This window comes from Haloplanus sp. C73, from assembly GCF_051195115.1.
Taxonomy (GTDB): Archaea; Halobacteriota; Halobacteria; order Halobacteriales; family Haloferacaceae; genus Haloplanus.
Window position 1 is genome coordinate 708,009 of record NZ_JBNTJZ010000001.1, and the last position, 83,090, is coordinate 791,098.

Below are 83,090 nucleotides of genomic sequence, written 5' to 3' on the forward strand. Positions count from 1 at the left end.
CAGCGCCGCAAGGAACTCGACGCCCAGTTCGACTACCTCGACTCGGTGACCGACTGAGGCGAACGTGTTCGGGGGACGATTTGGGGGCGCTCGACACCGAGTGACGACCATGAGTCAACACGACGACCCCACCCACGACACGTCGTGGTCGGCGTCGCTCGAAGGGCCGGAACACGCCGCCAGCCGCGACCGGTTGGTCGAGGAAGCTATCGAAGCAGTCGAACGCACGGCACCGGGCAGACACGTCAACCTCGTCACGCACGGGGACCACGGCCACCCCGAGACGTATCTCTACTCCGTCCTGCGCGAGCAGTTCGAGGACGTGACGGTGGAGTACGTCGAGCAGTGTGAGTGTGGCGGGTACGTCACCCGCGTGCACGTCTGAGTATGCCGGCGGCCGACTACCGCGGCGACGAGTTGACGGAGCGCCTCCGGCGTAGCGGCGTCGCCACCGCGGAGCGAGAACTGGCGACGGCTCAGCAGGCGCTCGACGACCTGACGCCGGCCCAGCGGCGAATCGTCGCGGACATGGCCCACCGCATCGCCGCCGGCGTCCTCGAACCGGCACGAACTGCCGACGACGAGGCGGTCGCCGAACTGTTCGACTCGGCGGAGTCAGCGAGCCCCGAATCCGAACCGGGTTTTTAATACGTGGGACTCGTGAGTGGCGACTATGCCAACCGCCGAAGTTTCGCTCCCGGACGACGTAGACATCGAGATTCGACAGCTCATCGAGGAAGGCGAGTTCATCAACCGCGACCAAGCCGTGGAGGAACTCCTGTCGCTCGGCGTGTCGGCGTACACGACGGAGGAGACGCCGCAGTCGACGGACGAAGACCTGTTCACACAGGTCGTCGAAGACCAGCAGGACCCCGCGATGCGCAACGAGTCCGACGAGGAGCGCACCCTGTAAGCGTCAGTCCTCGCCCAACAACCGCGCCGACATCGAATCGAACGCCTCGCGTTCCTCGGCCCAGAACTCGCGCTGGTCGCCGAGTGGCTGATTGACCGGTTCCGCTACCTCCGAGTGCGTCTCGTACTCCTCACTCGCCTTGACCTCGTGGTACGCGTCTCGGAAGGCCATCCCCTCCGTCACTTTCTGATTGGCCGTGTAGGCGGCGAAGATGCCCTCGTCGATTTCGAAGTCGTCGGAGAGTTCGAGGCTCTCGACGAGCGGCGTGAGGATATCGAGCGTCGCGCGCACGGTGTCGATGCCCTCGATGAGATGCCCCTTGGTCTGCTGGCTGTCGCGGTTGTAACCGCTCGGGAGTTTGCCGATGATGCGACGGATGGCCTCCTTGCCCGCCGACACCTCCTCGGCTTTCGCCCGCGCCAGTTCGAGGATGTCGGGGTTGCGCTTCTGGGGCATGATGGAACTGCCCGTCGTGTAGTCGTCGGCGAGTTCGAAGAACTGCTGGTCCTCGGAGAAGTTGATGACGTCTTCCGCGAACTTCTGGATGTCGAGCATCACCAAATCGAGCGCCTGCAACAGCTGTAGCTCCTGTTTCCCCCGATTCGAGCAGTAGATGGGGTTGTGCTGTTTCTGCGAGAAGCCGAGGAGTTCGGTCGTCAGGTCGCGGTCGATATCGAGACTCGTGCCGTACGACGCCGCGGCGCCGAGCGGGTTGGAGTCGATGATGCGATAGGTCGCGCGCATCGATTTCAGGTCGTCGATGAGCGCGTCGACGTAGCTCGACGCCCACAGCCCCGTCGAGGAGGGCATCGCCTGCTGCTGGTGGGTGTACCCCGGGATGAGCATGTTCTTCTCCTCGGCGAAGGTCCGGAGCGCGTCCACGAGGTCAAGCAGTCGGTGCGCCAAGTCGATGGTCGCGTCTTTCATGAACAGCCGCGTGTCGACGAAAATCTGGTCGTTCCGAGAGCGGGCGAGATGCATCTTCTTGCCCGCCTCCGTTCGCTGGGTGACGCGTTCCTCGACGAAGGTGTGGACGTCCTCGCCCTCAACCTCGTCGGCCTCGTGATAGATATCGGTGAGCGCGGCCCGGAGGGCATCGAGTTCGTCGTCGGTCAGGAAGCCCTGCCGATTGAGCATCGTGACGTGGGCGAGATTCGTCAACACGTCGTACGGGAGAAACCGATTCTCGAACTCCGTTGGCTCCATCGTGTACTGCAGCGTGGCCTCACTGGCCGAGTGCTCGGTGTTCTCCCAAAGCATGCTCTCGGATACCGACAGACCGCACTAAAGGGTTTTGTACCGCCTCGGATTCGGAGTGGTGGTTCCCTACGTTACTCCCATTCTGGCGACCTGTTTTCGAGGTCGGCGTATATTTCGGTCGAACGATTCTTCCCACTTCCGTGTGACCACCGACATAATGCGCTTTGAGGCTGACTTCGAGACACCTCCCGCGCTCCAAGACTTCATCGGCCTCATTGCGATTGCCGCGCTCCTCGCTGCGATCCACTTCTTCGCACCAACATCACTCAAAGAAGCACTCGTCTTCGACTACGCTCAATTTCGGGTTTACACGCTCTTTACCGCAGCTTTCGTCCACGCTTCGAACACCCATCTCTATGGGAATCTATTGGGCTACGCGCTCACGATTGTGTACGCCTACGCTCTCTGCCTCCACAGCGATGGCTTCCGATGGTTCCGTCGAACCACCATCGCAGTTCTGATTGCCGTTCCCATTCTGACGAATCTGACGAGCTACGTCATTATCTCGTCGCAGTATCCCGCCTCGAACCCCGTCTCAAGGGGATTTTCCGGTGTCGTTGCTGGCTTCGGTGGAATGCTGCTGGTCGCACTATATCGATTTATCCGGTTGAAGTTCAACAAGGATCTGGCGTGGGCTGTCGGGCTGTCCCTATTCCTCCTGCTGATGCAGTTGATTGACCTCCGCTATGCAGGTGGCCTTCGGCTCTCAGTGACCGGACTGGTCCTCCTTGGCATCGTACTCGTGTTCGGACAGTACCTCTACCAGCGCGACATTGTCATCGACGAACGCGCTGATATCGAGCGGATAGGAATCGCGGCGGGCGTGGTCGTACTGGTCGGTGTCGTACTGGCTGTGCTGGTGTTGGGGTTGTTCCCACAGGCCGAGGCGCTTGTTGAAGATGGCCAGTTTACGAATGTATTCGCACATGCGGCCGGGTTTCTATGGGGACTTGTGACTTCTTCAGCTCTATTCATGTTCACAGAAGGGCTTCAGGAAGTTGAATGACGTCAAGAAAGTGCTTCTATATCCATTTCATGCCTAGATTTTGGTATCTGTTTCTCGTTTTATCTAATCAGGATGGGATCTGAATCCGACGAGAAAAACAAACAGGATTCGATCGAGGAAAGCGATGTCAATATCTGTATTGAGAATTTAGTCAGTATATCTTCTAACATCAAGATCGGAGATATATCTGATTCTTTTCGTCTTATACCTAGTTCTTCTCTCTTAGGGAGAGTTCCATGGAAATTCACTTGGGTTGCTCTCTTGGGAGAAATTACAATCCGCATTGTATCCCAAGTACCGATTGGGAAATTCTCTTCTGGGTCCACACCGGGACAAAATACAAGATATATGGAAATTCTCTTTAGCGAGTTGCTGCTTCCGATTATTAGTTTGGTTGCCCTCGTTGTGGTCGTTGGTTATCTTGCCGCTCATTTGAAAGACAAGTAGACGCTCAATATGGGATGTCGTTTCTGAATAATCGGCCTTGTTTAGACGCGGACCAGTCTATTTATTTCGACAACGACACGGCGAATCAGTTGTCTAATGAATCTGCGAACATACCTATAAGTTGCCTTGGTAGAGAAAACCCACTATATACTTACATATCGGACCTGTCTGGATGGGTGTGACACGAGACCTCGATCTTCCCACGTTTTCGAGGAGACGAGTGCTCCAAACCATAGGGACGGCCAGTGCCTCAGGCCTTGCAGGCTGTGCCAGTAGTGGTACTGGCACGGACGAATCTACAGAAACGTTCGACTCACCGGAACCGACCGCAGAACCGACAGAAACATCCGAGAGACGTGAGGTGCAGGATATTCCTGTCGAGGAATTTGTAGCGATCTGGTTCACCGAGGTTAACCCTGAGGATAATGCTTTCGCCGGTTCATTCAGCCCACAACAGCTACGTACTGAAATCAGTGAAACACTAACAGAGGGGTCTTACGGTAAAGTTGCGTACGAAGATCTCCCCTATGCCCCTGGAGACGTTCCGCAGACGTTTATCCGCGATATGAACATCCCTGTCCACTCGTCGATAAAGGTAGATCAACTCCCCGCAACGACGCCGTCCGAGCAAGTCACGTCAACGTTGGCTGAGAATGACTACGAACAGGTTCAGGACGTTGAGGGGTACTCAATCTACCGAAACCCCTCCGCGGATGCAGTCTATGGTGTTGGGTCGGGCCGTGTCGTCATCGGTGTCAATTATAATGAACCAGCACGCTATGCGAGGAACTCCCAACACCAGAAAGACGTCGTAGCTCGAATCGAAGAGCGTTCCCAAACAGATTCAGGGTTCACGACGAGCATGGAGGACGCGATAGCGGCACTGGAGATCCATGACTCGCTCGGAATCTGGGAGTACGATAGTGACGACGCCGACCTAGTCGACGGTCTAGATCCAGAGTACCAACCGGATGTCGGGATGACATCTGTCGATATCGATGCCGATATACAATATGGGTCGTGGGCATTCGAAGATGAAAATCTCGCGGAGTGGGTTCATGCTGACCTACAAGAAGGCGGCTCGCCATACGAGTGGGAGCGAATAACCCAGTCAGACAACGTAATCACGGCGGCAGGTGAGGCGCGGGTCAAATATCACATAAACGAGCCCACGAGTTTAAACCTCTCTTTCCCAAAGATTTGAGGAGAGAACCGGCTGTTCCCCGAGTTCTGTCGAGACAGGGAGACGTCCTGTGGGGATTGTCAAAATCCTACGTGTGAAATAGCATCGCCGCTGTACTGACCGACGTTAGAGAGCAAGCTCGACGTTCCTCACAGTCGTTTTCAGCACGAGTTCTCTGAACTGTCCGAACCATGTTCGTGCTCGGAGCGTGTCACCGTACCGCTGCTTGAGTGCAAAGAAGACGGCCTCAACCACTGACCGTTGGTGATAGATGTCATCGTCCTGGCGAGCGTTGTGCGCCATATCCAAGGAACAGAACTCTCGATGTTTGATTACTGGCCGAACATCCGCTTCTCGAAGTTCATCACGCAGGTCGTCCCAATCATACCCCTTGTCAGCGGTAACGGTCTGTAATCGGTTGAGATTCCGTGAGAGCACCTGCCGCCCGACATGGTATCGTGTGGCTGTTTCATCGAACAGTGAATGTTCCAATACGGTGCCAGTTTCCAGTCTACCAACGCTGTCGTCTTGACCGATCTGAAGGTGTAGTCTGTCCGGTTTGCGTAGTGACGGCTGACCGAATGGCGGTCGAAGCCAGTTGCGTCGATAGCCTGCACATCTCCAACATCGTGAAGATCAGCGGAAAGTCGAAGGAGAGTACGCCAGACAACCATCTCGAGTTGCTGTTTGCGTACGCACACGGTTGTGAAACCCGGCAATTCGCTGCGGTCGAGATCCAATTTCTCAACAATACCGTGCATCTCGTGAAGCACATCAAGGAGTCGCCGATATGGAAGGTCGAGATACTCGCGGAGACCGTGGATTGTGACGATCACCCAGTCCGCGTAGCCGCCGTCACCCTTCTTGACTGCCGGGTCGGGGTTGCCAGATACAGCACGTTTCGCCAACGCTACGAGGCGGTCTGTAAAACGGGAAAGACGAGATGGCACACTACTCAGCTCTCGTTCTGATGCCGTTAGTTCATCGATGTGTGCTGTTCTCTACAGCGTCTAAACACGGCCGAATAATCTAATCAGAGTATTCCCGAAGCCCGAACCCTCTTGCCCCACCACGGGGTAGGCGAATCCAATGGACCGGCACGAGATGGCCCTGACGGCGGCCCGGGCGGGCGCGGACCTCGCGATGGAGCTGTTTCGGACGACGCTGACGGTCGAAACGAAGTCCTCGGCCACCGACTACGTCACGGAAGCCGACACCGGCGCCCAGCGACGAATCATCGAGCGCATCACCGAGGCGTTCCCCGACGATGCCATCGTCGGCGAGGAGGGCGACCAGCGCTCGCACCTGCGTCCCGACGAGACGGCGTGGGTCATCGACCCTATCGACGGCACGACGAACTACGTCCGCGGCCTGCCAATCTGGGTGACGAGCGTCGCCGCCGTCGAGGACGGCGACCCGGTCGCCGCCGCGAACGTCTGGCCGGCGCTGGAGACGGAGTATCACGCGGGCGCCCACGGCGTGACCTGCGATGGCGAGGCGGCGACGGTGAGCGAGGTGACCGACCTCGAATCGAGTATCGTCGCGCCGACGCTTCGCTACGACCGCGAGTACACCTACGCGGCGTTGCTGGACGCCATCTCGCCGGTCGTGGGCGACATCCGTCGCTTCGGCTCCGCGCAGGCGACGCTCTCGCTGGTGGCGGACGGCCGTCTCGACGCCGCGGTTGGCCTCCTCGAAACCCGCCCGTGGGACACCGTCGCCGGCGTCCACCTCATCGAACGCGCCGGCGGACGCGTCACTGACCTCGACGGCGACCTGTGGACGCCGGCGAGCGAGGGCATCGTCGCCTCGAACGGCGCGATTCACGACGACTTGCTCGCCGCCCTCCCGGACTGATACGTAGTAGATTACCGCGTTCGAACTGAAGACACCTCGAAAGCCCCCGTCCGTTCGCCGCCTGCGACTCGCTGCGCTCCTCACTGCGTTGCGGTGCTTGCGTCGTCTCGGCTGGCGAACGGACGGCCCCTTTCAGTCCCACCCGCATCGACTGGCCGACCGGCTGCCGTCGGGTGGGACTGAAAGGGGCGACTCGCTGGAGGAAGGCGGCTGACGTAAGCACCGCAGGCCGAAGGCCGAGGAGCGCAACGAAGCCCCCAACTCCAGCGAGTCGGGGCTTTCGAGGTGGTCACAGTAGCACTCTACACTGAGAGGAACTACTGATGCCGGGCGAAAACCTATTACCCGGACCGAATGCACGTTCGGGCATGAGCCGCGAACGGGAGCGACGGACCGACGACGTCGTCTATCACCCCTCTCGGGAGTTCGTCGAATCCACGAACGTCTGGGAGTTCATGCAGACCTACGACATCGACGACTACGAGGAACTAATCGAGCGCACCACCGGGGAAGTCGAGGAGGAGCCTCGCTCCGGCGTCACGTGGTTCTGGGACGAACTCGTCGACTACCTCGGCATCGAGTTCGACGAGGGGTACGACGCGGTCCGGAACGACGCCGCAGGACCGCAGTTCACGGAGTGGTACCCCGGCGGGAAACTCAACGCCGCACACAACGCGGTCGACCGCCACGCGGCCCCCGACTCCGAGCGCCGGAACACGGTCGCCTGCATCTGGGAGGGCGAACCCGGCGAGGTGCGGGAACTGACGTATCACGAACTCGCCAAGCAGTCGAATCGGGTGGCGAACTACCTCGAATCCCGCGGTGTGGGGGCGGGCGACACCGTCGGGTTGTACATGCCGATGGTGCCGGAAGTCGTCTCGATTCTCTACGGCTGTTTCAAGGTTGGCGCCATCGCCGTCCCCGTCTTCTCGGGGTTCGGCGTCGACGCCACCGCGACCCGCATCGCCGACGCCGAGTGCTCGGTGCTGTTTACGGGCGACGGCTTCTATCGCCGCGGGAGTCAGGTGACGCTGAAGGAGACGGCCGACGCCGCAATCGAACAGGCGGGCCACGTCGAACACACGGTGGTCTACGACCGCCTCGGCCTCGCGAGCGACGGGGAAATCCCGTGGGACGACGACCGAGACGAACACTGGGCGGCGACGGTCGGGGAGGCCGACGCCGACTACGACACCAAATCCCTCGACTCGAATCAGGAGTCCATGCTCCTCTACTCCTCGGGGACGACGGGGACGCCGAAGGGCATCGTCCACACCCACGCCGGCGCGCTGATGCAGGCGGCCAAGGAGGTGTATTTCGGAATGGACCTCAAGCCCTCGGACCGCTTCTTCTGGGTGAGCGACATCGGTTGGATGATGGGGCCGTGGACGCTCCTCGGCACCCACGCCCACGGCGGCACGGTCGTCATGTACGAGGGGGCGCCGGACCACCCCGAACCGGACCGCTTCTGGCAGATGATAGACGACCACGGCATCACGCAGTTCGGCATCTCGCCAACCGCGATTCGCGCGCTCCGCAAGCGCGGCGACGAGTGGATTGAGGGCCACGACCTCTCCAGCCTTCGCCTCTTGGGGTCGACGGGCGAACCGTGGGACCCCGAGTCGTGGCTCTGGTTCCACGAGGAAGTCGGCGGCGGCGACACGCCGATTATCAACATCTCCGGCGGCACCGAAATCATGGGCTGTTTCCTCATGCCGATGCCGATAACGCCGCTCAAACCCTGCACGCTCGGCGGGCCGGGGCTGGGCATGGACATCGACATCGTGAACCACGAGGGCGAGTCCGTCGCCGACGCCCACGAACGGGGCTTTCTCGTCGCGCGTGACTCCTGTCCGAGCATGACCAAGTCGCTCTGGAGCGGCGACGAGCGCTATCTCGAGGAGTACTGGAGTTCGTGGGACGGCCTCTGGGACCACGGGGACTGGGCGCAGAAAGACGACGACGGCTTCTGGTTCCTCCACGGGCGCGCGGACGACGCCCTCAACGTCGCCGGGCGGAAGGTGGGTCCCGCGGAAGTCGAGGGCGCCGCGATGGAACACCCGGCGGTGAATCAGGCCGCCGCCGTCGGCGTGCCCGACGACACGACGGGCACCGCCGTCGTCCTCTATGTCGTCCCCGAAGCCGACGCGACGGAGAGCGACGACCTGCGCGCGGCGATTCGGGATACGGTCGGGACGGAACTCGGCAAACCCTTCCGCCCGCGCGAGGTGCGTTTCGTCGACGCCTTCCCTAAGACCCAGAGCGGGAAAATCGTCCGCCGCGCCATCGAGGCCGTCTATCGGGGCGAAGAACTGGGCGATATGGACAGCATCGAGAACCCCGACGTCTTGGACGATATCGCGGACGCGCGGTAGTCAGCGCGGGCCGAAGCTCTCTGCCTGCAAGTCGTCGACGCCGACGGCCTCGGCAACCGTCTTGGCGTCGCGGACGAACGATTCGAAGCCGAAGACGTAGACGGTGGCGTCCCCGGCGTCGGCGAGGGTGTCTGCGGCCTCGTCCAGCGACTCGACGAGGAGGACCGTCGCGCCGTCGGCTTCGAGGGCGTCGAGGCGGTCACGGTGTGGTGGCTCCTCGCCCCAGAAGACGATGGTGGCGTCGTGGTCGGCGCGGCGGGCACGTTCGGCGATGCCGACTGCCGGCCCGATGCCCGGCCCCTCGGCGACGACGACGGCGTCACCGTCACCCGTGTACTGGACGTCGCCGAAGGGACCCTCTATCTCCAGCGTGTCGCCCGGCGTGCGCTCCGCGAGCCACGGTGCGAGCGTTCCCTCGGGGACGTACTCGACGGTAATCTCCAGCGTCCCCTCGGTGTCGGGCGAGGAGAGGGTGTAGTAGCCCGTCTCCTCGACGCCGTCGACGGTGGCGCGGACGAGCAAGAACTGCCCGGGGTCGGCGTCGAACCCCTCGGGCGTTTCGAGTTCGAGCGCGACCGTTCGCGTGCCGACTTCCTCGATAGCCGCAACGGTGGCCTGTGTCATACCACGCCCTCGGGCGCGCCGGGGGATAAACCTTCGAGGACGGCGGCGGGACGGGGCGCGGCCAACCTATAAGACGGCGACGTGCAATCTTCGTGTGGTATGCACGACACCGTACTTTCGCGGGAGACGCGCACCGTCGTCTCGCCGGGACGAATCGAACTCGGCGCCGGCGCGGTGGAGTCGGTCGGTGCGCACGCCGCCCGCTACGGAGAGACGGCCCTCGTCGTCGCGACGGAGCAGATTTTCGAGTTCCACGGCGACACGGTCGTCGACCGACTCGACGCCGCGGGCGTCGACAGCGTCGTCTACACCGACGTCCGCCCCGACCCGACCGTCGAGAACATCGAGCGCGCACACGCCCTGTACGCGGACAACGACTGCGACCTGATAGTCACGCTCGGCGGTGGCTCCTCTATCGACACCGGCAAAGGCGTCGGCATCCTCGCCGCCAACGACGGGGATATCCGCGATTTCGGCGTCGACCGCGCGGGCTACGAGGGCGTCCCCAACCCCACGCCGCCGCTCGTCGCCGTCAACACGACGGCGGGGACGGGCAGCGAGGCGACGCGCTCCGTCGTCGTCAGCGACGAGTCCACGGCCACGAAGTTCCTCATCGTCTCCGCGAACGTCGTGCCCGACGTGGCCATCGAGGACCCCGAACTCACCGTCTCGCTCCCCAAGAGCCACACCGCCTTCACGGGCATCGACGCCCTCACTCACGCCATCGAGGCGTACGTCTCGACCGAGTCCTACAGCGTCCCCGACGGCTACGCCGAGGAGGCGATGGAGCGCATCGTCCGCTCGCTCCCCGTCGCGTGGGCCAACGGCGACAACCTCGACGCCCGCGCCGACGTGCTGGTCGGGCAGTTACAGGCCGGACAGGCCTTCACCAACGCCTCCGTCGCGCTCGTTCACGGCCTCGCGCGACCGCTCGGCGCCCAACTGCACGTCCCCCACGGCCTCGCAAACGGTCTCATCCTCCCCTACGTCGTCGAGTTCTCGTCGGCGGCCGCGCCGGAGAAGTACGCGGAAATCGCGCGCATCCTCGGCGTCGCCGACGCCCGCACGCCGACCCGCGAGGCCGCCGACGCCGCCGCCGAGGGTATCCTTCGCCTGTGTGAAGACGTCGACCTGACCGGCTATCTCGACGAGTTCGGCGAGGTGCCCGCTCGCGAGGACTACCTCGACGTCGTCGACGATATGGTTCAGGACGCCATCGACTCCGGGTCGCCCGAGAACAATCCGCGAAAGCCCACGCGGGAGGAACTCGTCGCCCTCTACACCACCATCTACGACGACGCGCTGGCGCCGGACAGTCCGCGTCGCTCCTGATTATGCCGGCGGGTCGGCGTCGACGCTCCCGTCGAGCGTCCGGTCGTAGCGCCCCCGAAGCCCCACCTTGTCGAATTTCCCCGTCGCCGTCTTGGGCAGGGAGTCGACGAACTCGAAGCGGTCCGGCACCCACCAGTCGGGGTAGCGGTCCCGGAGGCTTGCGCGGAGCGCGTCGAGCAGTGCCGAGCGGTCGTCCGCGTCGGTGACGAGGAAGGCGACGGGGCGTTCCCCCCAGCGTTCGTGTGGGACGCCGACGACGGCCGCCTCGCTCACCGCCGCGTGGTCCATGAGCGCGGTTTCGAGCGCCTGCGAGGATATCCACTCGCCCCCGGAGTTGATGATGTCGGCCGCGCGGTCGACGAGTTCGATGTAGCCGTCGGCGTCGACGGTCACCACGTCGCCCGTGCGGAGCCACGACCCCTCGAAGGCGTCGTCATCGGCCCGCCCGTAGTACTCAGTCGTGACCCACGGCCCCCGAATCAGGAGTTCGCCCATCGACTCGCCGTCCTGCGGGACCGACTCACCGTCGTCGTCGACGACTCGGAACTCCAGCCCGGGGAGAATCAGTCCCTGTTTCGTGTGCTTGTCCACCTGCGTCTCCTTGTCGGCGTCGCGAAGGTCGGGCTTGAGGTGGGAGACGGCCCCCACCGGCGCCGTCTCGGTCATGCCCCAGCCGTGGACCACCTCGACGCCCAAGTCGTCGTAGGCGCGAATCAGGCGCTCGGGGGGCGCGGCGCCGCCGACGATGATGCGCTCCAGCGTCGAGAGGTCGGCGTCGTGGGTCTGGAGATAGTCGAGGACGCCCAGCCACACGGTGGGGACGCCCGCCGAGAGCGTGACCCCCTCCCGCTCGATGAGCGTCACGAGGTCGGCGGGGTCGGGCGAGGGGCCGGGATAGACCTGTTTCGCCCCCGCCGCCGTCGCGGCGTAGGGCAGGCCCCACGCGTTGATGTGAAACATCGGGACGACGGGCATCACCACGTCGGCGTCGGCGATGTCGAGGCCCATGGGCGTCAAAATCGCCATCGTGTGACTCCAGAGCATCTGCTGGGTGTAGGCGACGCCCTTCGGGTCGCCCGTCGTCCCCGAGGAGTAACACAGGCCGGCCGGGGCGTCGCCGTCGAGGTCCGGGTAGTCGACAGCGGCGTCGTGGCCGGCGAGAAAGTCGTCGATGCCGGTCGATTCGAGCGGGAGGTCGGCGCCGTCGCCGACGACGACGGTCTGCTCGACGCTCGCGAACGCCTCGGGGTCGTAGGCCTCGCGCAGGGCGTCGGCGAGCGACGCGTCGACGAACAGGAGGCGGTCGCTCGCCTCCGCGACGATGTGCTGGATGTCCGCGGCCGGGAGCAGGGGGTTGATGGTGTGTAACTGCGCGCCGAGGTTCGGCACGGCGAAGTACGCCTCGGCGTGGCGGTCGTGATTCCAGCAGAGCGTCGCCACCCGGTCGCCGCGCTCGACGCCCGCGGCGCGCAGGGCGGCGGCCAGTCGGCCGACGCGCTCGGCGTAGGCGGCGTACGTGTAGCGGACGGTTTCGTCGGCCCGTCGGGCGACGAGTTCGCGGTCCGGATACAGACGGGCGGTCCGCGACAGAAACGGGCGGAGCGTCTGGGCGTATCCCGGCATACGATACCGTACCGAGTGGCGCCGGTAAAGGTCTCCCGACCGCGAGTTCGGCGAGCGCGAAGTCGACGACGTCGAGTGCGTCGTCCATGGGCGGGCGAGATACGGGCGACACGTGTGCGCCGTGGCCCGGAGAGTTTTCCGCGCCGCCGCCGAGAGACCGATATGGACCGTCCAAGCGAGCGAGGTGCGTTCGAGGAGTACGACGGCCCCCGCGGATTCGCCCGGCAGGCCTTCGTCACCGGCGCGGCGGTGACCCTGCCGCTCATCGTTACGCTCGTCGTCCTCGGCGCCGTCGTCAACTTCGTCTCCCAGCAACTCGACCCGGTCGTCGGGCTGGTCACGTCGGTGACGGGGCTGGACCCCGCCTCGGAGGGAGCCGTGAAACTCATCACTGTCCTGTCGCTGCTCGCCACCATCTTCTGTATCGGCGTCGTCACCGAGCGCCGACCGAACCGCTCGGGGTTCGGTGCGCTCTTCGATACGCTCGTCTCGCGCATCCCCGGCGTCGGGTCGCTGTATCAGAGTATCGACGAGATGAGCGGCCTCCTCCTCGACAGCGACACCGACAGCTTTCAGGAGGTGAAACTGGTCGAGTTCCCCGAACGCGGCTCGTACTCCTTTGCCTTCCTGACCGCCGAGACGCCCGACGTGGTGAGCGAGAGCGTCGGCGAAGACGACATGATGACGCTCTTTCTCCCCATGGCCCCCAATCCGGTGATGGGCGGGTACGTCCTCCACGTCTCCGAGGACCAAGTCTACGACGTCGACCTGACCGTCGAGGAGGGCATCCAGTCCATCGTGACCAGCGGCGTCGCCACCGGCAAACGCTCCGAGGCGGAACTCACCGAGGGGATGCTCGAACGGTTCGAGCGGCGTCTCGACACTGCAGACGTGGTGAGTATCGACGAACTGGAGGCGTACGCCGCCGACGCGTCGTCGGAACTGGAGGAGAAGGCGAAAGAGACGATGGCCGCGGCTCGCGAGCGCGCACAGGAGATGGAAGCGGAGTTCGAGAGCGAGAACGAGAGCGAGCAACGCCGCGAGGATTAATCCTCACCGAAGCCACGAGAACAGGCCCTTGTCGCCGTCGGATTCGTCGTCGCGCTCGTCGACGGGAAGTCCCTCGTAGCGGCCCTCGGCCATCAGTTCGGCGTCGATGTCGTCCTGCGTGAAGTCGAAAAACCGCTCTTCTGGAAGCTCTACGTCGAGGACGTCGAGCGTCGTCGCCTTGCCCTGACTGTCGAAGGCCCGCCAGTCGTCGGGACCGTAGGGCGCGCCGACGATGATGTGGACGTCGCCCTGACCGAAGGTGGCGAGGTCGGCGTCGCTCGGGCGAAGGACGCCGTTGGGATGGGAGTGGACCGAGCCGACCGACTGCACGTCGTTGGGTTTCATCTCGGAGCGCACCGTCGCGCTGACGGGGTTCGACGTCGTGCCGGGGATGACGAGGACGTCGGTGATGACCTGCCCGCGGCGGTCGAGTCCGAGTTTGCTGGCGTCCTCGGCCCGGAGAAAGCCCATGTACTCGTCGGGGTGGGTTTCTTCGCTGGCTTCGCGGACGAAATCCAGCGTCTCCCGGGCGATGCCGAGGAGGTCGCTCGACCGAAACAGACGCATATGGGACCGTGGCGGCGGCTCCTCCTAAGGATTCCGGCACGATGTATCAGGGACCTTATCCCTCAGACGCGCCAAGGGTGGAGGAGCAACACGATGAGCCCGACAACCGACACGATTCGCATTCTCCACGTCGACGACGACCCCGACTTCGCCGAGTTGGCGGCGGTCTTTCTGGAACGGACGAACGAGCGATTCGATGTCGAGACGGCGACCACCGTCGATGCTGGCCACCAGATACTCGACGAGTCCGATATCGACTGCGTGGTCTCCGACTACGACCTTCCCGGCCAGAACGGCATCGAATTTCTCGAAACCGTCCGAGCGAGCGCGCCCGACTTGCCCTTTATTCTCTATACGGGCAAGGGAAGCGAGGAGGTTGCAAGCGAGGCCGTCTCCGCGGGCGTGACCGACTACCTCCAGAAAGAGCGCGGCACCGACCAGTACGCAGTGCTGGCGAACCGCATCACCAACGCCGTCGAACATCACCGCTCGCGGCAGGTGGTCGAGCGGAGCGAGCGACGGCTTCGCGAGGTCATCGACGCCCTCCCGCACCTCCTGCACGTCGTCGACGAGAACGGCGTCTACCGGGTCGCGAACGAGGCGCTCGCGGCGTTTCACGGGACGACGGTCGACGACATCGAGGGAAGTCACGTCTCGGACATTCTCCCCGAGGCGCAGGCCGCCCAGTTCAAGGTCCATCTCGACGACGTCCTCGAAACCGGTGAGGCGAGACACGTGCGGCAGGTGGAGATAGCGGCCGAGAACGGCGACAAACACATCTTGGAGCCGCGATTGCTACCCTACAACCTCGCGGACACGGGCGAGCGCGCGGTGTTGGGCATCGCCGTCGACGTGACCGAGCGCGAACAGCGCGAGCGCGACCTCGAACGGGCGTACGAGCGCGTGGAGTTCGCACTCGAACGAACCGACGCCGTCATCTTCGACATCGACCTCGACACCGGGACGGTGGTTCGACACGGCACCTACGAGCGGTTTTTCAGCCTGACGCCAGCGGAAGCGCCGACGTGGCAGGACCACTGCGAGCACGCCGTCCACCCCGACGACCGGGCGGCGTTTCGCGAGTTCCACCGCGAACTCATCGACGGGAAGCGAGAGCAGGGCGAACTCGAGTACCGAACCAACCCCGAGACTGGCGAGGTGCGCTGGATACAGGCCTATGCCCACACCAAACCGGCGACGGAGTCGGAGCCGCGACACGCGCTCGGCATCTCGCGCGACATCACCGAGCACAAGCGACGGGAGCGGGAACTCCGCGAGAAGGAGCGACGGTACCGGGCGGTGTTCAACGACCCGAACATCTTGGTCTGTCACCTCGGTACGGACGGCACGCTCGTAGACGCCAACGAGACGGCGATGGCGTACGTCGAGACGACGGCCGACGCGGTGCAGGGACTCCCGCTCTGGGAGACACCGTGGTTCGACGACTCGTCGGCTCACGCGGCCGACCTCAGGGAGTGGGTCGACCGCGCCGCGAGCGGCGAATACATGGCGTTCGAGATGGACCTCAGCCAGCCGACGGACGAGCCGTACACCGTCGAGGGCGTCATCAGACCCGTCACGAACGACGACGGCGACGTCGTGTCGCTGCTCGTCTCCGTCCGAGACGTCACCGAGCGCCGCGCGTACCGCCGCGAGTTAGAGCAGGCGCGGGACCTGCTCGTTCGGACCGAGGAGATTGCCGACGTGGGTGGCTGGGCGATAGACCCGGAGACGATGGACGTGTTCTGGACCGACAACCTCTTCGACCTCCTCGGTATCGACGCGGCGGAGGAACCGCCGCTCGACGGCGCACTCGAATACTACCACGAGGCGGACCGACCGCTGGTCGAAGCCGCCATCGAGGACGCCCTCGACACGGGGACAGGGTTCGACATCGACGCGCGGTTCGAACGGCCGGACGGCGAGACGCGGTGGCTCCGAATCAAGGGTGACCCGACGGTCGAGAACGGCGAGGTCGTTGCGCTCCGCGGCGCCGTCCAAGACATCACCGAGCGGATAGAGCGAGAGCGCGAACTCGAACAGGCACGGGCGGAGTACGAGGAACTCATCAACGGGATGAACGACAGTGCGTGGGTCATCGGCACGGACGCGGAGTTTCTCGCCGTCAACGACGCCGCCGTGGAGACGACCGGCTACGACCGCGCGGAGTTGCTGTCGATGCAGCCCCACGACATCGACGTGGGGCTGGAAGACGACGAGGTGACCAGACTCATCGAGTCCATGCCCGAAGACGGGGTGCAGATGTTCGAGACGGTCCACGAGACCAAAGACGGCGAGCACATCCCCGTCGAAATCAGTTCCAGTCTCGTCACGTATCGCGGTGAGACGGCCATCCTGAGCGTCGCCCGCGACGTCTCGAACCGCAAGCAGCGCGAGCGACGCCTCGAAGAGTTCGCGTCCATCGTCAGCCACGACCTTCGAAATCCGCTCAACGTGGCGGCAGGGCATCTGGACCTCGCGCGGGAGACGTGTGACAGCGACCACCTCGACGAGGTGGCGCGCGCACACGACCGGATGAACCTGCTCATCGACGACCTCCTGACGCTCGCACAGGAGGGCAAGGGGGTCGACGACATCGAACCGGTCGCGCTCGCACCGCTCGTCGACGCCTGCTGGCAGAGCGTGCTCACCGACGGCGCCACGCTCAACGTCGACGTGAGCCGCACCCTGCGCGCCGACCGCTGTCGGCTGCGCCAACTCTTCGAGAACCTCCTCCGGAACGCTGTCGAGCATGGCTCGACAGACAATCGGACTACCTCTGATGACGCCGTCGAGCACGGCCCGACAGGCAATCGGACTGGGTCCGATGACGCTGTCGAGCACGGTGGCGAGAGCGTCACGATAACGGTCGGCGAACTCGACGACGGGTTCTACGTCGAGGACGACGGGCCGGGCATCGCCGCGGGCGACCGAGAAGCGGTGTTCGACGTCGGCCACACGACGGACGCCGAGGGGACGGGCTTCGGCCTGAGCATCGTCAAGCAGGTGGCCGACGCCCACGGCTGGACGGTTCGGGTCACCGAGAGCGACGCCGGCGGCGCCCGGTTCGAAATTACGGGCGTCGAGTGGGCCGACGCGTAGCGGTCGACCCGAGTGCAGTTACGTCTCGACCGAGAAGGGCCGGCGATGACTGACGCCGGCCACGAAACCGACGGCTATCGGCGACTGTTCGACGGGTCGGGACTCTCCTTCGGCATCGGGGTCCCGCTCACGGGCGAGCGCGAGGGGACACCGGTCATCGAAGACGAGATACAGCTGGCCCAACACGCCGAATCGGTAGGGTTCGACGGGCTCTGGGTTCGGGACGTGCCGACCTACTGGCCGAGTTTCGGCGACGCCGGCGGCGCGTTCGACACGTGGCCGCTGCTCTCGTATCTGGCCGCCCGGACGGAGGACATCGCACTCGGGACGTCGAGTGTCGTCCTCACCCTTCGGCATCCGATTCACGTCGCGAAGTCGGCGGCGAGCGTCGACCGACTCTCGGACGGCCGTCTCGTCCTCGGCGTCGCCTCCGGTGACCGCGACCCGGAGTACCCCGCGTTCGGCGTCGACCCCGACGAGCGTGACGAGTTGTTCCGCGAGAGCGTGGCCGCGATTCGCACCCTCTGGCGCGAGGAGTATCCGACGCTCGACGGGTCGTGGGGTGAACTCGACGGCCAGTTGGACGTGCTTCCGAAGCCGACGACGGAGACGCTACCCCTCTTGCCGACCGGCCACGCCCGCCAGTCCGTGGACTGGATTGCCGACCACGGCGACGGCTGGCTGTTCTATCACCTGCCCGAGGACACGCTCCAGACGTATCTCGACCGGTGGCGACGACTCGCCGGCGACAAGCCGTTCGTCATCGCCGTCCGCGTCGCCCTCGCGGACGACCCGACGGCCGACCCCGAACCGCTCCATCTCGGCTACCGGGCCGGCGTCGAGTGGTTCCGGGACTACTTCCGGCGCCTCGAAGACTACGGCCTCGACCACGTCATCGTCAGCCTCCAAGGCGACGACCACGAGGCGGCGATGACGACGTTCGCCGAGGACGTGATGGGAGAACTGTAATCGCCGGCGAGCGGGGGGAGACGTCGGTCGGACGCCACGGGCGACATGAGCGATAGCGACGGCCCGACCGACGACGAGTTGGCGGCGGACGCGGCCGAGTTGTTCGGGGAGATGGGGCCGCCGATAGGGAGGGGTAGAATCGGGGTCGCGGGGGCGGATTTGAATCTCCTGCTCGTTCGCCGCTTTCGCACTCACGGCTCGCTCCGCTCGCCGTTCGCGCTTCCGAGGTGCTCACTTCGTTCGCACCTCGCCATGCGCGGAACCGGATTTGAACCAGACGAGGACTCGCTTCGCTCGTCTTCTAGGGTTCAGAATCCGTGGGCGCAAACACGATTCTCGCGTTCGTTCGAGTCGGTATGCGCGGGACCGGATTTGAACCGGCGGACTCCTACGAGACAGCGTCCTAAGCGCTGCGCCTTTTCCTGGCTTGGCTACCCGCGCTCGTCGGACTGTGCCGACACGCTGAGTTGGCGGGTGTGACTTTATAACCTTACTATGTCGCGGAGTTTCGACCGGCGGTAGTTTAAGTGAGTCGCGCGCGTCGACCCACGTATGTATCGGGCGCGTGACCGGGTCGACAACGAGGAGTGGGTGAGTCGCCTGACGCGGGCGGCGGATGGCCTCGACCTCGGGAGCGAGGCGCGGTCGAACGCCGTCGACCTGTTTCTCTCGAACGTGCCGGACGAGGAGCGGTCGAAACCCGCCATCGCGGCGGCGAGTCTCTATGCGGGGGCGTTGATTGCCGGCGACGAGCGCTCACAGAGTGCCGTCGCGTCGGCGATGGACGTGACGCGACTGAGCGTTCAGAACCACTGGAAGTCGTTGCTCGAAGCGTCGGGATTCCGACCGCCGGAGTGGTAGTCACTCGGTGTCGGGTGCCTGCTCCGGTGTGAGATTCCCGTGGCGGTCGATTTCGCCGCGGATAATCCGAGTCGAGGAGATGCGCTCGCCATCTTCGGCGGGGACGTGGTCGACCATCTCGATGCGAAGGGGGTCGAGGCCACGCTTCTCGCGAATCTCGTTAATGCGCTCGGCGCCAGCGAGCGTCTCGGGCGAGACGACGATGGCGTCGAACTGCGGTTCGGTCGCGATGCCCGTGGGCTCGTCGAGGCGTCGAATCTCGTAGTCGCGGCCGTAGGCGGCCGCGAGGGGTTCGAGTTCGGCGTCGAGAGCCGCCCGGCGGTCCTCGAACGAGCGGACCTGTCGAGGCTCGTGTCGCGTCTCGGGGGCGAGGTCGTCACTCGTCAGTCCGACGGTCACGTCGCCGAGTTCGAACGCCCGTTCGAACAGCGCTCGGTGACCGTCGTGAACGGGGTCGAAGGTCCCACCAAGCGCGACCTGCATATCCGTGGCCACGAATCGGCGCGCCTTAAACGGGTCGGCTCGGGAAGAGCGTCAGTTCTCGTCGTCTTCGACGGTGATGCGAACGGGCTCTGTCTCGGGGTCCTCGTCGTCAGTATCCCGGAGCTGTCGGTCGAGATTGAACACGGTGTTCAACTGCTCTTGGACCTGCCCGACGACGCCCCGGACGAGCGAACTCGGCGCGATTGCCTCGTACGCGTAGGGGTTGTTGCCGGCGCCCGCGCTCTCGCGTTTGTGCCGGTCGACGGTCCCCTCCTCGTGAAGCTGGGCCAGCGCCTCGCGGACCGTACTCGGGTAGAGCCCGGTGCCTTCGGCCACCTCCTCGCTCGTCGAATCCGGATGTTGCCTGAGGTAGACGTAGATGCGGGCGCGCGTCTCCGTGTCGAGCACCCACGCCAGCAAGTCAACGACCCCGTCGTCGAACTCCGTGACGGCTCGGTCGGCCTCGGCCTCCAGTCGCTCTCGCGCCGACACGTCGTCCTCGTCGTCGACATCGAACTCGTCGGACCCGTTCGTATCAGACATATGTTCTCCCCAATAGGTCAGAACTCGGCGGACAAAAGGCTTTCCGGGCTACTGGAGGAGGAGCGACGCACAGAGCGCGTCGCTGCCGTCTTCCTCGTGGATTCGGCGCTGGGTCTCGGCACCGCTCGGCGCCTCGAAGAGGTCACGGAGGCCGTCGACGCCGAGTCGGTCGCACTCGCGGTCGACGACGGTGCCGAGCGAGACGGTGTCCTCGCCCGACCGGGTGACGAAGTCGGCGTCGTGGCCGTAGCGCATCGCCCGCCACTTGTTCTCGTCGAGGAGTTCGCGCCGGAGTTCGGGCGGGGACTCGCCGTCTTCGTACCGCTCGGCCAAATCGACGACGAGTGCGTGGACGTACTCGGCGATGGCGAGAACGCGCTCCGGGTCGCGCTGGGCGTCCGGCGTTCGGACTTCGACGGTGCCGTGGCCGGTGTGTGGGCGGACGTCGTACCAGAGTTCGCCGCGGTCGTTTATCGACCCCGTCTCGACCATGCGGCGCTCGAATCGCTGGTACGCGTCGAAGTCCTCGAAGGATGACGGAATGCCCGTGTTCGGCAGGTTCTCGAACACTTTCGCACGGGCGGACGCGAGACCGGTATCGAAGCCGTTCCAAAAGGGAGAGTTCGCCGAGAGCGCGAGGATGACGGGGAGATACCACCGCAAGCGATTGGCGACCCACGTCGCCTTGTCCGCGTCGTCGACGCCGACGTGGACGTGCAGGCCGGCGGTCGTGTTCCGGTGCTGTGGATACTGAATCCGGTCGAGTTGCGCGCGATAGCGGGGCTTGGTGGCGTGGTCGAGTTCCCGCCACTTCGCCGTCGGATGCAGGCCGGCGGCGGCTATCTGATAGCCGTGGGTCGTCGCGTGGTCGCAAAGCGCCGACCGAATCCGTTCGAGTTCGTCGGCGGCGTCCACCCGTCGCTCGATGAGCGGCGTCTGCGTCTCGATAGTGAACTGAAAGAGTTCGTGGTCGAGGCGGCCGACCAGCGGTTCGGGTGGCTCGCTCCCGTAAATCAGGTCGTCGATGCCGGCGGTCGGTCGCCCCGCCTCGTCGACGACGAAAAACTCCTCTTCGATGCCGAGTGTACCCATCCGCGCGAACGCATCACGGGAGCCGAGGTCCATCGAACCTCCGTTTGGGACCGGCGGCTAAATAAGTCGTGGACCGTCGCCGTCAGCCGAATGTCGACAGAATGGTAGGTCCGGTGCGGCGGCGGCGACTGGTCGCGAAGTGAGCGGTGACGCGTACCGTGACCACCGACCATCGCCTGCAGTTCGGAAGCGACCGGAACCCATCGCCCACCTTCGCTCGCGTCGGCGAGAGCGACGAAAACGAGTGACAACCTCGTACCGCGGTTCAGTCACAGCCCGCCGACGGCATCCGAATCTGTATCAACGGAGCGTGACGTTTCGGAACACGTCCCTACACCACCACGACGTACCGAGCAATCGGCGCCGATGTTTCGCCGTCTGGGCGCCACTCGGCACCGATTCGGTCGTCGGCCACTCCCGTACTCTCTCGCGACAAACATATAAACATCGAGATACAAATTGTGGGCAACGATGCACGACTTGACCGGCTTCCAGCGAGACCTCCTGTACGTCATCGCCGGCCTCGACGAACCCCACGGGCTGGCAATCAAGGAGGAACTCGAGAACTACTACGAGAGCGAGATTCACCACGGGCGCCTGTACCCGAACCTCGACACGCTAGTCGAGAAGGGGCTGATTGACAAGGGTCAACGCGACCGCCGGACCAATTACTACACCCTGACACGTCGGGGACGGCGCGAACTCGAAGCGCGTCGGGAGTGGGAGAATCAGTACGTCTCGGACCTCATCGAAGAAGCGACGCTCGCCTGACCGTCAGCAAAAGCGCCGCGTGTCGGGATAGGGGGAATCCCGTTCGGCGGGGTGCCTCTGACGCGGCATCCGTTTTAGGCGCCCCGTGACTATCAACTTCTTGCGGATGTGCGCTCGCGTCGCTCAGCCGTCTTGGTCCGTGTCCACAATCCGCGCCGCCGCTCGCTTCGCCGCCGCGACGTGTTCGTCCGCCCGGTCGTTGCCCGTCGTCTCCACGTCTTCGAGCAGCGTCGTCACCGTTCGAACCCGCTCGACGACGACCGACCGAGGCAGGTCGGCGTCGGCGGTGTCGGCCGCGATGGCCGCCGCCTCGCCGAGTCGCACGCTCGCCGACGGTTCGACGGGGAGTTCTTCCGTCGCGTCCAGTCGGTCCCGGAGTTCACGCAGGTCGTCGTCCATCAGCCGACCGTCCATGTTTCCTGTCGCCACGCGGCGTCCCAGAAACGGTACTCGTAGCGCGCGGACGTGACGAACCGGTCGCGGAACCGCTCGCGGTCCGACGCCGTCGCGTCGGCGGCCACCTCGTTCAGCAGGTCCTTACACCACTCCGTGAGCGTCGAGAACTCCTCGCCAGCGTAGGTCTCTATCCACTCCGCGTAGCGCTCGTCGTCCGGTAGTCCGTCGGCTTCGAGACGCTTCGCCGTCTCGTTGAAGCCCCACATACAGGGGAGCAGGGCGGCGACGAGGTCACCGAAGGTGCCCGTGGCGGCCGTCCGCACGAGGAAGTCGGTGTAGGCCTGTGTCGTCGGCGACGCCTCGGTTTCTTCGAGGTCACGCTCGCTAATGTCGAACTCCGCCGCGTACGCCCGGTGGAGGTCCATCTCCGTGTTCAGCGTCTCGTGTAGCAGTTCGGCGAACGTCCCCATGTGGTCGAGCGTCGGTGCCGACGCGGCGCCGTGAGCGAACACGCGCGAGTAGTCGATGAGATAGACGTAGTCCTGCCGCACCCAGTACTCGAAGGGGTCGGTGTCGAGCGTCCCCGCTCCCAGTTGCGACACCATCGGGTGGGCGACGATGTCGTCCCACAGGTCGTTCGCAGTCGGTCGAAGGTCGTCGACGAAGGCCATACCGAGACAGGCCGCGCCCCAGCCAAGAATCTTTCCCGCGTTGTATCAGTCGGTTGTACGCGGCGTGGCGACGACGGCGAGGTGGTCGTCGTGGTAGCGGTCCAGCCGCGCCGTCTCCAGCACTTCGTAGGTATCGCGGAGGTCCGACAGAACGTCCTCGAAGACGTCGGCCGGGTCGGCTGTCACGTCCTCGCTCCGAGCCTTGACGACGGCGAGGAGGCGGCCGTCGTCGCGGAGGAACTGCCGGTTGCGGGCGGCGACGTGTGCCTGCCCGCGGGTCGCCACGTCCTGTACGATGGCGTCGAGCCCCGACTCGACGACGTGGGCGTACGTCTCCGGCTTGCGGGCGTCTTTCAGGAGCGGAAAGAGGGTTCCCCGATTTTCGGCCACGTCGACGAGGTCACGGGTCGGGCGGGGCGCGAACTCCACGGCGTAGGTCGGCCCGGCGAAGTCGGCGACATGGCTCACCGTCGTTCCGCTGGCGGCGCCGAGATAGAGGACGGACTCGCCGCCGTCGAGACCCACGTCCATGTCGAGTTCGAGCATCGCTCCGAGTTTCGACCGGCCGGCGTCCCACAGTCGCCACGGGCCGTCGGTCGGCTCGCCGTACACCGGCTCCCCGCGCGTCGCGAGGCGCTCGCTCCCGTCGAAGGTCCGGCGCTCGACGCCGTCGGGCAGGCTCACGAGTCGGCCCTCGCGCGGATGGTCGCGATTCGGTCGTCCAGTTCCTCGTGCAGGTCGGGGCGGATGTCGCCGGCGTAGTGGTCGATACGCGCCGCGATGGTGAGTTTCCCGGCCAGCGCCCGCGCCGCCGACCCTCGGTCCTCCGGTCGGGTGTTGCGGACGTAGTCGTGCGTGTAGATGACGCCGTGTTTCGGCGACGGCGCGCGTCCGGAGAGATGCGCGAAGAGGGCGTCCTCGGCGCCGAGAACCTGCACCGTCCCCGACGGCTTCTTCGCGAGGGCGTCGAGGCCGCCGGCGAGCGCGATGAGCCGCGCGGCGAGCACCGGCCCGGCCATCCGACTCAGGTTGGGCGCGACTGCCGGCGCCGTCCGCTCGACGAACGCCCGACAGTCCTCGACTTCGTCGGCGAGGTCGGCGACCCGCTGAGCCAGCGAGACGGCGCGGCGCTCGGCGTCGGTCGTGGGGTCGCGGGCGGCCACCTCGCGGGCGCCGTCGACGCCCGTGCCAGCCTCGTCGAACAGTGCCCCTGCCCACTCGGCGACGCGTTCGGCGAGTTCGTTCGCCGTCCGCTCGGCGTCGTCCATGCTCCGCACCGCGTGAACGAGTTGCTGGTCGTCGGCGCGTTCGCGCTCTCTGACGGCCTCGCGAGTCGCGTCGAGGGTGGCTTCGTGCAGTTTGTCGTAGTAGTCGGCCTCGTCGGCTGCGAACCCGCTGTCGACGGCCTTCGCGGGCCAGTCGTCGGGGGCGTCCGCGCTGCCATCCGCGATGGCGTCGCGGGCGGCGGCGGGGTCGTCGGGCGGGACCGATTCGAACCAGCCCGCTGTGTCGTTGGTCATACTCGGAGTACTGCGCGCGAAATCGTATATGCGTCCCGGTGTGCGAGGAGGCGATGGCGCGACTGATACAGCTCAGACCCACGCATCGAGTTCTTCACGCCCGGCAAAATCGTCTCGGCTCGGATAGGTATCAACCATCGTGATGAGCGCGGACGCGACACGATAGGCGGGCATCGTGTCGTCGTGAAGGAGAACGACGCCAGTGTGAGCCTCACTCGGAAGCCGCCCGAAGTCTTTCACGTCGCTCGTGACGACGACGAGGTCGTGTTCGCGGGCGTAGGGAAGGACGTCGTCTTCGTCGTCAGCACCCTGCCCGACCGTGTCCCGAACGTGGACGGCGAACAGCCCCGCTTTGTCGAGATACGTGGCCACCTTTGGGTCGACCGTTCTCATCGAGAAGAAACCGCCACTCGGACATCTCAGGCGGTGTCCGGTTCGACACCGTCGGGCCGGTCTATCGAATCCCGGACCGCTTCGAAGAGTTCGTCGCGTTCGGCTTCGACCCGGCTCATCTCGCGTGGGTGGTCGTGATAGTACGCGAGCGCATGGTAGATATCGGCCACGTCCAGGTCGTACCGGTCGGCGACTGTCTCGGGATTGACGCCGCGCTCTTCGACGAGCGCGTACACCTGACGGACGCTCACTCGGTGCCCGGAAATGTGAGGCTCGTCCATACGGTCGCGAGCGATGCGGCGGGTCTCCCGTTCGGCCATGCCGGTTTTTACCACCCGCTGGCGCAAAAGCGTTCCCCGTGAGTCGAAGCGTGGGGTTGAACGCCGGGCCGTCGCGGCGAAACTACTTACCGCTGAATTCACAGTGAATTCGTATGAGCCGAACGTCGATACCCGTGGATTCGTCGACCAAGGACCTGCTCGACGACCTGAAGCGCGACGACGAGACGTGGGACGAGTTCCTGACGCGCATCGCATCGGACGAGGAGCCGATTAAAGCCGGTGCGTGGTCGACCGAAGCGGTCGAAGAGGCGAAAGAACGGGTGCGGACGTCCCGAGAGAACTGGGACGAGCGATGACGTTTCTCGACTCCTACCTTCCCGTGACGAATCTGCGGATGCAGTCCAACTGACCCGTCCAATCGGCGACGGCGTTCTACCGCGGCGTGAGTTCGGCACGCCGCCCCTTCGGAATCACCGACCGCAACTCGTCGTGGACGTACAGGCCGACGCCGATGGGTTCGAGGGCGCCCGCAACCTCGTGAGCGACGACGAGATACCCCCAGTCGCCGTCCCACTCGGGGTCGACGTCGTCGCCGGCGAGGAACGCGGCCGCGTCGTCGCTATCGAGTTCGATGACGTTGCGCGTCGCCAGCGAGCCGAACCGCTGGACTGCGTTCGTCGTCGGCTTCCAGTGTTCCTGTCGCGTCCGCAGGAACGTCATGCCCAGTCCCTCGACGTCGGTCGGAGACGGGAGGTCGGCGGCGAAAATCCACACCTTGCCCGCGCCTTTCTCCCAGAACGTGTATCCCTCGAACGTCTCGGGCGGGATGCCGAAGCGCTCGTCCCACCAGTCGAGGACTTCGGCCCGGGTCGCCCGTCCCGACACCTCGCGGTCGTCGGCGGTGGCGGGCAGGCGGTCGAACTGCTGGCCGTCGTTCGTGTCGCTCATTCTGCCACCTCCAGTTTCGCACAGAAGAAGCCGCCCGTGTCGTTGTGATGGGGGTAGATGCGAAGCGCCTTCTCGACGCTCGGGTCGTACGTCTCGTCTTGCCACTCGGTGACACCGGGCACGCCATCGAGGGGCGCGTCGAAGTCGACGAGACGACAGTCCTCCGCGTCGAGGACGTGGTCGAGGACCGCCTCGTTCTCCTCGGGCGCGAAGGTGCAGGTGGAGTAGACGACGGTGCCGCCGGGGCGGGTCGCCTGAATCGCTCGGCGAAGAATCCCCTTCTGGACCCCGGCAACGCTGTGGACGTGGTCCAGACTCCACGTGTCGAAGGCGTCGGGGTTCTTTCGAATCGTCCCCTCGCAGGAACAGGGGGCGTCGACGAGGACGCGGTCGAAGGCGTCGATACCGCCGTCGTCCGTCGCGCGTTCGCCCAATGGTTTCAGCGAGAAGTTGCGCGCGTCCTGATTCGTGACGACAAGGTTCGTCACGCCGAGACGTTCGGCGTTGTGCCGGAGCGCCGACAGCCGACCGAGGTTGTTGTCGTTGCCGACGAGCAGCCCCGAATCGTCCATCAGCGCCGCGAGTTGCGTCGTCTTGCTGCCCGGCGCGGCGCAGGCGTCCCACACCCGGTCGCCGGGCTGGGGGTCGAGGACGAGCGCCGGAAGGTTCGACACCTCCTCTTGCCCGTGAATCCAGCCGTGGGCGTGGGGCCAGTTCCGCCCCGGCGAGTCGTTCGGGAGGCGGAAGACGCCGGGGTGCCAGTCGGTCGGTTCGTAGTCGACGCCTTCGGTGTCGAGTGCGTCGGCCACCCGGTCGGTCGTCGCCTTAATCGTGTTGACGCGGACGACCGAGGGAAGGGGCCGTTCGCAGGCCCGCCGGAACGCCTCGGGGTCGTCGACGAGCGAGTCGTACCGCTCCAGCGGAGTCATCGACGGCGCTTCGCAGGCAGACGGTTAGTGGGTTTCGACCGACGGCCGACGGCTACAACGGCTCGATATCGGCGCGACGCCCGTCGAGGACGGGAAATCGCTCGTCGCGACGGCGTTCCAGCCAGTGGAGCAGTCGCGCCGCCCAGCGCAGTTTCTCCCGTTTCGTCTCGCTCACGCTCGCGTCGTCGAAGTCCCACCCCGGAAAGACGAGTTCGGCGGCGTCGAAGGCGTCGGCGAGGAAGGCCGCCCGGTCGCCGTCGGTGAACCCACCGTAGTTGCGGACGGGGCCGCGGGGTTCGGTTTGGGTCGTCGGCAGGACGTGGTCGCCGTCGAACCGCGGCACCCACCGCTCGATAGCGGGAACGTTGTCGCCGTGGGCGTGAACCGCGACCGGGGTGCCTTCCCGGGTCAGTTCGCGCGCCGTTTCGGGCGATTTGTCCAAGTCCGTCACCATCAGGTCGACGTCGATACCGGCGTCTCGAAGCCGTTTGGCGGCGACGGAGGCGGCGATTACCACGTCCGCCTCCGTCGCGAGACGCCGGTTGCGGTCGGTCGTGAGCGACGGCCCCGCGCCAGCGACGGCCACCGTCGCCCCTCGAATCGCGTCGAGTCGGGACTCGTCGAAGGCGTCGGTGAGGGTCGCGAGGCGGTCACGCGCCCGTTCGTCGGCCGCGGGGTCGTAGCCGAACGCCGCCAGAATCTGCTCGTACACGCGGCGCCACGTCTGGTAGTTCATCGGGGACACCGAATAAGACCACAATAGCCGGCACGACACCAAGTACCCCTACCCGAGTGTCGCCCCGGCTTCCACGTCCCCTGTTTCGAATCGTCTGGCATAAGCTTTCTCTTACTCGACAATCTCCTCGACCGCCGCGAGGGCGGCGTCGAGGGCATCCGATTCGGCCGACGTAGCGTCGACGACTCGCTCCAAATCTGCGGGCGTCCCGACGAGTAAGCGGTGGCTACCCGACCCCGCGAGCGTCGCGTTCGTCCCGCGCGTGGCGTCGGCGAGCGTCTCCCGTTCCATGGGCGAGAGGTCGGCGAACTCGAACACGCGAACCACGCCCCGCCGGGCCGTCTCGCTTCCACCGTCGACCCGGTCGAGGTGGCGGCGCATCTCGCCGACGGTCGTCACGTCGAGTTCTTCGACGGAGACGTCGCCGGCGCGTCGCACCCGGTCGCGCGTGAACGCGTCGCCGACGAGGGCGGCGTCGCGCGTCTCGGCCACGTCGTGGGTGCGGACGACGTGCGCGCCGCGTTCGACGGCCATCGCGGTGGCCGCGAGGCTCACGGGCAAGGCTGCCTCCGTCGAGCGCCCGGCGAGGTCACGGAGGAAGTTCTTCCGGTTGATGGAGACGAGAATCGGGCGGTCGAGGGCGCGAAACTCCCGAAGCCGGTGGAACGTCTCCCGGTCGTCGGCGAGGGTCTTTTCCTCGCTCCACCCGCCGAACGCGGGGTCGATGATTGTCTTGTCGGTCAGGCCCTCGCGCTGGAGTGCGTCGTAGATGTCGTCCACCTGTTCGATGGCGCCGGGGCGGGTCAGGTCCGGCGGGCTGGCCATCTTCACGACGGCCACGTCACGCTCGGCACAGACCCGGGGCATCTCGGGGTCGGCGAACCCGCAGATGTCGTTGACCATGTCGAAGCCGGCGTCGAGCGCCGCCTCGGCAACTTCGTGATAGCGCGTCTCGATTGAGAAGACGGCGTCGCCGGAGACGGAGTGCATCGCTTCGACGGCCGTATCGAGGCGGTCGAGTTCCTGCTCGGCCGAGAGCACGTCGAAGCGCTTGTTCGCCGACTCCAGTCCTACGTCGACGATGTCGGCTCCCTCGCCGACGAGTTCCTCGTCGACGTAGGCGGCCGCCTCGCCCGCGTCGTCGAACACGCTGGGCTCGTAGGGCGACTCCTTGCTCACGTTCAGCACCCCCATGATTCGCGGCGGGTGGTCGTCGCCGATGCCGAGCCCTGCGGCGTCCACGTTTCGCATGGACGCCCTTCGGGACCCGACCACCATAGGCGGACCGGTGGCCAGCGGAACGGCGGACGGACACAACACGCTCTTTTTATCGGTCGGGGCGCTACCTCGCGCCAATGGCAAAGGTCAGCATCGGGCTCCGGGGCTGGCGCTTCGAGGAGTCCGAGGTGTTCACGGACGACGGCGAGTTCAAGCCCCTCGACGAGATACCCGAGGAGCCACGGGAGCGGCTGGTTCGGCTCACCTACCTCGTCGAGGAACCGTGTGACGCCTGCTATCTGGAACACGGCGAGAGCGACATCGAGCGCTGTGCGCAGGCGGCCATCGTCTACGGCGAACCCGGTGACGAACTCCTGCTGTGTACCGACCACGAGGCCGACTTCCTCTACTGGTATCGCGAGGCCGGCGGGAAGGCCCACCGCGGTACCCCCGAGTTCCGCGACGAGTTTCACGCGTGGTTCGCGGACGGCGGGCGCGCGCCCGAGGGCTACGGCGGCCTCGACCACGTCGAAACCGACCCCGCGGACCTCCCCTCGCCGCCGGGAGCCGAGGAGGTTCACCGACGCCTGAACGAGGACTTCGACGGCCGCAAGATAGACCTCCGAGAGGACCGAGACGACGACGCCGACGAGGACATCGACCTCGAAGATGTCGACCTCGGCACCGACTACCCCTCACGATGAGTCGGGAGCCACCGGTCGTCGTCGTGGTCGACGCCAAGACGCCGGGCAACGTCGGCACCATCGCCCGCGCGATGAAGAACTTCGGGATGACGGACCTGAAACTCGTGAACCCGCCGGAACTCGACCCCGACGGCGAGGCCTACGGCTTCGCGGGTCACGCCCGCGAGGACGTCCTCCCGAACGCCGAGACGGTCACGTTCGACGAAGTTGTGGAGAACTACCACACCGTCGGCTGTACGGCGATTACGGGCGAGGACAGCCGCCGACACGTCCGCTTCCCGTTCAAGACGCCGCGGGAACTCGCCGACAGCCTGCGGACCGTCGACGCGCCGACGGCACTCGTCTTCGGGCGCGAGGGCCGCGGACTCGACAACGAGGAACTCGCTCGACTGGACGAGGTGTGTTCCATCCCCGCGAGCGCCGACTACCCCGTGTTGAATCTGGGGCAGGCGGCGACCATCATGCTCTACGAACTCCGCGAGTTGACCGTCGAGGAGACGCAACTGCCGGACGTGGAGCAGGAACGGGCCGCCGAGGCCGACATCGAGCGCTTCCACGACTTCGTCGGCGACTTCCTCGACGCGAGCGGCTACAAGCCCATCAAGCGAGACAAGACGCGGCGGCTGATTCGCCGACTCGTGGGGCGCGCCCACCCGACGGACCGCGAAATTCACACCCTGCTCGGCGTCCTCCGCCGGGCGACCGGGCAACTCGAACACCGGTCGGAGCTACTGTCGGAGTACGACGAACCCGACCGCTGGTGACTACGCCCGCGCGACGAGCACCAGCGCAACGAGTGCGAGCACCGTCTTCTCGCCGGCCGTCGTCTCGACGCCCCACCGGACGACGCCGTACTCGTCGGTCCCGCTCGATTCGTCGACGCCGCGTATCGTCGAGTGAACCGTGAGTTCGTCGCCCGGGTGGACGGGCGCGGGCCACCGCAGGCGGTCGAGCCCCTTCGCACCGAGCGCCGCCGTCTCGTCCAGAAACCCGTCGACGAACAGCCGCATCGACATCGCGGCGGTGTGCCAGCCACTCGCAATCAGGTCGCCGTGGATGGATTCTGCCGCTCGCTCGGGGTCGGTGTGGAACCACTGCGGGTCGTAGCGCTCCGCGAACTCGACGATTTCCGCCTCGGTCGCCTCGTAGGTGCCGTGCGATTCGCCGTCCCAGCGGTCGACGTCCTCGAAGAAGACGGTCATCGGTCGATTGTCACGGCCCGCGCTCAAATCCGTTTCTCCGAGAGATGTCAGTCGTGATAATCGTCCCGCAATATCTTAGCCGCCGGGGGGCATACAGATGATAATGCCCACCCAGTCGACCGAGCGGATTCGCGTGCTCTGTGTCGACGACCTCCCCGACGCGAAGCGTATCGCGACGGTTCTCGGGCGGGCTGACAGGCAGTTCGACCTGCGGACGGCATCGAGCGTTCGCGAGGCGGCGGAGCGTCTCGGCCGCGTCGATTGTGTCGTCGCGGACCACGACCTCCCCGACGGGACGGGGGTCGAACTGCTGCGTCTCGTCCGCGAGCAGTCGCTCGACCATCCGTTCATCCTCTTTACCGCTTCGGGGAGTGAAGCGGTCGCGAGCAAGGCCGTCTCCGCGGGCGTGACGGATTACGTCCGGCGACGACCCGACCGCGAGCAGCACGCGGTTCTGTCGAAGCGGGTTCGAGCCTCGGTCGAGGGGCGTCGAGACGAGCGCGAACGGGCGGCCCGACAGGCCGACCTCCGGCGGAGCGAGCGCCAACTCGACGCCGTCTTCGAGGACCCGAAGATGCTGGTCGGCCTCCTCTCGCCCGAGGGCCGGTTGCGCAAAGCCAACCAGACGGCGATGTCGTTCGTCGACGCCGACCACGCGGACCTCGTCGGCGTCCCCTTTCCCGAGACGCCGTGGTGGACCGACGACATGCGCGACGACGTCCAGCGGTGGGTCGAGCGCGCCGCCGCCGGCGAGTACGTGATGTACGAGGCCGACCACAGCCACGCCGCAGGGACACGAAGCGTCAGCGGGACCATCCGGCCCGTGACCGACGCGACGGGGTCGGTCGTCTCGCTCATCGCATCCGCCCGCGACATCACGGAGCGTCGCGGCCACGAACGCGAGTTACAGCGGCGCAACGAGCGGCTCAACGAGGTTGCCAGTCTCGTCTCTCACGACCTCCGGAGCCCGCTGAACGTCGCTCGCGGCCACCTCTCTATCGCCCGCAACGACGCCGCCGACGACCACCTCGACGAGGTAGCTCACGCCCTAGACCGGATGGACGAACTGGTCGGCGACCTGCTGACCCTGACACACGAGGGCGAGCGAACGAGCGACCTCGAACCCGTCGACCTCGCCGCGACCGTCGAAGACTGCTGGCGAAACGTCGCGACGGGGGAGGACAGCCCGCGAATCGAAACCGACCTCGTGATTCGAGCCGACCGAGGACAGCTTGGCCACTTACTGGAGAACTTACTCGGGAACGCGCTTCGTCACGGCGGCGACGACGTGACGGTCACGGTCGGCGGGGTGGGCGACGGCTTCTACGTCGCCGACGACGGGGTCGGTATCCCCGAAGACGAGCGCGAGGCGGTGTTCGAGAACGGCTACACCACGGCGACGGCGGGGACCGGCGTCGGTCTCTCCATCGTCCAGCGCATCGCCGACGCCCACGGCTGGTCGGTTGCCGTCGTCGAGAGCGAGTCTGGCGGCACCCGATTCGAGATAACGGGCGTCGAGTGCGAGTCGGAGCCGCCGACACAGACGTAATCAGGTTCGCTTCCCAATCTCGTCGCGGAGCGCGTCGCTCACGACTTCGCCGTCTGCCTTCCCGCGGAGCGCGCCCATGCACTCGCCCATGAGCGCCGAGAACGCACCCATCCCTTCCTGTTCGACCTGTTCGGCGTTGCGTTCGACCACTTCGGCGACGGCCTCGCGAACCTCGCTCTCGTCGACGCCGGAGAGGCCCGCTTCCTCGACGGCCTCCTCGGCGGTGAGGTCGGGGTCGGCGGCGAGGGTTTCGAGCACTTCGTCGACGCCCTCTTTCGCCAACTCGTCGTCTTCGACCAGTCGGAGCACCGCGCGCAGGTGGTCGTCGGTGAGGCGCTCGACGGGCACGTCGTCACGCCGGAGTTCGGTCAGCGTCCCTTCGAGGACGCCCGCGGCGAACGTGGCGTCGACGCCCGCCTCGACGGCGTCTTCGAACAGGGACATCCGACGCCCGTAGGCCACCTGTTCGGCGAGGCCGGCGTCGAGGTCGTACTCGGACTGGTAGCGCTCGACCTTCTCGGTCAGGAGTTCGGGTCGCTCGACGTCGCTCGGGTCGAGTTCGACCGGCGGCACGTCCGTCTCGGGGTACATCCGCGCCGCGCCGGGCAGGGGTCGCAGGTAGCGGGTCGTCCCCTCCTGCGTGGCGTCGCGCGTCTCCTCGGGCACGCCCTCCATGGCCGTCTTCGCACGCTCCGCGACGGCGTCGATGGCCAGCGAGGCCGTCTCCGCGTCGTCGGCGACGATGGCGACGGCGTCCTCGGGACCGGCGCCCACGGCGTCCCGGAGCGCCGCCACCTCGTCCTCGGTGACGCCGTAGGCGGGCAGTTCGTCGGTGTGGAAGATGCCGCCCGCGCCGTGGCGTTTCGCGTGGTCGGACAGCTCCGTCCCGAGTCGGCGGTCGGGCTGAATCTCCCGCCCAACGAGGCCGTCGAAGCCGTAGAGCGGGACGGCGCGGACAGCGCCGTCGTCGCCGCTGAGCGCACCCCCGATGACGCCGCTGTCGGTGTCCTCGAACACCGCAGTCACGTCCTGCGGGTCGCCGACCGACGCGTCGCGGGCGTCGAGTTCGGCGGCGATATCGAGGAGTTCGACCTGCCGGCCAACCTCGTAGCGGACGATTTCGTCGATTTGGTCCAGCGCCTGCACGCCCTTGATTTCGACGCGGGCGCCCTCGGCGATGGAGACGTTCACGTCCTGTCGGATGGTGCCGAGGCCGCGCTTGACCGACCCGGTCGAGCGCAGGAGCATCCCGATGCGCTCGGCGGCCTCGCGGGCCTGCTGGGGCGAGGAGATGTCCGGTTTCGTCCCGATTTCGACCAGCGGGATGCCCAGTCGGTCGAGGCTGTATCGGACGCCATCCTCCGTCTCCTCGACGCGGCCGGCGCTCTCCTCTTCCAACAGCAAGTCCTCGATGCCGACCGGTCCCTCGTCGGTCTGGATTTCGCCGTCCTGTCCGACGAGCGTGGTCCGCTGGAAGCCGGAGGTGTTCGAGCCGTCGACGACGATTTTCCGCATGACGTGGGCTTGGTCGACGGGCGTCGTATCGAGGAGCGCGGCAATCTGGAGCGCCACCTCGAGGGCTTCGTCGTCGATACGGTGGGGCGGTTCGTCGTCCTCCTCGACCAGACAGGTGGTGTCGAAGGCCAGATACTCGAACTCGCGGTCGACGCGGCTCTCCTCGACGGCCGCCTCGTCGAGTTCGCCGAGTTCGCTCTTCGTCGGGTGGAGATACCGCGAGAACCGCCGCGTCGACGCCTCCGGCTCCCGACGCTCGGTCGGGCACGCACAGAACAGTTTCGTCGCGGTGTCGAGTTGCTGGTGGATTTCCAGCCCCGCGACGAGTCCGAGCGCCTCGTAATCGTACTCGCTCATTGGGCGTATCTCTACCCGGCGAGCCTAAAAGCGTTCAGTCTGCGCGTCGCCAGTGTGCGGGACCGCTGGGTACCGATTCGACCATTGTCGACAACGGACGAAATCCGGCACGTCAGACCCCGAAAATACGGGTACTAAGGAATCTTTATCTGCTCTCATGCGGCTTTTATGTAATGGTGAAAGCACATGTCTGAAGACGTCGAACTTCGACGCACCCAGCTCGCGACGCCGGCCAGCGACCCCGACTTCATGGAGAGCGCGTCCCGAAGCGACGCGGACGAAGTCTTCCTCGACTTGGAGGACTCCGTCGCTCCGAACGCGAAAGTCGAGGCGCGCGAACCGCTCATCGAAGCCGTCGAGGAACACGACTGGTCCGACAAGATTCTGTCGTACCGGATGAACGGCATCGACACGAAGTGGTGGTACGACGACATCATCGAAGTCGTCGGCGCGGTGGGCGAACAGATTGACGACATCATCGTCCCCAAGGTCGCCGGCCCGAGCGACATCCACACCGTCGAGAACCTCCTCGAACAGGTCGAGGAGAACAACGGGCTCGAAGTCGGCGGCATCGGCCTCGAACCGCAGATTGAGGACGGCGACGGCATCCACAACGTCTATGAAATCGCCCACGCCTCCGACCGCCTCTCCTCGATTATCTTCGGTCCCGGCGACTACTCCGCCGCGATGGGCACGCCCGGACTCGACATCGGGCAGTTCCCCGACTACCCCGGCCACTACTGGCATCACGCGCTCTCGGAGTGTAACTCCGCCGCCAAGAGCGCCGGCCTGCCGTGTCTGGACGGCCCCTACGCCGACATCGACGACCCCGAAGGCTTCCGCACGTCCGCGGAGCGCGCGAACATGATTGGCTGCGACGGCAAGTGGGCAATCCACCCGAGCCAAATCGAACTCGGCAACGAAGTCTTCGCTCCCGACCCGGACGTCGCCGAGCGCGCCGAGCGCATCGTCGACGCCTACGCCGAAGCGATGGAGGAAGGCAAGGGCGCCGTCTCCGTCGACGGGCAGATGGTCGACGAAGCCACCAACAAGATGGCACAGGAAATCGTCGCCAAGGCCCGCGCCGCCGGCATCCTCGACTAACGGCCGCGTCTCGAACGTCTCTTTATTTTCGCCGGTCGACCGGACAGCCGCGAATCTCCCCGCCTCGCATCCCGTCGGCCAGCCAGTGAATCGAGAGGACGAGCGCCACCAGCGCCAAGAGCGCGAACTCCAGTCCGTCGAGGGGCAGGAGCGTCGCCAGCCCCGCCACGCCGAACAGCGAGAGGACGCCGGCGAGGATGGCCGACCCGCAGGCCGCACACCCCGCGCCGAGCGTGCCGAGGACGACGCCGAGGAGGCTCCCGCCGCCACTCTCCGCCGACAGCCGGTGTTCGCGGACGTGATACGCCACGAGAGCGACATCGACGCCGACGAGAAGCGACACCGAGACGACGAGCAGTCCGGTCGCCGGCCCGTACGAGGTGCCGACGAACGGGTAGAGTTCGAGGAGGATGGTCGCGGGCACGCGCCCGGCCAGCGTGTCACCCACCGTCGCGAGATTCTGCGAGAGGACGAACCCCGTGAGCGCGACGGCCGCGGCGACGACGGCGAGGGCGGCGTAGCCGGGGCCGCCGAGAACGAGGCGAGTCGTCCGGCCCATGCGTCGCCAGTCGGCGCGACGGGTAGGAAGTGAAATCACAGGTCCAACGCCCGTCGCACGAACTCGAAGCTCACGGACCCCGTCGCCCGCGTTCGGTACTCGCCGTCGCGAAAGAGGAAGACGGTGGGCGTGCCGCTCACGTCCGCCGCCTCCGCCGCCGACACGTCGGTCTGGACCGCTTCGTCGTGTGTGCCTGCGTCGACGTCGGCGACGACGGCGGCGCCGTCCACCGTCGTCTCGGCGGTGAGAAAGGTCTCCGTCCGGTCGCGGACGTTCTCGGTGTCGAAGGCGTCCTGTTCGTCGAAGTAGTGCGCCAGCAACGCCCAGAAGGCGTCGGCGTCGCGGGCGTAGGTGGCTTCGAGCGCCCGAATCGCCGGCTCGCCCCACGGATACACCAGCGGCGCTGTCCGGACGACGTAGGCCGCGTCACCGGAGTCGACGAGTTCCGATTTAATCTTCGGGACTGTCTCCGATTCGAACGCCGCACACCGGGGACAGGAGGGGTCCTCGAAGGCGACGATGGTCGCCGTCGCGGGGTCGGGGCCGAGGCGTGGCTGGCTGGCGAGTGCCTGTCCGACGGGGTGGGTATCGAGCGTCTGCGGGTCGTCGCCGTTTCCCCCATCGCTTCCGCCGATGCACCCCGCACCGACGACGCCGACGGTTCCCGCGAGGACGCTCCGGCGCGTGACGGTGGCAGACTCCTGCATACGTTCCCGAGTGGCTGCCAGCAAGAAGATACTTCCCCGCGTGGGAGCGGGGCGCGCACAACCTATTCGAGCGGCTCGACGAGTTCGACGACGTGTCCGTCCGGGTCCTTCACGAACGCGGTTCGCGCGCCAGCGGCGGGCTGGTCGCCCGGCTCCTCGACGACGCCGTAGTGGTCGATGTCCTCGAAGACGGCGTCAACGTCGTCGACGCCGAGCGCGAGGTGGTCCCACGCCGTTCCCTGGTCGAACTCGGTTTCGCCCTCGGTTTCGGAGAGCTGGAGTTCGACCCCGTCGGGGTCGGCGATATATCGGTTCTCCGTCTCGCCGTCGGGCGTCTCGAACGACCACGATTCTTCGAATCCGAACTGCTCGTAGAACTCGATGGACTCGTCGGCGTCGGCCACGTTCAGACAGACGTGAATCAGGTTCATTCCGTTCGCAACTCCCGCCGCGGGCGACAAAAAGATGGCTGAACGGCGCGTCCGAGGTCAGACGGCGAGGTAGTCCGCGACGGCCTCGGCGTCTTCGAGGTCAGTCGCGTCGAGTTCCGCCTCGATGCGACCCCCATCGACCACGTAACACCGCTCGGAGAGGCGCCGAATCACCTGCAGGTTCTGCTCGACGAAGAGGACGGTCACGCCGAACTCCTCGTTGATGCTCGCGATGTCGTCGGTGATGTCCTGCACGATGGAGGGTTGGATGCCCTCTGACGGCTCGTCGAGCAAGAGCAGGTCGGGGTTGCCGGCGAGGGCGCGACCGATGGCGAGCATCTGCTGTTCGCCCCCGCTCATCGTCCCCGCCTTCTGCGAGCGCCGTTCGTCGAGGCGGGGGAAATACTCGTAGACGTCGTCGACGAGGTTCTCCGACTTGTGGTCGCTGATTGAGAGCCCCATCTGGATGTTCTGCTCGACCGTGAGGTCCGGGAACACGTCCCGTCCTTGTGGGATGTACCCGATACCCAAGCGCGCTCGCCGGTCCGCCGAGAGCGCGGTCACGTCCTCGCCATCGTAGCGGATGGTGCCCGCGTCGGGCGTGAGCAGGCCGATTATCGTCTTCATAAGCGTCGTCTTCCCGACGCCGTTGCGGCCCATGATGCCGACCGTCTCGCCCTCCTCGATGGCGAACTCGATATCGCGGAGTATCGGCGTGTTGCCGTAGGAGACGTCGACGCCGTCGAACGCGAGCAGTGGGTCGCTCATTCGCGCACCTCTCCGAGGTAGATGCGACGCACCTCGGGATCGTTCTCGATGCTCTCTATCGGGCCCTCGGCGAACACCTCGCCGCGGTGCAGCACCGTCACGGACTGGGCGATAGCGCGCACGAAGTCGATGTCGTGTTCGATGACCAGCAGCGTCATGTCTCGGTCCTCGTTGAGTCGGTGGATGTACTCGGCTGTCTGCTCGGTTTCCCGGACCGACATCCCCGCCGCGGGTTCGTCGAGCAAGAGCAAGTCGGGGTCGAGTGCCGACGCCATGGCGATTTCGAGCCACTGCTGTTGCCCGTGTGAGAGGTCTGACGCGCGCGTCTCCGCGGCGTCGAGCAGGCCGAACTCGTCGAGCGTCTCGTCGATGGCGCCGTCGATGTGGCGCCGGTCGACCTCGCGTTGCAGCGGGATGTGGACGTTCTGCCGAACGCTGAGGTCGCCGTACACCGCCGGCACCTGAAACTTCATACTGAGCCCGTTTCGCGCGCGTTCGTGCTGTGAGAGGTCGGTGATGTCACGTCCGTCGTAGAAGATACTGCCCTCCGAGGGGGTGAGTTGGCCGACCAGCAGTTTCAGGAGCGTGCTCTTTCCGGCGCCGTTGGGGCCGATGAGACAGCGAATCTCGCCGCGGTCTATCTGCAAGTTCACGTCGTCGACGGCGGTGAGGCCGCCGAAGCGCTTGGTCAGCCCTTCGGTCCGGAGGAGCGCGTTGCCCGCGGCCACGTTCGCCGCAGTCTGCTCGCTCGACGTCACGAGTCCTCACCTCCCAGTCGCCGCACCAACTGCGGGACGAACCCCTCGGGGAGGACGAGGATGACGAACAGAAGCAGGGCGCCGAGAATGACCAGCGAGAACTCGCCGCCGAACACCGACAGCTTCTGCGAGACGAAGGTGATGGCGAAGGTGCCGACGATGGCACCGCCGAGCCACTTCCGCCCACCGGTCGCCACCCAAATGATGGGGAGGGCGGCGAAGGTGAGGCCGAAGACGCTCGGGTCGATGTAGTTCCCCCACGAGGCGTAGACGACGCCGCCGAAGCCGGCGAGGGCGCCGCCGAAGGTGAACACGCCGAGTTTCACCCGCTGGGTGTTGTAGCCGAACAGCTCCGTCCGGTCTTGGTTCTCGCGAATCCCGACCATCACGTAGCCGATACTGCTGTTGACGAGTACGCGCAGGCCGAGATACGTCACGAGGAGCGTCCCGACGACGAAGTAGTAAAACGCCGCGTCGGTGATGGTGACGGCCGTCTCGCCGACGCCGAGTGCGAGACTCGGAATCTCGGTCATGCCGTTGAAGCCGCCGAGGCGCGCGGCACCGACGGCCCACTCCTCGCCGGCAGTCTGTCCCATGAACGTGTTCAACACGAGCGTCACCGCGAGCGTGATGATGGCGACGTAGACGTCGCTGACGCCGCCGTAGAACATGAAGTAGCCGACGAGGAAGGCGAAGGCGCCGGCGGCGACGACGGCCACCACCAAGCCGGCGATGGTGCCGACCGGCCCGGTGACGTTGATGCTGACGATGCCGAACGTGTAGCCGGCGACGCCGTAGAACGCCACCTGCCCGAAGCTGAAGATGCCGGTGTACCCCCAGACGAGACAGAGGCTGAGGCCGAGGAAGGCCGACACGAGCAGATAGGCGGTGTTCGAGACGTAGTACGACGACCGAAGCAGGGGGTAGACGAGCAACAGGCCGACGAGTACGGCGAACCCGAGCCAGAACGCCCGCCCCTGTCCGAGCGTGTTCGGGCCTTCGAGGGCGTTTTGCAGACGGGCGAGGGCGCCGTCAGCGGTCGGCTGGTCGACGCTCGTCGCCGTTTCACCACTCATCTCAGGCCCCCCCTCGGATGTCGTCGAGCAGTCCGGTGATGCCGCGCGGGAGCGCGCGAATTACGAGAATGGTTGTTATGAGCAGTGCCATCCGGCCGGCGAAGGTGCCGAACAGGTTCGAGAACACCGCGTTGATGAACCCGAGCAACAGGCCGGCACCGGTCGTGCCGACGAGTACCGACGCGCCGCCGACGACGACGGTGACGAACGCCTCGACGAGGAACGTCGACCCCATGCCGGGGACGATGGTCATCGTCGGGGCGTAGAGCGCGCCGGTGAGGCCGGCGAGCGCCGACCCGATGCCGAACGTGAGCAGGTACATCCGATTGGTGTCGGTGCCGAGCGCGCGGCTCATCTCCTCGTCCTGAATCGTCGCTCGGGCGCGCGTGCCGAACGCCGTGGAGGTGAAGACCCAGTAGAGGAGTCCGAGAAGGGCGAGACTCGCCCCGGCCAGCAGGAGCCGGTACGTCGAGTACGAGAACGCGCCGTACTGGACCGACCCGAGCGGCGTCCCGATACTGGACAGCGAGGAGCCGAAGACGATTCGCAGGCCCTGAATCATGATGAGACTAATCCCCCACGTCGCCACCATGGAGTCCAGCAGGCGCCCGTAGAGCTGTCGGATGACGGTAAACTCCAGAATCAGGCCGAACACCGTCGTTATCGCGACGCCGACGAGCATGGCCACCGGAAGCGGGAGGCCGGCGTGGAAGCTGAGCGCCGTGCCGTACGCCCCGACGGTGATGAACTCCCCGTGAGCGAGGTTGATGACCCCCATCATCCCGAAGATGATGGCCAGTCCGATAGCCGAGAGGACGAGAAACCCGAAGCTATCGATAAACTGCAGGAGGAGGTTGAGCAGTTGCGGGAGTATGGCTGCCATCGTGGCCCGTCAGACCCCCTGTGGCTGGTACTGCGTCATCTCCTCGTCCTCGCTGGCGCCGACGGTTTCGGTGAGGTCACAGCCGGGGTACGGCGTCTCGCGCAGCCAGTACGGCTCGACCGCCTGCTGGTTCTGGAACGAGATTTCGTGATTCTCGTCCGCGCGAGCCAGCCGAATCTGGTGGGTGACGTGGTGGGTTTCGGGGTCGGTCGTGACCGTCCCCTCCGGGGCTTCGACCGTCATCGGCTCCTCGTCGAGAACGGCTAGCACCTCGTCTTGGTCCGTCGTCCCCGCCTTCTCGACAGCCTGCTTGTAGAGGTAGGTCGTGAAGTAGGAGTTCTGTGCCATCTGGCCGACGTAATCCGCGTCTGGCCACCGCTCGTAGTACCGGTCGACGAAGTCCCGGTTCTGGTCGGTCGGAATCTCCTGCATGTAGTTGACGCCGACGTACATGTTCGCGAGCGCGGGCGGGTCGAACCGGAGGTGTTCGTACCCCTGAGCCATGTTCACCGTTGTATTCATCGGCACGTCCAGCCCGGCGGCGTTTTTCTGGTTGTAGAACGAGGCGTGATTCGAGCCGACGAGCAACGTTACCAGCAGGTCCGGGTCGGCCTCCTGAATCCGGTTGATGGTGGAACCGAACTGAGAAACGTCGAGCGGGATGAACTCCTCGCCGATGACGTTCGCGCCGATTTCGTTGGCAATCTTTCGGTACCACGCGGCCGAAATCTGCCCGAAGTTGTAGTCGGCGGCGATGGTGTAGATGTCGTCCCCGAACTCGTTGGTCAGGAACTCCAGCGTCGTCGAAATCTGCTGTTCCGGAACGGCACCCGTACACCACGTGTAGGTGTCGCACACGCCGCCCTCGTACTGGTTCGTGTAGAAGTACAGTTGCTGGTTCTCGTCGACGATTGGGCGGATTGCCTCGCGCGAACTGCTCGCGAACCCGCCGAACAGGACGTCGACGTTGTCTCGGTTGATGAGTCGCCGAGCGAGTTCCTGATAGCGCTGGTTATCGGACTGTGGGTCCGGGGAAATCATCTCGATTTCCTGCCCGTTGATGCCGCCCTCGGCGTTGATTTCCTCGACGGCCAGCCGCTGGGCCTGATACTTCTGGATGCCGGTCAGCGCGAAGTTACCCGACTGGTCTTCGAGAACGCCCATCTTGAGCGTGTCCGACCCGCTGCCGCCGGTGATTCCCGAACAGCCCGCGAGTGCGAGCGTCCCAGTCGCACCGGCAGCTTGGAGAAATCGTCGCCGGCTCCGCCCCGCGAACCGGTCGGTCAATCGATTAGAAGACGCATCCTCCGCCGTTTCGTCGTTCGTTCGCTTCACGCCCTACCCGATTAGATGGACATTATTATACTTTTCCACTCGTTAGTCGACATATATCTAGGAAAATCTGGTATTAGATTATAGTTTGGGTAATAAACTCGCTAGAGGATTAAATTCAGAATCAGATAACCGAGAGAAGCGCTGTAGAGCGGGGTAAGCGAGGTTTCCAATTCTCCCAGTAGTAGAACTTTTTTCATAGTATTTTATCTCGTTCTACTAGACATATCTTTCCTATATCCCGTGAAAACCAAAAGAATTTAATCCGCCGTCGTATCAGGCTCTATCGAACACCGTGACCACTCACCAACTCACCGAAGACCTGCAAGGCGAGTACCACTACACGGTCGGCCCCTACCCCGACCCAGTCCTCGAAATCGAACCGGGCGATACGGTCGAAGTCGAAACGAAAGACGCGTTCGGGGGCGCCATCGAGACGGAGGACGACCTGCCGAGCGAGGTGCTCGGCGACTATCTGAACCCGCAGAACGGCCCGATATACGTCGAGGGCGCGGAGGAGGGCGACGCGCTCGCTATCACCATCGAGAGCATCGAGCCACGCGGCCCACAGCCCCGCGGGACGACGTGTACGGTGCCCTATTTCGGCGGGCTGTCGGCGACCGACCGGACCGCAATGCTTCACGACCCGCTCCCGGAAATCGTCAAGAAACTCGAGGTGACGACCGAGGGAACGGTCTGGAACGACGACATCACGATTCCGTACGAGCCGTTTATCGGCACGATTAGCACGTCGCCGGAGCTAGAATCCATCGACGCACTCACGCCGTTCAAACACGGCGGCAACATGGACCTCCCGGACGTCCGCCCCGGCAACACGGTGTATCTCCCCGTCGAAGTCGAGGGCGGGTACGTCTATCTCGGCGACTGTCACGCCGCACAGGGCGACGGCGAACTCTGTGGCGTGGCCCTCGAACATCCGACGACCACGACCATCACGGTCGACGTAATCGACGACTGGGAACTGGAGTGGCCGCGTCTGGAGTCCGAGGACTTCATCATGAGCATCGGGAGCGTCCGCCCGATGGAGGACGCCGCCCGCGCCGCGTACGCGGACCTCATCGCGTGGCTAGCCGACGACTACGGCTTCGACGAGATGGAGGCGTACCTGCTCCTGACACAGGTCGGGCACGTCCGTCTCGGCAACATGGTCGACCCGAACTACACCATCGGCGCGGGCATCAGCAAGGAGTACCTGTAGGTCGCGCCGACGAGGCCGGATTCACCCCGGAGCCTTCCGTCGATTATTCCGCGTTCCGTGCTAGCTGTTATCGAATCCGGCAACTATTACGCCTCATAAATCATTACAATCGCATGACGGCGTGGAGAGGGGTTACACTCGGTAGCGCAGGAGTTATAACCGCCGAGCGCAGTGTGCGACGCATGGCCATTGATGAACATTCATCGGGTTTAGAGACCTCCGCCGATTCGCTGGGTCACGACCATCCCGACGCAGACGAGTACCAAGCGCTCGCCGAGGACCTTCGGAAGGGAGTCGAGGGTGACGTCTCCTTCGACGAGTACGCGCAGGTGCTGTACGCGACTGATGGCAGTATCTATCAGGCGAAGCCGGCGGGTGTGGTGCTTCCCCAGAGTGTGAGCGACGTGCAACACACGGTCGAAACCGCGGCCGAACACGGCGTCCCGATTCTGCCGCGCGGGACGGGGTCGTCGCTCGGCGGCCAGACGGTCGGACCGGGCTGTGTCGTCATCGACTTCACGCGCTACATGGACGACATCGTCGACGTGGACCCCGACGACAAGCGAGCGGTCGTTCAGCCCGGCGTCGTGCAGGACCACCTCGACAACCGCCTCGCGAACCACGGGCTGAAGTTCGCCCCCGACCCGGCGTCGTCCAACCGAGCGACAGTCGTGGGCGGCATCGGCAACAACTCGACGGGTGCTCACTCCGTCCGCTACGGCATCACCGACGCCTACACCGAGGAACTCGACGTGGTGCTTGCAGACGGGTCGCTCATCCACACGAAGGAAATCGTCCTCGACAGCAGCGAGTGGGAGGAGAAAGTCGAGGGCGACGACCTCGAAGCCCAGATTTACGAGACGACGCGCCGCCTCGTCGAGGAGCACGAGGAGGAAATCGACGACAAGTACCCGGACCTCAAGCGCTCGGTGTCCGGTTACAACCTCCAGAAGGTCATCTACGAGAACGACGAGGGCGAGGAGGTCATCAACCTCTCGAAGCTCTTCGTCGGCGCTGAGGGGACCCTCGGCGTCATCGTCGAGGCCGAAGTCTCGCTGGTCACCCTACCCGAGGAGACGGCGCTGGTGCTCTACTGCTTCGACGACCTCGTCGAGACGATGCAGGCCGTTCCCGAAGCGCTGCAGTTCGACGTGGGCGCCGTGGAGTTGATGGACGACGAGATGTTCCAACTCGCCGCCGACTCGACGGAGTACGCCCAGTACGTCGAGATGATTCCGGAGGGGACGAAGGCGGCGCTGATGCTGGAGTTCGACTCCGAACTCGTCGACGACTTCGAGGAGGCCATCGCGGAGACGAACGACTACTTCGTCGACAACGGCGACGCCTTCCACGCCATCGAGGCCTACACCGAGGAGGACCAAGCCGACCTCTGGAAACTCCGCAAGGCCGCGATTCCCCTGCTCATGGGGATGAAAGGCGACCCCAAGCCGTACCCGTTCATCGAGGACGCGACGGTGCCCCCGGAGGAACTGGCCGAGTACGTCTTCGAGTTCGAGGAAGTCCTCGAAGACCACGGCACCTCCGCCGCCTACTTCGCCCACGCCGGCAGTGGGACGCTCCACATCCGACCCATCCTCAACCTGAAAGAGGACGAGGGCATCGAGAAGATGCACTCGATTACCGAGGACGTGACTGACCTCGTCCTCGAACACTTCGGGTCGTTCTCGGGCGAGCACGGCGACGGGATGGCCCGGACGGAGTTCAACCCCAAGATGTACGGGGAGGAGCTCTGGACGGCGTTCAAGGAACTGAAGACGGCGTTCGACCCCGACTGGCACATGCATCCGGGCAACGTCGTCTACCGCGAAGGACCGGACGACATCGGTCCCGACTCCGAGCGCGGCGTCGGCGCCGACATGCGGGAGAACCTCCGCTACGGCGCCGACTATCAGTCCGTCGAGCCCCAGACCACGCTCGACTTCGACGACGAGGGCGGCTTCTCCGACCTCGTCGAACTGTGTAACGGCTGTGGGACCTGCCGACAGACGGATTCGGAGGTCATGTGTCCGACCTACCGCGCCAGCGAGGAGGAGATTCAGACGACACGCGGCCGCGCGAACATGCTCCGCGCCGCCATCAGCGGCGAACTCGACGAGGACGAAATCTACTCCGACCGCTTCCAAGAGGAGGTCATGGACCTCTGTGTCGGCTGTAAGGGCTGTAAGAGCGACTGTCCGACCGGCGTCGACATGGCGAAGCTGAAGACGGAGGTCAAACACCAGTACCACCAAGAGGAAGGTGTCAGCCTCCGCGAACGCGTCTTCGCCAACATCGACACGCTGTCGAAAGTCGGCTCGATGTTCGCGCCCGTCTCGAACATCGCCCCCAAGATTCCGGGCGCTCGCACCGTCATGGAGGAGGCACTCGGCATCTCGCGCGAGCGAGAACTGCCCACCTTCTCGAGCGAGAGCCTCGAATCGTGGTTCGAGAGCCGCGGTCGGTGTCAGGTCGCGCCGAGCGAGGCCAACGACCAGGTGCTTCTGTTCCCGGACACCTACACGAACTACATCTACCCCGAGGCTGGCAAGGCGGCGATTCGCGTCCTCGAGGCCGCGGACGTGTTCGTCCGCATCCCCGACGACGTCGAACCGTCCGGTCGCGCCGCCTTCTCGTCCGGCATGCTCGACCTGAGTCGCGAACGCGCCGAGCACAACGTCTCGGCGCTACGCGAGGACGTCGACAACGGCTGGTCGGTGCTGTTCATCGAACCCTCCGACGCCGTCATGTTTCAGGACGAGTACCTCGACCTGCTCTCCGGCCCGGCGGTGGAGGACGTCGCCGACGCCGCCTACGGCATCATGGAGTACGCCGACGTGACGGGACTGACCGACGCCATCGACTTCGGCACGCCGCGTCAGTCGCTCTCGTACCACGGCCACTGTAACCAGAAGGCGACCAACAAGGACCACCACGCCGTCGGCGCCCTGCAGGGCGCGGGCTACGAGGTGGACAGCCTCAACACCACCTGCTGTGGGATGGCTGGCTCCTTCGGCTACCACGAGGAGCACTACGACATCTCTCAGGCCATCGGGAGCCTCCTGTTCGAGGAAGTCGAGAACAGCCCCGGCGACGTCGTGACGGCGCCCGGCGCCTCCTGTCGCTCGCAGCTCGGCGACGAGTACGACGACAACCCGCCGCACCCGGTCGAAAAGCTCGCTGACGCGCTCGACTAACGAGCCTCGTCAGCGAACGCCGTCGCTATTTATTTCGAAGAACCGAGAGCGCCGCGGCCGACGTGTTATACGACGCGCTGCTGGCGGAGCGACCCGCCGCACTCGGGACAGGTTGCCCGGTAGGCCGACGGACTGATTCGCTGCTGGCAGTGCACACATTCGAACGACGCCCGTTTCGACATCGACAGAGGGTATGCGATACGGTGTGTTAAATGTTGTCACGGGTCACTACTTCCGGCGGAGCGTCCCGCCGCTCAGCCCTTCCCACTCGACACGGAGGTCCAGCGCCGAGCAGACGGCGCTGGTGTCGTCGAGGCCGTACTCGTCCAGTATCGTCTCGGCCTCGGCAAGGCTCTGGCCGGGTTCGAGACGGTCGCGGAGTTCGGCCACGACCGCAGGCCGGACGAGCGTCTGTCCCACGCGTTCGTGGTCGGGGAGGGCGACGGAATCGAGGGCGTCGACGCTGACGCCGTGGGCGTCGGCGAGGGCGGCGAGCGTAATCACGTCGGCGTCCGGACGGAGTTCGTCGGGGAGGGCATCACGGGCGTCGGCGACCAACTCGCCCTCGTAGCGCCGGAGAGCGTCGACCACGTCCTTGACGCGGACCGACCCCGAGTAGGGGATGGCGCGGTGGTCCCGGGCCTCGATATCCTCGCCGACGCCGAGGCTCTCGTCGACGGCGACGAGCATCTCCACGTCCTCGACAGTGGCGAGTTGGTCGAGTTTCTTCTCGACATACGATGGCGTCCAGAAGCCCATGATTTCGAAGAACACGGTGAAGTCGGCGTAGCGATACTCGAAGGCGAAGTCGGGAATCATCACCCGCGTCCCCGCCGCGAGGGGTTCGGGTTCGCGGCGCAGGTCCCAGTCGAGGTCAAGCGCCGTGAACCGGGCGGCGAAATCGGCTTCGACGCCGCTGTCGTAGGTGGGTTCGGCCACGGGGTCGACGCCGGGCACACCCACGTCGTCGTCGGTGAGGACGAGTTCGCGCTCCGTGCCCCGGTCGTCGATTGTGGCTTCCAGCCGCCAGTCGGCGGTCTTCGCCACCGAGCGGAGCAGGCGGGCGAAGGCGGTGCCGTAGCGCCGCGTCCGCCGAAAGAGGTGGTCGGGACCGGTGACGACCACCTCGCGGCCCGCGTCCGTCCGGCGAATCTCGTACATGAGTCCGAGGCGCTTGACCGCCGAAATCAGTGCCTTCGGGTCCGAACTCCGAACCCGAACCTCGACGGCGTCGAACAGCGCCGTCTGGGCGAGCGAGAGGTTGTACTGCGCGAGGAGACCGTCGGGGTCCCAGCGCGGGTCGAAGTCCGTCAGAATCTGTCGGGGGTCGCGGTCGGCATAGAGTGAGTCGGCGAGGGCATCGGGCGCGACGCCGAGGCGGTCGGCGGCGCGAGCGAGCGCCCGGTCACGGTCGGCCTCGCTGACGACGCCGATGTCCTCGGCGGCCTCGAACGCTATTCGGCGGGCGCGCTCCGGCGGGACGGCCGCCCGCGTCTCGAACGTGGCGTCACGCTCACACAGCGACGCGAATCCCCGGACGAGTTTGAAGTGGTCGGCGTCGGGTTCCATGTCGGCGAGGGCGGCGTCCACCATCGCCCGCGACTCGCCCACGTGGTCCGCGAACGTGCCGAGGACGCGCGCGGCCAGCGGGCGATGACCCCGCTCGGCGAACTGCGGGTGGTAGCCGCCGCCCGCCCGCGACACCCGGAGGAGGTCCTTCGTCAGCACGGGTGTCGGTCGGAGCGGCGCGCCTAAAGATTCGCCGCTCCCAAATCAATACTGTTTGGATTGGTGTGATGCTACTGGAGACACCTCGAAAGCCCCGACTCGCTGGAGTCGGGGGACTCGCTGCGCGCGCTCGCTTCGCTCGCGTGCTTGCGTCGTCCACCTTCCTCCAGCGAGTCGCCCCTTTCAGTCCCACCCTGCGTCAGCCGGCTGGTCAGCCGATGCGGGTGGGACTGAAAGGGGCCGGCGTCTCGGCGTACCCGGACGACGCAAGCACCGCAACGCAGTGAGGAGCGTGGTTCGAGAGAGCGAAGCTCTCTCGTCATCACGAAAGAGCGCAATGCGCTCTTTCGAACGACAGCGAGTCCCGGGAGCCGAGACGCCGGGGGCTTTCGAGGTGGGCTGAATTTCGATGGCGTCTTCGAATACTACCTCGCACCGACAACGGTTTTGGGCGGGGGGATGGAGAGGAGATATGCACAGGCGCCGACTGCTCGCACTCGCCCTGCCGCTTCTGGGCGGGTGTTCGTCGCTCCCGAAGGCGTCGGGGCCGCGAACGCCGCCGACGCCGGGGGAACCGGACTCCTCTGCCGACCGCTCGCTCGGCGTGCGGAACCTCGACGTCGAGGAAGCCGAGGACGGCCACCTCCGGGTGCTGGCGACGGTCGTCAACCGCTCGAACACCGACCGCACGCGCACGCTCCGCATCCGCGTCCGCGCTGGCGAGACGCGGACCGAACGGCAACAGACGGTGTCCGTCGCCGCGGGCGAGTCACAGGAAGTCGCCTTCGACTTTACCGACGTTGCCTACGACGACTTCTCGGGCGATGGCTCGCTGAACACGGCGTGGCTCTAGCGCCGACGCTCGGCCACCCGCTCCTCTGCCGTCTCGGCGGTCACCACCTCGTACAGAATCGCGGCTCGCCCGTCGGATTTGGGGCGGAGGATACGTCCCAGTCGCTGGGTGAACTCGCGTTCGCTCCCGCTCCCGGAGAGGAGGACGGCGACGCTCGCGTCGGGAACGTCGACGCCCTCGTCGAGGACGTTCGCGGTGACGACGCGGGTGTAGTCGCCGCGCCGGAAGCGGTCCAGAATCGACCGGCGCTCGCTCGCGCCCGTCTCGCCCGTTATCGCGGGGAGCAGAAACCGCTCGGAGAGGCGATAGACGAGGTCGGTGTGGGCGGTGAAGACGATGACGCGGTCGTCGCGGTGGCGACCCAGTAACCGCTCCAAGGCGTCGACTTTCGCATCGGCGTTCATCATGATTTCGCGCGCCTCCTGTTTGGCCAACAGCGCCTCGCGCGCCCGGGGGTCGCTCCCAGAGCGCTTGACGAGTTCCTGATAGTCGCTGCCGGAGGTGAGCGAGAGTCCAGAGGTCTTCAGGTAGTCGACGAACGTGCCTTGGGCGTCGTCGTAGGCCTCGCGCTCTTCGGGCGTGAGCGTGACCTCGATTCGCCGGAGGTCGTAGTCCGCGAGATGCTCGCCCGCCAAATCGTCGACGGCGAGGTCGTAGACGACGGGGCCGACCAACTCCGCGACGGCCTCGTGGGCGCCGTCCGGGCGCTCGAAGGTGGCGGTGAGGCCGAGACGGGCGGGGGCGGCGAGCAGTCGCGCCACGTCGCGATACCCCTCCCCGCCGAGGTGATGCACCTCGTCGAAGACGACGAAGCCGAACCGGTCGCCGAGTTCGTCGGCGCGGAGATACGCGGAGTCGTAAGTCGACACCGTGACGGGTTCGAGGGTTTGCTCGCCGCCGCCGAGTTGGCCGACGGGCACGTCGAACTCGGTTTCGAGTTCGCGGCGCCACTGGGTCAGGAGGTCGATGGTGGGGACGACGACCAGCGTCGGCACACCGAGTTGGGCCATCGCGGCGACGGCGATGACCGTCTTGCCGCTCCCGGTCGGGAGTTCGAGGACGCCCCGGCGGTCGTTGGCGGTCCACGCGTCCAGCGCTTCGCGCTGGTAGTCCCGCAGGTCGTACTCGGTCGCAAGGTCGAGTGCGGGCAGGTCGAGGACGCGGTCCTCGTAGTCCACGCCGGCGTCGTTCAAGGCGCGCCGGAGGGCGGCGTAGCGGTGGGCGGGCACGCGATAGGTCCCGCTTCGCTCGTCGGGCGTGACGGGGAGGTCGGTGGGGTCCACGTCGCCGTCGAGGCGAATCGTGCCGTCCTCGAACCGGCAGACGAGAGTCACGTCTGGCGTTCGAGGGGTGGAAATAAATGCCCTCCGACCCCGAGCGTACACTATGAGCGACATCGATGAGGCAGTCGACGCGTTCCTCGACGCGGCCGAAGGCGTCTACGACGAGTACGACGACGGCTACATCGACGCCGACACGGCGCTGTCACAACTCGGCGACCACGTCTCCACCCTCCGGGACGCCCACGAAGAGGAGTAACGGGAACACCTATGCCGGGGCGGTCCCGGATGGTGAATATGAGCGAGTTCTCCGCACGCGTCGAATCGATTTCGATTAGCGGCATCCGCGAGGTGTTCGAAGCGGCGGGCGAGGACGCCATCAACCTCGGCCTCGGCCAACCCGACTTCCCGGCGCCCGACCACGCCCGACAGGCCGCCGTCGACGCCATCGAGGCCGGCGAAGCCGACGCCTACACGAGCAACAAGGGCATCCAGCCCCTCCGCGAGGCCATCGCCGCGAAACACGCCCGCGACCAAGGGGTCGACGTCGACGCCGGCGACGTCATCGCCACCGCGGGCGGGAGCGAGGCGCTCCACCTCGCGCTCGAAGCCCACGTCGACCCCGGCGAGGAGGTCATCTTCCCCGACCCCGGGTTCGTCTCGTACGACGCGCTGACGAAAGTCGCGGGCGGGACGCCCAAACCCGTCACCCTTCGCGACGACCTGACGCTGGACCCGGCGGCGGTAGAGGAGGCTATTACCGACGACACCGCCGTCTTCGTCGTCAACAGCCCCGGCAACCCGACGGGCGCAGTCTCGCCCGAGGAGGATATTCGGGAGTTCGCCCGCATCGCCGACGAACACGACGTGGTCTGTGTCTCCGACGAGGTGTACGAACCCTTCGTCTTCGAGGGCGACCACCACTCGCCGATGACCTACGCCGACACCGACAGCGTCGTCACCGTCAACGGCTGTTCGAAGACCTACTCCATGACGGGGTGGCGGCTGGGCTGGGTCACGGCGTCCACCCGTCGCATCGAGCGAATGCTCCGCGTCCACCAGTACGTGCAGGCCTGCGCGTCGGCGCCGGCGCAGTACGCCGCCGAGGCGGCGCTGACGGGGCCACAGGACGTCGTCGACGAGATGCGGGAGACGTTCGAGACGCGGCGGAACCTCCTGCTGGACCGCTTTGCCGACATGGGCATCGAGGTGCCGACGCCGAAGGGGGCGTTCTACGCCATGCCGAAGGTGCCCGAGGGGTTCGTCGACGCCTGTATCGACCGCGGCGTCGTCGTCGTCCCCGGCGACGCCTTCGGGCCGGGCGGCGCGGGCCACGCCCGCATCTCCTACGCCAACGACACCGAGACGCTTCGGGAGGCACTCGACGTGATGGAGCGTGTGGTGACCGACCTGCGCGACGAATAAACTCGAATAAACGGGGCTGAGTGGGACAAACGCTACGTTAAACTATCCACGCGCCGTGAGTTCATACGCCCGCTGACGACTCGGAACGGGGCCCCTCCACTCAGTTCGCGGTGCTGACGATTTTGATGACGTCTCCCTCCGCCAGTTCGTGGTCCTCGCCGATGCGGCGGTCGGACCGCGCGTCGACGGCGTGGAGATACCCCTCGCCGATGTCGGAGTGGATGGCGTAAGCGAGGTCACGCGGCGTCGACCCCCGAGGCAGGAGCATGGCGTCGGGGAGGACGGTGCCGCTCCCGTCGGTCCATCGGGTCTCGTTCTGGACGGGGTAGACGGTGATGTGGTCGAGCAGGTCGTAGACGGCGTGGTCGATGGCCGCCTGAACGCCAGTGCCGCCGTACTCGGCCATCACGTCGCGGATTCGGTCGAGGCCCTCGCGCTGGGCGTCGGTCACGTCGCCGACGATGTCGAAGTCGGCGTCGCCGGGGTCGTAGTCGATGACGCCGGCGTCGGCGGCGGTGCGCAGGGCGAGTTCGCCGTCGGCCGTCGTCGGGATGACGGGCTTGTCCGTCTCGCGCAGGCGGTCGAGGTTCTCGGGCGGCGCCACGTCGGCCTTGTTGGCGGCGATGAGAAGCGGCTTGGTGCGGGCGCGAATCTCCTCTGCCAGCGCCGTGCGATGCTCGTCGGTCCACTGAATCGGGTCCTCGGGATATTCAAGGTCGCGGAGGCTGGCGGCCACGTCGGCTACCGTCGCGCCGAACCCGGTGAGCATCGAGGTAAGCGCCTCGTCGATGTCGAATTCGGGGGACCGGGACTTGCGCTCGACGCCCTCCCAGTTGCTTTCGATGATGCCGGCCAGCCACTGGTCCATCTCGCGCTCGACGAAATCGACTTCCTCGACGGGGTCGTAGGCGCCCACCTCGACGGGTTCGCCCTCGGCGTTCGTCTCGCCGGCGGCGTCGACGACGTTCAGGATGGCGTCGGCGTTGGTGAGTTCGTCCAGAAACTGGTTGCCGAGGCCCTTCCCCTCGTGGGCGCCGGGGACGAGACCCGCGACGTCCAGCAGTTCGACGGGGACGTAGCGCTTGCCGTCGTGACAGCGCTCGTGTCCGCAGCGCTCGTCGAGTGCGAGACAGGGGCAGTCGGTGCGTGCGTGTGTCACGCCACGGTTGGCGTCGATGGTCGTGAAGGGGTAGTTCCCGACGTCGACGTCGGCGCGCGTGGCGGCCTGATAGAACGTCGATTTGCCCGCGTTCGGCTTGCCCGCGAGCGCGAGAGAGAGCATACTGGACGTGGGCGGGTCGGCGGGAATTTACTTTCGGTCCCGCTACTCGGCCTCGCGGTTCGCCTCGCGGAGAATCCGCATCTCGCCCCGCGACCGGATGGAGCCGTCGACGACGGCGTCCTCGTGGAGTTCGAGGTCGGTACACGACACGTCGCCGAGGACGCGAACGCCGCTCGCGAGTTCGACGGTGCCGCCACGGGTCGTCACGTCGCCGTGGATGCGCGTCCCCTCGGCGACGGACACGTCGCCGCGGGCGCGGAGACTCCCGAAGACGTTGTTGTCGGCGCCCATCTCGATTTCGCGGGCGCGGAGGTTGCCGTGGAGACGACAGCCGTCACCGACCGTGGCCGGCGTCGACACCTGCCACGAGTCGTCTGAGACGGTGCCGCCCCGCGGAATCACCAGCGGGTCGTTCGGCGCGTCGCCGCCCAGCGCCTCCGCGATTTCCTCGGCGGCGTCCGTCTCGCCCACCCGCAGGAGTTGCGAGAGGACGACGAAGTAGAAGACGAGTGTCGGGACGGGGTTGCGGATGACTATCCAGCCGTTGGCCTCGAACCCCTCGTCGATTTCGACGTCGTCGCCGATGTCGAGGTCGCCCGAGACCATGAGTTGGCCGCCGACGTGGACGCGTTCGCCGAGGTAGGCGTCGTCGCCGACGAGGACGTTCCCGGCCACGTCACACCACATATCGAGTCGGCAGTCGCCCTCGGCTTCGATGTCGCCACCGAAGCGAACGCGCTCGCCGGCGACGACGTTGCGCCCGCGGACGCCGAACTCGACCGTGCTCTGTCCGCCGACGATGACGTCGCCGTCCGTGACGAGGTCGTGTTCCTCGACCGTCGTCCCGTCCGGTATCTTCAACTCGTCGAGCGGGTCCCTCCCGAGTGCCACGCGCGGGTGTTCACACTACGGCTATTAAAACCGCCGTCAGACGCTAGTCTGACGCGAGGACGGCAGGGTTTTTTTCGGGCGACCAGTAGGGTTGGGTATGACCACGCTTTCCTTCGACGAACAGGGAGTCGACGTCGTCTACGAGGGGACCGAGTTCCGCCTCGAAAAGGTACTCATCGAGGAGGCAGTCGGCAAACAGTACCCCGACGTGACCGACCACGAGGTGTTACAGATGGTCGAGAAAGACCCGACCCTCGGGGGCGAACCGCGCCGCATCGGCGACATCATCCACTAAAAGGTCGCGTCCTCGGGACAGCAGGCGTCGTGGAGACGCGTCGTGACGAGGTCCGCGAGTCGTTCGAGGTTCTTCGTGTCCTCGCGGTTGTACGAGACCAGTTCGTCGAGCGCCGCGTCGTCGCCGCGTTCGTACTCCCGCCAGAGGCGGACGGCGTCCTCGCCGGAGAGGTCCGGCCGGTCGCGGTCGATGCCTACCTCCTGCTCGATGTGTTTCAGGCCGCCGGTCAGGTCCAGTCGCCGGCAGGGGTACATCAGGTCGAGGTGGGGCACGTCGATGTCGAGGTCGAACGACGTTTCGAGGAAGGGCACGTCGAATCGCGCGCCGTTGAAGGTGACGATGAGTGGGGCGTCCGCGAACTGCTCGCGGAGCGCGCCGGCGGTGAGGTTGTCGCCGCGGACGAGCGTCGTCACGTCGCCGTCGCGGTAGAAACTCACCGTCGTCACGTCGTTGCGGTCGGCGTCGAGGCCCGTCGTCTCGATGTCGAAACAGAGCGCGTCGTTTCGGAAGTTTTCGTAGAGGCGCCAGCGCTCGCCGGAGGGAAAGGAATCGTCGAAAAACCGCGCGTCGCCCCGGCTGAGGTGGTCGGTGGCGATATCGACGAACTCGTGGATGCGGTCGGCTGTCTTCGGGCCGACGACGGAGCCGTCGAACGCGTCCCAGTGGGTGATGCCCGCCTCCCAGAGTCGGCGCTCGGTCGTCTCGCCGACGCCACGGACGGGGATGAAGCTGTTCTCGATGCGCACACGTTCACTGGCCGGCGCGAGCGCAAAAACCTCGCGCTTGCGGTCGTAGTGATTATTGTAAGTCCAGTACCGGTGTGTTTCTGTCCGTTCGGTAACACACCGGTAAACAGTTACATGAACTCTCTCAGTACGAGAAGGGGTCGGCCGTGCCGAAGTCAGACGACCAGCCGTCGGGCTTCAACTGGACGTACGCCCGCGCACCGATAGCGACGGAGACGATGCTCGCGACGGCACCGACGAGGACGCTCACCAGCGCGGTGACGAGCGGCGACACGCCAGCGAAGCCGAGGACGAGGCTGGGAATCGCACTCACCAGCCCGATGGCGAAGATGATGATGAGCAGGAGGAACACGGCGAGGCGGTTGTCTTTGGTCAGGTCCCACCCCGAGCGCAGGGCGTCGATGGCGTTGCGTTCCTCGACGACCACCTCGAACTGGACGAAATACAGCGCCACGGCGAGGTAGATGCCGGGGATAATCAGGAGGATGGTGCCGATGCCGATGAGCACGTTGACGATGAACCCCGCGACGAGGGCGTTGACGACGACCCACGGCAGGCGACGAGTGACGCCGGACGGGAAGGTCCGCCGAGCGTCGCTGACGAAGGTCCGAATGGCGACGACGCCCACAATCTGACTGACGACGAGTTGGGTGAGAAAGAGGACGACGGCGACTGCGAGGCCGACGTCGAGGGCGAGCGCCCCAGTACCGGCACCCGGCGTGGTCGGGGGGGCGGCGCCCGGCTCCATCGACTGTTGAATGGCGTCCATCACCGCCAAACTGAGGGTCTGGGCGGTGACGGTCGAAGCGATACCGACGACGAGAAACGCCACAAACAGGAGTCCGGCCACGCGCGTCGGAATGCGCATGAAGCCGTTCTCGAGTGCGGCGGGGATGTCGAGCGACATGAGGGCACATCGACAATTCAACTCGATAGACAAATAGATGCGGATGACGCGACGGCGAATTCAGGCGCTCGCCGTCGTGTTGTTGGCCGGACTCACGCGGACCGTCTCGTTGCCGTAGACGGCCATCGTCTCGACGACGGTGCCGTTCGGGGCGACACGCTCGACGACGATTCGCGGGGGCCGGTCCGTGTCACTCGGCCCCGTTGGCTGTCCGTCGAGACTCTCCCCTTGGAGGAACGCCGTCACTTCGGGTGTCGTACTGACCTCGTGGACGTCGCTCGACCGAGCGTTCACGAAGGCGATGTAGGCGATGCCGCTACTGTCGTCGGGGACGACCCGAACCTCCCAGTAAAGTTGGCCGTCGACGACGACGGGCACGGGTTCGGAGGGCGTAAATCGGTTCCAGTCGGTCGTGCGCGCGGCCTGTCTGACGTAGTCGGTCGCTTTGCGCGCGCCGAACAGCGATGCCGAGGGCGAGTACACCTCGTACGCGCCCGTCCGGGCGTCGACCGTCCACACTTCCTTCAGCCCCTGTGCTTCCCCGTAAGGTTCGACGGCGACGACGTACTTCGGCCCGTCCTCGGTGAAGACGACGAAGGGTTGGTCGTTGTCCTCGCCGGGAACCGGTGCGATTTCGACTTCGTCTTCGTGGCTCGTGAACGTGTTGACGATGCCGTTTCGGTACTTGGTCGCCGCGACGGATTTGCGTGTCAGTTCGACGGGATAGAGCGTCTGCTCGCTGAGCGCGGGGTGGTCGCGAGCCGCAGACGGCGAGAGGTCCTGCACGCGGCCGTCGGAGTGAATCAGCGCGACGCCACCCCATTCCGGTGTCGTGTGCGGAACCGGAAGCCAGTGGAACTCGGGTTTGGTGTAGGGGACCGCGATGTACTGCTCGCCGTCGTGGACCACCATGAACGGGTCCTCGTAGTCGACGAGGTAGTTCGCGCGCTTGAGCGTGGCAAAGCGGTAGTTGTTGTAGAACGCGGGGCCGATGCCGCGTTCGAGGTCGCCGACGACGGTGTCGACCTCGGCGTTCTGCTGGGTCATATCGACGAGGACCGTCCCGTGTTGGCGCTTGGTGTAGTGGTTGAACGCGCCGTCGGGCGCGAGCGCGTACGACCAGTAGGGCGTGCCGTTCCGGACGGTGATGTCGCCGCCATCGGTTCGGTACTGCGGGAAATTGAGCGTGTTTGACGCGTAGCGCGACGCGACCGACTTCGTCACGACCCGCGGACGGTCGGCGTCGGACTCGGGCAACGTCTCTGCGGTGTCGGCTCGGGCCATCGTGTCACGTCCGAGTTCCGCCCCGGCGAACAGGCCGGCGACGCTCGACCCGAGCAAAAGAACGACGACGAAGACGGCGAATCCGACCTGTCCATCGGCAATCGTGCCGAGTCGTCGGCGAAGCGCCACGGCGACGGCCACTCCGACCGCCGCGGCGACCGGCAGGACCGGCGTCGTGTACACACCGTAGACGGCGGTGTGAAGCCACGGTCGAAAGTACCAGCCGAACGCGAGCGCAGTGAGGGCAACGACGGCGCCGAGGCCGCGCATCGCGCGCGGATGGCTGGCGTACAGTCGACTCAATGCGTCTCGAATCGCGAGTAGCGTCTCGTCGAGGGAGGGCACATCTCAGGAGCGTGATTGCGGACCTATGACTGTATCGGAGCGGGTGGAAATCTGTATAGCGACATGAGATTTATCCGTCGCGCCACGAACGTCGCGCGCCGACTGGTTTATGCCGACACCGACCGAAGGGTCGACGATGTGTGGCCGGTACACGCTATTCACTCCAGCCTCGGAACTCGCCGAGCGATTCGAGACGGCGGCGCCGGACGTGGACGCCCGATACAACTGCGCACCCGGTCAGGACCTCCCCGTGATTACGGGAACGGGAGAGTTCACCCACCAGCGGTGGGGGTTGCTTCCCGAGTGGGCCGACGACAGGTCACAGGCGTCGATTAACGCGCGGGCAGAGACACTGACCGAGAAGCCGAGTTTCGCCGAGTCGGTCGAACACCGGCGCTGTCTCGTTCCCGCCGACGGGTTCTACGAGTGGGTGAACCGAGACGAATCGACCCAGCCCTACAGGGTGGCGTTCGAAGACGGCCGCCCCTTCGCCATGGCCGGCATCTGGTCGCGGTGGCAACCACCGACCAGACAGACGGGGCTAGGCGAGTTCGGAACCGGGACCGTGAGCGACCCGGAGCCAATCGACACCTTCGCAATCGTGACGACGGAGCCGAACGACCTGATTGCCGACCTCCACCACCGGATGGCAGTCATCCTCGACCCGAGCGAGGAATCGACGTGGCTCCACGGCGATATCGAGGACGCCCTCGCGTGCTGTGACCCGTATCCTGCGACCGACCTGACAGCCCATCCCGTCTCGACTCGCGTGAACGACCCGAGCAACGACGACCCGTCGCTGGTGCAGGAGACGACCGAGGCGTGAGCGGTGAAATATTGTATTTGTGTGAGTGTCTTCATTCTACTACCGAGATAAGTGCTGCTAGCACAAATCTTCCGAAATCCACCCACCAAATAGGGTACTATCACTTCAAATAAGGCCACTTATCCCCTCGAGTAGGACTACTTTGAAGTGCGAGGGGTTCGAGGGCCAACTATGGCCGACGCCGACAGCGTCCCGGTGAAGACGTACGTCCCGCCCTACCAGAAAGAGCGCTGGCGCGAACACGCCGACCGACTCGGCATGAGTCAAAGCGAGTTCGTCCGGACGATGGTACAGGCCGGGCGACGAGATTTTGAAGTGCCCGAGCGGACCGAAACGGAGGAACCCGCTGAAGATGGGTCTTCGGGGCTCGAACCCCAGGTGAAAGACGCCTTGAGCGCCGAGGAACACCGTTCGTGGGACGACCTGCTCGCGACCCTGACCGACGGGATGGAAGACCGCCTCGAAGACGCGCTCTCGGAGTTACAGGAAGCGAACGCCGTCCAGTACAGCGGGCGCCACGGCGGATACGCGCTGGTCGACGAATGAGCGAGGCCGTCGACGACCCCGTGGGCTATTTCCTGCAAGACATGACCTACCACGGGAAGACCGATCGAACCCGAAGCGCGTACGAACGGGTGCTCCGAAAGTTCGAGGCCTTCCTCGAATCGGAACGGGACGTGACTCCCGCCACCGCGGAGCATCGCGATTGCATGGCGTGGATTCACCGCCTGCGAAACTCGGTCGCCGAGAGCACCGTCGCCACCTACGCCGCCTACCTCCACCGATTCTACGCGTACATGACACAGGTCGGCACGTTCGACTCGAATCCCATGGCGCTGGTCGTCGAGGAGATGGACGAGCGCATCAACACCGACCCCGCGCGGCGGGAAATCTCCGTCCCGGAGATGCGCGATTTTCTCGCGTCCATCGCTCATCCGCTCGACCGCGCGCTCCTGATAACCCTGCTCAAAACGGGAGTACGGGTGGGTGAACTGTGCAATCTCGATTTGCGCGACCTCTCGATACCGGAGACGCGAGACGCCCTCGACGTCCCGGTGCGCCCGCAACTCGACGGCCGAGGCGACGCCCTGTTCGTCGCCGCCGACCGCGCCGTCGGCGACGTCATCGACGGTGAGCGCCGGACGGCGGCGAACAAGCGCAAGCGAGCGACGGTGATTCCCGTCGACGACGAACTGCGGCGGGTACTGACCCGTTGGCTGGCGATTAGACCCGACCCCGCCGAGGCGAACCCGCTGTTCGTGAGCACGAGAGACGGATGGGGCGAGCGCATCACCCCCCACGCTGTCCACCATATCGTCGAATCTCACGCGAGCGAGCGCGGGTGGCACCGCGACGGCGGCGGCGCCGAGGAGAACGTCACTCCCCACTACTTCCGTCACTTCTTCACGACCCACCTCCGGGACCGAACCGGTGACCGAGGCATCGTCAAGTACCTCCGTGGGGACGTCGCAAGCGACATCATCGACACCTACACCCACGACTGGGGGGACCGAGTCCGGCAAACCTACGAAGCGAATATCTATCAGCTGACGTGAGCGGCGTCGGAGCGAGAACAGATGAAGTGTATATCGCTATACGAAATGCACGCCTCGGGCAGCTACCAAAATTTATGTGCAGATGAGCGAGTCGTGGGGTATGCCGCGTTCCTCGATAGTTGCGTGTGTCGCGGCGGTCCTCCTCGTTCTCTCGGCGACGCTCGTCGTCGGGGGACAGTCGGCCGTGCGCCCGACAGAGGCCACGGTTTCGACGCCCGTCCAGTTCGACGGAGGCGTCGAGACGGCAGACGCGCCGGGTGAACCGCTTCACGACTGGCAGTCGTCGCCCGACGACGGCGCCGCCTTCTACGGCGTCGACAAGCGACACCTGTACTACTACGACGCGACGACGAACACGATTCGAGTCGTTGAGCGACCCAACGCGCGGACGTTCGTGAACGAGGGACTGCTGGTCGGTCGCTACCTAGCCCCGAGCGGCCAGAACATCAGTGACTACACGCTCGCCTCCAGAGAGCCGGTTCGATACACCGACCGCGGGACCCTCGCCGTGGGAACGACGTTCGGACCATTCGTCTACGACGTGTCGGAGCGACGATGGGCCAGCCGGGCCGACGAGCCAATCGGCGGGTATCCGACGATTACGACGAGTCCGAGCGGCGTCGCCACCGCTGGACCGTACTACGTGATGACGGCGAACTCCGACCTGTTTCTCGCGCCGGGAGACTGGGTCGGTCACGTCGCCGAGCCACCGGAGCGATTCGAGACCGGCGAGTATCCACACCTCACGAGCGAGGCCCGCCTCGCGGCGTACTCCGACCGCGTCACGAAGACGGGCTTTCCCATCGTCTTCCGGGGGACCGTCGGTGTGACCAACGAGCCACCGGACCAAGTGGCGCGAGGGAGTTCCCCGTGGGCGGTGTGGGAGGACGGCGAGACGGTTCGGTTCGCCGAGCCGAACGCCGGACCGACGGCCGTGTACGACGGCGCCGGGGATGGAACCGTCGTCATCAGCGGAAGCGAGTTCGTCGCTTACAACGTGACGACGGCCGAGGCAGAGTGGCGTCGCGACATTCCGATGAGCCCCGTCGCTCGGCGTGGAGATACCCTCTACACACACGAGCGAACGCTCGACTTAGCGACCGGCGAGACGACCAGTCTGTACGGCGAGGATGGAAGCAGTCACGTCGAGGCCGAACTCAACGGAACGTCGGTCGGCGGACACTTCGAGACGATACGGCGAATAACCCCCGATGGGCGATACGTCGCGCTGACGATGACGGGGCAGTCCCAACTCGGGAAGTACCGAATGCGCGGGGTTCGCGTCGTCGACACCGAGACTCGCACCGTCGTGGCCCAGCGGACACTCCTCGGCGATTACGAGTCGAGATGGGCGTCCGACGGCCGGAACTATCGCGTCGCGACGACGACCGACCACGCGCTCGTCGTCTCACCGACGCAGCTCTATCCGAGGCCGGGAACCACGCCCGACGAGGAGGCGAGCGTCGTCGACTTGGAGACGAACGAGACGGTGTCGACCGTCGACTTCGACCCCGGCCGCAAGACGAGGGTTCGCGGGACCGAGGACGGGTTGTTCGCCATCGCGACCGTCCCCGTGAACGACACGGAGCGGTTCGGCCGCGTGAACGGAACGCTCACCGTGTACGACCCGGACCGGGGCGAGACAGTCGGGCAGCGGTCCCTGTCGCTGGCGGCGGGAGAGCGTGTCGACTCGATGCGGACCCGACAGGGTGATATCTACGTGTTCACGACGGGGGACGGCCGGACACGCGTCAGGGCCTACGAGGGCGTCGACGACTCCCTCTCGGTGCGCGCGTCGGCGGACGAGGGCGGGGTGACCGTCTCTGTCTCGGAACTGAGTGGTGACCCCGTTCGCGACGCCGTCGTCAGCCTGAACGGGACCGAGCGACGGACGGACGCGACTGGGAACGCGACGTTCGACGTTGCCTCGCCCGCAGAGTCGGGTCCCACCTCACACCAACTCCGCGTGGATGCTGGCAATCGGACCCACCGGACGCAACTGACGGTCACGTACGAAGAAGTGGCAAGGACCCAATCGAGCGTCGGCGGCGGGCAGGCGGCGACGGACGCCTCGTCGCCGGGGTTCGGCTGGCTGGCCGCGTTGCTCGCGGTCGTCGGATGCGGTCTCTGGCGGCGACACCGCGATTCAGTGTAGCGTTATCGAACCGTCACCCGCCCGACCATATCGTCGTGGGCGTGGAGAACACAGACGTACGCGTAGTCGCCGGCCGTCTCGAACGTGTGGGTGTAGCGTGACTCGGCGGCGTCGATTGCTTCCCTGTTGTCTGCCGGGTCGCTCCCGAAGGGTTCGGCGTCCGCGGGCAGTTCCACCCGCGGGTCGTGGTCGGGATGCCCGCAGACGTTGTGGCCGGTGGATTCGAACAGCCACTCGACCGTCTCGCCCGTCGAAATCCGAACGTCCGGCGGCACGAACTCGGCGTAACTGCCGTCGGGACCAACCTCGATAGTGACGTCCGCTTCCGGGGCAGGCGTCGGTGTCGCCGTCGGCGTTGCCGTCGGGTCGGGCGTCGGCGTTGCCGTAGACGCCGGGGTGGCGGTCGCGGTACTATCGCTGTCTCCACCACCGAGGACGGGGACGCTGGAACAGCCAGCGAGGACGACGCTCGCGAACGTCGCCGCGAACGTCCGTCGACTCGCGAGTCGGCGCGTCATCGGCACACCGTTGCCAACATCGGCAGATAAGTCTGCTGCCGACCCCTCACTCGCGGTCGGTCCAGAAGTCGAAGGAGCGGCCGGGGGCGAACACGTCCAGTCCGACGGCGCGTTCGTCGCCCGTGTTCTCGACGCGATGAGCCTCGCCCGACTCCAGCAGGACGGAGTCGTACTGGCCGAGGGTCACCGACTCGTCCTCGGTGTAGACGGTCATCTCGCCCTGCAACACCAGACAGACCTGTTCGTTCTCGTGGGCGTGCATCGGCGAGGAGTGACCGGGCGGTTTCTCGAACCACTCGAAGGAAAATTGGTCGCTGCCGGCCATCGATACGCGTCGCCAGCCGTCGTCCGGTTCGTACGTCTCGGCCGCGTCGAAGTCGACGGGTCGCATAGCCGGAGGTTGGCGCGCCGTCTCGAAAGCGTTGGGAATCCGGGCGGCCGATATAAGTTACCCCCGCCGATTGTAGAGGTATGAACGGCGGACGGAGGCGGTGGAGGGTCCCAGCGTGACGGTACAGTTGCCGAGCGAAATCGTCGTCGAGCGCTTCCTGCCAACGGCGCGGTCGATGCTGGCCGCGGCGCTCGCAGCGCGTGGCTTCGCCCAGCGGGAGATAGCCGACCGACTCGGCGTCTCGCAGGCCGCGGTGAGCCAGTACCTCGCGGGCGAGCGACGCGACGAGCCGCGGTTCGTCGACGACCCGCGGATGCAGGCGACCGTCGAGCGCATCGCCGACGGCTTCGACGACGGGACGATGGACGACTACGAAGCGCTCGCCGAACTGCTCGACCTCGTCCGGGCCTTCGAGGACCGCGGCCCCATCTGTGCGATTCACGAGGAGGAGATGCCGGCGTTGGAGGGGATGGGCTGTGACCTGTGCGTGCGCGGGCGCGACCAGTCGATGCAGGCCGAGCGCGACGTGTTGGCGAACGTCCGCCGGGCGGTGCGGCGGTTCTCGAACGCGTCGGTCGTGGCCAACCACGTCCCGAACGTGGGGACGAACGTGGCGATGGCGCTCCCGTCGGCAAGCGACGAAACCGACATCGCGGCCGTGCCGGGACGCATCCACGCGATGCGCGGCGGGGTCAACGTCCCCGCGAACCCCGAGTTCGGCGCCTCACATCACGTCGCCACGACGCTTCTGGCGGCGACGACGGCCGACTCGGCAGTCCGCGGCGCGGTCAACGTCGCGACGAGCGACGCCCTCCTGTCTGCGGTGCCCGACGACGTCGCCGTGGACTCGTTCGACCCCGAGTACGAGGGCCGACGCGCTCGGCTGGACGAGGCGTTCGAATCGGGCGTGCCGCGCGTGCTCTATCACGAGGGCGCATTCGGTATCGAGCCAATCACGTACGTTCTCGGGACGAGCGCCGTCGACGCCGTCGAACACGCGATAGCGTTCATCGAGCGACTCGACGAGCCGGGAAACGCGCCCGACTAGGCGCTCTCGAAGTCCTCGCCGTAGTCGCCGCCGTAGCGGATGAAGAAGTAGGCCAGCGCGAGCACGGACACCATCGCCGTCGTCAGCGCGATAGCGAGGGCTTTGGCGCTCTCGGGGAGCGCGGGAGCGGCGCTACCGCCCCCACCGCCCCCGCCACCACCGCCGGAGTCGGGCATCTCGCCGACGACGACGACGCCTTTCATGCCGAGGCCGCGGTGGGGCTGGCAGAAGTACTTGACGACGCCTTCGGAGTCGAAGGTCTGTTCGAACGTGAAGCCGGCTTCGGCGGTGGTCTCACTCTCGAAGTCGCCGCCTTCCTCTGCGACGACGTTGTGCTGGCCACCCTCGCCGGTCCACTCCCAGACGATAGTGGTTCCGGGGTCGACCTGAACGGCCGGCGGGTCGAACGCGAAGGCGCCGCCGTTACCCTCCGCGCCGACGGTGACCGTCACTTCGTCCTCGCCCGTCGCGTCGGTGACTTCGCTGTAGTTGCCCACGTCGCTCATCCACCCGTCGAACGACGCTTGCGCCGCGGCGGTCCCGGCGGCGGCCGCCGTCGCCGCTGTGCCCGCGACAGTCGTCAGAAACCCGCGTCGCGAGACGGAACGATGGCTTCCCATACCGGGGGTTGCGGGCCATCCTACGAAAACCTAACTATCCCTCACTCACTCTCGACCATTGGAAATACCCCCTAAACTTACGGGGCCATCGCTCAGAGTTGGAAATATGGCGAAACGCCTGCTCGTCCCAGTTGACGGATCGGACCCAGCGAACACGGCGCTCGACTTCGCTCTCGAAGAGTACCCCGACGCCCACATCACGGCGCTGTCGGTCATCGACCCGACGGACATGGGCTACGGTTCCGTCGAGTCGGTCCCGAGCACGTTCGAGCGTCTGCAGGAGTCCGCCGAGGAACAGACGGAGAACGTACTCGAACAGGCGAGAGAACGCGCCAAAGAGGCGGGCGTCGACATCGAAACGGAGACGGTCGTCGGGATGCCATCGCGAGCCATCGTCGAGTGGGCGGAGAACAACGACATCGACAACATCATCATCGGCAGCCACGGCCGACAGGGCGTCACGCGCGTCCTCCTCGGCAGCGTCGCCGAGTCGGTGGTGCGGCGGTCGCCGGTGCCGGTGACGGTCGCCCGGTAATCAACCCTCGGTCGAATCGACCGGGTCGCCGTTCGATAGCTCTCGGAAGGCGACGGCGAAATCCGAACTGTCGAAATCCTCGACGGCGGTGTCGAGGTCACGCTCGATAGCGTCGAGACGGTCCAGCAGTTCGGCGTACTCCTCGCTCTCTTCGAGTTCGTGTGGCGTCTTCGCCGCTTCGAGTGTCACCTTCTTCTCGACGAGTCGGAACTTCTCCTGCAGTTGGTCGTCGTACGTGCTCCGGACGACCATCCGCTCGACGGTTTCGACGAGTTCCGGCTGGTCGACCGGCTTGATGAGATAGTCGTCGATGCCCATGTCGACGATGTCGAAGCCGGGGTCGACGGCCGTCACCATGACGATTCGGACGTCGAGGCCGCGGCGTTCGACTTCCTCGACGACTTCGTCGCCAGAGAGGCCGGGCATCCGACGGTCGAGCAACATGACGTCGATTGTGTCGTCGAGTTGTTCGAGCGCCTCCGTCCCGTCGTACGCCGTCCGCGCCTCGGCGAACTCGTCTATCCAGTAGGCGTACAGGTCGGCCAGCGACTGCTCGTCGTCGACGATGAGCACCGTCGCGTCTGAGAGCGTGGTCGTCATGGTGTGACTCCGTGATTGCGGGTGGCGCGCGGCGAGTCAGCCGTGGTCCGCGACGCCGAAATCGCCAGACCGACGGGCCACCGTCGCACACCGGAACCGACGTCTCGCCGGCTCTGCTTCGACTCATCGAACCTGCTCGCCGCATATGAAGTTGTTGGCCGAAGTGTTATTGTATTTATATTTTTGCCCGATGACGCCGCAGCGACCGCCCGTCCCCCGCGACTGCTACACATCGAGGACGGTCGGGCGAACCCAGATGACGAATTCGCCATCGCGTTTGATTACGCCCTGAACCGCGTCGTCGTCGACGGGAGACGGCTCGACGTCCTCGTGGTCGACTTCGACGACTTGGTCTACCTCGTCGACGGTCCAGCCGACGGGCTTGCCGCCGGCGGTTCGGCTCTGGTCGAAGACGACGATTCGCTTGCGGTCACCGTCGCCCTCGATGTCGAACACGGATTTCGGGTCGACGATGGTCGTCGTCTTGCCGCGGAGGTCCATCACGCCCTCGACGTGCCGGGGCGAGTTGGGGACGACCGTGAGGTCGTTCACGTCGACGATTTCGGCGACGTGCGCGATGTCGACGGCGTACGTCTCGGAACCGAGCTCGAACTCCAGCAACTGGACGGTCCGAGCGCGAGCCGACGAGTCGCTCATCGCGTCCCCCGTCCGACACGAGTCGGTTGTCGGTCCCAGTCGCGTGAGTGCATACGTGTTCCCTCGACCAATCACACGTTAAGCGTACTGGTCGGATTATCCGTTCTGATAACCGTGCCGGTGTATTTATTTCGTCGCTACGGAAACGAGCGAGCAACGCATGCACGGACGAATCCCTCCGGAAGCCGGCGTCCAGACTGTCGCGGCGGCACGAGCGCGAACGAGTGAGGCCGCGCGTCGATGACCGGAGCGGTGCCGCGAGCCGTCGTCGTCGACGATTCGCATTTCATGCGGACGATGCTCTCGGATATGCTCGACGACGGCGGCGTCGACGTCGTCGCGACGGCCGCCGACGGGGCCGAAGCGGTGTCGGCCGTCCTCGAACACGACCCCGACGTCGTGACGATGGACCTCGAAATGCCGAACGTCGGCGGGCTGGAGGCCGTCGAGCGCATCATGGCCGAGCACCCGACGCCGATACTCATGCTGAGTGCCCACACCGCCGACGGGGCCGACGTGACCTTCGAGGCCCTCGAGAAGGGGGCGGTCGATTTCTTCACCAAACCCGGCGGCGAGGTGAGCACGCAGATGTCGAGCATGGAGGACCAACTGGTCGAGAAGGTGAAAGCCGTCGCCGGCGTCGACGTCGGCGGGAGCGACCACCGTTCCTCCACGAGCGAGCAGGGCACGACTAGCACGACCCACTCCGACGGCGACTACGAGGGGGCGACGGTACTCATCGCCTCCTCGACGGGCGGACCGACCGTCGTCGAACGCGTCGTCGGCGCGCTCCCTCGCGACGCCGGCTACCGCATCATCGTCGTCCAGCACATGCCCGACGCGTTCACGGAGCGGTTCGCCGACCGTCTCGACGCGGCGAGCGAGTACGACGTGCGGGAAGCGACCGACGGCGACCGAATCGGTGCCGGCGAGGCGCTCGTCGCGCCCGGCGGTCGCCACCTCGTCGTCGCCGGCGCGGGCGGCGACCGAGTCCGTGTCAAACTGACCGACGACCCACCGGAACACGGGGTTCGACCCGCCGCCGACGTGACGATGCGCTCGGCGGCCGAGACGGTGGATGGCCCGCTCGTTGGCGTCGTCCTCACCGGAATGGGTGCGGACGGCGCGGAGGGTGCCCGCGCCATCGGCGAGGCCGGCGGCCACGTCATCGCTCAGGACGAGTCGTCCTCGGCGGTGTTTGGAATGCCGAAGCGGGCAATCGAACTTGGGGCGGTCGACGACGTGCTGGCCGGTGACGACGTGCCGGACGGCATTCTCGACGCGACCCGACTGGAGGTAAACGCATGACCGAAGAGTACGTCCAAGCGTTCGTCCACGAGAGCGAAGAGCAGTTGACCGACCTCAACAACTCCCTGTTGGCGCTGGAGTCGGACCCCGACGACCAGGAAGCGATGGACGACATCTTCCGCACGGCCCACACGCTGAAGGGGAACTTCGGAGCGATGGGCTACGACGACGCCAGCGACCTCGCCCACGCCATCGAGGACCTCCTCGACGAACTCCGGCAGGGCGAGATGGAGGTGACGCCCGAGGTGATGGACCTCGTGTTCGCGGGCGTCGACCGCCTCGAACTCGCCGTCGAATCCATCGACGACGACGGGACCGTCGACGTGGAGGTGGCCGACCTCGAATCCGACATTCGGGGCGTCATCGAGGGCGGCGAGGCAGGTGAGAGCGGCGGCGAGACGGCCGACGCGGACGACGATACGGCCAGCCAAGTCGACACCTTCGATGTCACCGTCGAAATCGGCGACTCGGAGATGAAAGGCGTCGACGGGATGCTCGTCCTCGAAGCCATCCGCGAGGAGTGTGACCTCGTCTCGGCGACGCCCGAACCCGAGGCCATCGAGGACGGCGAGTACGACGACAGCTTCGACGTCGTCGTCGCCTCGACGACGGCCGACGAACTCCGGGCGACGCTGGACCGCGTCTCCGCCATCGACGAGGCGACGCTGTCGCAGGCGGGTACGGACGAGGAGACGGCCAGCGAGTCGGACGAGTCGGCGGCAGACGACTCAGCAGGAGACGAGACGGCAGAAGCCGAACCGACGCCGGAGGACTCGACCGGGGACACCGAGACGGACGACGACGCGGAGGCAGACGCCGCGAGCAACGGCTCGTCGCGGGAGATTAGCTCCGTCCGCGTCGACGTCGACCAACTCGACGACCTGCACGGGCTGGTCGAACAGCTGGTCACCAGCCGAATCAAGCTCCGGCGCGCCGTCGACGACGGCGACGTGGGCGGGGCGACCGACACGCTCGGCGAACTCGACAAAATCACCGGCAACCTCCAGAACACGGTGATGGACATGCGGCTGATTCCGATGCGGAAGGTCATCAGCAAGTTCCCGCGGTTGGTGCGTGACCTCGCCCGCGAGCAGGAGAAAGACATCGACTTCCGGATGGAGGGGCAGGATATCGAACTCGACCGGACCATCCTGACCGAAATCAGCGACCCGCTGATGCACATCCTGCGCAACGCCGTCGACCACGGCATCGAGCCGCCGGCCGAGCGAGAGGCCGCGGGCAAGGACCCAGAGGGAACCATCGAACTCCGCGCGGACCGCGAGCGCGACCACGTCACTATCACCGTCGAGGACGACGGCCGCGGCCTCGACGTCGACGAACTGCGGGAAAAGGCACTGGAGAAAGGCGTTCGCTCCGAGGCCGAACTCGACTCGATGGAGGACTCGGAGGTGTACGACTTGGTCTTCCACCCCGGCTTCTCGACTGCCGACGAAGTGACCGACGTGAGCGGTCGGGGCGTGGGCATGGACGTCGTCCACAGCACGGTCAAACAGCTCGACGGCTCGGTGAACGTCGAGAGCGAGTACGGCGAGGGAACCACCGTCACGCTTCGGCTCCCGGTGACCGTCGCCATCGTCAAGGTGCTGTTCATCGAAGTCGGCGACGAGGAGTACGGCGTCCCCATCAAGAATATCGACGAGGTGAGCCGACTTCCCGAAATCGAGACGATAAACGAGCAACCGATGATAGAGCACGACGACGAAATCTACCCCGTCGTCGACCTCGCGTCGGAACTCGACGTGCCCGGCGAGACGGCCAACGGCGACGGCATGTTGCTCCGGATTCGCCGGTCCGAGCGCCGCGCCGCGCTCCGCTGTGACACCGTGAACAAACAGGAGGAAGTGGTCGTCAAGCCGCTGGAAGGCGTCCTGAGCGGAATCCCGGGTCTCAGCGGGACGGCGGTGCTCGGCGACGGAAACATCGTGCCGATACTGGATGTCGTGACCCTATGAGCTCAAACACCACCGACGACGCGTTCGAGGCGCTGCTCGACCACCTCTCTGCGGAACTCGATTTCGAGTCGTCGTACTACAACGAGTCGTATCTCGACCGCCGCATCTCGGCGCGGATGCGTCGCTGTGACGCCGACACCTACGACGAGTATCTCGACGTCGTGCGGTCGAACCCCGAGGAGCCACAGGCGCTGCTCGATTCCCTGAGCATCAACGTAACTAGCTTCTACCGCAACCCCGAGGCGTGGGAGCCGATTCGGGAGGCGTTGCGCGAAGTGACGGCGGGCCACGGAAGCACGACGGTGTGGAGCGCCCCGTGTTCGGACGGGCGCGAGCCCTACTCGCTGGCGATGCTCGCGCTCGACGACGACGAAATTCGGACGCGCGGCCTCGAAATCGTGGGGACGGACATCAACGCCGACGTGCTGAGCCGCGCCCGCGAGGGCGTGTACGAGACGACGACGACCCGCGACGTGGCGGCGGAACTCGAACCCCTCGACGACGCCGAGCGCTACGTCGACCGCGAGGGCGACACGTTCGCCGTCCGCGACGACGTGAAAGACCTCGTTCGCTTCGAGCAACACGACCTCATCGCCGACGAGCCGAAACGCGACGTGGACCTCGTGCTCTGTCGGAACCTGCTCATCTACATCAACACGGCGTCGAAACGGGCCGTCGTCGACACGGTCCTCTCCTCGCTCCGCGAGGGCGGCTATCTCGTCATCGGGATGACCGAGACATTGCCACGAGAGAGCCGCGACGCCGTCGAGACCGTCGACAAGCGACGGCGGGTGTACCGTCGAACGTAACATGTCGCTCTACCAGCTCGAAAAGGACGGCGACGTGGACGCCCTGCTCGACCACCTGAAGCTGAGCGACTCGGCGTCGATTCGGAAGCGGGCGGCGCTCATCCTCGGCAACGTCGTCGACGACGAGCCACAGGCAGTCGACGCGCTAATCAACGCGGCCCAGACGGACGACGACGAGGAAGTCCGGGGGGCCGCTATCGACGCGCTCGACAGCATCGGCGGCGAGGCGCTCGAACGCCTCGTGGGCGAGATGGCCGGCGTCGAGGCCGACGGCGCCGACTGGGTGCGCGCCGAGGCGTTCGTCGAGACACTCTCGGCGGACCGCCCGGAGCTTCGGATGGCGGCGGCGAACGCGCTCCGCCAACTCGGCGACAGCGGCGCGCTCCCCGCGCTGGTAGAGGCGCTCGACGACCCGAGCCCGCGGGTCCGGTCACGGGCGGCGCGGGCGTGTGGCGCCATCGGTGACGAGCGAGCGAGCGACGCGCTCGCCGACCGGCTCTCCGACCCCGCCGGCCCGGTGCGGCGCGAGGCCGCCGACGCCCTCGCCGCCATCGGCACCGACCGGGCGCTCTCGCCGCTTCTCGGCGCCGTCGATGACGACACCGAGGAGGTGCGCTACGCCGCCGTCATGGCGCTCGGTAGCTATCAGGGCGCGGCGGCCATCGACCCGCTCATCGGCGCGCTGGACGACCCGAGCGAGACGGTCCGGCGGGCCGCAGTCTTCTCCATCGTCGAGTTGCTCGCCGCGGCGCCGACAGAGCAGAGCCACCGCATCCGCGAGACGGTCGCGGACCGCCTCCAGTCCGCCGACCGGAGCGTCGTCGACCCGCTGGTCGAACTCCTCACCGAGAGCCGCCAGCCGCGCGAGCGCCGCAACGTGGCGTGGCTCCTCGGGCGCGTCGCGGGCGAGGCGGGACGGGCCGACGCCGTCGAGGCGCTGGTCGACGCCCTCGGTGCCGACGACGGGACGACCGCACAGTTCGCGGCGACGAGCCTCGTCGAACTCGGGGGCGAGCAGGTCGAAGCCGAGCTGCTCGACCTGCTCGAAGACCCCGACTGCCCGGACGAAGCGCGGTCGAAGGCCGTGTTCGTCCTCGGTAAAGTCGGGGGCGAGCGAGCCCGCGAGCAACTGGAGGGAATGCTCGACCGGGCCGACGACGAAGAGGTGCGCAAGCAGGCGTTCTCGGCGCTGTCGAAACTCGGAGGGCGTCGATGAGCGAGGGTGAGCGCAAAATCGTCGACACCCGCGGGAAGTTCACGCAGGTGGTCAAAGACGGCCGAGAACTGAACGACGCGGAGTGGACCGGCGGCCGAATCCTCCTCTCGAACAAGCGCCTGATTCTCGCGAGCAACAGCGGGAAGCGAACCATCCCCCTCTCGGAGGTGGAGAGTCTGGAGGGGCGGACGGACGTGAACCAGCTGGTCGCGAAGGTGTCGGGCTACGTCAGCCTCCAGCTCGCGAGCAACGACGTGGTGCTCATCTCGGCGGAGGACAGCGAATCCTTCGAGCGGATGCTGTATCGCGCGCTCCTCGACCGGACCGTCGTCCTCGCGCAACACCCGGCCGTCGAGGGCGGCGTCGTCACCGACGCCGAGTGGGAGAAAGCCCGCCTGAAAATCGAGGAGAACGCCGTCGCCCTCGCCGTCGCCGACGGCTCCTTTGTCGAAATAGAACTCGACGACATCGGGTCGATGGAGACCAACGAGCGCTCGGTGAACGACGAGAAACGGCGGGTCATCGAAGTCGAACACAGTGAGGAAGGGACGAGCGTCCAGACGTACATCTCCGGGTCGTCGCGACGGTGTACGATTCTGGAGACCCTCCTCGAAAAAGGCGAGAGCCAGAGCGAAATCGGCGTCGACCTCAGCGAGCGACAGAACGAGGTGTTGATGGCGCTTTACTCCGGCGTGTCACCGTTCGAAATCCCCGATTTCCTCGGGATGGACGTCGATGAGGTGGAGGACGTGTACGACCGCCTCATCGAACTCGACGTGGTCGAGGAGATACGCGTCCGGCGCGAAGTCGCGCTCAACGCGCGCGGCCGCAACATCGCCAGCGAGGCGATGAACGACAACTAAGCGTTGACCTCTTCGAGGCGGCTGTTGACGACGACGCGGCCTTTCGGCGTCAGAACGGTGCCCACGTCGCTGTCGGCGATGAGGTCTTTCTCCCGAAGCCCGTTCAACACCATCGTCGTCTGGCTGGCGTCCGCAGACACCACGTCCAGCGGGTCGACGCCCTCGCCGGCCGAGTAGATGGCCACGAGCACCTGCACCTCGTCGTCGCTGAGCGAGATGTCTTCGAGGCCCTCCACGATGTCGCTGTACTCCAGTCGGAAGTAGCGCCCGAGGAGGTTCATCACGCGCTCGGAGGGGAGCGCGACGACGGAGACGAGCGTCGTCATCTCGGGGACGTGACTCACGGACAGCGCGGGGCGAGTCTCGCCCGCGAGCGTTCGCGACTCCTTCTCGAAGTCCGTCACCGTCGCCAACTCGATGGTAAACTCGGTGTCCGGGCCGCTGAAGGAGAGTGTTCCCGTGTCGACGGCGAGCCGTGCCTTGGTGACGGGCGAGTCGACGACGCGGCCCCCGCGCCGTGCCGGGTGTTGGACCGTCGCCTCTTGTCCGTTCAACTGCGCCTTGAACAGGACGGTGGCGAACTTGTCGACGGTGTCGCTATCGCCCTCGATGACCGCCATCCGGCGCTGGTTGCCGTCGCGGTAGGCGATGGTGACCGAGTCGCTGAAGAACGCGCGCATCTCCGGGGGGACGTGTCCGACGGCGATGTCGAACATGGCGTCCGTCGGTATCGTCACCTTGCGGTCGTCGCTGACCAGCACGAGTCGCTTCGGACTCATGACGATGCGGCCGCTGACGGGGTCGTCGCGGTCCATGTCGGTCAGGAAGAACTCGCCGACGAAGTCGGCGATGACGCGCTCGCTCACGGGGCCATCACCCCGGAGACGGGCGGGACTGCCTCAGACATTCAACAGCCCTCCCACGACGGACATGGTGAGGACGGCGACGGCACACCCAATCCAAGTGAGCATGACGAAATGCAAGAGGGCGTTGGCTTTATGCCCACCGTCGACGGTCCGGATGATGAGCGACGAGAGGACGGCGTTTATCATCACGACACCGAGCAGCATGAACTGGATGACCGGCAGGTCGTACACCTGCGTGTGGATGAGTTGGGCGGCCGAGAAGGAAGAACTCGACCCGAGGTCGAGGGACATGCCGGCGAGGATTTCGACGATTTTGAAGCCGATGAAGAAGGCAAAGGAGGAGGCGGCGGTGATGCCGTAGAGGAGGCCAATCATCGTCACCGTCGCCTGCTCGCGCTGCTGTCTGAGCTGGTTCACGTGGTTCATGTTTTCGCTGATGAGTTCACCCAACTGTTTCGGCTCGCCCCCCATCTGTCTACCGACGAGATACATCTCGCTGAACTTCTGCATGAGATAGGAGCGCGTGTTGGCGGTGAAATAATGCCACGCCCGGTCCGGGTCGAGACGCATGTTCAGCCGCTTGAACAGGTCGTCGATGTCGTGAGTGAGCGGCCCGAAGTCCTTCTTCCGGAGCGTCTTGAGGACGGCCGTCGTCGTCGACTGCTTCGCCGTCTCGCTCGCGCCGAGCGCCCGGATGAAACTCGGAAACTCGTCGTCCCGAGCTTTGATGCGCTCTTCGTGGACGCGGAAGACGACGCCCGGAATCGCGAGCGGTGTGACGGGAAGCGCCATGTAAATCGGGCGGGGGAGCGTCGACACCGGGAGCAGGTCGGTCACGCCGGGGCCGACACCGAACAGGTCGCCAGCGACGAGGCCGACGAGAACCAGACTGCCGATGGCGCCGATTGCGAGACTGCCGAGCATCGTCCACTCACCCCGCGGGCGGATGTCGGGGGGGTAGTACCAGATGGGGTCGTAGGGCGACATCGTCCGGATGACGAGATAGAAACCCGTCTGGACGAAGGCATAGAGGACGATAACGGCCCCGACGGTCATCGTCGGATTCGTCCCCGTGAGGATGGGGAGGACGATGGCAAACACCAGCGCGAACGTCATCGAGAGCACCATCGACAGGTAGAGGTCTTTCATCACTTCGAGGTTGTCGAGCGTGCTCTCGTACATCGTCACGTAGTTCTGAATCATCACCTGCTGCTCGCTGAGGAGGAACTCGCTGAGTTCCTGCCCGGCGTTGACGGTGTAGGCCAATCGGTCGAAGAAGTCCGCGAGGTGGTCGCTCGGGATACGTCGGGCGCGACGTCGGCAGGCGTCGTCGAGGCTCTGATTCCACGTGTCGACGAGTTGGACGATGCGGTCGACTTCCGTCGAGAGCGCGCCGTACTCCTCTTCCTCCGCGAGTTTGCGAAACACCTCCATGCGGTCGATGTTCGTCGTCGACAGCACCGTCATGTGCGTCATCAGGAGGTGGTACTGGTTCTCCATCTCGACGCGCTCCTGACTGATGAGGAGTTTCGGGTACGCGACGGCGGCGACGAGGACGAGGCCGCCGAGGAGCGGAATCGGAAGTTGAATCGAGATGGGCAGGTCGACCAGCAGGGCCACGGCAACGGTACCCACGAAAAACACCGCCGACGGCAGGACGATGAGGAGGAGATACCGCGACATCTCCATGTCCATGCGCTCGTAGGCCTCGATGACGTCCGCGAGCGTCTCCGAGACGGTGATGTCGGCGCCGCCCTCCGAGGTCGGTTCAGAGGCCATTATTTGTGGATATCGAACGGAAGCCCCTCGACGCCGTCGCGCTGGAAGGACTTGATGGCCTCGTTGACCTCGTGGTAGCCGAGGATGTTCTCCTCTATCATCCGCTCGACGAGGCGAGCGCGGAAATCCAGGTCGTCGTAGATGTCGCGCGTGTCGGCGTAGCCGAGCAGGGTCGCAATCTGCTCTTCGAGCACGTAGGAGTTGTTCATCCCTTGGAAGACGATTTCGTCCTCGACGGGGTCCCAACTGAACACCTGCCGAGTGACGACGCCGTCCATCTCCTTCGAGTAGCCCTCGATTTCCTGCACGCTCGTCACGCGGCGAAGCACGTCGTCGCCCTGCTTGACTCGGTTCTGGAACAGCGCCACGTCCGCGTTGTCCATGAACGTCTCGGGGACGTTGATGGGGTCGCCGGTGAACCGCTGAATCATGGAGACGATGTCGCTGGCGTGGAAGGTGAGCATGACGGGGTGGCCGGTCTGGGCGGCCTGAAACGCCATCCGCCCCTCCTCGCCCCGCACCTCACCCACGACGATGTAGTCGGGGCGGGAGCGGAGCGCGGCGGCGACGAGGTCGAACATGTCCACGTCGGAGTTGTCCTCGCCGCCGCCCTCACGCGTGAGCAACTGTTGCCACGTGTCGTGTGGGGGCAACACCTCGGCGGTGTCCTCGGCGGTGTAGATTTTGGAGTCCCGGGGGATGAACGACATGATGCTGTTGAGCGTCGTCGTCTTCCCCGACGCCGTCTCGCCGACGACGAACACCGTCTGCTCGTTCTCCAGACAGAGCCAGAGGTAGGCGACGAGTTCGGGCGAGAGCGTCCCCCACTTGGTAATCTGGTTGATGGAGAGGGGCGTCTCGTCGCCCTGTCGGATGGTGAGACTCGGCCCCTGCACGCTCACGTCGTCGGAGTAGATGACGTTGAGACGAGAGCCGTCCGGGAGCGTGGAGTCGACGATGGGGTTCGAGTCCGAGACGGGGTCGCCGATGCGCTCGCCCATGCTCCGAATCCACGAGTCGAACTGCTCGGAGGTGCCGAAATCGACCGTCGTCTCGATGAGGCCGTAGGTGCCGTGGTCGACGTAGCACTGGTGGGGGCCGATGACGTGAACGTCCTCGTTAGCAGGGTCACGCATCACCGGTTCCAGCGGCCCGAGGCCGACGATGTCGCGGTTGAGCCGGTAGCGGATGTTCTCGTAGGTCTGCTCGCTGACGCGGAGGTTGCCGAGGTTCAAAAACTGGAGCAGGCGGTCAATCCAGTAACGGAGGCCGCTCCGGTCGCGGTCGATGGTCGTCGTCTCTTGGAGGAGTTCCTCGATTCGGTCGTCGTACTCCGACTCCTCCTCGGGGACGGCCTTGCTGACGCTGCGGTCGAGCAACTCGTCGCGAACCTTCGAGAAGATGGTCTGCTCCTCGCCCGAGAGCGACGGCTCGATGGCGTAGTACTTCATGTCCTGCCCGAGGTCACCGTAGATGTGGCAGTAGATGGGACCGCCGATGTGATAGAGGACGTTCGGGCGGCTGGTCTCGTAGTCGCTGGTCGGCTCGTCGATGAGCAGCGGGAACTCGCCAGTAATCTGTTTGAACTTCTTCAGGTGGTCCCGGAGGTGTGGCCGGGAGGCCGCTATCTGTTTCAGTTCGTCCGACGGGGTGGCGGTTCCAAGTTCTGTCATTATGCGACGCTACGACTCTCTATGACGATACCCGTCCCCGAGCGGACGGAGTATCCGATGGTGTCTCCAACCTGCTGTCCCATGCCGGCAAAGCGCTTGACCGCAATCTGACGGCGGACGTCGTTGCCCACTTCCACCATCTCGAGTTCGAGGAACACGTCGGCGATGGAGCGGAAGGGGCCGATGGCCTCCTCGTCGACCGTCGAGGGGTCGACCGTCAGGACGATGACCTTGCCCTGCGAGATGATGTCGCGGAAGAAGCCGATAATCTCGAGTGCGGCCTGTCGCTCCTCGTTCTGTCGCACCAGCGCCTCGAACTGCGGGTCGTTGCGGAGGATGGCGTCGAAGGTGTCGATGACGATAACGTCGGACTGCCACATCACCTCCGCGTTCATCAGTCGTTTGAGTAGTTCCTGCCGTTCACCGTCGCCGTCGCCAGAGAACGTCCCGCTCGTGTCGAAGTCGGCGTGAAGGAACAGGACGTTCTCGTCGAGGAGATGGTCGACCATGTCGTACGACAGCGAGTGCATCTGGTCGATGAACCCACGTGTCGTTAGCTCCGTCGAGAGGAAGGTCACAGAGTGACCTTCCTCGCAGAAGCCGTACGTGAGTCGCTGTGACAGCGCGCTCTTGCCGGCCCCGTAGTCGCCCTCGGCGAGGACGATACTCCCGCGAGGGATGCCCCCGCCGAGTTCCTTGTTGAGGCGGTCGTGGTCCTCCAGTCCGAGCGACAGCAAGTTGGTTCCAGTCTGGCTCATGAGCGGAATCTGAACACCTCCTCGTCGCCGTTGACGATGAGTTTCACGCGGTGGTCGTCGCTGGCGAGGTCAGCCCCGTTGATTTCGAGACGGACGACGTTGTTCGGCCGCCACCGGTCACCGTCGACGACGGTGATGGTGACGTTCGTCTGGTACTGTCCGTCGAGAAGGATTTCGATGAACCGCGACTCCGCCGGAATGTTCGACGTCCCCGTGTTCTTCACCAAGAGCGTCACCGTGTTCGAGTCGTTATCGTACACGGGACTGCCGGGGTCGCTTATCACCTCGATGTCGGTCCGGACCTCCTCGGACACTTCGAGGCTCTGGTCGTCGATGCCCTGACTCAGCCGCGAGACGCCCTGCGTGAACGTCCCGGCGACGCCGGCCGCGATGACCATACTCGCGATGAACAGAATCAGGTGAGACGCGGAGACACTCGCCATCAGAGCACCTCCGTCGCGGCCACACCGGGGCCGGTGACGATTTTGACACGGTTCGGCTGGGTCGACATCGACACTTCGAGATGCAGACGCTCGCCCGGGAGCCACAGCGACGTCGCGTCGTCGCCGTCGACGTGGCGGGCGCTAAAGTTATCGCGGTACGCGTTGTCGACGACGAGGTCCGTCGCGTTGACCGCGAGCGACGTCGCTCCCTCGTTGACCACCTCGACGGTCAGGGTCTGGTTGCCGCTGTCGTAGGTGGCCGTCGTGATGTTGAGTGCCGTGTTCTGACGCTCCAGCGTCTCGTCCTGCACCGAGGACGTGGCGTCGCTGACGCGTTCGAACCCGTTGGCCGAGGCGGTGTACGCCGTCGAGAAGGCCAGAAACAGGCCGACGAACACGATTGCCGCGGAGCCGCTGACGCTAAATCCCAAAGGGGACACCTCCGTCACCGCTCCAGCATTCGAAGACGACCGAATCGGCGGTCGAGCCGGTCAGTCGGCTGATGTATCGGAGGCTGGCGACGTGGTGTTCGATTGAGAGCGCCGACGGCGGCCCGGTCACCTCGCGGTCGGCGTCGAGGTCGCCGAAGCCGACGAGGAAATCCCGGAGTTCGTCCGCGGCGTCCTCGCCGACCCACTGGACGCGGCGGTAGTACTCGATGGCTCGGACCGCGTCCTCGACGTCGCTCTGTTCGACCAGATATTCGAGCCACTCCATGACGAGCATATCGCCGACGTAGCCGGCGGGTACGCTCTGGAGATAGGGTTTCGTCGTTCCGGAGCCCTGCATCATCGTGTTGGCCGCGAACTGCAGGTCGCCGGCGTCGGCCCCGTCGCCGGCGGGTTGGTCCGACGCCTGCGCCGCGGCGCCGTCGGTGGCCGCCTGCGCCGGTTCGGGGTCGGGCGTCTGGGCTGGTTCGGGGTCGTCGTCGAACGACTCGTCGATACCGCCGTCGTCGATGCCACCATCATCGAACGACTCGTCGATACCGCCGTCGTCGATGCCACCATCATCGAACGACTCGTCGATACCGCTGTCGTCGAACGAGTCTTCGAGTTCGTCATCGAGGCCGCCGTCGTCAAGGCCGTCGTCTCCGTCGGCGAGGCCGTCGTCCACGTCGTCGATGCCCTCGAACGAGTCGTCGAACGAGTCATCGGCGTCACCGTTGGTCGCGTCGCCGCCCTCGTCGTCGACCCAATCGGCGTCGCCGCTGTCGTACTCGTCTTTCAGTTCTTCGAACGATTTGCCGGAGTCGTCGGTGTCATCTTCGTCATCAGCCATATCTGTCGTTCCCCCGTCCACGGTGTCGGTTTCGAAGTCGTCGAACCCGTCGTCGCCGCCTTCCTCGTCCTCGTCGAGAAAGTCGTCGTCGAAGAAGTCCTCGGCCTCGGCGCCGGCGATGTCGTCGTCGAGGTCCTCCTCCGTCTCCTCGTCGTCGTCGCTGTCGAACAGGCTCATCGCACCACCGCCACCGCCCCCCTCGAAGCCCCCGCCGCCGGCCTGCGCGTCGTCGACGAACGGGTTGACGCCTCGGGTGACCATCTCGTAGATGTCGAGCAGTTTGCGGACGTTCTCCTCGACGTCTTCGACGGTGTTGCTAATCTCCTCGTTCTCGCTTCGAATCGTACTGACCGTCGACGAGAGGCTGGCGACCTCGTTTTCCAACTCGTCGATTCGGCCTTCGAGTTCGGCGGTCGCCGCGTCGCCGTCGTCGCCGTCATCGAATCCGCCGAGGCCATCGTCCTCGAAATCGTCGCCGAACCCGCCGAGGTCGTCGTCACCGTCCTCCTCGAAGAGCATGTCGTCGCCGCCGTCACCGCTGTCGCTGGACTCGGCGTCGTCGCTACCGAGAAACCGGTCTAGAAGCTCCATGTGGCCTCCCAGATGACGCGACGTGTCCCCGAATCCATTCTATCGTATGCTCCCATGCTCGCTCTCACTTTAATCGTTGTCCTTAGGTTATCAATATTGATATGCGTATGACGCGCGGCAGACAGAAATGACGAGGTCAGAGACACCGCTCGGTGCCGCCGGAGACGATACACAACTCGCCCGTATCGCCGTGAAAGCGGACCGAGCGGCCCGAATCGCCGCCCACATCCGCCGCTTCGACGGGGACGCAGAGTCGGTCCAGCACCTCGCGAGCCACGGCGACGTTCCGGTCACCGATTGGCTCGTCCTGACTGTCGAAATCGAACATGGCGCTCGCGCCCGCCATCTTCGCCGTGACGTGCTCGGTGGTCGCCCCCTCGTCTGCCATAGCCTCCAGTAGGGCGTCGATGCCGGTGTCGGCGTACTTCGCGGGGTTTTGGACGTCGTCCGGCGCAGTCGGGAGCATGACGTGGATGAGGCCCGCGACACCCGCTCGCTCGTCGTGGAGGCCGATTCCGAGACAGGAGCCGAGGCCGCTGGTCGACAGGACGGCGCCGTCGGCCGTGACTGCGAAGTCGGCGATGCCGACCCGCTGTCGGGAGGGGCTCGACGTCGGCTCCGCGCCGTACGTCTTCATATTAGAAGAGTGACTCGCTGTCGGCTTCGAGTTGGTCACTCCGCTCGACCAGCAGGGAGTCGAGCGCTTCCTTGAGTTTTTGCTCGTCGGGGATGGCGTAGATTTCGCAGTTGAACTCGCCTTCCGGGGTGACGACAGCCGAATCCATGAGGAAGGCGTACTCCTGTGACTGGCCGAGTCGGCCGGCAATCGGGCTGAGGATGGCCGTCCCCATGTCGTGAACGAGTTCGGGTGGCGTGTGGTCGATGCTCGTCTGGAGGACGTTCGCCCAGCCGTCGATGAAGCCGCTGGTCATGATGTTGCCCAGCTCCTGAATCGCGCTCTCGCCCATGTCTCCGAGCGGTTCGTCGAGCTCCATCGGCACCGTCGCGTCCACGATGGTCCGGGCCGACGGCTCGTCGAAGAGGATGGCGAGGTAGCCCCCGGGCGTTCCTTTGAACTCCATAACCGTCCCGAGATACACCTCGTCCCGGGCCGTGTTGGGAACGTCCTCGATGGGGACGAAGCTGAGTCGGCTCACGTCGACGTCGGTTTCGATGCCCGTCATCGACGAGACGTTCTGGGCGGCGCGCTCGGCGCCCTGTCGGGTCATCTCGTCGAAGACCGTCAGCTTGTCCATCGGGATGGCGTCTTCGTGGTCGTCGCTGGCTTCGAGCATCTCCGCGAAGGCGCCGTACTCCGGGAGCATGTAGATGTACGCGTCGATTTCCTCGTCGACGGCGGTCATCTGACTCTCGAAGACGAAGACGTGTTCCTCCTCGGCACGGTCCAGCGCGTCGTTCGGGAGGACGTCCGTCCCGTCGCGTTCGACGTAGGTCGGCGGCGTCATGTCGACGCTCGTGGTCAGGTAGTCGGCCCACCCATCCACGAACCCGCCCATCATGATGTTGCCAATCTCTTCGAGGCCGCTCTGGGCCATGCCCTCGAACTCGTCGTCCTCGCTGACGGACGCACCGGGTACGAGGACGTCGACGATGCTCGCCGCGCTGTCGCGGTCGAAGGCGAGCGCCGTCTCGCCCGAGAGCCCCCCCTCCAGACCAATCTGGACGCCGACGAAGGTCGTCCCACCGAAGACGTCCTCCACGTCACGCTTCGACATCAGTGTGACGTTGGTCACGTCGACGTACGTCTCGATACCCGTCATCTGCGTCAGTGACGCTGCGGCGTGTTCCGCCCCCTCCTGTGCGAGGCGGTTGTAGGTGCCGAGCGACTGAATGTCGACACGCATCGTCAGGCCACGACGTCGTCGATGGCTTCGAGCACGTTCGGTTTCTGGAACGGCTTGGTGATGTAGCCGTCAGCCCCGGCCTTGACGGCGTTTTTCATCTTCTCCTCCTGCCCCACGCTGGTACACATGATGACGTTCGCGTCGGGGTCGCTCCCCGTAATCTCGCTCGTCGCCTCGATTCCGTCGCGAATGGGCATGACGATGTCCATCATCACAAGGTCGGGGTCGTGTTCGCGGTAGAGTTCGACGGCCTCGACGCCGTTCTCGGCTTCACCGACGATTTCGAAGTTCTCTTCGAGAATCTCGCGCAGGAGGTTGCGCATGAAATCCGAATCGTCGACGAGTAGTACTTGCGGTGGCATCTATGCCGTGAATTCACGACTCGGTAAATAAAGACTCGGGCGCGATTCTCAGCGCTGATACGGGCGCGGGCGGGTGATACTCAGTCTTCGGAGAGGGCAACGGCCTGCTCGTCGGAGACGGCCTCGATGAGGTCGTCGATGCTGTCCTCTCGGTCGAGGTCGTAGCGTTTGAGCAGGCCGGTGAGCGTCCGAACCGGATAACGAACCGAGACGCTGGATTCGGCGAGCAAGATGCCGAGTACCTCTTCGACGGGCGTCCCGCGCCCGACGTGCTGTGCGTACCATATCATGAGCGACTCGAAACTCGTGACCACGTCGTTCGAGACGACTTGGTGGCGACTGACGCCGTCGTCGAACTTGGCCGTCGCGTGGAAGCCGTACTGGGCGTCGACCTCGCGAAGGTGGTCTTCGAGCCACGCGTTGACGTCCGTCTCGGTTATCGACGGCTCGTCGTCGTCGGTGTCCGTGGACGCCGACTCCGCTATCTCTCGTTCCTCGTCGCGGGCCTCGGCGGCATCGTCACTGGTCGACCCGCCGGTCGAGACGACGTAGCGCCCGTCGTCGATTTCGTCCACGTTGTCGTGTCTGGTGAGGTCTAACTCCTCCTCGGTGAGCACCTTCCCGCGGTCCGAGACGGAGTCGTCTGAGTCAGATGGCATACGGTGGGCAGTGTTACCACTTGAGAGGGTGAAAACAATAAAGATTCGGTGAAACTGCTGGGTAGCAGTTACAGTTCGACGGATTCCTCGCCGGAGAGGGACTGGGGCACCTGGATGCGGATGATGGAGGTCGCACCGCTTTCCGTGTTAATCCGCAGGGTTGCAGTCTGACCGGATTCGAGGGGCGCGTTAGC

88 protein-coding genes, 1 tRNA gene and 1 pseudogene (1 of these 90 only partly in view) are annotated in these 83,090 nt (G+C 65.5%); 37 read left to right on the forward strand and 53 right to left on the reverse strand.

The features are described 5' to 3' along the window. The 4 genes in view from ACQUSQ_RS03800 to ACQUSQ_RS03815 are tightly spaced (at most 52 nt apart) and all read left to right on the forward strand, a layout consistent with a single transcriptional unit that may run on beyond the window. Positions 1 to 57, forward strand: the final stretch of a protein-coding gene (locus ACQUSQ_RS03800) for an SRPBCC family protein (RefSeq protein WP_435067166.1). The gene continues 360 nt to the left of window position 1, outside the view; 57 of the gene's 417 nt are visible here — the last part of the coding sequence; its start codon lies off the left edge, out of view; the stop codon is at positions 55 to 57. Between the two features lie 52 nt (positions 58 to 109). Further along, positions 110 to 385, forward strand: a complete 276-nt coding sequence (locus tag ACQUSQ_RS03805) for a CGCGG family putative rSAM-modified RiPP protein (protein ID WP_435067167.1) — start codon at positions 110 to 112, stop codon at positions 383 to 385. A 2-nt stretch (positions 386 to 387) separates the two neighbouring features. Continuing rightward, a complete protein-coding gene (locus ACQUSQ_RS03810) occupies positions 388 to 648 on the forward strand; it encodes a hypothetical protein (RefSeq protein WP_435067168.1) in 261 nt (86 codons plus the stop codon). A gap of 25 nt (positions 649 to 673) precedes the next feature. Continuing rightward, a complete protein-coding gene (locus ACQUSQ_RS03815) occupies positions 674 to 913 on the forward strand; it encodes a DUF7120 family protein (RefSeq protein WP_435067169.1) in 240 nt (79 codons plus the stop codon). 3 nt (positions 914 to 916) lie between these two features. Here the strand turns inward: ACQUSQ_RS03815 and argH are convergent, their stop codons facing one another. Beyond that, positions 917 to 2,173: an argininosuccinate lyase gene (argH, locus tag ACQUSQ_RS03820; protein ID WP_435067170.1), complete on the reverse strand. Its 1,257-nt coding sequence runs from the start codon at positions 2,171 to 2,173 to the stop codon at positions 917 to 919. Between the two features lie 142 nt (positions 2,174 to 2,315). Here argH and ACQUSQ_RS03825 point away from each other — a divergent pair, with 142 nt between their 5' ends. The 3 genes from ACQUSQ_RS03825 (at position 2,316) to ACQUSQ_RS03835 (ending at position 4,830) form a co-directional block, all read left to right on the forward strand. Next, on the forward strand, positions 2,316 to 3,179 hold the full coding sequence (locus ACQUSQ_RS03825) for a rhomboid family intramembrane serine protease (RefSeq protein WP_435067171.1): 864 nt from the start codon (positions 2,316 to 2,318) through the stop codon (positions 3,177 to 3,179). 72 nt (positions 3,180 to 3,251) lie between these two features. Further along, the gene (locus tag ACQUSQ_RS03830) at positions 3,252 to 3,626 is read left to right on the forward strand and encodes a hypothetical protein (RefSeq protein ID WP_435067172.1); all 375 of its coding nucleotides are present in this window, start codon (positions 3,252 to 3,254) and stop codon (positions 3,624 to 3,626) included. A 178-nt stretch (positions 3,627 to 3,804) separates the two neighbouring features. Continuing rightward, the gene (locus ACQUSQ_RS03835) at positions 3,805 to 4,830 is read left to right on the forward strand and encodes a hypothetical protein (protein WP_435067173.1); all 1,026 of its coding nucleotides are present in this window, start codon (positions 3,805 to 3,807) and stop codon (positions 4,828 to 4,830) included. 105 nt (positions 4,831 to 4,935) lie between these two features. Here the strand turns inward: ACQUSQ_RS03835 and ACQUSQ_RS03840 are convergent. After that, positions 4,936 to 5,759, reverse strand: a pseudogene (locus ACQUSQ_RS03840) (IS5 family transposase). Positions 5,760 to 5,898: 139 nt separating this feature from the next. Between ACQUSQ_RS03840 and ACQUSQ_RS03845 the strand changes: the two are divergent. Continuing rightward, positions 5,899 to 6,666, forward strand: a complete 768-nt coding sequence (locus ACQUSQ_RS03845; protein WP_435067174.1) for an inositol monophosphatase family protein — start codon at positions 5,899 to 5,901, stop codon at positions 6,664 to 6,666. Positions 6,667 to 7,034: 368 nt separating this feature from the next. Further along, the gene (locus ACQUSQ_RS03850) at positions 7,035 to 9,041 is read left to right on the forward strand and encodes an AMP-binding protein (RefSeq protein WP_435067175.1); all 2,007 of its coding nucleotides are present in this window, start codon (positions 7,035 to 7,037) and stop codon (positions 9,039 to 9,041) included. On the opposite strand, the gene ACQUSQ_RS03855 is transcribed toward ACQUSQ_RS03850, so the two are convergent. Further along, complete coding sequence (locus tag ACQUSQ_RS03855; RefSeq protein ID WP_435067176.1) at positions 9,042 to 9,665, reverse strand: ferredoxin--NADP reductase; 624 nt, start codon at positions 9,663 to 9,665, stop codon at positions 9,042 to 9,044. A gap of 99 nt (positions 9,666 to 9,764) precedes the next feature. Here ACQUSQ_RS03855 and ACQUSQ_RS03860 point away from each other — a divergent pair, with 99 nt between their 5' ends. Beyond that, positions 9,765 to 10,997 carry an iron-containing alcohol dehydrogenase gene (locus ACQUSQ_RS03860; protein ID WP_435067177.1) on the forward strand — a complete coding sequence of 411 codons (1,233 nt, stop codon included), beginning with the start codon at positions 9,765 to 9,767 and terminating at the stop codon, positions 10,995 to 10,997. Here the strand turns inward: ACQUSQ_RS03860 and ACQUSQ_RS03865 are convergent, their stop codons facing one another. Next, on the reverse strand, positions 10,998 to 12,620 hold the full coding sequence (locus tag ACQUSQ_RS03865) for a long-chain fatty acid--CoA ligase (RefSeq protein ID WP_435067178.1): 1,623 nt from the start codon (positions 12,618 to 12,620) through the stop codon (positions 10,998 to 11,000). Positions 12,621 to 12,782: 162 nt separating this feature from the next. On the opposite strand from ACQUSQ_RS03865, the gene ACQUSQ_RS03870 reads away from it, so the two are divergent. Continuing rightward, the gene (locus tag ACQUSQ_RS03870) at positions 12,783 to 13,670 is read left to right on the forward strand and encodes a DUF502 domain-containing protein (RefSeq protein ID WP_435067179.1); all 888 of its coding nucleotides are present in this window, start codon (positions 12,783 to 12,785) and stop codon (positions 13,668 to 13,670) included. Between the two features lie 3 nt (positions 13,671 to 13,673). Here the strand turns inward: ACQUSQ_RS03870 and ACQUSQ_RS03875 are convergent, their stop codons facing one another. Then, positions 13,674 to 14,237, reverse strand: a complete 564-nt coding sequence (locus ACQUSQ_RS03875; protein ID WP_435067181.1) for a Mov34/MPN/PAD-1 family protein — start codon at positions 14,235 to 14,237, stop codon at positions 13,674 to 13,676. Between the two features lie 93 nt (positions 14,238 to 14,330). Here ACQUSQ_RS03875 and ACQUSQ_RS03880 point away from each other — a divergent pair, with 93 nt between their 5' ends. Both ACQUSQ_RS03880 and ACQUSQ_RS03885 read left to right on the forward strand, forming a co-directional pair. Next, positions 14,331 to 17,339, forward strand: a complete 3,009-nt coding sequence (locus tag ACQUSQ_RS03880; protein WP_435067182.1) for a PAS domain S-box protein — start codon at positions 14,331 to 14,333, stop codon at positions 17,337 to 17,339. Positions 17,340 to 17,384: 45 nt separating this feature from the next. Next, complete coding sequence (locus ACQUSQ_RS03885) at positions 17,385 to 18,308, forward strand: LLM class oxidoreductase (protein ID WP_435067184.1); 924 nt, start codon at positions 17,385 to 17,387, stop codon at positions 18,306 to 18,308. A 357-nt stretch (positions 18,309 to 18,665) separates the two neighbouring features. On the opposite strand, the gene ACQUSQ_RS03890 is transcribed toward ACQUSQ_RS03885, so the two are convergent. After that, a tRNA-Leu gene (locus ACQUSQ_RS03890) sits at positions 18,666 to 18,749 on the reverse strand. A gap of 111 nt (positions 18,750 to 18,860) precedes the next feature. On the opposite strand from ACQUSQ_RS03890, the gene ACQUSQ_RS03895 reads away from it, so the two are divergent. Further along, positions 18,861 to 19,169 (forward strand): transcription initiation factor IIB family protein, encoded by a 309-nt coding sequence (locus tag ACQUSQ_RS03895; RefSeq protein WP_435067185.1) that lies wholly within the window; start codon positions 18,861 to 18,863, stop codon positions 19,167 to 19,169. On the opposite strand, the gene ACQUSQ_RS03900 is transcribed toward ACQUSQ_RS03895, so the two are convergent. Genes ACQUSQ_RS03900 through ACQUSQ_RS03910 form a run of 3 tightly spaced genes read right to left on the reverse strand, consistent with a single transcriptional unit; the run spans position 19,170 to position 21,320 of the window. Continuing rightward, on the reverse strand, positions 19,170 to 19,652 hold the full coding sequence (locus ACQUSQ_RS03900; RefSeq protein ID WP_435067186.1) for a phosphopantetheine adenylyltransferase: 483 nt from the start codon (positions 19,650 to 19,652) through the stop codon (positions 19,170 to 19,172). It abuts the gene before it with no gap. A 51-nt stretch (positions 19,653 to 19,703) separates the two neighbouring features. Beyond that, positions 19,704 to 20,195: a helix-turn-helix domain-containing protein gene (locus tag ACQUSQ_RS03905; RefSeq protein WP_435067187.1), complete on the reverse strand. Its 492-nt coding sequence runs from the start codon at positions 20,193 to 20,195 to the stop codon at positions 19,704 to 19,706. A gap of 48 nt (positions 20,196 to 20,243) precedes the next feature. Further along, positions 20,244 to 21,320, reverse strand: a complete 1,077-nt coding sequence (locus ACQUSQ_RS03910) for a glutamate--cysteine ligase (protein ID WP_435067188.1) — start codon at positions 21,318 to 21,320, stop codon at positions 20,244 to 20,246. A gap of 438 nt (positions 21,321 to 21,758) precedes the next feature. On the opposite strand from ACQUSQ_RS03910, the gene ACQUSQ_RS03915 reads away from it, so the two are divergent. After that, positions 21,759 to 22,058 (forward strand): PadR family transcriptional regulator, encoded by a 300-nt coding sequence (locus ACQUSQ_RS03915; protein ID WP_435067189.1) that lies wholly within the window; start codon positions 21,759 to 21,761, stop codon positions 22,056 to 22,058. Positions 22,059 to 22,181: 123 nt separating this feature from the next. Here ACQUSQ_RS03915 and ACQUSQ_RS03920 read toward each other — a convergent pair whose 3' ends face one another. From ACQUSQ_RS03920 to ACQUSQ_RS03945, 6 genes are all read right to left on the reverse strand, one after another. Continuing rightward, the gene (locus tag ACQUSQ_RS03920) at positions 22,182 to 22,472 is read right to left on the reverse strand and encodes a hypothetical protein (protein WP_435067190.1); all 291 of its coding nucleotides are present in this window, start codon (positions 22,470 to 22,472) and stop codon (positions 22,182 to 22,184) included. Then, positions 22,457 to 23,125, reverse strand: a complete 669-nt coding sequence (gene tenA, locus ACQUSQ_RS03925) for a thiaminase II (RefSeq protein WP_435067191.1) — start codon at positions 23,123 to 23,125, stop codon at positions 22,457 to 22,459. The genes ACQUSQ_RS03920 and tenA overlap by 16 nt, the downstream gene beginning before the upstream one ends. 45 nt (positions 23,126 to 23,170) lie before the next feature. Beyond that, the gene (locus ACQUSQ_RS03930; protein WP_435067192.1) at positions 23,171 to 23,809 is read right to left on the reverse strand and encodes a fibrillarin-like rRNA/tRNA 2'-O-methyltransferase; all 639 of its coding nucleotides are present in this window, start codon (positions 23,807 to 23,809) and stop codon (positions 23,171 to 23,173) included. Continuing rightward, complete coding sequence (locus ACQUSQ_RS03935) at positions 23,806 to 24,645, reverse strand: NOP5/NOP56 family protein (protein ID WP_435067193.1); 840 nt, start codon at positions 24,643 to 24,645, stop codon at positions 23,806 to 23,808. Before ACQUSQ_RS03935 ends, ACQUSQ_RS03930 begins: the two co-directional genes overlap by 4 nt. A 72-nt stretch (positions 24,646 to 24,717) precedes the next feature. Further along, positions 24,718 to 25,038: a DUF5615 family PIN-like protein gene (locus ACQUSQ_RS03940; protein ID WP_435067194.1), complete on the reverse strand. Its 321-nt coding sequence runs from the start codon at positions 25,036 to 25,038 to the stop codon at positions 24,718 to 24,720. A gap of 26 nt (positions 25,039 to 25,064) precedes the next feature. Further along, entirely contained in the window at positions 25,065 to 25,358 is a 294-nt protein-coding gene (locus tag ACQUSQ_RS03945) for a DUF433 domain-containing protein (RefSeq protein WP_435067195.1), read from the reverse strand. 113 nt (positions 25,359 to 25,471) lie between these two features. On the opposite strand from ACQUSQ_RS03945, the gene ACQUSQ_RS03950 reads away from it, so the two are divergent. Further along, the gene (locus ACQUSQ_RS03950) at positions 25,472 to 25,675 is read left to right on the forward strand and encodes a DUF7557 family protein (protein WP_435067196.1); all 204 of its coding nucleotides are present in this window, start codon (positions 25,472 to 25,474) and stop codon (positions 25,673 to 25,675) included. A gap of 76 nt (positions 25,676 to 25,751) precedes the next feature. Here ACQUSQ_RS03950 and ACQUSQ_RS03955 read toward each other — a convergent pair whose 3' ends face one another. From ACQUSQ_RS03955 to folP, 4 genes are all read right to left on the reverse strand, one after another. Then, complete coding sequence (locus tag ACQUSQ_RS03955) at positions 25,752 to 26,267, reverse strand: DUF7122 family protein (protein ID WP_435067197.1); 516 nt, start codon at positions 26,265 to 26,267, stop codon at positions 25,752 to 25,754. Beyond that, positions 26,264 to 27,196: an RsmB/NOP family class I SAM-dependent RNA methyltransferase gene (locus ACQUSQ_RS03960; protein WP_435067199.1), complete on the reverse strand. Its 933-nt coding sequence runs from the start codon at positions 27,194 to 27,196 to the stop codon at positions 26,264 to 26,266. Before ACQUSQ_RS03960 ends, ACQUSQ_RS03955 begins: the two co-directional genes overlap by 4 nt. A gap of 52 nt (positions 27,197 to 27,248) precedes the next feature. Further along, a complete protein-coding gene (locus tag ACQUSQ_RS03965; RefSeq protein ID WP_435067200.1) occupies positions 27,249 to 27,932 on the reverse strand; it encodes a 6-hydroxymethylpterin diphosphokinase MptE-like protein in 684 nt (227 codons plus the stop codon). 111 nt (positions 27,933 to 28,043) lie between these two features. Then, a complete protein-coding gene (gene folP, locus ACQUSQ_RS03970) occupies positions 28,044 to 29,183 on the reverse strand; it encodes a dihydropteroate synthase (RefSeq protein WP_435067201.1) in 1,140 nt (379 codons plus the stop codon). Positions 29,184 to 29,287: 104 nt separating this feature from the next. Here folP and ACQUSQ_RS03975 point away from each other — a divergent pair, with 104 nt between their 5' ends. Together ACQUSQ_RS03975 and ACQUSQ_RS03980 are read left to right on the forward strand one after the other, a co-directional pair. Continuing rightward, positions 29,288 to 29,854: a hypothetical protein gene (locus ACQUSQ_RS03975; RefSeq protein ID WP_435067202.1), complete on the forward strand. Its 567-nt coding sequence runs from the start codon at positions 29,288 to 29,290 to the stop codon at positions 29,852 to 29,854. Then, on the forward strand, positions 29,851 to 30,618 hold the full coding sequence (locus ACQUSQ_RS03980; RefSeq protein WP_435067203.1) for an RNA methyltransferase: 768 nt from the start codon (positions 29,851 to 29,853) through the stop codon (positions 30,616 to 30,618). Before ACQUSQ_RS03975 ends, ACQUSQ_RS03980 begins: the two co-directional genes overlap by 4 nt. Here ACQUSQ_RS03980 and ACQUSQ_RS03985 read toward each other — a convergent pair whose 3' ends face one another. After that, the gene (locus tag ACQUSQ_RS03985) at positions 30,619 to 31,056 is read right to left on the reverse strand and encodes a MaoC/PaaZ C-terminal domain-containing protein (RefSeq protein WP_435067204.1); all 438 of its coding nucleotides are present in this window, start codon (positions 31,054 to 31,056) and stop codon (positions 30,619 to 30,621) included. Between the two features lie 103 nt (positions 31,057 to 31,159). On the opposite strand from ACQUSQ_RS03985, the gene ACQUSQ_RS03990 reads away from it, so the two are divergent. Beyond that, a complete protein-coding gene (locus ACQUSQ_RS03990; protein ID WP_435067205.1) occupies positions 31,160 to 32,605 on the forward strand; it encodes an ATP-binding response regulator in 1,446 nt (481 codons plus the stop codon). On the opposite strand, the gene gatE is transcribed toward ACQUSQ_RS03990, so the two are convergent. After that, positions 32,606 to 34,477 (reverse strand): Glu-tRNA(Gln) amidotransferase subunit GatE, encoded by a 1,872-nt coding sequence (gene gatE, locus ACQUSQ_RS03995; protein WP_435067206.1) that lies wholly within the window; start codon positions 34,475 to 34,477, stop codon positions 32,606 to 32,608. A gap of 186 nt (positions 34,478 to 34,663) precedes the next feature. Between gatE and ACQUSQ_RS04000 the strand changes: the two genes are divergently transcribed. Next, positions 34,664 to 35,581 carry an HpcH/HpaI aldolase/citrate lyase family protein gene (locus tag ACQUSQ_RS04000; protein WP_435067207.1) on the forward strand — a complete coding sequence of 306 codons (918 nt, stop codon included), beginning with the start codon at positions 34,664 to 34,666 and terminating at the stop codon, positions 35,579 to 35,581. Between the two features lie 22 nt (positions 35,582 to 35,603). Here the strand turns inward: ACQUSQ_RS04000 and ACQUSQ_RS04005 are convergent, their stop codons facing one another. From ACQUSQ_RS04005 to ACQUSQ_RS04040, 8 genes are all read right to left on the reverse strand, one after another. Then, a complete protein-coding gene (locus tag ACQUSQ_RS04005) occupies positions 35,604 to 36,140 on the reverse strand; it encodes a hypothetical protein (protein WP_435067208.1) in 537 nt (178 codons plus the stop codon). Between the two features lie 35 nt (positions 36,141 to 36,175). After that, positions 36,176 to 36,847 carry a DsbA family protein gene (locus ACQUSQ_RS04010; RefSeq protein WP_435067209.1) on the reverse strand — a complete coding sequence of 224 codons (672 nt, stop codon included), beginning with the start codon at positions 36,845 to 36,847 and terminating at the stop codon, positions 36,176 to 36,178. A 62-nt stretch (positions 36,848 to 36,909) separates the two neighbouring features. Next, positions 36,910 to 37,278: a VOC family protein gene (locus ACQUSQ_RS04015; RefSeq protein ID WP_435067210.1), complete on the reverse strand. Its 369-nt coding sequence runs from the start codon at positions 37,276 to 37,278 to the stop codon at positions 36,910 to 36,912. A 57-nt stretch (positions 37,279 to 37,335) separates the two neighbouring features. Further along, entirely contained in the window at positions 37,336 to 38,034 is a 699-nt protein-coding gene (locus ACQUSQ_RS04020; protein ID WP_435067272.1) for an ABC transporter ATP-binding protein, read from the reverse strand. A gap of 8 nt (positions 38,035 to 38,042) precedes the next feature. Continuing rightward, positions 38,043 to 38,804, reverse strand: a complete 762-nt coding sequence (locus tag ACQUSQ_RS04025) for an ABC transporter ATP-binding protein (protein ID WP_435067211.1) — start codon at positions 38,802 to 38,804, stop codon at positions 38,043 to 38,045. After that, positions 38,801 to 39,880 (reverse strand): ABC transporter permease subunit, encoded by a 1,080-nt coding sequence (locus tag ACQUSQ_RS04030; RefSeq protein WP_435067212.1) that lies wholly within the window; start codon positions 39,878 to 39,880, stop codon positions 38,801 to 38,803. The genes ACQUSQ_RS04025 and ACQUSQ_RS04030 overlap by 4 nt, the downstream gene beginning before the upstream one ends. Before the next feature lies 1 nt (position 39,881). Further along, complete coding sequence (gene urtB, locus ACQUSQ_RS04035) at positions 39,882 to 40,763, reverse strand: urea ABC transporter, permease protein UrtB (RefSeq protein WP_435067213.1); 882 nt, start codon at positions 40,761 to 40,763, stop codon at positions 39,882 to 39,884. 9 nt (positions 40,764 to 40,772) lie between these two features. Further along, positions 40,773 to 42,050 carry an urea ABC transporter substrate-binding protein gene (locus ACQUSQ_RS04040; RefSeq protein ID WP_435067274.1) on the reverse strand — a complete coding sequence of 426 codons (1,278 nt, stop codon included), beginning with the start codon at positions 42,048 to 42,050 and terminating at the stop codon, positions 40,773 to 40,775. A 340-nt stretch (positions 42,051 to 42,390) separates the two neighbouring features. Between ACQUSQ_RS04040 and ACQUSQ_RS04045 the strand changes: the two genes are divergently transcribed. After that, a complete protein-coding gene (locus ACQUSQ_RS04045; protein WP_435067214.1) occupies positions 42,391 to 43,314 on the forward strand; it encodes an acetamidase/formamidase family protein in 924 nt (307 codons plus the stop codon). Positions 43,315 to 43,496: 182 nt separating this feature from the next. After that, entirely contained in the window at positions 43,497 to 46,508 is a 3,012-nt protein-coding gene (locus ACQUSQ_RS04050) for an FAD-binding and (Fe-S)-binding domain-containing protein (RefSeq protein WP_435067215.1), read from the forward strand. A gap of 65 nt (positions 46,509 to 46,573) precedes the next feature. Here the strand turns inward: ACQUSQ_RS04050 and ACQUSQ_RS04055 are convergent, their stop codons facing one another. Both ACQUSQ_RS04055 and ACQUSQ_RS04060 read right to left on the reverse strand, forming a co-directional pair. Next, on the reverse strand, positions 46,574 to 46,690 hold the full coding sequence (locus ACQUSQ_RS04055) for a rubrerythrin-like domain-containing protein (protein ID WP_435067216.1): 117 nt from the start codon (positions 46,688 to 46,690) through the stop codon (positions 46,574 to 46,576). A 46-nt stretch (positions 46,691 to 46,736) separates the two neighbouring features. Beyond that, entirely contained in the window at positions 46,737 to 48,236 is a 1,500-nt protein-coding gene (locus tag ACQUSQ_RS04060; RefSeq protein WP_435067218.1) for a DUF790 family protein, read from the reverse strand. Positions 48,237 to 48,708: 472 nt separating this feature from the next. On the opposite strand from ACQUSQ_RS04060, the gene ACQUSQ_RS04065 reads away from it, so the two are divergent. Beyond that, positions 48,709 to 49,089 carry a transcriptional initiation protein Tat gene (locus tag ACQUSQ_RS04065; protein WP_435067219.1) on the forward strand — a complete coding sequence of 127 codons (381 nt, stop codon included), beginning with the start codon at positions 48,709 to 48,711 and terminating at the stop codon, positions 49,087 to 49,089. On the opposite strand, the gene ACQUSQ_RS04070 is transcribed toward ACQUSQ_RS04065, so the two are convergent. Further along, positions 49,086 to 50,423 (reverse strand): DEAD/DEAH box helicase family protein, encoded by a 1,338-nt coding sequence (locus ACQUSQ_RS04070; protein WP_435067220.1) that lies wholly within the window; start codon positions 50,421 to 50,423, stop codon positions 49,086 to 49,088. The genes ACQUSQ_RS04065 and ACQUSQ_RS04070 overlap by 4 nt on opposite strands. A 52-nt stretch (positions 50,424 to 50,475) precedes the next feature. Here ACQUSQ_RS04070 and ACQUSQ_RS04075 point away from each other — a divergent pair, with 52 nt between their 5' ends. Together ACQUSQ_RS04075 and ACQUSQ_RS04080 are read left to right on the forward strand one after the other, a co-directional pair. After that, positions 50,476 to 50,628, forward strand: coding sequence for a hypothetical protein (locus tag ACQUSQ_RS04075; RefSeq protein WP_435067221.1), 153 nt, complete (start codon positions 50,476 to 50,478; stop codon positions 50,626 to 50,628). A gap of 38 nt (positions 50,629 to 50,666) precedes the next feature. After that, positions 50,667 to 51,794: a pyridoxal phosphate-dependent aminotransferase gene (locus ACQUSQ_RS04080; protein WP_435067222.1), complete on the forward strand. Its 1,128-nt coding sequence runs from the start codon at positions 50,667 to 50,669 to the stop codon at positions 51,792 to 51,794. Between the two features lie 100 nt (positions 51,795 to 51,894). On the opposite strand, the gene ACQUSQ_RS04085 is transcribed toward ACQUSQ_RS04080, so the two are convergent. Both ACQUSQ_RS04085 and ACQUSQ_RS04090 read right to left on the reverse strand, forming a co-directional pair. Beyond that, on the reverse strand, positions 51,895 to 53,076 hold the full coding sequence (locus tag ACQUSQ_RS04085) for a redox-regulated ATPase YchF (RefSeq protein WP_435067223.1): 1,182 nt from the start codon (positions 53,074 to 53,076) through the stop codon (positions 51,895 to 51,897). Between the two features lie 42 nt (positions 53,077 to 53,118). Next, positions 53,119 to 53,967, reverse strand: a complete 849-nt coding sequence (locus ACQUSQ_RS04090) for a polymer-forming cytoskeletal protein (protein ID WP_435067224.1) — start codon at positions 53,965 to 53,967, stop codon at positions 53,119 to 53,121. 97 nt (positions 53,968 to 54,064) lie between these two features. Between ACQUSQ_RS04090 and ACQUSQ_RS04095 the strand changes: the two genes are divergently transcribed. Beyond that, positions 54,065 to 54,262: a DUF5800 family protein gene (locus ACQUSQ_RS04095; RefSeq protein WP_435067225.1), complete on the forward strand. Its 198-nt coding sequence runs from the start codon at positions 54,065 to 54,067 to the stop codon at positions 54,260 to 54,262. On the opposite strand, the gene ACQUSQ_RS04100 is transcribed toward ACQUSQ_RS04095, so the two are convergent. From ACQUSQ_RS04100 to ACQUSQ_RS04110, 3 genes are all read right to left on the reverse strand, one after another. Then, positions 54,259 to 55,008 (reverse strand): ribonuclease H-like domain-containing protein, encoded by a 750-nt coding sequence (locus ACQUSQ_RS04100; RefSeq protein ID WP_435067226.1) that lies wholly within the window; start codon positions 55,006 to 55,008, stop codon positions 54,259 to 54,261. The two genes, ACQUSQ_RS04095 and ACQUSQ_RS04100, sit on opposite strands and share 4 nt — an antisense overlap. A gap of 124 nt (positions 55,009 to 55,132) precedes the next feature. Then, on the reverse strand, positions 55,133 to 55,915 hold the full coding sequence (locus ACQUSQ_RS04105) for a hypothetical protein (RefSeq protein ID WP_435067227.1): 783 nt from the start codon (positions 55,913 to 55,915) through the stop codon (positions 55,133 to 55,135). Positions 55,916 to 55,975: 60 nt separating this feature from the next. Further along, positions 55,976 to 57,544: an ABC transporter permease gene (locus ACQUSQ_RS04110; protein ID WP_435067228.1), complete on the reverse strand. Its 1,569-nt coding sequence runs from the start codon at positions 57,542 to 57,544 to the stop codon at positions 55,976 to 55,978. A gap of 136 nt (positions 57,545 to 57,680) precedes the next feature. On the opposite strand from ACQUSQ_RS04110, the gene ACQUSQ_RS04115 reads away from it, so the two are divergent. The 4 genes from ACQUSQ_RS04115 (at position 57,681) to ACQUSQ_RS04130 (ending at position 62,081) form a co-directional block, all read left to right on the forward strand. Further along, positions 57,681 to 58,370, forward strand: a complete 690-nt coding sequence (locus ACQUSQ_RS04115; protein WP_435067275.1) for an SOS response-associated peptidase — start codon at positions 57,681 to 57,683, stop codon at positions 58,368 to 58,370. 171 nt (positions 58,371 to 58,541) lie between these two features. Beyond that, the gene (locus ACQUSQ_RS04120) at positions 58,542 to 58,916 is read left to right on the forward strand and encodes a DUF5805 domain-containing protein (RefSeq protein WP_435067229.1); all 375 of its coding nucleotides are present in this window, start codon (positions 58,542 to 58,544) and stop codon (positions 58,914 to 58,916) included. Next, positions 58,913 to 59,926: a tyrosine-type recombinase/integrase gene (locus tag ACQUSQ_RS04125; RefSeq protein ID WP_435067230.1), complete on the forward strand. Its 1,014-nt coding sequence runs from the start codon at positions 58,913 to 58,915 to the stop codon at positions 59,924 to 59,926. Before ACQUSQ_RS04120 ends, ACQUSQ_RS04125 begins: the two co-directional genes overlap by 4 nt. A gap of 100 nt (positions 59,927 to 60,026) precedes the next feature. Next, positions 60,027 to 62,081 carry a hypothetical protein gene (locus ACQUSQ_RS04130; RefSeq protein ID WP_435067231.1) on the forward strand — a complete coding sequence of 685 codons (2,055 nt, stop codon included), beginning with the start codon at positions 60,027 to 60,029 and terminating at the stop codon, positions 62,079 to 62,081. Between the two features lie 2 nt (positions 62,082 to 62,083). Here the strand turns inward: ACQUSQ_RS04130 and ACQUSQ_RS04135 are convergent, their stop codons facing one another. Continuing rightward, positions 62,084 to 62,599 carry a plastocyanin/azurin family copper-binding protein gene (locus ACQUSQ_RS04135; RefSeq protein WP_435067232.1) on the reverse strand — a complete coding sequence of 172 codons (516 nt, stop codon included), beginning with the start codon at positions 62,597 to 62,599 and terminating at the stop codon, positions 62,084 to 62,086. 46 nt (positions 62,600 to 62,645) lie between these two features. Beyond that, a complete protein-coding gene (locus ACQUSQ_RS04140) occupies positions 62,646 to 62,990 on the reverse strand; it encodes a cupin domain-containing protein (protein WP_435067233.1) in 345 nt (114 codons plus the stop codon). Positions 62,991 to 63,105: 115 nt separating this feature from the next. Between ACQUSQ_RS04140 and ACQUSQ_RS04145 the strand changes: the two genes are divergently transcribed. Then, positions 63,106 to 64,038, forward strand: coding sequence for a thiamine-phosphate synthase family protein (locus tag ACQUSQ_RS04145; protein ID WP_435067276.1), 933 nt, complete (start codon positions 63,106 to 63,108; stop codon positions 64,036 to 64,038). On the opposite strand, the gene ACQUSQ_RS04150 is transcribed toward ACQUSQ_RS04145, so the two are convergent. Next, entirely contained in the window at positions 64,035 to 64,658 is a 624-nt protein-coding gene (locus ACQUSQ_RS04150; protein ID WP_435067234.1) for a halocyanin domain-containing protein, read from the reverse strand. The genes ACQUSQ_RS04145 and ACQUSQ_RS04150 overlap by 4 nt on opposite strands. Positions 64,659 to 64,764: 106 nt before the next feature. On the opposite strand from ACQUSQ_RS04150, the gene ACQUSQ_RS04155 reads away from it, so the two are divergent. Beyond that, the gene (locus ACQUSQ_RS04155; protein WP_435067235.1) at positions 64,765 to 65,193 is read left to right on the forward strand and encodes a universal stress protein; all 429 of its coding nucleotides are present in this window, start codon (positions 64,765 to 64,767) and stop codon (positions 65,191 to 65,193) included. On the opposite strand, the gene ACQUSQ_RS04160 is transcribed toward ACQUSQ_RS04155, so the two are convergent. After that, complete coding sequence (locus ACQUSQ_RS04160) at positions 65,194 to 65,793, reverse strand: HalX domain-containing protein (RefSeq protein WP_435067236.1); 600 nt, start codon at positions 65,791 to 65,793, stop codon at positions 65,194 to 65,196. Positions 65,794 to 66,018: 225 nt separating this feature from the next. Beyond that, complete coding sequence (locus ACQUSQ_RS04165; protein ID WP_435067237.1) at positions 66,019 to 66,450, reverse strand: chemotaxis protein CheW; 432 nt, start codon at positions 66,448 to 66,450, stop codon at positions 66,019 to 66,021. A gap of 240 nt (positions 66,451 to 66,690) precedes the next feature. Here ACQUSQ_RS04165 and ACQUSQ_RS04170 point away from each other — a divergent pair, with 240 nt between their 5' ends. Genes ACQUSQ_RS04170 through ACQUSQ_RS04190 form a run of 5 tightly spaced genes read left to right on the forward strand, consistent with a single transcriptional unit; the run spans position 66,691 to position 72,619 of the window. Next, a complete protein-coding gene (locus ACQUSQ_RS04170; protein WP_435067238.1) occupies positions 66,691 to 67,758 on the forward strand; it encodes a protein-glutamate methylesterase/protein-glutamine glutaminase in 1,068 nt (355 codons plus the stop codon). Beyond that, the gene (gene cheA / locus ACQUSQ_RS04175; RefSeq protein WP_435067239.1) at positions 67,755 to 69,731 is read left to right on the forward strand and encodes a chemotaxis protein CheA; all 1,977 of its coding nucleotides are present in this window, start codon (positions 67,755 to 67,757) and stop codon (positions 69,729 to 69,731) included. The genes ACQUSQ_RS04170 and cheA overlap by 4 nt, the downstream gene beginning before the upstream one ends. Beyond that, positions 69,728 to 70,540 carry a CheR family methyltransferase gene (locus tag ACQUSQ_RS04180; RefSeq protein ID WP_435067240.1) on the forward strand — a complete coding sequence of 271 codons (813 nt, stop codon included), beginning with the start codon at positions 69,728 to 69,730 and terminating at the stop codon, positions 70,538 to 70,540. Before cheA ends, ACQUSQ_RS04180 begins: the two co-directional genes overlap by 4 nt. A gap of 1 nt (position 70,541) precedes the next feature. Further along, positions 70,542 to 71,756, forward strand: a complete 1,215-nt coding sequence (locus tag ACQUSQ_RS04185; RefSeq protein WP_435067241.1) for a HEAT repeat domain-containing protein — start codon at positions 70,542 to 70,544, stop codon at positions 71,754 to 71,756. After that, a complete protein-coding gene (locus tag ACQUSQ_RS04190; RefSeq protein ID WP_435067242.1) occupies positions 71,753 to 72,619 on the forward strand; it encodes a CheF family chemotaxis protein in 867 nt (288 codons plus the stop codon). The genes ACQUSQ_RS04185 and ACQUSQ_RS04190 overlap by 4 nt, the downstream gene beginning before the upstream one ends. Here ACQUSQ_RS04190 and ACQUSQ_RS04195 read toward each other — a convergent pair. The 11 genes from ACQUSQ_RS04195 to ACQUSQ_RS04245 all read right to left on the reverse strand — a co-directional run bounded on the left by ACQUSQ_RS04195 (position 72,616) and on the right by ACQUSQ_RS04245 (position 82,896). Then, positions 72,616 to 73,485, reverse strand: coding sequence for a CheF family chemotaxis protein (locus tag ACQUSQ_RS04195; protein WP_435067243.1), 870 nt, complete (start codon positions 73,483 to 73,485; stop codon positions 72,616 to 72,618). The genes ACQUSQ_RS04190 and ACQUSQ_RS04195 overlap by 4 nt on opposite strands. 33 nt (positions 73,486 to 73,518) lie before the next feature. Beyond that, positions 73,519 to 75,264 (reverse strand): archaellar assembly protein FlaJ, encoded by a 1,746-nt coding sequence (gene flaJ / locus ACQUSQ_RS04200; RefSeq protein ID WP_435067244.1) that lies wholly within the window; start codon positions 75,262 to 75,264, stop codon positions 73,519 to 73,521. Next, a complete protein-coding gene (locus ACQUSQ_RS04205; protein WP_435067245.1) occupies positions 75,264 to 76,937 on the reverse strand; it encodes a type II/IV secretion system ATPase subunit in 1,674 nt (557 codons plus the stop codon). The genes flaJ and ACQUSQ_RS04205 overlap by 1 nt, the downstream gene beginning before the upstream one ends. After that, entirely contained in the window at positions 76,937 to 77,695 is a 759-nt protein-coding gene (locus tag ACQUSQ_RS04210; protein ID WP_435067246.1) for an ATPase domain-containing protein, read from the reverse strand. The genes ACQUSQ_RS04205 and ACQUSQ_RS04210 overlap by 1 nt, the downstream gene beginning before the upstream one ends. Then, positions 77,692 to 78,138, reverse strand: coding sequence for a flagellar protein G (locus ACQUSQ_RS04215; protein WP_435067247.1), 447 nt, complete (start codon positions 78,136 to 78,138; stop codon positions 77,692 to 77,694). Before ACQUSQ_RS04215 ends, ACQUSQ_RS04210 begins: the two co-directional genes overlap by 4 nt. Continuing rightward, a complete protein-coding gene (locus ACQUSQ_RS04220) occupies positions 78,138 to 78,578 on the reverse strand; it encodes a fla cluster protein FlaF (protein ID WP_435067277.1) in 441 nt (146 codons plus the stop codon). Before ACQUSQ_RS04220 ends, ACQUSQ_RS04215 begins: the two co-directional genes overlap by 1 nt. Continuing rightward, positions 78,559 to 80,010 carry a FlaD/FlaE family flagellar protein gene (locus tag ACQUSQ_RS04225; protein WP_435067248.1) on the reverse strand — a complete coding sequence of 484 codons (1,452 nt, stop codon included), beginning with the start codon at positions 80,008 to 80,010 and terminating at the stop codon, positions 78,559 to 78,561. Before ACQUSQ_RS04225 ends, ACQUSQ_RS04220 begins: the two co-directional genes overlap by 20 nt. A 136-nt stretch (positions 80,011 to 80,146) precedes the next feature. After that, entirely contained in the window at positions 80,147 to 80,647 is a 501-nt protein-coding gene (locus ACQUSQ_RS04230) for a chemotaxis protein CheD (RefSeq protein ID WP_435067249.1), read from the reverse strand. A 1-nt stretch (position 80,648) separates the two neighbouring features. Further along, positions 80,649 to 81,875, reverse strand: a complete 1,227-nt coding sequence (locus ACQUSQ_RS04235) for a chemotaxis protein CheC (protein ID WP_435067250.1) — start codon at positions 81,873 to 81,875, stop codon at positions 80,649 to 80,651. A 2-nt stretch (positions 81,876 to 81,877) separates the two neighbouring features. Beyond that, on the reverse strand, positions 81,878 to 82,237 hold the full coding sequence (gene cheY, locus ACQUSQ_RS04240; RefSeq protein WP_049936755.1) for a chemotaxis protein CheY: 360 nt from the start codon (positions 82,235 to 82,237) through the stop codon (positions 81,878 to 81,880). 80 nt (positions 82,238 to 82,317) lie between these two features. After that, the gene (locus ACQUSQ_RS04245) at positions 82,318 to 82,896 is read right to left on the reverse strand and encodes a DUF7500 family protein (protein WP_435067251.1); all 579 of its coding nucleotides are present in this window, start codon (positions 82,894 to 82,896) and stop codon (positions 82,318 to 82,320) included. Between the last annotated feature and the right edge of the window lie 194 nt (positions 82,897 to 83,090).

Coding starts and splice junctions, on each gene's coding strand:
- ACQUSQ_RS03805 (WP_435067167.1), top strand. CDS start 110: ATGAGTCAACACGACGACCCCACCCACGACACGTCGTGGTCGGCGTCG.
- ACQUSQ_RS03810 (WP_435067168.1), top strand. CDS start 388: ATGCCGGCGGCCGACTACCGCGGCGACGAGTTGACGGAGCGCCTCCGG.
- ACQUSQ_RS03815 (WP_435067169.1), top strand. CDS start 674: ATGCCAACCGCCGAAGTTTCGCTCCCGGACGACGTAGACATCGAGATT.
- argH (WP_435067170.1), bottom strand. CDS start 2,173: ATGCTTTGGGAGAACACCGAGCACTCGGCCAGTGAGGCCACGCTGCAG.
- ACQUSQ_RS03830 (WP_435067172.1), top strand. CDS start 3,252: ATGGGATCTGAATCCGACGAGAAAAACAAACAGGATTCGATCGAGGAA.
- ACQUSQ_RS03845 (WP_435067174.1), top strand. CDS start 5,899: ATGGACCGGCACGAGATGGCCCTGACGGCGGCCCGGGCGGGCGCGGAC.
- ACQUSQ_RS03850 (WP_435067175.1), top strand. CDS start 7,035: ATGAGCCGCGAACGGGAGCGACGGACCGACGACGTCGTCTATCACCCC.
- ACQUSQ_RS03855 (WP_435067176.1), bottom strand. CDS start 9,665: ATGACACAGGCCACCGTTGCGGCTATCGAGGAAGTCGGCACGCGAACG.
- ACQUSQ_RS03860 (WP_435067177.1), top strand. CDS start 9,765: ATGCACGACACCGTACTTTCGCGGGAGACGCGCACCGTCGTCTCGCCG.
- ACQUSQ_RS03865 (WP_435067178.1), bottom strand. CDS start 12,620: ATGCCGGGATACGCCCAGACGCTCCGCCCGTTTCTGTCGCGGACCGCC.
- ACQUSQ_RS03870 (WP_435067179.1), top strand. CDS start 12,783: ATGGACCGTCCAAGCGAGCGAGGTGCGTTCGAGGAGTACGACGGCCCC.
- ACQUSQ_RS03875 (WP_435067181.1), bottom strand. CDS start 14,237: ATGCGTCTGTTTCGGTCGAGCGACCTCCTCGGCATCGCCCGGGAGACG.
- ACQUSQ_RS03880 (WP_435067182.1), top strand. CDS start 14,331: ATGAGCCCGACAACCGACACGATTCGCATTCTCCACGTCGACGACGAC.
- ACQUSQ_RS03885 (WP_435067184.1), top strand. CDS start 17,385: ATGACTGACGCCGGCCACGAAACCGACGGCTATCGGCGACTGTTCGAC.
- ACQUSQ_RS03895 (WP_435067185.1), top strand. CDS start 18,861: ATGTATCGGGCGCGTGACCGGGTCGACAACGAGGAGTGGGTGAGTCGC.
- ACQUSQ_RS03900 (WP_435067186.1), bottom strand. CDS start 19,652: ATGCAGGTCGCGCTTGGTGGGACCTTCGACCCCGTTCACGACGGTCAC.
- ACQUSQ_RS03905 (WP_435067187.1), bottom strand. CDS start 20,195: ATGTCTGATACGAACGGGTCCGACGAGTTCGATGTCGACGACGAGGAC.
- ACQUSQ_RS03910 (WP_435067188.1), bottom strand. CDS start 21,320: ATGGACCTCGGCTCCCGTGATGCGTTCGCGCGGATGGGTACACTCGGC.
- ACQUSQ_RS03915 (WP_435067189.1), top strand. CDS start 21,759: ATGCACGACTTGACCGGCTTCCAGCGAGACCTCCTGTACGTCATCGCC.
- ACQUSQ_RS03920 (WP_435067190.1), bottom strand. CDS start 22,472: ATGGACGGTCGGCTGATGGACGACGACCTGCGTGAACTCCGGGACCGA.
- tenA (WP_435067191.1), bottom strand. CDS start 23,125: ATGGCCTTCGTCGACGACCTTCGACCGACTGCGAACGACCTGTGGGAC.
- ACQUSQ_RS03935 (WP_435067193.1), bottom strand. CDS start 24,645: ATGACCAACGACACAGCGGGCTGGTTCGAATCGGTCCCGCCCGACGAC.
- ACQUSQ_RS03940 (WP_435067194.1), bottom strand. CDS start 25,038: ATGAGAACGGTCGACCCAAAGGTGGCCACGTATCTCGACAAAGCGGGG.
- ACQUSQ_RS03945 (WP_435067195.1), bottom strand. CDS start 25,358: ATGGCCGAACGGGAGACCCGCCGCATCGCTCGCGACCGTATGGACGAG.
- ACQUSQ_RS03950 (WP_435067196.1), top strand. CDS start 25,472: ATGAGCCGAACGTCGATACCCGTGGATTCGTCGACCAAGGACCTGCTC.
- ACQUSQ_RS03955 (WP_435067197.1), bottom strand. CDS start 26,267: ATGAGCGACACGAACGACGGCCAGCAGTTCGACCGCCTGCCCGCCACC.
- ACQUSQ_RS03960 (WP_435067199.1), bottom strand. CDS start 27,196: ATGACTCCGCTGGAGCGGTACGACTCGCTCGTCGACGACCCCGAGGCG.
- ACQUSQ_RS03965 (WP_435067200.1), bottom strand. CDS start 27,932: ATGAACTACCAGACGTGGCGCCGCGTGTACGAGCAGATTCTGGCGGCG.
- folP (WP_435067201.1), bottom strand. CDS start 29,183: ATGCGAAACGTGGACGCCGCAGGGCTCGGCATCGGCGACGACCACCCG.
- ACQUSQ_RS03975 (WP_435067202.1), top strand. CDS start 29,288: ATGGCAAAGGTCAGCATCGGGCTCCGGGGCTGGCGCTTCGAGGAGTCC.
- ACQUSQ_RS03980 (WP_435067203.1), top strand. CDS start 29,851: ATGAGTCGGGAGCCACCGGTCGTCGTCGTGGTCGACGCCAAGACGCCG.
- ACQUSQ_RS03985 (WP_435067204.1), bottom strand. CDS start 31,056: ATGACCGTCTTCTTCGAGGACGTCGACCGCTGGGACGGCGAATCGCAC.
- ACQUSQ_RS03990 (WP_435067205.1), top strand. CDS start 31,160: ATGCCCACCCAGTCGACCGAGCGGATTCGCGTGCTCTGTGTCGACGAC.
- gatE (WP_435067206.1), bottom strand. CDS start 34,477: ATGAGCGAGTACGATTACGAGGCGCTCGGACTCGTCGCGGGGCTGGAA.
- ACQUSQ_RS04000 (WP_435067207.1), top strand. CDS start 34,664: ATGTCTGAAGACGTCGAACTTCGACGCACCCAGCTCGCGACGCCGGCC.
- ACQUSQ_RS04005 (WP_435067208.1), bottom strand. CDS start 36,140: ATGGGCCGGACGACTCGCCTCGTTCTCGGCGGCCCCGGCTACGCCGCC.
- ACQUSQ_RS04010 (WP_435067209.1), bottom strand. CDS start 36,847: ATGCAGGAGTCTGCCACCGTCACGCGCCGGAGCGTCCTCGCGGGAACC.
- ACQUSQ_RS04015 (WP_435067210.1), bottom strand. CDS start 37,278: ATGAACCTGATTCACGTCTGTCTGAACGTGGCCGACGCCGACGAGTCC.
- ACQUSQ_RS04030 (WP_435067212.1), bottom strand. CDS start 39,880: ATGAGTGGTGAAACGGCGACGAGCGTCGACCAGCCGACCGCTGACGGC.
- urtB (WP_435067213.1), bottom strand. CDS start 40,763: ATGGCAGCCATACTCCCGCAACTGCTCAACCTCCTCCTGCAGTTTATC.
- ACQUSQ_RS04050 (WP_435067215.1), top strand. CDS start 43,497: ATGGCCATTGATGAACATTCATCGGGTTTAGAGACCTCCGCCGATTCG.
- ACQUSQ_RS04055 (WP_435067216.1), bottom strand. CDS start 46,690: ATGTCGAAACGGGCGTCGTTCGAATGTGTGCACTGCCAGCAGCGAATC.
- ACQUSQ_RS04065 (WP_435067219.1), top strand. CDS start 48,709: ATGCACAGGCGCCGACTGCTCGCACTCGCCCTGCCGCTTCTGGGCGGG.
- ACQUSQ_RS04075 (WP_435067221.1), top strand. CDS start 50,476: ATGAGCGACATCGATGAGGCAGTCGACGCGTTCCTCGACGCGGCCGAA.
- ACQUSQ_RS04080 (WP_435067222.1), top strand. CDS start 50,667: ATGAGCGAGTTCTCCGCACGCGTCGAATCGATTTCGATTAGCGGCATC.
- ACQUSQ_RS04085 (WP_435067223.1), bottom strand. CDS start 53,076: ATGCTCTCTCTCGCGCTCGCGGGCAAGCCGAACGCGGGCAAATCGACG.
- ACQUSQ_RS04095 (WP_435067225.1), top strand. CDS start 54,065: ATGACCACGCTTTCCTTCGACGAACAGGGAGTCGACGTCGTCTACGAG.
- ACQUSQ_RS04105 (WP_435067227.1), bottom strand. CDS start 55,915: ATGTCGCTCGACATCCCCGCCGCACTCGAGAACGGCTTCATGCGCATT.
- ACQUSQ_RS04115 (WP_435067275.1), top strand. CDS start 57,681: ATGTGTGGCCGGTACACGCTATTCACTCCAGCCTCGGAACTCGCCGAG.
- ACQUSQ_RS04120 (WP_435067229.1), top strand. CDS start 58,542: ATGGCCGACGCCGACAGCGTCCCGGTGAAGACGTACGTCCCGCCCTAC.
- ACQUSQ_RS04125 (WP_435067230.1), top strand. CDS start 58,913: ATGAGCGAGGCCGTCGACGACCCCGTGGGCTATTTCCTGCAAGACATG.
- ACQUSQ_RS04130 (WP_435067231.1), top strand. CDS start 60,027: ATGCCGCGTTCCTCGATAGTTGCGTGTGTCGCGGCGGTCCTCCTCGTT.
- ACQUSQ_RS04135 (WP_435067232.1), bottom strand. CDS start 62,599: ATGACGCGCCGACTCGCGAGTCGACGGACGTTCGCGGCGACGTTCGCG.
- ACQUSQ_RS04140 (WP_435067233.1), bottom strand. CDS start 62,990: ATGCGACCCGTCGACTTCGACGCGGCCGAGACGTACGAACCGGACGAC.
- ACQUSQ_RS04150 (WP_435067234.1), bottom strand. CDS start 64,658: ATGGGAAGCCATCGTTCCGTCTCGCGACGCGGGTTTCTGACGACTGTC.
- ACQUSQ_RS04155 (WP_435067235.1), top strand. CDS start 64,765: ATGGCGAAACGCCTGCTCGTCCCAGTTGACGGATCGGACCCAGCGAAC.
- ACQUSQ_RS04160 (WP_435067236.1), bottom strand. CDS start 65,793: ATGACGACCACGCTCTCAGACGCGACGGTGCTCATCGTCGACGACGAG.
- ACQUSQ_RS04165 (WP_435067237.1), bottom strand. CDS start 66,450: ATGAGCGACTCGTCGGCTCGCGCTCGGACCGTCCAGTTGCTGGAGTTC.
- ACQUSQ_RS04170 (WP_435067238.1), top strand. CDS start 66,691: ATGACCGGAGCGGTGCCGCGAGCCGTCGTCGTCGACGATTCGCATTTC.
- cheA (WP_435067239.1), top strand. CDS start 67,755: ATGACCGAAGAGTACGTCCAAGCGTTCGTCCACGAGAGCGAAGAGCAG.
- ACQUSQ_RS04180 (WP_435067240.1), top strand. CDS start 69,728: ATGAGCTCAAACACCACCGACGACGCGTTCGAGGCGCTGCTCGACCAC.
- ACQUSQ_RS04185 (WP_435067241.1), top strand. CDS start 70,542: ATGTCGCTCTACCAGCTCGAAAAGGACGGCGACGTGGACGCCCTGCTC.
- ACQUSQ_RS04190 (WP_435067242.1), top strand. CDS start 71,753: ATGAGCGAGGGTGAGCGCAAAATCGTCGACACCCGCGGGAAGTTCACG.
- flaJ (WP_435067244.1), bottom strand. CDS start 75,264: ATGGCCTCTGAACCGACCTCGGAGGGCGGCGCCGACATCACCGTCTCG.
- ACQUSQ_RS04205 (WP_435067245.1), bottom strand. CDS start 76,937: ATGACAGAACTTGGAACCGCCACCCCGTCGGACGAACTGAAACAGATA.
- ACQUSQ_RS04210 (WP_435067246.1), bottom strand. CDS start 77,695: ATGAGCCAGACTGGAACCAACTTGCTGTCGCTCGGACTGGAGGACCAC.
- ACQUSQ_RS04215 (WP_435067247.1), bottom strand. CDS start 78,138: ATGGCGAGTGTCTCCGCGTCTCACCTGATTCTGTTCATCGCGAGTATG.
- ACQUSQ_RS04225 (WP_435067248.1), bottom strand. CDS start 80,010: ATGGAGCTTCTAGACCGGTTTCTCGGTAGCGACGACGCCGAGTCCAGC.
- ACQUSQ_RS04230 (WP_435067249.1), bottom strand. CDS start 80,647: ATGAAGACGTACGGCGCGGAGCCGACGTCGAGCCCCTCCCGACAGCGG.
- ACQUSQ_RS04235 (WP_435067250.1), bottom strand. CDS start 81,875: ATGCGTGTCGACATTCAGTCGCTCGGCACCTACAACCGCCTCGCACAG.
- cheY (WP_049936755.1), bottom strand. CDS start 82,237: ATGCCACCGCAAGTACTACTCGTCGACGATTCGGATTTCATGCGCAAC.
- ACQUSQ_RS04245 (WP_435067251.1), bottom strand. CDS start 82,896: ATGCCATCTGACTCAGACGACTCCGTCTCGGACCGCGGGAAGGTGCTC.